General features: G+C 71.0%; 114 protein-coding genes, 3 tRNA genes and 3 pseudogenes (2 of these 120 running past the window's edge). 86 read left to right on the forward strand and 34 right to left on the reverse strand.

Features of this window, described 5'->3' with window-relative positions:
* Positions 1–226, reverse strand: partial view of an iron ABC transporter permease gene (locus DEH69_RS25710; RefSeq protein WP_113689378.1) — the beginning only. It extends 809 nt beyond the left edge of the window; 226 of the gene's 1,035 nt are visible here — the first part of the coding sequence; the start codon lies at positions 224–226; its stop codon lies off the left edge, out of view.
* Between the two features lie 561 nt (positions 227–787).
* Between DEH69_RS25710 and DEH69_RS25720 the strand changes: the two genes are divergently transcribed.
* Positions 788–1,255 carry a MarR family winged helix-turn-helix transcriptional regulator gene (locus tag DEH69_RS25720; RefSeq protein ID WP_113689379.1) on the forward strand — a complete coding sequence of 156 codons (468 nt, stop codon included), beginning with the start codon at positions 788–790 and terminating at the stop codon, positions 1,253–1,255.
* Between the two features lie 626 nt (positions 1,256–1,881).
* Here DEH69_RS25720 and DEH69_RS31140 read toward each other — a convergent pair.
* Positions 1,882–2,898, reverse strand: a complete 1,017-nt coding sequence (locus tag DEH69_RS31140) for a LacI family DNA-binding transcriptional regulator (protein WP_181727607.1) — start codon at positions 2,896–2,898, stop codon at positions 1,882–1,884.
* Positions 2,899–3,061: 163 nt separating this feature from the next.
* Between DEH69_RS31140 and DEH69_RS25735 the strand changes: the two genes are divergently transcribed.
* The 7 genes from DEH69_RS25735 to DEH69_RS25765 all read left to right on the forward strand — a co-directional run bounded on the left by DEH69_RS25735 (position 3,062) and on the right by DEH69_RS25765 (position 11,251).
* On the forward strand, positions 3,062–4,312 hold the full coding sequence (locus DEH69_RS25735) for an ABC transporter substrate-binding protein (protein ID WP_113689381.1): 1,251 nt from the start codon (positions 3,062–3,064) through the stop codon (positions 4,310–4,312).
* A gap of 69 nt (positions 4,313–4,381) precedes the next feature.
* Positions 4,382–5,245 (forward strand): carbohydrate ABC transporter permease, encoded by an 864-nt coding sequence (locus DEH69_RS25740; RefSeq protein ID WP_113689382.1) that lies wholly within the window; start codon positions 4,382–4,384, stop codon positions 5,243–5,245.
* The gene (locus DEH69_RS25745; protein ID WP_113689383.1) at positions 5,245–6,072 is read left to right on the forward strand and encodes a carbohydrate ABC transporter permease; all 828 of its coding nucleotides are present in this window, start codon (positions 5,245–5,247) and stop codon (positions 6,070–6,072) included. The genes DEH69_RS25740 and DEH69_RS25745 overlap by 1 nt, the downstream gene beginning before the upstream one ends.
* A 65-nt stretch (positions 6,073–6,137) precedes the next feature.
* Positions 6,138–7,547 (forward strand): ADP-ribosylglycohydrolase family protein, encoded by a 1,410-nt coding sequence (locus DEH69_RS25750; protein ID WP_309302905.1) that lies wholly within the window; start codon positions 6,138–6,140, stop codon positions 7,545–7,547.
* Between the two features lie 41 nt (positions 7,548–7,588).
* A complete protein-coding gene (locus DEH69_RS25755; RefSeq protein ID WP_258534961.1) occupies positions 7,589–8,491 on the forward strand; it encodes a PfkB family carbohydrate kinase in 903 nt (300 codons plus the stop codon).
* Complete coding sequence (locus DEH69_RS25760; protein WP_113689386.1) at positions 8,488–9,459, forward strand: nucleoside hydrolase; 972 nt, start codon at positions 8,488–8,490, stop codon at positions 9,457–9,459. Before DEH69_RS25755 ends, DEH69_RS25760 begins: the two co-directional genes overlap by 4 nt.
* Before the next feature lie 130 nt (positions 9,460–9,589).
* Positions 9,590–11,251 (forward strand): glycoside hydrolase family 13 protein, encoded by a 1,662-nt coding sequence (locus tag DEH69_RS25765; RefSeq protein WP_113689387.1) that lies wholly within the window; start codon positions 9,590–9,592, stop codon positions 11,249–11,251.
* 402 nt (positions 11,252–11,653) lie between these two features.
* Here DEH69_RS25765 and DEH69_RS25770 read toward each other — a convergent pair whose 3' ends face one another.
* Positions 11,654–12,625 carry a glycoside hydrolase family 6 protein gene (locus tag DEH69_RS25770; protein WP_113689388.1) on the reverse strand — a complete coding sequence of 324 codons (972 nt, stop codon included), beginning with the start codon at positions 12,623–12,625 and terminating at the stop codon, positions 11,654–11,656.
* Positions 12,626–12,950: 325 nt separating this feature from the next.
* Between DEH69_RS25770 and DEH69_RS25775 the strand changes: the two genes are divergently transcribed.
* Entirely contained in the window at positions 12,951–13,961 is a 1,011-nt protein-coding gene (locus DEH69_RS25775; protein WP_113689389.1) for a LacI family DNA-binding transcriptional regulator, read from the forward strand.
* A gap of 326 nt (positions 13,962–14,287) precedes the next feature.
* On the opposite strand, the gene DEH69_RS25780 is transcribed toward DEH69_RS25775, so the two are convergent.
* A complete protein-coding gene (locus DEH69_RS25780) occupies positions 14,288–15,037 on the reverse strand; it encodes an SDR family oxidoreductase (RefSeq protein ID WP_113689390.1) in 750 nt (249 codons plus the stop codon).
* Between the two features lie 285 nt (positions 15,038–15,322).
* Between DEH69_RS25780 and DEH69_RS25785 the strand changes: the two genes are divergently transcribed.
* The gene (locus DEH69_RS25785; RefSeq protein WP_113689391.1) at positions 15,323–15,574 is read left to right on the forward strand and encodes a hypothetical protein; all 252 of its coding nucleotides are present in this window, start codon (positions 15,323–15,325) and stop codon (positions 15,572–15,574) included.
* A 30-nt stretch (positions 15,575–15,604) separates the two neighbouring features.
* On the opposite strand, the gene DEH69_RS25790 is transcribed toward DEH69_RS25785, so the two are convergent.
* From DEH69_RS25790 to DEH69_RS25805, 4 genes are all read right to left on the reverse strand, one after another.
* Entirely contained in the window at positions 15,605–18,109 is a 2,505-nt protein-coding gene (locus tag DEH69_RS25790; RefSeq protein ID WP_113689392.1) for a tetratricopeptide repeat protein, read from the reverse strand.
* 287 nt (positions 18,110–18,396) lie between these two features.
* Positions 18,397–18,579, reverse strand: coding sequence for a hypothetical protein (locus DEH69_RS25795; protein ID WP_113689393.1), 183 nt, complete (start codon positions 18,577–18,579; stop codon positions 18,397–18,399).
* 177 nt (positions 18,580–18,756) lie between these two features.
* Positions 18,757–19,716 (reverse strand): hydroxyacid dehydrogenase, encoded by a 960-nt coding sequence (locus tag DEH69_RS25800; protein ID WP_258534962.1) that lies wholly within the window; start codon positions 19,714–19,716, stop codon positions 18,757–18,759.
* Between the two features lie 201 nt (positions 19,717–19,917).
* A complete protein-coding gene (locus DEH69_RS25805; RefSeq protein ID WP_147255855.1) occupies positions 19,918–20,982 on the reverse strand; it encodes a LacI family DNA-binding transcriptional regulator in 1,065 nt (354 codons plus the stop codon).
* Positions 20,983–21,272: 290 nt separating this feature from the next.
* Between DEH69_RS25805 and DEH69_RS25810 the strand changes: the two genes are divergently transcribed.
* Positions 21,273–23,009: a DapH/DapD/GlmU-related protein gene (locus DEH69_RS25810; RefSeq protein WP_113689396.1), complete on the forward strand. Its 1,737-nt coding sequence runs from the start codon at positions 21,273–21,275 to the stop codon at positions 23,007–23,009.
* A 19-nt stretch (positions 23,010–23,028) separates the two neighbouring features.
* Here the strand turns inward: DEH69_RS25810 and DEH69_RS25815 are convergent, their stop codons facing one another.
* Positions 23,029–23,709 carry a FadR/GntR family transcriptional regulator gene (locus tag DEH69_RS25815; protein WP_181727608.1) on the reverse strand — a complete coding sequence of 227 codons (681 nt, stop codon included), beginning with the start codon at positions 23,707–23,709 and terminating at the stop codon, positions 23,029–23,031.
* Between the two features lie 115 nt (positions 23,710–23,824).
* Here DEH69_RS25815 and DEH69_RS25820 point away from each other — a divergent pair, with 115 nt between their 5' ends.
* Positions 23,825–24,379, forward strand: coding sequence for a class II fructose-bisphosphate aldolase (locus DEH69_RS25820; protein WP_220131341.1), 555 nt, complete (start codon positions 23,825–23,827; stop codon positions 24,377–24,379).
* A 127-nt stretch (positions 24,380–24,506) separates the two neighbouring features.
* On the forward strand, positions 24,507–25,445 hold the full coding sequence (locus DEH69_RS25825; protein WP_113689398.1) for a hypothetical protein: 939 nt from the start codon (positions 24,507–24,509) through the stop codon (positions 25,443–25,445).
* A 138-nt stretch (positions 25,446–25,583) separates the two neighbouring features.
* On the opposite strand, the gene DEH69_RS25830 is transcribed toward DEH69_RS25825, so the two are convergent.
* On the reverse strand, positions 25,584–26,288 hold the full coding sequence (locus DEH69_RS25830) for a FadR/GntR family transcriptional regulator (protein WP_113689491.1): 705 nt from the start codon (positions 26,286–26,288) through the stop codon (positions 25,584–25,586).
* Positions 26,289–26,507: 219 nt separating this feature from the next.
* Here DEH69_RS25830 and DEH69_RS25835 point away from each other — a divergent pair, with 219 nt between their 5' ends.
* Genes DEH69_RS25835 through DEH69_RS25855 form a run of 5 tightly spaced genes read left to right on the forward strand, consistent with a single transcriptional unit; the run spans position 26,508 to position 33,109 of the window.
* Positions 26,508–28,121: an ABC transporter substrate-binding protein gene (locus DEH69_RS25835; protein WP_113689399.1), complete on the forward strand. Its 1,614-nt coding sequence runs from the start codon at positions 26,508–26,510 to the stop codon at positions 28,119–28,121.
* A complete protein-coding gene (locus DEH69_RS25840) occupies positions 28,118–29,077 on the forward strand; it encodes an ABC transporter permease (protein WP_113689400.1) in 960 nt (319 codons plus the stop codon). Before DEH69_RS25835 ends, DEH69_RS25840 begins: the two co-directional genes overlap by 4 nt.
* Positions 29,074–31,125 (forward strand): dipeptide/oligopeptide/nickel ABC transporter permease/ATP-binding protein, encoded by a 2,052-nt coding sequence (locus DEH69_RS25845; RefSeq protein WP_113689401.1) that lies wholly within the window; start codon positions 29,074–29,076, stop codon positions 31,123–31,125. The genes DEH69_RS25840 and DEH69_RS25845 overlap by 4 nt, the downstream gene beginning before the upstream one ends.
* A 17-nt stretch (positions 31,126–31,142) precedes the next feature.
* Positions 31,143–32,192: an ABC transporter ATP-binding protein gene (locus DEH69_RS25850; protein WP_181727609.1), complete on the forward strand. Its 1,050-nt coding sequence runs from the start codon at positions 31,143–31,145 to the stop codon at positions 32,190–32,192.
* On the forward strand, positions 32,189–33,109 hold the full coding sequence (locus DEH69_RS25855) for a dihydrodipicolinate synthase family protein (protein WP_113689403.1): 921 nt from the start codon (positions 32,189–32,191) through the stop codon (positions 33,107–33,109). The genes DEH69_RS25850 and DEH69_RS25855 overlap by 4 nt, the downstream gene beginning before the upstream one ends.
* A 34-nt stretch (positions 33,110–33,143) precedes the next feature.
* Here DEH69_RS25855 and DEH69_RS25860 read toward each other — a convergent pair whose 3' ends face one another.
* The 4 genes from DEH69_RS25860 to DEH69_RS25875 form a co-directional block, all read right to left on the reverse strand.
* Positions 33,144–34,373 (reverse strand): exo-alpha-sialidase, encoded by a 1,230-nt coding sequence (locus tag DEH69_RS25860; RefSeq protein ID WP_113689404.1) that lies wholly within the window; start codon positions 34,371–34,373, stop codon positions 33,144–33,146.
* 121 nt (positions 34,374–34,494) lie between these two features.
* The gene (locus tag DEH69_RS25865; RefSeq protein ID WP_113689405.1) at positions 34,495–35,154 is read right to left on the reverse strand and encodes an NAD(P)H-binding protein; all 660 of its coding nucleotides are present in this window, start codon (positions 35,152–35,154) and stop codon (positions 34,495–34,497) included.
* A 25-nt stretch (positions 35,155–35,179) separates the two neighbouring features.
* A complete protein-coding gene (locus DEH69_RS25870; RefSeq protein WP_113689406.1) occupies positions 35,180–37,081 on the reverse strand; it encodes a sialidase family protein in 1,902 nt (633 codons plus the stop codon).
* A 77-nt stretch (positions 37,082–37,158) separates the two neighbouring features.
* The gene (locus DEH69_RS25875; RefSeq protein WP_113689407.1) at positions 37,159–38,358 is read right to left on the reverse strand and encodes an amidohydrolase family protein; all 1,200 of its coding nucleotides are present in this window, start codon (positions 38,356–38,358) and stop codon (positions 37,159–37,161) included.
* 161 nt (positions 38,359–38,519) lie between these two features.
* Between DEH69_RS25875 and DEH69_RS25880 the strand changes: the two genes are divergently transcribed.
* The 8 genes from DEH69_RS25880 (at position 38,520) to DEH69_RS25915 (ending at position 43,731) form a co-directional block, all read left to right on the forward strand.
* Positions 38,520–38,592: transfer RNA gene (locus tag DEH69_RS25880), tRNA-Thr, on the forward strand.
* Between the two features lie 47 nt (positions 38,593–38,639).
* Positions 38,640–38,712, forward strand: a tRNA-Met gene (locus DEH69_RS25885).
* 105 nt (positions 38,713–38,817) lie between these two features.
* Positions 38,818–38,982, forward strand: coding sequence for a 50S ribosomal protein L33 (rpmG, locus tag DEH69_RS25890; RefSeq protein WP_077059582.1), 165 nt, complete (start codon positions 38,818–38,820; stop codon positions 38,980–38,982).
* Between the two features lie 96 nt (positions 38,983–39,078).
* Complete coding sequence (locus tag DEH69_RS25895; RefSeq protein WP_113689408.1) at positions 39,079–39,531, forward strand: MaoC family dehydratase N-terminal domain-containing protein; 453 nt, start codon at positions 39,079–39,081, stop codon at positions 39,529–39,531.
* Positions 39,528–39,962: a MaoC family dehydratase gene (locus DEH69_RS25900; RefSeq protein WP_113689409.1), complete on the forward strand. Its 435-nt coding sequence runs from the start codon at positions 39,528–39,530 to the stop codon at positions 39,960–39,962. Before DEH69_RS25895 ends, DEH69_RS25900 begins: the two co-directional genes overlap by 4 nt.
* 499 nt (positions 39,963–40,461) lie before the next feature.
* Positions 40,462–41,031: a TetR/AcrR family transcriptional regulator gene (locus DEH69_RS25905; protein WP_258534963.1), complete on the forward strand. Its 570-nt coding sequence runs from the start codon at positions 40,462–40,464 to the stop codon at positions 41,029–41,031.
* Positions 41,032–41,150: 119 nt separating this feature from the next.
* Entirely contained in the window at positions 41,151–42,614 is a 1,464-nt protein-coding gene (locus DEH69_RS25910) for a DHA2 family efflux MFS transporter permease subunit (protein WP_113689411.1), read from the forward strand.
* 61 nt (positions 42,615–42,675) lie between these two features.
* Positions 42,676–43,731, forward strand: a complete 1,056-nt coding sequence (locus tag DEH69_RS25915) for a UDP-N-acetylmuramate dehydrogenase (protein ID WP_113689412.1) — start codon at positions 42,676–42,678, stop codon at positions 43,729–43,731.
* A gap of 184 nt (positions 43,732–43,915) precedes the next feature.
* Here DEH69_RS25915 and DEH69_RS25920 read toward each other — a convergent pair whose 3' ends face one another.
* Positions 43,916–44,962 (reverse strand): adenosine deaminase, encoded by a 1,047-nt coding sequence (locus DEH69_RS25920; RefSeq protein WP_113689413.1) that lies wholly within the window; start codon positions 44,960–44,962, stop codon positions 43,916–43,918.
* Between the two features lie 82 nt (positions 44,963–45,044).
* Positions 45,045–46,298, reverse strand: coding sequence for a pyridoxal phosphate-dependent aminotransferase (locus tag DEH69_RS25925; RefSeq protein WP_113689414.1), 1,254 nt, complete (start codon positions 46,296–46,298; stop codon positions 45,045–45,047).
* A 158-nt stretch (positions 46,299–46,456) separates the two neighbouring features.
* Here DEH69_RS25925 and DEH69_RS25930 point away from each other — a divergent pair.
* The 10 genes from DEH69_RS25930 (at position 46,457) to DEH69_RS25975 (ending at position 59,452) form a co-directional block, all read left to right on the forward strand.
* A tRNA-Trp gene (locus DEH69_RS25930) sits at positions 46,457–46,529 on the forward strand.
* A 79-nt stretch (positions 46,530–46,608) separates the two neighbouring features.
* Positions 46,609–46,881: a preprotein translocase subunit SecE gene (secE, locus tag DEH69_RS25935; protein ID WP_113689492.1), complete on the forward strand. Its 273-nt coding sequence runs from the start codon at positions 46,609–46,611 to the stop codon at positions 46,879–46,881.
* A gap of 40 nt (positions 46,882–46,921) precedes the next feature.
* On the forward strand, positions 46,922–47,698 hold the full coding sequence (nusG, locus tag DEH69_RS25940; protein WP_113689415.1) for a transcription termination/antitermination protein NusG: 777 nt from the start codon (positions 46,922–46,924) through the stop codon (positions 47,696–47,698).
* Between the two features lie 167 nt (positions 47,699–47,865).
* The gene (rplK, locus tag DEH69_RS25945) at positions 47,866–48,297 is read left to right on the forward strand and encodes a 50S ribosomal protein L11 (RefSeq protein WP_113689416.1); all 432 of its coding nucleotides are present in this window, start codon (positions 47,866–47,868) and stop codon (positions 48,295–48,297) included.
* A 96-nt stretch (positions 48,298–48,393) separates the two neighbouring features.
* Complete coding sequence (gene rplA, locus DEH69_RS25950) at positions 48,394–49,110, forward strand: 50S ribosomal protein L1 (protein WP_113689417.1); 717 nt, start codon at positions 48,394–48,396, stop codon at positions 49,108–49,110.
* Between the two features lie 128 nt (positions 49,111–49,238).
* On the forward strand, positions 49,239–50,153 hold the full coding sequence (locus tag DEH69_RS25955; protein ID WP_113689418.1) for a hypothetical protein: 915 nt from the start codon (positions 49,239–49,241) through the stop codon (positions 50,151–50,153).
* 293 nt (positions 50,154–50,446) lie between these two features.
* Complete coding sequence (rplJ, locus tag DEH69_RS25960) at positions 50,447–50,992, forward strand: 50S ribosomal protein L10 (RefSeq protein ID WP_113689419.1); 546 nt, start codon at positions 50,447–50,449, stop codon at positions 50,990–50,992.
* A gap of 61 nt (positions 50,993–51,053) precedes the next feature.
* The gene (gene rplL / locus DEH69_RS25965) at positions 51,054–51,443 is read left to right on the forward strand and encodes a 50S ribosomal protein L7/L12 (protein ID WP_113689420.1); all 390 of its coding nucleotides are present in this window, start codon (positions 51,054–51,056) and stop codon (positions 51,441–51,443) included.
* Between the two features lie 521 nt (positions 51,444–51,964).
* Positions 51,965–55,450 (forward strand): DNA-directed RNA polymerase subunit beta, encoded by a 3,486-nt coding sequence (gene rpoB / locus DEH69_RS25970; RefSeq protein WP_113689421.1) that lies wholly within the window; start codon positions 51,965–51,967, stop codon positions 55,448–55,450.
* 102 nt (positions 55,451–55,552) lie between these two features.
* Entirely contained in the window at positions 55,553–59,452 is a 3,900-nt protein-coding gene (locus DEH69_RS25975) for a DNA-directed RNA polymerase subunit beta' (protein ID WP_113689422.1), read from the forward strand.
* 57 nt (positions 59,453–59,509) lie between these two features.
* On the opposite strand, the gene DEH69_RS25980 is transcribed toward DEH69_RS25975, so the two are convergent.
* The 5 genes from DEH69_RS25980 to DEH69_RS26000 form a co-directional block, all read right to left on the reverse strand.
* On the reverse strand, positions 59,510–60,502 hold the full coding sequence (locus DEH69_RS25980) for a M48 family metalloprotease (RefSeq protein ID WP_113689423.1): 993 nt from the start codon (positions 60,500–60,502) through the stop codon (positions 59,510–59,512).
* 74 nt (positions 60,503–60,576) lie between these two features.
* Positions 60,577–61,581 (reverse strand): hypothetical protein, encoded by a 1,005-nt coding sequence (locus DEH69_RS25985; RefSeq protein WP_113689424.1) that lies wholly within the window; start codon positions 61,579–61,581, stop codon positions 60,577–60,579.
* Positions 61,578–63,776: a hypothetical protein gene (locus DEH69_RS25990; protein WP_113689425.1), complete on the reverse strand. Its 2,199-nt coding sequence runs from the start codon at positions 63,774–63,776 to the stop codon at positions 61,578–61,580. Before DEH69_RS25990 ends, DEH69_RS25985 begins: the two co-directional genes overlap by 4 nt.
* The gene (locus DEH69_RS25995; protein WP_181727610.1) at positions 63,773–64,558 is read right to left on the reverse strand and encodes a hypothetical protein; all 786 of its coding nucleotides are present in this window, start codon (positions 64,556–64,558) and stop codon (positions 63,773–63,775) included. Before DEH69_RS25995 ends, DEH69_RS25990 begins: the two co-directional genes overlap by 4 nt.
* 143 nt (positions 64,559–64,701) lie before the next feature.
* Positions 64,702–65,409, reverse strand: coding sequence for a Crp/Fnr family transcriptional regulator (locus DEH69_RS26000; RefSeq protein WP_113689427.1), 708 nt, complete (start codon positions 65,407–65,409; stop codon positions 64,702–64,704).
* Between the two features lie 338 nt (positions 65,410–65,747).
* Between DEH69_RS26000 and rpsL the strand changes: the two genes are divergently transcribed.
* The 6 genes from rpsL (at position 65,748) to DEH69_RS26030 (ending at position 72,446) form a co-directional block, all read left to right on the forward strand.
* Positions 65,748–66,119, forward strand: a complete 372-nt coding sequence (gene rpsL / locus DEH69_RS26005; protein WP_049572471.1) for a 30S ribosomal protein S12 — start codon at positions 65,748–65,750, stop codon at positions 66,117–66,119.
* A gap of 2 nt (positions 66,120–66,121) precedes the next feature.
* On the forward strand, positions 66,122–66,592 hold the full coding sequence (gene rpsG, locus DEH69_RS26010; protein ID WP_113689428.1) for a 30S ribosomal protein S7: 471 nt from the start codon (positions 66,122–66,124) through the stop codon (positions 66,590–66,592).
* Positions 66,593–66,629: 37 nt separating this feature from the next.
* A complete protein-coding gene (fusA, locus tag DEH69_RS26015; protein ID WP_113689429.1) occupies positions 66,630–68,753 on the forward strand; it encodes an elongation factor G in 2,124 nt (707 codons plus the stop codon).
* A gap of 168 nt (positions 68,754–68,921) precedes the next feature.
* Positions 68,922–70,115, forward strand: a complete 1,194-nt coding sequence (gene tuf, locus DEH69_RS26020) for an elongation factor Tu (protein WP_113689430.1) — start codon at positions 68,922–68,924, stop codon at positions 70,113–70,115.
* 208 nt (positions 70,116–70,323) lie between these two features.
* On the forward strand, positions 70,324–70,746 hold the full coding sequence (locus DEH69_RS26025; RefSeq protein ID WP_113689431.1) for a DUF485 domain-containing protein: 423 nt from the start codon (positions 70,324–70,326) through the stop codon (positions 70,744–70,746).
* The gene (locus tag DEH69_RS26030) at positions 70,743–72,446 is read left to right on the forward strand and encodes a cation acetate symporter (protein WP_113689432.1); all 1,704 of its coding nucleotides are present in this window, start codon (positions 70,743–70,745) and stop codon (positions 72,444–72,446) included. Before DEH69_RS26025 ends, DEH69_RS26030 begins: the two co-directional genes overlap by 4 nt.
* 222 nt (positions 72,447–72,668) lie before the next feature.
* On the opposite strand, the pseudogene DEH69_RS33715 reads toward DEH69_RS26030, so the two are convergent.
* From DEH69_RS33715 to DEH69_RS26085, 11 genes and pseudogenes are all read right to left on the reverse strand, one after another.
* A pseudogene (locus DEH69_RS33715) lies at positions 72,669–72,863 on the reverse strand (DUF397 domain-containing protein); the annotation flags it as partial.
* Between the two features lie 22 nt (positions 72,864–72,885).
* Positions 72,886–73,773, reverse strand: coding sequence for a helix-turn-helix transcriptional regulator (locus tag DEH69_RS26040; protein ID WP_113689433.1), 888 nt, complete (start codon positions 73,771–73,773; stop codon positions 72,886–72,888).
* Between the two features lie 176 nt (positions 73,774–73,949).
* Positions 73,950–74,252 carry a hypothetical protein gene (locus DEH69_RS26045; RefSeq protein WP_147255857.1) on the reverse strand — a complete coding sequence of 101 codons (303 nt, stop codon included), beginning with the start codon at positions 74,250–74,252 and terminating at the stop codon, positions 73,950–73,952.
* Positions 74,249–74,584: a hypothetical protein gene (locus DEH69_RS26050; RefSeq protein ID WP_113689435.1), complete on the reverse strand. Its 336-nt coding sequence runs from the start codon at positions 74,582–74,584 to the stop codon at positions 74,249–74,251. Before DEH69_RS26050 ends, DEH69_RS26045 begins: the two co-directional genes overlap by 4 nt.
* Positions 74,585–74,886: 302 nt before the next feature.
* Positions 74,887–75,159, reverse strand: coding sequence for a hypothetical protein (locus tag DEH69_RS26055; RefSeq protein WP_113689436.1), 273 nt, complete (start codon positions 75,157–75,159; stop codon positions 74,887–74,889).
* Complete coding sequence (locus DEH69_RS26060) at positions 75,156–75,560, reverse strand: hypothetical protein (RefSeq protein WP_147255858.1); 405 nt, start codon at positions 75,558–75,560, stop codon at positions 75,156–75,158. The genes DEH69_RS26055 and DEH69_RS26060 overlap by 4 nt, the downstream gene beginning before the upstream one ends.
* Positions 75,561–75,867: 307 nt before the next feature.
* Entirely contained in the window at positions 75,868–77,061 is a 1,194-nt protein-coding gene (locus tag DEH69_RS26065) for a helix-turn-helix domain-containing protein (RefSeq protein ID WP_113689438.1), read from the reverse strand.
* Positions 77,062–77,145: 84 nt separating this feature from the next.
* Positions 77,146–77,394 (reverse strand): hypothetical protein, encoded by a 249-nt coding sequence (locus DEH69_RS26070; protein ID WP_147255860.1) that lies wholly within the window; start codon positions 77,392–77,394, stop codon positions 77,146–77,148.
* Positions 77,395–77,707: 313 nt separating this feature from the next.
* Positions 77,708–78,898, reverse strand: coding sequence for a helix-turn-helix domain-containing protein (locus DEH69_RS26075; RefSeq protein ID WP_258534964.1), 1,191 nt, complete (start codon positions 78,896–78,898; stop codon positions 77,708–77,710).
* A 138-nt stretch (positions 78,899–79,036) separates the two neighbouring features.
* A complete protein-coding gene (locus tag DEH69_RS26080) occupies positions 79,037–79,486 on the reverse strand; it encodes a hypothetical protein (protein ID WP_147255862.1) in 450 nt (149 codons plus the stop codon).
* Positions 79,483–79,722 carry a hypothetical protein gene (locus tag DEH69_RS26085; RefSeq protein ID WP_309302906.1) on the reverse strand — a complete coding sequence of 80 codons (240 nt, stop codon included), beginning with the start codon at positions 79,720–79,722 and terminating at the stop codon, positions 79,483–79,485. The genes DEH69_RS26080 and DEH69_RS26085 overlap by 4 nt, the downstream gene beginning before the upstream one ends.
* 149 nt (positions 79,723–79,871) lie before the next feature.
* Between DEH69_RS26085 and DEH69_RS26090 the strand changes: the two genes are divergently transcribed.
* From DEH69_RS26090 to truA, 39 genes and pseudogenes are all read left to right on the forward strand, one after another.
* Positions 79,872–80,525 (forward strand): NAD(P)-dependent oxidoreductase, encoded by a 654-nt coding sequence (locus tag DEH69_RS26090; protein WP_113689442.1) that lies wholly within the window; start codon positions 79,872–79,874, stop codon positions 80,523–80,525.
* A gap of 188 nt (positions 80,526–80,713) precedes the next feature.
* Positions 80,714–82,948 carry an MMPL family transporter gene (locus DEH69_RS26095; protein WP_113689443.1) on the forward strand — a complete coding sequence of 745 codons (2,235 nt, stop codon included), beginning with the start codon at positions 80,714–80,716 and terminating at the stop codon, positions 82,946–82,948.
* A 67-nt stretch (positions 82,949–83,015) separates the two neighbouring features.
* Positions 83,016–84,131: a DUF5954 family protein gene (locus DEH69_RS26100; RefSeq protein WP_220131342.1), complete on the forward strand. Its 1,116-nt coding sequence runs from the start codon at positions 83,016–83,018 to the stop codon at positions 84,129–84,131.
* A 69-nt stretch (positions 84,132–84,200) separates the two neighbouring features.
* Positions 84,201–85,277, forward strand: a complete 1,077-nt coding sequence (locus DEH69_RS26105) for a sensor histidine kinase (protein WP_258534965.1) — start codon at positions 84,201–84,203, stop codon at positions 85,275–85,277.
* Positions 85,274–86,023 (forward strand): LytTR family DNA-binding domain-containing protein, encoded by a 750-nt coding sequence (locus DEH69_RS26110; protein ID WP_113689444.1) that lies wholly within the window; start codon positions 85,274–85,276, stop codon positions 86,021–86,023. Before DEH69_RS26105 ends, DEH69_RS26110 begins: the two co-directional genes overlap by 4 nt.
* Positions 86,024–86,056: 33 nt before the next feature.
* Positions 86,057–86,515, forward strand: a complete 459-nt coding sequence (locus DEH69_RS26115) for a hypothetical protein (protein ID WP_113689445.1) — start codon at positions 86,057–86,059, stop codon at positions 86,513–86,515.
* Entirely contained in the window at positions 86,512–87,975 is a 1,464-nt protein-coding gene (locus tag DEH69_RS26120) for a cation acetate symporter (protein WP_113689446.1), read from the forward strand. The genes DEH69_RS26115 and DEH69_RS26120 overlap by 4 nt, the downstream gene beginning before the upstream one ends.
* Before the next feature lie 485 nt (positions 87,976–88,460).
* Positions 88,461–88,769: a 30S ribosomal protein S10 gene (gene rpsJ, locus DEH69_RS26125; protein ID WP_016473429.1), complete on the forward strand. Its 309-nt coding sequence runs from the start codon at positions 88,461–88,463 to the stop codon at positions 88,767–88,769.
* A 16-nt stretch (positions 88,770–88,785) separates the two neighbouring features.
* A complete protein-coding gene (rplC, locus tag DEH69_RS26130) occupies positions 88,786–89,430 on the forward strand; it encodes a 50S ribosomal protein L3 (protein ID WP_113689447.1) in 645 nt (214 codons plus the stop codon).
* A gap of 8 nt (positions 89,431–89,438) precedes the next feature.
* Positions 89,439–90,116, forward strand: a complete 678-nt coding sequence (gene rplD / locus DEH69_RS26135) for a 50S ribosomal protein L4 (protein WP_113689448.1) — start codon at positions 89,439–89,441, stop codon at positions 90,114–90,116.
* On the forward strand, positions 90,116–90,454 hold the full coding sequence (gene rplW / locus DEH69_RS26140) for a 50S ribosomal protein L23 (protein WP_113689449.1): 339 nt from the start codon (positions 90,116–90,118) through the stop codon (positions 90,452–90,454). Before rplD ends, rplW begins: the two co-directional genes overlap by 1 nt.
* Positions 90,455–90,490: 36 nt before the next feature.
* A complete protein-coding gene (gene rplB, locus DEH69_RS26145; protein WP_113689450.1) occupies positions 90,491–91,327 on the forward strand; it encodes a 50S ribosomal protein L2 in 837 nt (278 codons plus the stop codon).
* A gap of 11 nt (positions 91,328–91,338) precedes the next feature.
* Positions 91,339–91,620: a 30S ribosomal protein S19 gene (rpsS, locus tag DEH69_RS26150; RefSeq protein WP_113689451.1), complete on the forward strand. Its 282-nt coding sequence runs from the start codon at positions 91,339–91,341 to the stop codon at positions 91,618–91,620.
* A 52-nt stretch (positions 91,621–91,672) separates the two neighbouring features.
* The gene (gene rplV, locus DEH69_RS26155; protein WP_113689494.1) at positions 91,673–92,020 is read left to right on the forward strand and encodes a 50S ribosomal protein L22; all 348 of its coding nucleotides are present in this window, start codon (positions 91,673–91,675) and stop codon (positions 92,018–92,020) included.
* Positions 92,020–92,874 carry a 30S ribosomal protein S3 gene (gene rpsC, locus DEH69_RS26160; protein ID WP_113689452.1) on the forward strand — a complete coding sequence of 285 codons (855 nt, stop codon included), beginning with the start codon at positions 92,020–92,022 and terminating at the stop codon, positions 92,872–92,874. Before rplV ends, rpsC begins: the two co-directional genes overlap by 1 nt.
* Before the next feature lie 4 nt (positions 92,875–92,878).
* Positions 92,879–93,298, forward strand: coding sequence for a 50S ribosomal protein L16 (rplP, locus tag DEH69_RS26165; RefSeq protein ID WP_113689453.1), 420 nt, complete (start codon positions 92,879–92,881; stop codon positions 93,296–93,298).
* Positions 93,298–93,543: a 50S ribosomal protein L29 gene (gene rpmC, locus DEH69_RS26170; protein WP_113689454.1), complete on the forward strand. Its 246-nt coding sequence runs from the start codon at positions 93,298–93,300 to the stop codon at positions 93,541–93,543. Before rplP ends, rpmC begins: the two co-directional genes overlap by 1 nt.
* Positions 93,543–93,824 (forward strand): 30S ribosomal protein S17, encoded by a 282-nt coding sequence (gene rpsQ / locus DEH69_RS26175; protein WP_049567370.1) that lies wholly within the window; start codon positions 93,543–93,545, stop codon positions 93,822–93,824. Before rpmC ends, rpsQ begins: the two co-directional genes overlap by 1 nt.
* Before the next feature lie 3 nt (positions 93,825–93,827).
* Positions 93,828–94,196, forward strand: coding sequence for a 50S ribosomal protein L14 (gene rplN, locus DEH69_RS26180; protein WP_049567372.1), 369 nt, complete (start codon positions 93,828–93,830; stop codon positions 94,194–94,196).
* A 2-nt stretch (positions 94,197–94,198) separates the two neighbouring features.
* Positions 94,199–94,525, forward strand: coding sequence for a 50S ribosomal protein L24 (gene rplX, locus DEH69_RS26185; RefSeq protein ID WP_113689455.1), 327 nt, complete (start codon positions 94,199–94,201; stop codon positions 94,523–94,525).
* Positions 94,522–95,088 carry a 50S ribosomal protein L5 gene (rplE, locus tag DEH69_RS26190; RefSeq protein ID WP_113689456.1) on the forward strand — a complete coding sequence of 189 codons (567 nt, stop codon included), beginning with the start codon at positions 94,522–94,524 and terminating at the stop codon, positions 95,086–95,088. The genes rplX and rplE overlap by 4 nt, the downstream gene beginning before the upstream one ends.
* Positions 95,089–95,130: 42 nt before the next feature.
* Positions 95,131–95,316, forward strand: a complete 186-nt coding sequence (locus DEH69_RS26195; RefSeq protein WP_113689457.1) for a type Z 30S ribosomal protein S14 — start codon at positions 95,131–95,133, stop codon at positions 95,314–95,316.
* Between the two features lie 96 nt (positions 95,317–95,412).
* Positions 95,413–95,811, forward strand: a complete 399-nt coding sequence (gene rpsH, locus DEH69_RS26200; RefSeq protein ID WP_113689458.1) for a 30S ribosomal protein S8 — start codon at positions 95,413–95,415, stop codon at positions 95,809–95,811.
* 23 nt (positions 95,812–95,834) lie between these two features.
* The gene (gene rplF, locus DEH69_RS26205; RefSeq protein WP_113689459.1) at positions 95,835–96,374 is read left to right on the forward strand and encodes a 50S ribosomal protein L6; all 540 of its coding nucleotides are present in this window, start codon (positions 95,835–95,837) and stop codon (positions 96,372–96,374) included.
* Between the two features lie 2 nt (positions 96,375–96,376).
* A complete protein-coding gene (gene rplR, locus DEH69_RS26210; RefSeq protein WP_113689460.1) occupies positions 96,377–96,760 on the forward strand; it encodes a 50S ribosomal protein L18 in 384 nt (127 codons plus the stop codon).
* Positions 96,761–96,797: 37 nt separating this feature from the next.
* A complete protein-coding gene (gene rpsE, locus DEH69_RS26215; protein WP_113689461.1) occupies positions 96,798–97,400 on the forward strand; it encodes a 30S ribosomal protein S5 in 603 nt (200 codons plus the stop codon).
* On the forward strand, positions 97,400–97,582 hold the full coding sequence (rpmD, locus tag DEH69_RS26220; RefSeq protein WP_113689462.1) for a 50S ribosomal protein L30: 183 nt from the start codon (positions 97,400–97,402) through the stop codon (positions 97,580–97,582). Before rpsE ends, rpmD begins: the two co-directional genes overlap by 1 nt.
* 1 nt (position 97,583) lies before the next feature.
* Entirely contained in the window at positions 97,584–98,069 is a 486-nt protein-coding gene (gene rplO, locus DEH69_RS26225; RefSeq protein ID WP_113689463.1) for a 50S ribosomal protein L15, read from the forward strand.
* 189 nt (positions 98,070–98,258) lie between these two features.
* Entirely contained in the window at positions 98,259–99,584 is a 1,326-nt protein-coding gene (gene secY / locus DEH69_RS26230) for a preprotein translocase subunit SecY (RefSeq protein WP_113689464.1), read from the forward strand.
* Positions 99,584–100,246 carry an adenylate kinase gene (locus DEH69_RS26235; RefSeq protein WP_113689465.1) on the forward strand — a complete coding sequence of 221 codons (663 nt, stop codon included), beginning with the start codon at positions 99,584–99,586 and terminating at the stop codon, positions 100,244–100,246. The genes secY and DEH69_RS26235 overlap by 1 nt, the downstream gene beginning before the upstream one ends.
* Positions 100,246–101,082, forward strand: a complete 837-nt coding sequence (map, locus tag DEH69_RS26240; protein ID WP_113689466.1) for a type I methionyl aminopeptidase — start codon at positions 100,246–100,248, stop codon at positions 101,080–101,082. Before DEH69_RS26235 ends, map begins: the two co-directional genes overlap by 1 nt.
* A gap of 148 nt (positions 101,083–101,230) precedes the next feature.
* Complete coding sequence (infA, locus tag DEH69_RS26245) at positions 101,231–101,452, forward strand: translation initiation factor IF-1 (protein ID WP_003948620.1); 222 nt, start codon at positions 101,231–101,233, stop codon at positions 101,450–101,452.
* A gap of 35 nt (positions 101,453–101,487) precedes the next feature.
* Positions 101,488–101,601: a 50S ribosomal protein L36 gene (gene rpmJ / locus DEH69_RS26250; protein ID WP_049567412.1), complete on the forward strand. Its 114-nt coding sequence runs from the start codon at positions 101,488–101,490 to the stop codon at positions 101,599–101,601.
* Positions 101,602–101,788: 187 nt separating this feature from the next.
* Entirely contained in the window at positions 101,789–102,169 is a 381-nt protein-coding gene (gene rpsM, locus DEH69_RS26255; RefSeq protein WP_113689467.1) for a 30S ribosomal protein S13, read from the forward strand.
* A gap of 66 nt (positions 102,170–102,235) precedes the next feature.
* Positions 102,236–102,640, forward strand: a complete 405-nt coding sequence (rpsK, locus tag DEH69_RS26260; protein WP_016473404.1) for a 30S ribosomal protein S11 — start codon at positions 102,236–102,238, stop codon at positions 102,638–102,640.
* 28 nt (positions 102,641–102,668) lie between these two features.
* A complete protein-coding gene (gene rpsD / locus DEH69_RS26265) occupies positions 102,669–103,295 on the forward strand; it encodes a 30S ribosomal protein S4 (RefSeq protein ID WP_113689468.1) in 627 nt (208 codons plus the stop codon).
* Positions 103,296–103,412: 117 nt separating this feature from the next.
* The gene (locus DEH69_RS26270; RefSeq protein WP_113689469.1) at positions 103,413–104,435 is read left to right on the forward strand and encodes a DNA-directed RNA polymerase subunit alpha; all 1,023 of its coding nucleotides are present in this window, start codon (positions 103,413–103,415) and stop codon (positions 104,433–104,435) included.
* 124 nt (positions 104,436–104,559) lie between these two features.
* Positions 104,560–105,102: a 50S ribosomal protein L17 gene (gene rplQ, locus DEH69_RS26275; protein WP_113689470.1), complete on the forward strand. Its 543-nt coding sequence runs from the start codon at positions 104,560–104,562 to the stop codon at positions 105,100–105,102.
* Between the two features lie 128 nt (positions 105,103–105,230).
* Positions 105,231–106,082: pseudogene (gene truA, locus DEH69_RS26280) on the forward strand (tRNA pseudouridine(38-40) synthase TruA); the annotation flags it as partial.
* A gap of 37 nt (positions 106,083–106,119) precedes the next feature.
* Here the strand turns inward: truA and DEH69_RS26285 are convergent.
* A complete protein-coding gene (locus DEH69_RS26285; protein WP_113689472.1) occupies positions 106,120–106,983 on the reverse strand; it encodes a hypothetical protein in 864 nt (287 codons plus the stop codon).
* A 305-nt stretch (positions 106,984–107,288) separates the two neighbouring features.
* Here DEH69_RS26285 and rplM point away from each other — a divergent pair, with 305 nt between their 5' ends.
* The 3 genes from rplM to glmM all read left to right on the forward strand — a co-directional run bounded on the left by rplM (position 107,289) and on the right by glmM (position 109,761).
* Positions 107,289–107,732: a 50S ribosomal protein L13 gene (rplM, locus tag DEH69_RS26290; RefSeq protein ID WP_113689473.1), complete on the forward strand. Its 444-nt coding sequence runs from the start codon at positions 107,289–107,291 to the stop codon at positions 107,730–107,732.
* A gap of 41 nt (positions 107,733–107,773) precedes the next feature.
* Positions 107,774–108,283 carry a 30S ribosomal protein S9 gene (gene rpsI / locus DEH69_RS26295; protein WP_113689474.1) on the forward strand — a complete coding sequence of 170 codons (510 nt, stop codon included), beginning with the start codon at positions 107,774–107,776 and terminating at the stop codon, positions 108,281–108,283.
* 119 nt (positions 108,284–108,402) lie between these two features.
* Positions 108,403–109,761, forward strand: coding sequence for a phosphoglucosamine mutase (gene glmM / locus DEH69_RS26300; protein ID WP_113689475.1), 1,359 nt, complete (start codon positions 108,403–108,405; stop codon positions 109,759–109,761).
* Between the two features lie 539 nt (positions 109,762–110,300).
* On the opposite strand, the gene coaA is transcribed toward glmM, so the two are convergent.
* Positions 110,301–111,239, reverse strand: a complete 939-nt coding sequence (gene coaA, locus DEH69_RS26305) for a type I pantothenate kinase (protein ID WP_113689476.1) — start codon at positions 111,237–111,239, stop codon at positions 110,301–110,303.
* Between the two features lie 34 nt (positions 111,240–111,273).
* On the opposite strand from coaA, the pseudogene DEH69_RS26310 reads away from it, so the two are divergent.
* Both DEH69_RS26310 and DEH69_RS26315 read left to right on the forward strand, forming a co-directional pair.
* Positions 111,274–111,879: pseudogene (locus tag DEH69_RS26310) on the forward strand (glutamine--fructose-6-phosphate aminotransferase); the annotation flags it as partial.
* A gap of 116 nt (positions 111,880–111,995) precedes the next feature.
* Positions 111,996–112,071: the beginning of a holo-ACP synthase gene (locus tag DEH69_RS26315; protein ID WP_113689478.1), read on the forward strand. Its footprint extends 293 nt past the window's final position; 76 of the gene's 369 nt are visible here — the first part of the coding sequence; it begins with the start codon at positions 111,996–111,998; its stop codon lies beyond the right edge, outside the window.

A 112,071-nucleotide genomic window follows, 5' to 3' on the forward strand; every position in this document is an offset into this window, starting at 1 on the left:
CCCCGGCCAACCCGGCCAGCAGGGTGCGCGGCAGCCGGAACTGCCACACCGTCTGGTCCTGGAGCCGGGTGATCGAACCGTCCCTCATCCAGGGGGCGTCGGGGACGAGGTGGCCGATGATGACGCGCACGGCATCGGCTGCCCCGACGTCCGCCGGGCCGGTGGCGGCGGAGACGACGAGAACGGCCAGAATGCCGAGCGCGAGGAGGAGGTGGGCGCCGACCATCGCCCCAGGCGGTCGGCGTCGCCCCCGCTTGCTCGCGACCTGTCTCGTAGCGGACAACGGCGCGCCCTCCCGCTGCTATTGAAAACAGTTGTCGTAACCGTATCCACTTGGCTGGTGGCGAGCAACGGATTCCACCCGGGTGTGAAGACGATCACCGGGCTGGTTGACGCGCCATCTACGCCAGGGCGCCACTAGTTGATGTGTTAACTGGCGTCCTGGGCTGGTGACCTGCTGGCGCGGACCGGGGCGGGTCGCCCGCGGCGACATGGAGCGTCGGGTGCGCCAGGAGGTGGATGTGATCGCGTTCCGTGTCCGGGGGTGGACATGCGGCGCGTGCGGCACCGTGCGCGACCGCGACCACAACGCGGCCCGCGACGTCCTCTTCGAAGGGCGCCGAATCGTCGCCGCCGGACGGGCGGAGGCGCCAAACGCCGGTGGAGCGCCGATAAGACGGGCACCCGTGCCCGCGCGGCGCGGTGCGGCGGGAAGCCTCCACAAGGGGCAGACCACCCAGGCCGGAATCCCTGGACTTTGGGCCAGGGAGCGCGTCAAACTCCGTCCATGAACGCGACGCCTCGCTGGCTGACCTCGGAGCAGAAGGCGGTGTGGGACAGTTTCATCCGCATGCAGGAGACGCTCATCGGGCGACTCTCCCGCCTGGTCCAGGCCGACTCCGGTATGTCCGCATCCGAGTACCTTGTGCTGGCCAGTCTCACCGAACGTGGCGGCGGGCGGATGCGCCTGCTGGAGCTGGCCAAGTCGGTGGAGTGGGAGAAGAGCCGCATGTCCCATCAGGTCGGGCGGATGGCGAAGCGCGGACTTGTGGCCAAGGAGGAGTGTCCCGACGACGGACGCGGAGCGTTCGTCGTCGCCACCCCGGCCGGTTACAGGGCGATCGAAGAGGCCGCGCCCATGCACGTCGAACACGTCCGTCGGCTGTTCATCAACGCCCTCCCCCAGGAAGAGCTCGACACACTCGCCCGGATCTCGGACCGCGTCCTCGCGCACATGGAGAAGCAGCCCGACTGACCGATGAGCGTTTCGGCGCGTTCGACTGGTGAGTTGAGCGCTCGCTCACGTCATGGGGCGGGCCGTCTCGTTCACTCGTCGGCGAGAGCTTCCGCGTAAGGGAACACAAGCTCTCCGGCGAGTGGAGTCACGTAGTGGCCCAGGCGGTCGACACCGGCTTCGCCTGTCCGGTCCTGCCAGGTGTGTTCAGCAGGGGCGTAGGGCGCTTCTTCTATCGCGTCCGGCTGGAACCAGTCCGACTTCGTGCCGATCGTCCACGGCCCTGCCGCTGCCAGAGCGGGCAGGCGCGGCGCTCCTCGGCGTCCGCGGCGACCGCGTGACGGGCCAGCGACGCGCCCGACGGCACCGTCACCACCGCGCTGGCCCCGACCTCGCTCGCCGCGCGGGCCGTTCTGCCCCTGGTCGTCAGGCTGTTGGCCGTTCAGGGCCTGAGGCGCTTCGCCGTCCGCCGCATGGCCGCCATCACGATGAAGGCCGCCCCCAGGCCCCGGCGGCACTCCTGGGGGCACGCGGTCATCACCCGGCCCGACCGGCATGACCACCCCGGCCCGCCGCGGCGGCGCGGACGCCGCGGCCGCGCCGCCTGCCGCACCAGGCCCGCGCCGCCCGCCGCCCTGCCCCGCCGATCAGATCGACGACACCCCTCGCGGCGCCGCCGTCGACTCCTGGACCACGAGCGCCACGTCGAGCACCTCGTGGACGGGCTCGGTGGATGGGTTCTTCATCTGGGACATGAGCCGGTCCACGGCGCCGCGGGCGATCGCCTCTATCGGCTGCTGGATGACGGTGAGCGGTGGGTTGGTGTGCGGCGCGAGCTCGGTGCCGTCGAAGGACACCAGGGAGACATCCGCGGGGACCGAACGCCCCAGCCTCCGGCAGGCCGAGAGCGCGCCGGTGGCCTGGACGTCGGAGGACACGAACAGGGCCGTCACCTCGGGGTCCGCCAGGAGGTCCGAGGCCGCGCGGTAGCCCCCGGCCGCGGAGAACGGCGCGTGCTGGATCAGGTCGTCGCCGCTGGGCAGCCCGGCCTCCGAGAGCGCCATCCGCCAGCCGATCACCCGGTCGTCGGCGACGTCGAGGCTGCGCGGACCCGCGACGATCCCCACCCTTCGATGTCCCAGGGAGATCAGGTGCTCGACCCCGATCCGCGAGCCGTTCAGGCCGTCGGAGCGCACCGTTGACACCCTGACGCCGTCCGGAACGCGGTCGAGCACCACGGTGGGGATGCCCGCGTCGACGGCCGCGTCGAGCTCGGGGTGGGACTGCGCGGCGATGAGGAGCAGGGCGTCGACCTTGCGGTCGACGAAGGCGCGGATGTAGCGGGTCTCGCGGTCCTGGTCGTCCGCCGTCGAGCCGGAGAGCAGCACATAGCCGCGGCCGAACGCGGCGTTCTCCACGGCGCGGGTGAGCTGGGAGAAGAACGGGTTCACATGGTCGGGCACCAGAAGGCCCAGGGTCTGGGTCGGTCCGGCGCGCAGCGCCTGGGCGATCGCGTTGGGCCGGTAGCCCAACTCCTCGACCGCGGCCAGGACCTTCTCCCTGGTCTCGCGCGAGACCGGGCGCAGCCCGGGACGCAGGACGTAGCTGACCACTGCGGGGGACACACCGGCGAGACGCGCGACTTCGGCACGGGTGACAGCCATGACCTGACTGTAGCGGAGAGATAACGAGTTCCTCAACTCGTGTTGACACCCTCGCAACACGTGTTGTACAAAGCCTCGTACTGCACCTGTCGCGGGCGTACCACAAGAAAGTCGTAGGAAACGCTGCGAACCGCAACAGATCCTGTTCAAAGGAGAATCACGGATGTCCACGTTCACAGCACGGCGGGTCGCGCTGGCCGCCTCCGCGGCACTCATACTCTCGCTCACCGCGGCCTGCGGGGGTGATGACTCGGGCGGCTCGGGGGGCACGACGGTCGAGTTCTTCCAGAGCAAGACCGAGGCGGTCGACGTCGTCGACCAGATCATCGCGGACTTCGAGGCTGAGCACCCCGGCATCGACGTCGAGCAGAACAACACCCCCGACGCCATGACCGTGCTCCAGTCGCGGCTGGCCAAGGGCGAGGTGCCCGATGTCATCGCGGTCAACGTGTCCGACTACAACGACCTCGCCACCGCGGGAATCCTCAAGGACCTCGCGGGCACCGAGGCGGCCGACGCCGTCTCCGACGACAACGCCACCGCGTATGTGGCCAGGGCGGGCCAGACCGAGGGCACCACCCCCGCGCTGCCGTGGTCGGTCAACGCGCAGGTGGTGCTCTACGACGTGGACCAGTTCGATGAGCTGGGGCTGACGGTGCCGACGACGTGGGACGAGTTCGTCGACACCGCGCGGGCGGTCGAGGACGCGGGGCAGGACCCGTTCTACTTCACCTGGAAGGACTCCTGGACCGCCAAGCTGGTCCTCAACTCCCTCGCGGGCAGCCTCCAGGGCCCCGACTTCTGGGACGAACTCCGGGACGGATCGGCCACGTTCGCCGGGAGCGAGGCGTACCAGGAGGCCGCAGAGAAGCTGCTCGTCCTGAAGGAGCACGCGCAGGACGACCCCTTCGGCAGGGGATACGAGGACGGCAACATCGCCTTCGCCGGCGGTGAGTCGGTGATGTACGTCCAGGGCACCTGGGCCATCCCCGAGATCCTGTCCGTCAACCCCGACAAGAACATCGGCGCCTTCGTCATGCCGGTCGGCGACACCGCGGACGACAGCGTCATCCTCTCCGCCCCCGACTCGGTCGTCGGCATCGCCGAGAACAGCGGGAACGCCGAGGCGGCGCAGGAGTTCGTCGACTACCTGTTCTCCGCACAGGGCCAGGCGACCTTCACCGAGGACCAGCGGCTGTTCTCCGTGCGCGACGACGTCACGTCCGCCGAGGACGTGCTGGCTCCGCTGAAGACCGACTGGATCGACACCGGGCGGACGGCGATGTACCCCGACGGCATGTTCACCGGGGCGAGCGACCTGGCGGCGCTGACGCAGACGTTCCTCCAGGACGAGGACACCGGCGCCTTCCTCGAAGCGCTCGACACGGACTTCCAGTCGCACGGCATCCAATGAGAGATCGGTGAGCCGGGGGTGTCCGCCCGGTCCCCCCGGCGGACACCCCCGCACCGAGACGGTGATCCCATGTCCCAAAGACGCCACATCTACTACTGGATGGCCCTTCCCGCCGTCCTCCTCTTCTTCGTCTTCCACACCCTGCCCGCCTTGCAGGGCGTCTTCTACAGCTTCACCGACAGCCGGGGCTACGGCGACTGGTCGTTCATCGGGTTCGACAACTACGCCGAGCTGTTCCGCGACCCGCAGATCCGGGAGAGCTACCGCTTCACGCTGCTCTTCGCCGTGGTCGCCACGATCGCCGCGAACGTCGTGAGCCTGGCGATCGCCGTCGGGCTGACGTCGAACGTCCGGTTCAGGGGATTCCTGCGCGGCGTCTACTTCCTGCCCGCGATCCTGGCCACCATCGTCGTCGGCTACATCTTCAACTTCCTGTTCGCCAACCCGCTGCCCGAGGTGGGCGAGTCCCTCGGCTTCGACACCCTCTCGCGGAACATCCTCGGCGACCCCGACCTGGCCTGGGTCGGCGTGGTCATCGTCGCCGTCTGGCAGGGCTGCGCCACGACGATCGTCATCTACATGGCCGGGCTCCAGACGATTCCCGACGAGGTCAGGGAGGCGGGCCTGCTGGACGGCGCGAGCGCCTGGCAGCGCTTCTGGCGCATCACCTTCCCGCTGCTCGCCCCGTTCTTCACCATCAACATGGTCCTGTCGCTGAAGAACTTCCTCATGGTCTTCGACCAGATCGTCGCGCTGACCGAGGGCGGCCCCGGCACGGCGACGCAGTCGATCTCCTACCAGATCTATCGCGACGGCTTCACCGGCGGCGAGTTCGCCTACCAGTCGGCCAACGCCGTCATCTACTTCCTGGTGATCGCGCTGATATCGGTGGTCCAGCTGCGGTTCCTCAGGGCACGGGAGGTGAGCGCCTGATGGACAACGCGCGCAAGAGGGCGAACTGGCTGCTGACGGGCCTGCTGTTCCTCGGCTCCCTGACCATTCTCATCCCGATGTACTTCACCGTGGTCACCGCGCTCAAGTCGCGGACCGACATGGCGGGGAACCTGTGGTCCCTCCCCACCCAGTGGCACTGGGAGAACTTCGGCGAGGCCATCAGGGTCACGGGATTCGGCCAGGCGCTGCTCAACAGCCTGCTGATCACGGGCGCCGTCATCGTCCTGACGGTCCTGACGAACTCGCTTGTCGGCTACGCCATAGCCCGCAACCTGCACCGCACCCCCTTTAAAGTCATCTTCCTCTACTTCCTGTCGGCCCTGTTCATCCCCTTCCCCATCGTGATGCTTCCCCTGGTCAAGGAGATGAGCTTCCTCGGGCTCGACAACCGGTGGGGCCTCGTCCTGCTCTATGTGGTGTACAACCTCGCGTTCAACGTGCTGCTGTACACCGGCTATCTGCGGACCGTCCCCCAGGCGATCGAGGAGGCCGCGCTCCTGGACGGGGCGAGCGCCTGGCAGACGTTCTGGCGCGTGATCTTCCCGCTGCTCACCCCGGTCAACGCCACCGTGGCGATCCTCACGGGGCTGCACACCTGGAACGACTTCCTGCTGCCGCTGGTCATCCTCTCCGACCAGGACGAGTACACGCTTCCGCTGGTCCAGTACGCGTTCCAGGGCCAGTTCAGCACCGACTACAACCTGGCCTTCGCCAGCTACCTCATGGCGCTCACGCCCATGCTGGTCATCTACCTGTTCGCCCAGCGCTGGATCATCGGCGGCGTGGCGCGCGGTGCCGTGAAATGACGGGCGCCGGACGTGCCCCGCACGCCGAGGCGACGCGTCTGACCACCCGGCGGAGGACAACTTCCATGCCCGCTTCTTCCATGCCCGCTTCTTCCATGCACGACGTACTCGACCCCTGTGACACCGTTCCCGACGAGGTCGAACAACTCACCACGAGCGGCTTCGAGATCGCCCCCGCGCTGCTCGAAGCGGTGGGCGAGGCGGCCGACCGGGGAGACCGGGCCGCGCTGCGCGCGCTGCTGCCGCGCGTGGCCGGCACGGCACGCCGCCGCGCCGACTGGCCCTATGACGAGCCGACGGGCGCGGAGGACCTCGCCGCGATCGAGGCGCGGCTGCCCGGCGTCGCCGCGGGGCGCCGACCCGTGCCGTTCGGCGGCGGCCCCGAAGACCTCGGCGACCGCGTGCGGGGCGCGTGGCAGGCCCGCTGCGCCGGGTGCTGCATGGGCAAGCCGCTGGAGGGGCTGCGGCCCGAGCAGATCCGCGGCTATCTGCGTGCCGCCGACGCCTGGCCGCTGCGCGGCTATGTGCCTCACCTCGATCCCCTTCCCGAGGGCATCGAGCGGCTCAACCCCTCGTGGGATGAGGCCACGCTCGGCCGGGTCACCGGGATGCCGCGGGACGACGACACCGACTACACCGTCCTCGGCCTGCACCTGCTCGAACGGTACGGGCGCGGCTTCTCGCCGCGCGACGTCGCCCGCGAGTGGCTGGACAAGCTGCCGTTCACGCAGACGTTCACCGCCGAGCGCGCGGTCTACCGCAACCTCGTCTCGGGCGTCGACGCGGCCCAGGCCGCCACGTTCGACAACCCCTACCGCGAGTGGATCGGCGCGCTGATCCGCGCCGACATCTTCGGCTACGTCAACCCAGGCGACCCGCTCGCCGCGGCCCGGCTCGCCCACGCCGACGCCAGCCTCTCCCACACCGCGAACGGCGTCTACGGCGCGATGTGGGCGGCGGCGCTGGTCGCCGAGGCGTTCGTCGCCCCCGACGCCGCCACGGCCGTGCGCCGCTCCGCGGACTGGGTCCCGGAGCGCAGCCGCCTGTCCGCGACCCTCGCCACGGTGCTCGATCTGCACGCGGAAGGGGCGCGTTGGGAGGAGGCGATCGCCTGGGTGGACGAGGCGTTCGCCGGGCACAGCTGGGTCCACACCCTCAACAACGCCGCGGTGATCGCCGCGGGACTCCTCTGGGGCGAGGGCGACGTGGCGCTCTCGCTCGGCCTCACGGTGCAGGCGGGCCTCGACACCGACTCGTCCGCGGCGACGGTGGGCTCCGTCCTCGGCGCCCTGAACGGGGCCGACGCGCTGCCCGACGCGCTGATCGCCCCGCTGGATGACCGGATCCGCAGCGCGGTGCGCGGCTACGACTACTCCCGCATCACCGCGCTCGCCGACCGCACCGCCGCGCTCGTCGTGCCCGGCGCGTCCGGCGTGCCCGGCGCGCCCGGCGCGTCCGGCGCAGGGGAACGGTGAGCGGCGGGCGGCCGGGGGAGGGCGGCCGAGCGCTTGTGGTGGTGGGATCGATCAATCGCGATCTCACGCTTCGCGTCCCGCACCGCCCGGACGGCGGCGAGACCGTGCTGGGCACGGAGGCGACGTTCGCGCCCGGTGGCAAGGGCGCCAACCAGGCCATGGCCGCGGCCCGCGCGGGCGCCCGCGTGCGTTTCGTCGGCAGCGCCGGACCCGACGGCGCCCCCTTCGTCCGCGCGCTCGGCGACGGCGGCGTCGATGTCTCGGCGGTCGAGATCACCGGGAGCACGACCGGACTCGCGGTCGTCCTGGTGACCACCGACGGCCAGAACTCCATCGTCGTCGCGCCGGGAGCCAACGAGCTGCTGACCGCCGAACAGGTCGAGCGGGTCGTCGCGGCTGAGGTGGCCGCGGCGGAGGAACGTGACGGCGCCGCCCCCGTGGTCCTGCTCCAGTGCGAGATCCCCATCGGCGCCGTCGTGGACGGGGTGCGCACCGCCGCGGCGCGCGGCGCCCGGGTCGTGCTCAACCTCGCGCCGTACGCCCCGCTTCCCGGCGATGTGCTCGCGGTCTGCGACCCGCTCGTCGTGAACGAGTCGGAGGCGGGCCAGGCGCTGGGGCGGCGGGTGGCGACCGGCGCGGACGCGGCCGACGCCGCCATCGATCTGGCCCGGCGCGCCCGAAGCGCCGTGGTGACCAGGGGCGCCGGTGGCGCCGTGGTGGCCCGCGCCGGTGATGTCACGGTCGTCCCTGGCCTGACGGTGCCCGTCGTGGACACCACGGGCGCGGGCGACGCGTTCGTCGGCACGCTCGCCGCGCGCCTGGCCGCCGACGACGACCTGATGGCGGCGGTGCGGGCGGGCAACGCCGCGGGAGCCCGCGCGGTCGGGCACCGCGGCGCACAGCCACCGAACGCGAACGGCCCCACCACCCTGGAGGAACGATGACCCCGCCCACCGCCGCGGAAGTGCGGCGCCTGGTGCTCGACACCGATGTCGCGATGGGGGCGCCAGGCAGCGACATCGACGACGGCTTCGCGATCGCCCTGGCCGTCGCCGACCCCGCGCTGCGGCTCGAGCTGGTGACGACGGTCGACGGCAACACCGACGTGGACAGCGCCACCGCGCTGGCCGTGGAGCTGCTGCACCGTCTGGGGCGCGGCGAGGTCCCCGTGGTCAGGGGCGCCGCGGGCCCGCTTGCCGATCCGTGGCGGCCGCGGGAGCGGGCCGCCGACGTGCTGGAGCGTTTCGGCCACCGGCGCCCCGCCCCGGGCCGCGCGGCCGAGGCGCTGGTCCGGCACATCACCGCAAGCCCCGGCGAGATCACCCTGGTGGCCATCGGGCCGCTGACCAACGTCGCGACGGCGATGCTGCTCGAGCCGAGGATCGCCCGCGACGTGCGCGAGATCGTCGTGATGGGCGGCTACTTCACCGGCCACCAGGGCAACGTCCGGGTGCCGGGGGAGTTCAACATCTGGGCCGACCCCGAAGCGGCGCGCATCGTGCTGCGCTCCGGTGCGCGGCTGCGCCTCGTCGGGCTCGACGTCACCTACCAGGTGCGGATGAGCCGGGACCAGGCGGCCGAACTGGCGTCAGACGGTGGCGACTTCGGCCGCTTCGCCGGAGAGTGCGGGCTGGCGTGGATCGAGACCCTGCGGCACCGTTACCCCGGCTCGGCCACCCGGGACAGCTTCCACCTGCACGACCCGCTCGCCGTCGCGGCCGTCACCCACCCCGAGCTGATCGGCTGGCGGCGGGCTCATGTCGCGGTCGCGACCGACGGCGTCGCCCGGGGCATCACCGTGGCCGACCTGCTGGGCACCAGGGACGCCCCCGAGCCCAACTGCGAGATCGCGGACACGGTGGACGTCCCCGCCTTCCTCGACCTCTTCCTGCGGCGGGTGGGCGCGCTGTGAGCCGCCCCCGCCTCCCGATCCCCGACATGACGACCCGAGACTTGCAGACCCGAGACTTGCAGACCCGAGACTTGCAGACCCGAGACATGCAGACCCGAGACATGCAGACCCGCACAGCGAGGACCGCACCATGAACCACGCCCACCAGCCCGTCCCCGCGGCCGACTGGTGGCGGCACGCCGTCATCTACCAGATCTATCCGCGGTCCTTCGCCGACTCCGACGGCGACGGCATGGGCGACCTGCCCGGCATCACCGCCCGCCTCGACCACCTCGCCGACCTGGGCGTCGACGCCGTGTGGCTCTCGCCCTTCTACCGCTCGCCGCAGGCCGACGCGGGCTACGACGTGTCGGACTACCGCGACGTCGACCCGCTGTTCGGCACCCTCGCCGACTTCGACGCCCTGGTCGCCCGCGCGCACGGGCTCGGGCTGCGGGTGATCGTCGACATCGTGCCCAACCACAGCTCCGACGAGCACCCGTGGTTCCGCGAGGCGCTTGCCGCGGGCCCCGGCAGCCCCGAGCGCGCGCGGTACATGTTCCGCGAGGGCCGCGGACCCGGCGGGGACCTGCCGCCGAACAACTGGCGTTCGACGTTCTACGGACCGGCCTGGACCCGGGTCACCGAGCCCGACGGCACGCCGGGGCAGTGGTATCTGCACCTGTTCGACAGCAAGCAGCCCGACTTCGACTGGGGCAACGAAGAGGTCCGCGCGGAGTTCGACGACATCCTGCGGTTCTGGCTCGCGCGCGGCGTCGACGGGTTCAGGGTGGATGTCGCCCGCGGGCTGGTCAAGGCCGAAGGGCTGCCCGACCACCCGCTGGAGTACCAGCACAGCGGGCGCCCCGCGCCGGACGGCAGCCGCACCCCGCTGCTCGACCAGCCGGGCGTGCACGACATCTACCGGCGCTGGCGGGCGGTGCTCGACGCCTTCGGCCCCGACCTGGTCCTGGTCGCCGAGGCCCACCTCCAGCCCCCGTCGCGGCTGGCCGCGTATGTGCGCCCCGACGAGATGCACCAGGCGTTCAACTTCCAGTACCTCGACTGCCCCTACCGGGCCGCCGACCTGCGCCTGGTGATCCAGGAGTCCCTTGACGCCTACGGCGCCGTGGGCGCACCGGCGACCTGGGTGCTCAACAACCACGACGACGTGCGTCACGTCAGCAGGTTCGGGCTCCCGACCGGCACGCCGACCGACGACGGCATCGGCCCGCGCGACCCCCAGCCCGACCTCGCCCTCGGCGCCCGCAGGGCCCGCGCGGCGACAGGCGTCATGCTGGCGCTCCCCGGAGCCGCCTATCTCTACCAGGGCGAGGAACTCGGGCTGCCCGAGCACACCGGGATACCCGACGAGGCTCGCCAGGACCCCATCTTCGCCCGCTCGGGCGGCAGGGCCGCGGGCCGCGACGGCTGCCGGGTCCCGCTGCCGTGGCGGAACGGCGAGCCCGCGTACGGCTTCTCGCCCACCGGGCGCTCATGGCTGCCGCAGCCCGAGGACTGGGGCCCCTACGCGGTCGAGTCGCAGCGCGGCGTGGAGGGCTCGTCGTACGAGCTGTACCGCTCGGCCCTGGCGCTGCGCACCAAGTACCACCTGGGCGCGGAAACGTTCCACTGGGTCGAACTGCCGGGCGCCGCCGACGAGGTGATCGCCTTTCGCGTCGGCGACATCCTCGTCGTGGCCACCGTCGGCGACGCCAGCGTGCGGCTCCCCGCGGGAGAGGTCGTCCTGGCGACCGGACCGCTGACCTCCGGCACGCTCCCCCCTGACACCACGGCCTGGCTCAAGGTGTAGGGCGCGCGAAGGCCACGCCGCGTCAGGCGTCGTGGGGCGGCGTCACCCGAGGAGCGGAGCACCGTGGCGCACACCGGTCGACGCGACATGCCGACCTCGGCGGGAGGCGGAACTCCTGGCCGCCGCCCCCGGCCCGGGCGGTCTCCTGGCGCCAGCTCGCCAACACCCTGAGCGGCGACGCCCGTTCCCCGCGGGCCGGTCCTCCCGGCGAGCCGCGGGATCCATGCCCCACGCCTCGCGTTCCGGTACCGCGGCGGGCGGTTCTGGCTGCTCACCACCGATGTCGACGACCCCTCGACGTCGGGTGGGTCTCGCCGGGAGAGCGGCCCCGACCGGACCACCCCGCACACGCCCGACGGCGTGCTCGCGCGGCACGCAACGGGGTGGCCGCGATGTGAGGGGTCAGTAGCCGTAGATCATCTTGTAGGCGACCTCCGGCAGGAACTGTCCCGCCGTGGAGCCCGAGCCGACACCGCAGTCGCCGTCGGACTCACCCGGAGTCTTGAGCCACAGGAGCATCTCGGCGCCGCTGCCGCCTTCCTGGGAGGGCGTTCCGATCCTGCGGCCGCCGGGGTTGCACCACTCACCGTTCGAACCGTTGCCGTTGCGGCTGGTGTCGATGACGAACGGCTTGCTGTAGCCGTGACGCTGGCCCAGCGCCTGGTTGATGCTCCCGGCGTAGGACGCGTTCTCGGCGGTGGGGAAGTAGTTCGAAACGTTGAGAGAGAAACCCCTCGCAAGGCTGAGCCCTGAGGAGTGGAGGCGATCGGCCATGGTCGAGGCGTCGGCCCAGCCGGGATTGCCCGCGTCGAGGTACACCCAGGCGTTGGGCGCTTTCGAACGGAACTCGGAGAGAGCGTTGACAAGCATGCCCTGGCGCTCGTTGATCTGGTCCTGCGTCATGCAGCTGTAGTCGCCGAGGGCGTCGGGTTCGAGGACGACGACGGCAGGGCGGCTGCCGATGCCACTGGCGAAGGCGGCGATCCAGGTCGCGTACGCGGACGGGGACGCGGCCCCGCCCCCCGAGTGCCCACCGCAGGCGTCACGGCCGTACATGTTGTAGGCGACCAGGAGCGGCAGCTTGTCGGCGGCCTGGGCGGCGCCGACGAACGACCCCGTGGCGGAGCCGATGTCGCCGCTCCAGGACCCGAACCAGCGGGCCATCGGGACGCTGGCGATCGAGTCGCGGATCGCCGAGGCGCGTCCGTCGCCAGGATTGGCGGCCGCCCAGGCGGCGGGCCCCGAATGCGGGTCGACGTAGAAGCCGCTGGTCATGGCGCGTGGGTCGGGTGCCGCCTGCGCGGAGGGCGAGGAGGCCAGGAACAGGGGCAGGGCGAGGAGTCCCGCCACTGCCCCGCGGAGGAGTCTGCGCATGGATGTACCTCAATCGTGGGGAGGGAAGCGCCGCGCGGCGTTCGTCCTGGACCGCGACGCGGTGTGGGGTGGGGTGGGGTGGGGTGGCGCCAGGCTGTGGCACCGGGCGTGAGTGGGGGCGCCGAGTGCCAAGGGGTGGGAGCGCTTCCAAAGTGCAGAGGGCGACCCGATGAGCCTTTCGATATGGTGTGTGAGCTGATGAGGGCTGTCAAGGGAGGCCGCGTCAACTCCCCTTGCGCCCGGGGGTGATGGGGTCATGAACGGCCATAGACTGGAAGCGCTCCCAGGGCCTTCCCGGGATCGCGGGGGAAGGGGGCCTCAGCCCATGAGAGATGTGCCGCGTCGGCAGCCCACGCTCGACGAGGTGGCCGAGCGCGCGGGCGTCTCCCGTTCGGCGGCATCGAGGGCGCTCAACAACGCGCCCCACGTCAGCCGCGACAAGCGCGAGGCGGTCCGACGGGCCATCAGGGAGCTCGGCTATGTGCCGAACCCGACGGCGCGCGCCCTGGCGACCCGCCAGCGAGGCTCGGCCGCCCTGGTCATCGCGGGGGAGACTCCCGCGATCTTCGCTGATCCCTTCTTTGCGAAGGTGATCGTTGGTGCGTCAGCCGCCCTGGAGGAGGCCGATCTTCATCTGATGCTGTGCCTCGCGGCCGCCGACCGCGGCCGACGGCGCCTGGCGGAACTGCTGCGCGCGCGAGGCGTCGACGGCGCCATGTTCATGGCGGTCCGGGAGAATGACCCCGTCCTCGACATCGTCCGCGAGACGGAGCTACCCGTGGTCTTCGGCGGGCGCCCGGCCGGCTTCGAGCCGTCGTGGTACGTCGACGCCGACAACGCCGGTGGCGCGCGCAGGGCCACGGAGCACCTGCTCGACCGCGGGCGGAGGCGGGTGGTCATGATCTGCGGACCGCTGGACACCCATGTGAGCCGGGAGCGCCACCGCGGCTATCGCGAGGCCATGATCCTGGCCGGGCTGGAGCCGTTCGGCCCGGAGAGCGGAGACTTCACTGAGCCAAGCGGCGCCACCGCCATGGCCGCGCTGCTGGAGCGCCACCCCGGCGTGGACGGGGTGTTCGCCGCCAACGACAACATGGCGGCCGGTGCCCTGCGCGCCCTGCGCGGCGCGGGCCGGGCCGTCCCCGGTGACGTCGCGGTCGTGGGCTTCGACGACCTGGACATCGCGCGGATCACCGAACCGCCGCTGACCACGGTCCACCAGCCCATCGAGAGCCTGGGCCACGAGACGGCGCGCATGCTCGTCCGGCTCATCGGCGGCGAGGAGCCCAGCCCGCTGATCCTGCCCACCCGCGTGGTCGCGCGTTCCAGCGCGTGACCGGCGTGGGCCGGACGGGGACGCGGGGACGGGGACGCGGGGACGGGGACGCGGGGACGGGGACGCGGGGACGGGGACGCCCTCCGGTGGGAGTTCCCGTTTCCTCGGGACGAATCGCCCGTCGCGGCACGCGGGCCGCCGCCTCCGCCGCGTTCGATGCGCATCACTTCTGTGCGGTCGATGTCGTTCGAACGCCATCGACGATCTCGTTGTCCATCGCAGGCGATGCGTCGTTGACGTGGGGGGCGTGGGACGGCGAGCCGACCCCGTGGGGGCACGGGGTCGGCTCGCCGCGGCGGCGTGGCATTACGTTCGTTGGCGGTCGATCACTTCGCCTCTGCGAGCCGGACCGCGTCGGGACCGGCCGGGAAGCGGAGCTGGCCGGTCGTGTCGTGCACGGCCCGCCACACCGTCTCGGCGACATCGCTCTCCTGGGTGAAGACGTCCTGGGCCGCGAAGCCGTCCATCGCCTTCTTCGCGAACTCGGCGTAGGGCTCGGGGACCAGGGCGTCAGGCGAGGCGCCGCTCGTCGCCCTGGCAGCGAAGTTCGTCGTCAGGCAGGCGCCCGGCTCGACCGTCTTCGCCCGCACCCCGAAAGGCGCGAGTTCGAGCGCGAGGGATGAGGTGAACCCCTCGATGGCCATCTTGCTCGCCTTGTAGACGGCCGAGAGCGGCATGTGCCCGAGCACCACGCTCGAGGTGACGTTGACCACCACGCCGGAGCCGCGCTCGCGGAACTGCGGCAGCGCCGCCCGGGTCGTCGCCATCACCCCGAACGTGTTCGTCTCGAACACCTCCCGCACACGGTCCATGGGCGTGTTCTCGAACACGCCCATGGAGGGGACGCCCGCGTTGTTGACCAGGGCGTCGACGGGTCCCGCCGCCTCGAACGCGGCGGCGATGCTCCCGGGCTCCGTCACATCGAGCTCGATGACGCGGAGCCGGTCCGATGCGGGAAGGACATCGGGGCGCGGGGTGCGCATCGTGGCGATGACATTCCACCCCTGGGCGTGGAAGTGGCGCGCGATCTCCCGCCCGTAGCCGGAGGAGGTGCCGGTGATCAGAATCGTCTTCATGGCGTGGTCCCAACGACGTCGAGGGATCCGCGAGAGACAGGCACTTTCCTGCCTCGCGGAAGAATCGGTGATTCCATTGAATCGCTCTGACCTGGGCGAACAGTAGAATCTTTCTCGCTTGTGCTTGCACGATCCTCTTGCGGGAAGATCCGTCTCGGCCGGTGACCGTCCCCGGTCGTCCCTGACCGACTTTGACCGAGGCGCGCGACGGCCGGGGGACCGGCTGCCAGGCTCTTCCCAGCCCTCGATCCACCCTGGAGCCGCGGGGCACCAACAGGAGGAAGAATGAAGGCGATCCATCGTGTCGGCATCGGCGTGGCCGCTCTCGCGCTGAGCCTGGTGGGGACGGCCGGAACGACGGCCCAGGCGCACGGCGCGGCGTCCGTGTCGGCCGCCGGGGAGCGGTTCCACAGCGAGCACGACACCTGGCAGGCGTGCGAGATCATCGGGTACCGCGGCCAGTACGCCGGGGCGTGGGACGACTACCGCTGTGTCTTCGCCTACATTCCTGGCACCTACTGGCTGTACGTCTCCTGAGCGGGGGCCGCCCCACGCGTGGCGACCGGCTCAGCGGTCGCGTCGCTCACCCCAGGACCCCGGCCCGCGGCGGAGTCCCGCGCCGGTCGGCGCGGGGTCGTCGGCGAGCCGGGCGGCGAGCTCGGCGGCCTCGGGGGTGCCGAGCTCGCCGAACAGCTCGAGGGCCCGCCGCCATGCGGCGCGGGCCGCGCCAGGCTCCGCCAGCAGCCGGTGGCAGTGCCCGCTCTCCTCGAACGCCCGCGCCTGCTCGTACCGGTCGCCGAGCTCCGCGGCGCGGTCGGCGGCCAGCCGGTGGCACTCGAGCGCCTCCCGCGCCCGCGCCGCCCCTCCGGAGAGCCGCCGCGCGGTGCCGAGCTCGTTGAGCAGCGCCACCTCGGCGCTGTGGTGGCCGATCTCGCGGACCACGTCGAGCGCCTGGCGGATGGCGGTCAGGGCCGCCGGGTAACGCCCGGTCCGCCGTTGGATGGAGCCCATGCTGCCCAGCACGTTGGCCTCGCTGACCCGGTCGCCCACCGCGCGCGCGATAGCCAGGACCTCCCGGTTCATGGCCAGCGCCTCGGCGTCAGTCACGAACCTGTTCGCGTAGCGGCCCAGCGGCTCGTACAGCACCCCGTGCGCGCCGAGCCGCTCGCGCCCGCCGCCCGCCGAGGCCAGCTCCCTGGCGATGGCCAGCGCCGCGGCGTAGTGGTCGCGGGCCTCGGGGTAACGGCCCTGGAGCTGGAGCACCTCGCCGAGGTTGCCGAGCACCCAGCCCTCGCCCACTAGGTCGCCCAGCGCGCGGAACCCCGTCAACGCCTCCCTGAAGCTGGCCGCGGCCCGCGGGTAGCGGCCCAACCGCCAGTGCACCGCGCCGAGTCGGGCCAGCGCGACGGCCCGGGGCGCGGGGTCGGGGCCGCGGGCGGCCAGGCCGTGCAGCGCCTCGGCCTCGGGATAGTGCCCCGCGGTGTCGAGGTAGCGGGCGAGCAGCCCGGAGAGCACGCCGGGGTGCCCCGTGTCGCCGCGTTCGGCGGCGGCCGCCGCGGCGGCGATCAGCCCGTCCCTCTCGGTTTCGAGCCAGGCCGTGGCAGCCCGCCGGTCGGGCGGCGCGGGCAACGCGGGCCGACCCGGCCCCGGCGCGGGACGACGGTGGCGCTCATAGGGCGCGAACGCGTCCATCGCCCGCGCGGCGGCGTGCCGCTGATAGGAGAGCAGCCGGTCGAACGCGTCCCTTCGGGCGTGCGCCGGTTCCTGCTCGTGGGCGCGGGCGGTCGCGTAGACGCGCACCAGGTCGTGGAACTCGTAGCGTTCCGGCGCCGGTTGGCGCAGCAGGTGGGCGGCGTGCAGGGTGGCGAGGCCAGCCGCGGCGGTCGCCCTGTCGGTCCCGGCGAGCGCGGCGGCGGCCCAGGAGTCCACCTGGGCGCCGGGGTGGCAGGCCAGCAGCCGGAAGAGCCGTTGGCGGTCGGGCGCCAGGCTCTCGTAGGACAGCCGGAGCGCCAGCTCGACGCTGTCCTCGCAGCGCAGCCTGGCCCGGTGCCCTGACAGCAGCTCCAGGTGGTCGGCCAGGGTCCACCCGAACCGGCCCCTGATGCGGCCCGCCACCACCCCGAGGGCCAGCGGCAGATGGCCGACCGAGTCGGCGATCAGGGCGGCGGTCGCCGGGTCGGCGTCGACCCGGTCCGCGCCCGCGGTCCTCCGCAGCAGGTCCAGCGACTCGCGGGGGCTGAACACCTCGAGCGGCAGCCGCCCGGCGTCGGCCAGCCCCGTCAGCCGGTGGCGGCTGGTGACCAGGGTCAGGCAGCCATCGCCGGGCAGCAGCGGCGCCACCTGCGCCGCCGATCCCGCGTCGTCGAGCACCACAAGGGCCCGCAGCCTGGCGGCCCTGCGGCGGAACTCCCTTACCCGGTCGGGCCCGTCGAGCAGCCGGATGCGGTCGGCTGACATCCCCAGCCGCCGAAGGAACCCCTCGAGCGCCGCCTCGGGTGCGGCAGGCGGCAGGTCGGGGGCGTGGCCGTGGAGGTTGACCCAGAGCACGGCCCCATACCGTTCGTGCCGCAGCAGCAGGTGAACGGCGCGCACGGCCAGGGTGGTCTTGCCGACCCCGGCCATGCCCTCGACCACCGTCACCCGTGGGTCCGCTCCCGGCGCCAGCAGCGCCTCCAACTCGGCCGCGCGCCCGGTGAACGCGGGCAGGTCGTCCGGTGGCGCGCCAGCCACCGTGACCACCCCGGCGCCGGTCGACGCGCCGACCACCCGCGCGTAGGCCGCCCGCCACCGGGCGGCCCCGCCGTCCACCAGCGCCTCGGCCACATCGGCCAGCAGGTCCGCGTCGAGTCGGCGGCGGCCCGGCTGGAAGCATCGGTGAACAGTGTCGTAGGCGGGCGTCTCGGGCACCCCGCGGGCGGCCCTGGCGCGGCCCACCCGCCGGTGCACCTCCCGCTCCGACACGCCCGCCCAGGCGCGCAACTCCCGCAGCCTGCACACCAGGTCGTCCACCGTCCTGGCGCCGTCAGGCTCGGGCGGCGCGCCGTTGTCGCCGTCGCGTGCGGAGGACGTCATCCACTCCCCTCGGTGACCCGTCCGGTGCCAGCGGCCACCCTACCCGCGGCGCGCCCCGCCATACCGGGCGTGGACGGGGTCGCCGGGAAGGGTGACCGGCCGAGGCGGCGGGCGGTCGGGGCGGCGGGCGGTCGGGGCGTTGGGCGATCCGGGCGGCGGGCGGCCGAGGCGGCGGGCGGTCGGGGCGGCGGGCGCGGGGCCCGGCCGTGGAACGGTGTCAGGACCGTGTCAGGGAACCGGTGGGCCCGCCCGTCCCCGTCCGGTGGTCAGTCGCCCTCGGGCGGCGGTCAGTTCGGGCAGCCGGTGGAGTTGCGGCGGCACAGGAAGCCGACGAGGTAACGGCCGCTGAGGTTGCCGCGGTCGCCCGCGACGGTGCTGCCGATGCGCCCCTCGTGGTCCGCGTCCATGGAGTAGTGGTAGCGGTACGCGGTGCGGTGGTACACCGAGCGCGGGATGACCCCGTTGGCCATCCAGGAGCAGTACGCCAGGGTGTCCGGGTAGTTCCTGCCGAACGTGCACCGCAGGCCCCACCCGTCGTCCCGCTTCCCAGTCGAAGTCGGTCAGCGGCGCCGTGCGGGCGGAGGGGGCGTGGGGCGTGGGTCATGGGTTCAGGCGGAGGGCTCAGGCGGAGGGGTCAGGCGGAGGGGTCAGGCGGAGCGGGCGAGGGTCGTGGGGTCGACCGGGTGGATGAACGGCAATCCGTGTGCGTGTCGGGCCAGTTCGTCGAGGGCGAGGTCGGCCATCCTGGCGAGCTCGCCGCCGAGGGAGCCCGCGATGTGCGGGGTCACCAGGACGTTGGGCAGGTCGTGGAGCGGTGAGGACGCGGGCAGGACCTCGGGTTGGGTGAGGTCGAGCACCGCGTACAGCCGTCCCGAGGCGAGCTCGGCGATCAGCGCCTCCTGGTCGACGAGCGCTGCCCTGGCCGTGTTGATCAGGGTGGCGCCGTCGGGCATGGAGGCGAGCCGCGCGGCGTCGATCATGTGGTGCGTCTCGGGCAGGGCGGGGGCGTGCAGGGTGACGATGTCGGACGAGGCGAGCAGCTCGTCCAGGTCAACGCGGCGCGCCCCGGGCAGCTCCTCGTCGAGATAGGGGTCGCTGACCAGCACGTCCAGGGTGAACGGTCGCAGCAGCTCGATCACCCGGCGCCCGATCCTGGAGGCGCCGACGACGCCGACCGTGCGCCGGTAGTTGCCCAGGCCGGGGAAGCGAGCGGCCCAGTCGTCCGCGGCTGGGAAGTGCCGGTAGGCGCGTGCGATGTCCATCACTCGCTTGCCGGAGAACAGGATCGCGGCGAGGGTGTACTCGGCGACGGGCTCGGCGTTGGCCGCCGCCGCGGAGGAGACGGCGATGCCGCGCCGCCAGCACGCGTCGGTCACCAGCTCCTTCACCGTGCCAGCCGCGTGCACGATGGCGCGCAGCCGGGGGGCGCGGGCCAGGACCTCGGCCGTGACCGGTGGGCAGCCCCACGAGGTGAACAGCACCTCCGTGTGGGCGAGTTCCACACCGGTGAAGTCGCTGACCACGTGGGCGGGTTGAACGTCCGCGATCGTTCGCAGTCGTTCGCGCAGGGGGGCGTTGATGAGCCGCGCGGCGACCCGTGGGTCCATGGCGATCGTGGTCACAGGCCGTCGTGGACTCATGAGCCCCTCCGAAGTCCGTTGATGCCGCTCCGGGTCCTGAACGCGCGGGAAGGCGGCGAGCCGGTCGCCCAGCCTTTCGTTTTCGTTCGCTAGAAAGCGAAAGATATCATCCGAATGGAAACGCTCAATAGCGCGGGGGATCGCTCGTCAGGCGTGGCGACGGGGCCTCTACGGCACCCGGTCCGTGGATTCGCGCAGCTTCAGCTCGGGGAGGAGCAGCGTGTGCTCGACGGGGGCGGTCGGCCCCTCGTCGATGCGGCGGACCAGCGCGTCGACGGCGCGGCGGCCGACCGTCTCCTTGGGGGGCGCGACCGCGGTCAGCGCGGGGGCGCTGAGCGCGGCCACCTCGTCGTCGTAGGCCACCACGGACAGGTCCTGGGGCACGCGCACGCCCGCCGTGTGCAGGTGCTGGACCAGCGACAGCGCGTCCACGTCGTTGTGCGCCACGATCGCGGTCACGCCGTGGCTGATCGCCGAGACGACATCCTTGACCTGGGCGGCGGTCGGCCCGTCGAGGTCGATGTCCAGCTCGACGGGGTCGTCGAGGCCCAGCTCGCGCACCGTGGACAGGAAGCCGTGACGCACGCTCGGCGTCGTCGGGCTCGGCCTGGCCGCCAGGCCCAGGCGGCTGTGGCCCAGCCCGGTCAGGTGGCGGGCCGCCAGGAACGCCCCGTGCGCGTGGTGGGAGGCCACCGCGTCGAATCGCGAGGCCGACCGGCCGAGCTCCGGCTGCCGCTCCACCATCACGGCGGCGCCCGTCAGCGAGGCCAGCCAGTCGTCGTGCGACGCGTCCGGGTGCCTGCTCGGGGTCAGCAGCAGGCCGTCCACCCCGCCGTCGAGGAACTGGGCCACGAGGGAGCGCTCCTCCGCCTCGTCGTAGCGCGAGACGCCGAGCACGATCCTGGCTCCATAGCGCTCGGCCTGCTCGCGGGCGCCCTTGATGACGGTCGGGTAGTAGTAGCTCGTCGTCGGCACGAGCATGCCGAACACCAGCCGCTGGTCGGGCGCCTCAGGCTCCCCCGCGCCCGCCTCGGCCGCCGCGTCCCGGGGCTGGCTTCCCCGGGTGATGCCCCCGTGCACCCGCTTGACCAGCCCGCGGCCCGCCAGCACGTCGACATCCCTGCGCAGGGTGACCATGGACACATCGAGTCGTTCCGCCAGGGCGGACAGGCGGACAGAGCCTCGTTCGCGCACCTCGCGGAGGATCAGTTCTTGGCGCTCATCGGCGAACACGGCAGCTCCCTCGCACGTCGGTGCCGGGATCCTATCGGCGTTGTGCGACCACGATCGGATGATTGCGTTCGAACGTTCGGGCGGCTTCCGTGTGGGCAAGCGAGCCGCGTGGATCCCCTGGACAAGCGGACGAACCTCCTGAAAGATGCCTCATCGATCAGAAGCGAAGGTATGCGCAAGCGATGCAAAGCGATCGCGCGGGCGGCGGCGTGCATCACCGCACCCCCGACCGGCCCCCCGGGATCCCCTTGGGCGCCACCCGCCTGCCCCGACCAAGAGAAGGCGCGGCCATGACACACACCCTGTATGACTACTCACCCTGGCTCTTCTGGGACGAGGCCAGCCAGGAGGAGAAGGACCGCCAGGCCGAGCGCCAGCGCGAGCTGACCGAACGCCGCCCCGGCTGCACGTTCGCCGACCACTGCTTCGTCTCCGAGCTCGCCTCCGTGCAGAACGAGAAGCTCATCCTGGGGCGCGGGAGCTATGTCGCCGCCGGAGCGTATCTGTCCGGGACCCTGACCGCGGGGCGCGACTGCACCATGAACCCCTACACCGTCGTGCGGGGCGACATCCGGCTCGGCGACGCGGTGCGCATCGGGGCGCACACCTCGCTGCTGGGGTTCAACCACACGTTCTCCGACCCCGACACCGAGGTGCACCGGCAGCCCATCACCTCACGGGGCATCCGGGTCGGTGACGACGTGTGGATCGGCTCCCACGTCGTCGTGCTCGACGGCGTGACCGTCGGCGACCGGGCCGTCGTCGCGGCGGGCGCCGTGGTCACCAAGGACGTTCCCGCGGGCGCGGTCGTCGGCGGGAACCCCGCGAAGGTGCTGCGGTGGCGCGTGCCCGAACTCGCGCCCCCGGCAGGGCAGTCGGCCACGGCCGAACGCGACCGGGCGGGCGCGGTCGAAGGTGATCGAGCAGTTGCGGTCGAAGGCGATCTGGCGGGTGCGGTAGCGGCGTTCGCCGACGCCGCCCGCGACCAGGCCGAGCGCGTCCTGGCCCGTTGCTTCAGCCCTGAGGCCAGCGGCGGCCTCTTCGCCGACGCCCCAGGCGCCGAGCCCACGGTGCGGGCGCAGTGCGACGCGATCGAGATTGCCGACCTGCTCCTGGGCTCCGCCCCGCCCCAGCTCCCGGCCGCCGAGCAGGCGGAACGGCTTCGTTCGTGGCAGGACCCGGTCACCGGCATGGTCGGCCCCCTCCTCCCCGACGGCCGCCGCCGCCCGCCCGAGTCCGGCCTCTTCGACGCGGGCGCCGCGTACCACGTGCTGTGCGTCGGCTACGCCCTCGACCTGCTCGGCAGCCGGTTCGCCGGCCCCGTCCAGGTGGTGGCGGCGGCCGAGGCGAAGGACGTGATCGCCGGTCTCGAACGCCAGCCCTGGGCGAGCGACGCCTGGCACGCGGGCCACTGGGTCGACGTCCTGGGCACCGCGTTCCTGTGGAACCGCGGGCATGGCGACCCCGGGCGCCCCGGAGCGTTCGACGCCCTCTTCGGCTGGCTGCTCGCCCACGCCGACCCCCGCACCGGCATGTGGGGATCACCGCGCCCCGCCGATGGCCTTCTAACGATCGTCAACGGTTTCTATCGCGCGTCCCGCGGCACCCACGCCCAGTTTGGGCTGCCGCTGCCCTATCCCGAGCCTGTGATCGACACCGTTCTCGAGCACGCCCGCGACCCCCGCTGGGTCCGCCCCGAGCGGCAGAACGCCTGCAACATCCTCGACATCGCCCACCCGTTGTGGCTGACCCGGCACACCGGCCACCGCGCCGACGAGGTCACCGCCCTCGCCCGCCGCCTGCTCGCCGACGCCATCGGCCACTGGACGCCGGGCCAGGGGTTCGGCTTCCTGGCACCGCACCCCACCACCGCCCGCGCGCCCGCGGCCGCGCCCGGCCTCCAGGGCACCGAGATGTGGCTCGCGATCGTCTGGCTGCTCGCCGACCTCGCCGGAGTCGCCGACGCCCTCGGCTACCGACCGCGCGGCGTCCACCGCCCCGAACCCGCCGCCCCCGCGACCCCCTGACCCCGCGACCCCCTGACCCTCAGGGCCCCGGTGGCTCAGGGGTGTCCGGGGCGTCCGATTCCTGCCAGTAGCGGAACACCGCGTTCAGGTGCGCGCTCATCGCGACCCTGGCGCCCGTCTCGTCGCCCTCCACGATCGCGTCGAGGATCGCCTCGTGCGAACGGACCGCCTCCCGGTACGCGGACGGCAGCGCCAGGTTGTGGCTGCGGACGTCGAGGAGCGTGGTGTGGAGCGAGGACAGTATGAGCTCGATGACCTGGTTGCCCGTGATCCGCGTGATGGCCGTGTGGAACGCGACGTCCGCGTCGGCCGCCGCGGCGAGCTGGCCCGGTGACTCCTTGAGCGTGCGCAGCGACTGCCGGAGCGCCGCGATGTCGTCGGGGGTCGCCCGCGCCGCGGCGACGCCCGAGGCGTGCACCTCGACCAGCTCCCTGACCTCGTGGATCGAGCGGTAGTCGAGGCGGTTGTCGCGCATGTAGAGGAACAGCGCCTCCTGCGCGCGCTCGGGCGCCACGGCGATCACCGTGGAGCCGCTGCCGCCGCGCGGGGAGACCACGCCCCGCCCCGCGAGGTGGCTGATGGCCTCGCGGATCACCGGGCGCGAGACGCCGAACTCGGCGGCGAGCGTTCGCTCGTTGGGCAGGCGCTCGCCCGTCCGCAGCGTGCCCTCGCGGATCCGCCGCAGCAGATGCCGCGCCACGTCGTCCGAGCGCCGCGCGTCCGTGCCGCCGCTGGGGTCCTGGCCTGTGGGTGGTGCTGACAGTTCGGTCTCCTCACCAGCTCGTCGTCGCCTGCCGTCGTGCCGTCGTGCCGTCGTGCCGTCCCTCGGGTGGGCCCGCGGTCTCGTTGTATTGGCCCGCGTCAACAACGCTGCGGGCCAATCCAGCTCGACCTCGGCGCGGGCGCGCGGGGCGGCCGTTGAGGCCGAGCTCGGCCGCTTCGAGGGCGACGAGGACCTCGACACGGGGGCCGCGGCGGGCGCGCTGACCGACCCGGGCGAGGCCGTGCGCTTCGTCGAGGAGACGGGGGCCAACTGCCTGGCCGTCGCGGTCGGCAACGTGCCCGGCTCCTACCGCCGCGAGCCCAGGCTCGACGGGGACCGCCTCGGCGAGATCGTCGCCCGCGTCCCCGCGGCGATCTCCCTGCACGGCACCTCGGGGCTGCCCGCCGCGGACGTGCGGCGGGCGCGCCTGCTCGGCGTCGCCAAGTTCAACGTCAACACCGAGCTGCGCCGCCGCCACCTGTCCGACGTGCGCGCCTTCGTCGCCGCCGACCGGGCCACGACCGATGTCCTCGGCCTCACCACCGAACTGCGCCGGGGCGCCCGCGCGACGGCCCGCGCGATCGGCTTCGCCACCGCCGACGGCTGACGACGTCGCGGAGGACGCGTCCGTGATTCGATGCCCGAGACGCATCAGCGCCACGTCGTCCCGATGGACGAGGCCGGATTCCCCGAGCACACCGAGCACGCCGGGCACTGCCGAAGTGGGAGAGCGCATGGGTACCTTCAGGGATTTCCTCGCCGCCGAGTTCCCCGGCGCGCACATCCATCAGCTGAGCGACTCGAACAACGCGGTGTTCCTCGTCACGTCCGCCGACGAGACCGTCGTGGCCAAGCATGTGACGGACACCGACATCCCGCTGCCCTACCTGGCGGAGGCGAACGCCACGCTCGCCTCGCTCCTGCCGGTGCAGCGGATCCTCCGGGTCTTCGAGACGGAGCGCGGCGACCCGTTCGACGCGGTGTTCTCCGAGTATGTCGAGGGCGACGACCTCGCGTCGGTCATGCAGGACGAGCACCGCGCGCCGACCACCGATGAGCTGGTCGACCACCTGTGCGCGTTCGTCCTGGCGTGCCGCGAGCTGCCGCGCCCGCACGAGGGGTTCGGCCTCTACAAGCGCGACGCGCCCGTCCACGCCACGCACCAGGCGTTCGTCGAGCACTACGCGCGCCGCTACTGGGGCAGGGCGCGCCCGTTCTACGCGGACACGCCCGTGGGCCTGGCCGTCGACGCGTGGCTCGACGGGGGGTTCGCGGAGGCGGCGCGGCGGCACCCCGCCTCGTTCGCCGTCGTGTCCGTCGACACCAACCTGAAGAATTTCGTCATGACCCCCGACCGCCGCATCGTCACCCTCAATGTGCCGATCGCCGGGTACTCCACCCCGGCGCACGCCGTGGGCGCGATCACCACGCACCTGCGCGGGCGCGCGCCCCGTGGCCCGTTCCTCGCGGCGGCTGCCGAGCGGCTGTGCCCCGACGACGCGGGCATGGTGCCGCACTTCGAGCTGTGGGGCCTGCTCGGCATCCTGTCGTTCCACGCCGTGCGCCATCCCGAGCGGCGGAGCGAGTGGCGCGGCTGGGGCTCGCCCGTGCCGCTCGACGAAGACCTCGCCCACATGGTCGGGTCGCTGGCCAGGGGGCCGGGAACGCCATGATCGTCACTGGCCTTCCCCACCGCCGCGCCGTGGCGCCCGCGCCCCGACGGTGCCGCACCCGCGCTCCGGGCCGACGCACCTCGGCGCGGCCGCCGCGCACCCCTCAGCGCGGCCCCGCCGGGCCGCCGCCGCGCACCCTCAGCGCTGCCCCGCCGGGCCGCCGCCGCGCGCCGCGCTCTCGCTCAGTACGTCGCGGATCCCGGCGAAGTGGCGCCGCATCGCCTCGGCGGCCCGTGGCCCGTCGCCCGATTCGAGCGCGGCGAGGATGTCCTTGTGCCGGTCGCAGGTGACGCGCGGGTCGTGCCGGTCCTCCCTCAGCTCCTCGCGCACCCGGTGGAACGCCGCCCAGAACGCGTCGAGCACCTCGCTCAGCAGGTGGTTGCCCAGGGAGCGGTAGAGCGCGAGGTGGAACGCGCGGTCCGTCGCCGCGGTCACCCGGCCCACGGCGGCCTCGCGTTCCATCGTGGCGACGACCTCGCGCAGCGTCCCGAGGTCGTCCTGCGGCACGCGCCCCGCGACGCTGACGATCAGCCCGGCCTCCAACGCCTCGCGCACCTCCAGGAGTTCGTCGAGGCTGGCCTCCCCCCTGCGATCCCTGACGGCCGCGCGGAAGACCATGCCGTCGATGAACGAGTCCAGGCTGAGCGAGCCCACATACGTGCCGAAGCCGTGCCTGATGTCCACGATGCTGACGGCCTGGAGCGCCTTCAGCGCCTCCCGCACGGAGTTACGGCTGACGCCGAACAGGCCCATCATGTCGGTCTCGGTGGGCAGCGGGTCCCCGGGGGCGAGGCGGCGGCGCAGGATCAGCTTCTTGATCTGCTCCTGGACCTCGTCGGACATCATGCGGCGGGCTGCCATGGCATGCCCCCTTCCTTCGCCCCCGGACGGATGAGCACCAACTCCTGACCCCGAGTTCACATTCTGCCACCGGAGGTGGGACATGGGATGTCTGGTCCGTTGACGGTGGACGCACAGGTCTTGACCTCTCTCGCGAGGCCCTCCTACGTTCGGGGGTAGGACGTAGAACGTAGGACCTCCCGAGGAGCCGCTGGAGGCGACGTGAGCCGCAGTCTCGACCGCAGGGCCTTTCTCAAGTTCACCGGCGCCCTCGGCGCCGCGGGGGCGATCACCGCCACCGTGGGGGCCTGCTCGGGCCCCGCGTCGACCAACGACAGCGGAGCGGGAGGTGACGGGCTCGACGAGCTGACCGCCGTCATCGGCTATGGCAACGACCAGAGCTGGGACCCGACCCAGACCGCGTCCGCGTTCTCCATGGCGGCGATCCAGCACCTCTACGAGGGCCTGCTCGACACCGACCCGATCACCCGCGAGCCCTACCCCGCGCTCGCCACCGCGCTCCCCGCCGACACCACCGCCACCACGTGGAGCTTCACCCTGCGCGATGGCGCGACCTGGCACGACGGCCAGCCGGTGACCGCGGATGACGTGGTCTTCACGTTCGAGCGGGTCCTCGACCCCGAGGCCATGGTGCTCACCAGGTCGTTCTTCCACACCTGGCTGCGCGAGGTCGCCCGGGTCGACGACAGGACCGTCGAGCTGCGCTTCCACTACGCGTTCCCCGACGCCGCCAAGCGCCTGGGCATCGCCAAGATCATGCCGCGGCACGTCTTCGGCGAGGACGGCGCGTGGGACGAGGCCACCGGCGGCCTCGTCGTGGGCTCCGGCCCCTACCGGCTGGCCTCGCACCAGCCCAAGTCCAACACGGCGTTCGAGGCGTTCGACGGCTACAACGGCCCCCGCCCGCCCGCGTTCCCCCGCATGAACTGGCTGAGCGTCGTGGACGCCGCCCCCCGCGTCGCCCGCGTCTCGGGCGACAGCGCCGAGGCCCAGATCGCCGAGAACATCCCCTACGCCAACGTCGAGCAGCTGCGCGGCGACGGCCTTGAGGTGCGGGGGGCCGCGGGCATGAATCATGCCTTCCTCATGTTCAACACGGGCAACCCCCCGTTCGACGACGTCCGCGTCCGGCGGGCCCTGCTGTACGCGATCGACATCGACCAGCTGATCGAGGTCGGCCTGCGCGGCTACGGCCTCCCCGCCACGTCGTTCCTCGACGAGGGCAACCCCTCGCACCGCCCCGCGAGCACCGTCTACGCCCACGACCCCGACCACGCCAGGCAGCTGCTTGCCGAGGCGGGCGTCACCGACCTGAGCGTCACCCTGATGGCGGTGAACGTCAGCTGGCTCGTGGACTGCCTGCCGACCATCAAGGAGTCATGGGACGCGATCGGCGTCTCGACGACCCTTGAGCCGCAGGAGACCTCGGCCCTCTTCACCAAGATGGACCAGAACCAGGACTACCAGGTCGTCGCCGCCGTCTCCAACCCCAACCAGTTCGGCCTCGACGCCGACCTGATCCTGCGCTACAACTACACCGCCGACGGGCTGTGGATGGGATACGCGCGCTGGGGCGGGAGCGCCGCCGCCGCCGACCTGTTCGCGCGCATGGACGAGGCGAGCGCCGAACCCGACCCTGGGCGCAAGCTCGAACTCACCCAGGAGTACCTGGACATCGTCGCCGAGCAGGCCGTGCTCTACCCGGTCGTGCACACCGAGCTGCTGACCGCGTGGGACCCCGCCAGGATCACCGGGGTGCGCGCCCAGGCGTACCCCGGCATCAACGTGCTCCAGGCAAGGCCCGCCTCGTCGTGATCGTCGTCGCCCGGATGCTGCTGCGGCGCGTCCTCCTGCTGATCCCGCTGGCGCTCGGCATCGTCCTGTTCGTCTTCCTGGTCATGCGGTTCTCCGACATGGACCCGGCCTCCGCCTACTTCCAGGGCGCCAACCCCACCGAGGAGCAGCTGCACCGCTTCCGCGAGGAGAACGGCCTCCTCGACCCGCTGCCCGTGCGCTATCTCGACTTCGTGGGCGACCTGCTCACCGGCGACCTCGGCATCAGCGTGCTGACCCGCGCCCCGGTGATCGACCAGGTGAGCACGGCGTTGCCGCTCACCCTTCAACTCACCTTCCTCGGCCTGGGGATCGCCGTCGTGCTCTCCCTCGTGCTCGGCGTCACCGCGGCGATCCACCGCGACAGGGCGCTCGACCAGATCATCCGCGTCGTGTCGCTGACCGGCGTGGCCGCGCCCAGCTTCTGGCTCGCGCTCCTGATGATCCAGTACCTCGGCGTCGAGTGGGGCTGGTTCCCCACGGGCGGCTACACCAACCCCGCCGACTCGTTCACCGGCTGGCTCGAGACGATGACGCTGCCCGCGCTCGCGCTCTCCCTGCCGGTCGCCGCGCAGCTCACCCGCATCGTCCGCACGGCGGTGGTCGAGGAGCTGGACCGCGACTACGTCCGCACCGCGATCGGCGGCGGCCTGCCGCCGGTCGTCGTGGTCGGGCGGAACGTCCTGCGCAACGCCCTCATCAACCCCCTGACCGTGCTCGGCCTGCGCGTGGGCTATCTGCTCGGCGGCGCGGTCGTGATCGAGACGATCTTCTCGCTGCCCGGCATGGGCAAGCTGATGATCGACGCCGTGCGCAACGGCGACCCGGCCGTCGTCCAGGGCGTCGTCCTCACCACGGCCGCGGGGTTCGTCGTCGTCAACCTGGTGATCGACATCCTCTACCTCCTGGTCAACCCCCGGCTGAGGAGCGCCCCATGAGGCCCTTCGCGTGGTTCACCCGGCTCCCGCTCCTGACCCGCGCGGCGCTCGCGCTCATCGCCGTCATCGTGCTCACCGCGCTCCTCGCGCCGCTCGTCGCCCCGCACGACCCGTACGCGCAGGACGCCGCGGCGGACGGCCCGTCGGGCGAGCACTGGATGGGCCAGGACAGCCTCGGCCGCGACATCCTCAGCCGCCTGATGCACGGCGCCCGCTGGTCGCTGGCCATCGGCCTCGGCGCCACGCTGCTCGCGCTCGCCGCGGGCGCGGTCATCGGCGCGATCGCCGCCACGTCGCGCAAGGCGGTGGACGAGACGCTGATGCGCGCGCTCGACATCGTGATGGCCTTCCCCGGCATCGCGCTCGCCGCCGTGCTGATCTCCGTCTTCGGCGGCGGCATCCCGGTGCTGATCTGCGCCATCGCGTTCCTCTACACGCCGCCGATCGCGCGCGTCGTGCGCGCCAACGTCATGGCCCAGTACGGCGAGGACTATGTCACCGCCGAGCGCGTCATCGGCGCCCGCACCCCGCACATCCTGATCCGTCACGTGGCCATCAACTGCGCCGCGCCGATCCTGGTGTTCTGCACGGTGATGGTGGCCGACGCGATCGTGCTCGAGGCGTCGCTCTCGTTCATCGGCGCGGGCGTGCGGCCGCCCGAGCCCTCGTGGGGCAGCGTCATCGCCGAGGGCAAGAACATGGTGCTGCTCGGCGGCTGGTGGGCCACCGTCTTCCCCGGGCTGCTGATGCTGGCCACCGTCCTGTCGCTCAACATCCTCGCCGAGGGCGTCTCCGACGCCTGGGCCGCGCCCCGCGCCCTGAAGGCCCCCGACGCGCCCGCGCGCGACGTTCCCGCGCTGCCCGAGCAGGCCGTCGGCGAGCCTGAACGCGAGGGTCAACGCCCGCGCGCGCCCCTGGCGTTGCCCGGGCTCGCCGAGGCCGCCCACCGCCTGCGCGAACGCGCCCGCCCCCCGGCTGTCGGCGAGCCGATCCTGTCCGTGCGCGACCTCACCATCGGCTTCGCGGGCGCCCATGGCGGCCGGGACGTCGTGGACGGCGTCAGCTTCGACGTCCACCCCGGCGAAGTCCTCGGCCTGGTCGGCGAGTCGGGTTGCGGCAAGTCGCTGACCGCGTTGACCGTGATGGGCCTCCAGCCGCGCACGGCCCGCGTCGGCGGCAGCGTGCGCTTCGACGGGCGCGAGCTCAACGGGCTCTCGCCGCGCGCCCGCCGCCCCCTCCTCGGCCACGAGATGGCGATGGTCTACCAGGACGCGCTCTCCTCGCTCAACCCCGCGATGCCCATCCGCGCCCAGCTGAAGCAGCTCGTGCGGCGCGGCGGCGGCATGACACCCGCCGAGCTGCTCGCGCTCGTCGGCCTCGACCCCGAACGCACCTTGCGCGCCTACCCCCACGAGCTCTCGGGCGGCCAGCGGCAGCGCGTGCTGATCGCGATGGCGCTCTCCCGCGACCCCCGCCTCATCGTGGCCGACGAGCCCACCACGGCGCTCGATGTCACCGTGCAGGCGCAGGTCATCGAGCTGCTGCTGCGGCTGCGCGCCGATCTCGGCTTCGCGCTGATCCTGGTCTCCCACGACCTGGCGCTCGTCGCCGACGTCACCGACCGGGTGGTCGTGATGTACGGCGGGCAGCTCGTCGAGGAGGGCGTCACCGCCGACCTCGTCGAGCACCCCGCGCACCACTACACCCGCGGCCTGCTCGGCTCGGTGCTCTCCCTGGAGTCCGCCGCCGAACGGCTCACCCAGATCAGGGGCGTGGTGCCCTCCCCGGCCGACTTCCCCGAGGGCTGCCGCTTCGGCGACCGCTGCCCCATGGCCACCGAGGTGTGCGCGACGCCCCTCCCCGAGGCCCGCGCCCCAGGGCGCCTGCACACGGTCGCGTGCCACCACCCGGCCGCCGTCGCCGAGGACGGCGGCGCGGAGGACGGCGGCGCGGAGGACGGCGTCGCCGAGGACGGCGTCGCGGAGAACGACGGCGCCGAGGACGGCGGCGCGGAGAACGACGGCGTAGAGAGCGAGGCCGCCCGATGACCCCCACGACGCCCCTGATGAGCGTCAGCGACGCGCACATGGTCTACCACGCCCGCACCGGCGGCCTCTTCCGCCCCGACAGGGTCCACGCGCTGACCGGCGCCGACCTGGACATCGCCCCGCGCGAGACGGTCGGCGTCGTCGGTGAGTCGGGCTGCGGCAAGTCCACCCTGGCCCGCGTCCTCGTCGGGGTCGAACGCCCCACCCGGGGCACGGTCTCCTACCGGGGCCGCGACCTGTGGGCCATGCCCGCGGACGAGCGCCGCCGCACGATCGGCGCCCATGTCGGGATGGTCTTCCAGGACCCCTCGACCGCGCTCAACCGCAGGCTGCCGATCCGCCGCGTCCTGCGCGACCCCCTCGATGTGCACCGCGTCGGCACCCCGGCCCAACGCGAGGAGCGCGTCGGCGCGTTGATGGGCCTGGTCGGCCTGCCCCGGCAGCTGGCCGACGCCCTGCCGGGGCAGCTCTCCGGGGGCCAGCGCCAACGCGTTGCCATCGCCCACGCGCTCGCCCTCGAACCCGAGCTCGTCGTCGCGGACGAGCCGACGAGCGCGCTCGACGTCTCCGTGCGCGCCCAGATCCTCAACCTCCTCCTCGACCTCAAGGAACGCCTCGGCCTCGCCCTGGTCTTCGTGTCGCACGACATCCAGACCGTGCGCCGCATGAGCGACCGCGTCGTCACCATGTACCTCGGCAGGATCGTCGAGGAGACCCCCGCGGCACGCGTCACGGCGCACGCGCGGCACCCGTACACCCGCGCGCTGTTCTCCGCGACCCCCGGGCTTCTCGACCCCATCGACCCCATCCCGCTGGCCGGGCCCGTGCCGTCGGCCGTGCGCCCGCCCAGCGGCTGCCCGTTCCGCACCCGGTGCTGGAAGGCCGACCAGGTGTGCGCCGAGTCGATGCCCGGCTTCGCCGCGAACGGCGGGAAGACTGGCGATATGCACCGATTCCGCTGTCATCACCCCGTGGGCGAGAACGAGTCGACGCGCGACCTCGTCGCCCAGGCCACCCGCGGCGCGGCCGACGCGCCCGAGGCGGCCGTGACGGAGCGGCTGCCATGAGCGTCCCGCTCGGGCTCACCGGCGTCATCCCCCCCGTCTGCACCCCGTTCACCCCGGACGGCGAGCTCGACACCGGCTCGCTGCTCCGGCTCGTCGACCACCTCACGGGGGCGGGCGTGGACGGCCTGTTCGTCCTGGGCTCCTCGTCCGAGGCCGCGTTCCTGACCGACCGCGCGCGCCGCGCGGTGACCGAGGCCGTGGCCGCCCGCGTGGGCGGCGCGCTGCCCGTGCTCGCCGGGGCGATCGACATGACCACGCCGCGCGTCATCGACCATGCGCGCGCGGCCGTCGCGGCGGGCGCGGACGCGATCGTGGCCACCGCGCCGTTCTACACCCGCACCCACCCCGCCGAGATCGAACGGCACTACCGGCTGATCGCCGAGGCCGCGGGCGTTCCCGTGGTGGCCTACGACCTGCCCACGTCGGTGGGCACCAAGCTGCCCACCGACGTCGTGCTGCGCCTCGCGGCCGACGGGGTGCTCGCGGGGCTCAAGGACTCGAGCGGCGACGAGGGCGCGCTGCGCGAGGTGGTGCGGGGGCGCGCCCCCGGCTTCAGCGTGCTTACCGGCTCCGAAGTGCTGGTCGACACCGCGATGCTGATCGGCGCCGACGGCGCGGTCCCCGGGCTCGGCAACGTGGACCCCGCGGGCTATCTCCGCGTCCACCGGGCCGCCGTCGCGGGCGACTGGGCCGCGGCCCGCGCCGAACAGGAGCGGCTGGCCGCGCTGTTCGCCATCGTGGGCGTCGGCTCGCCCGAGCGGATGGGCAGGGGCGCGGCGGGGGTCGGGGCGTTCAAGGCGGCGCTGCGGCTGCGCGGGGTCATCGACCACGCGACCCTCGCCGAGCCGCAGACGCCGCTGACCGACGAGGAGACGGCCCTGATCGCGGAACACCTGACGGCCGCCGGGCTGCTGTGAGCACCCCCGGCGGCCGTCGTTCGACCAGACCGAGCTAGAAACCGGTCAGGCGACGGAACTCGATGGTCTCGTACGGTCCTGTGACGCCCGTCTCATAGAGCACCCCGACCGTGCGCCGATCGATCTGCACCAGGTCGGAGTACGCGGCGGGCTGCTCGGACAGCGTCTCCACGCGCGCGAACGTCTGCCCCGCGTCGTCGCTGCGCCACACCGCGAGCGCCGCCCTGCGCGTCGGCACCGAGGGCCCGGCGAACAGCAACGGCGCGTGGCGCCCCTCGAGTTGGAGCACGGTCGCCTGGACGACCGGCACATCCGAGAGCGTCGGCTGCACCGCGAACTCCCGGTCGAGCGTCTCGCCCCCGTCGCTCGAATGGGAGTCGAGGCGGTTGCCCGCGCTGGTGCCGTTCTGGTCGCGGACGTTGAAGTAGAGCCGCCCGTCCGGGAGTTCGGCGGCGATGGACTCGTTGGAGTTGTTGACGCCCTCGTAGTCGTCGTCGACGTAGCCGATCCGCCACGTCGCGCCGCCGTCGTCGCTCAACAGCGCGTGCGAGCCGTAGTACCTGGCCTCCTGTCCGGTGTCGGATGACCCGTCGGGCGGGGCGGCCGAGTGGTTCGCCGGGACGACGAGGCGGCCCGCGTGCTCCCCGCGCGTGAGCGCGACGGCGTGCCCGGGACCCGTGGCGTACCAGCGCCAGTGCGGCAGCTTGGCATCCTCGGTGATCTCGCGCGGCGGCCCGAACGTCCGCCCGTGGTCGTCGCTCGTCTGCACGAACACCCGGCGGCTCTGCTCGGGCGTGACCTCACCGCGCATGATCTGCGCCTCGGTCACCTCGCCGCTGTTGAACGACGTCAGCAGCACCACGCGGCCCGTGGCCGGGTCCACGACGGGGGCGGGGTTGCCCCTGGTGTCCCCCTCGCCGCCCGCCACCAGAAGCAACGCGCCCCATGTGCACCCGCCGTCCTCCGAACGCCGGGCGACCACATCGATGTTGCCGGTGTCCCCCGCGCCCCCGACCCGGCCCTCGGCGAACGCGAGCAGCGCGCCGTCCGCCGTGGTCACCACGGCGGGGATGCGGAAGGTGTCATAGCCTTCGGTGCCCGAGACGAACGGCACCGAGGAGTCGCACGACGGCCTGTCGCGCGCCCCCTCCCGCTCGCCGTCGGGCCCTGGGTCAGCCAGGGCCACCACGGAGGTGGCCAGCACGCCGAGCACGGCGGTCGTCGTCACGACGAGCACGCGCAGGGCCGGGATCGAGGACTTCATGGCGCCGATGGTCCCTTCGCTGTGGGGGTGGCGGTGGGCAGGAGATGGGACGTCCCACCTCCGGGGACGATACGAGCGAACCCCCCACCCGACAAGGCGCCTTGACGCACCCGGCGCCCCCTCAGGCCAGCACCGCCGCCACGGCCTCGTCGATCGGCGTGGGGCCGCCCACCAGGTCGAGCGTGAGCCCGGCCGTCGCCGGGTGGTCGAGCAACGCCACCAGCACCGCCGCCACATCGTCCCTCGTCACCGCCCCGCGCGGCGCGCTCTGAGCGAGCAGCACCGTGCCCGTGCCCGGGTCGTCGGTCAGCCGCCCTGGCCGCAGGACCGTCCAGTACAGGCCAGAGCGCGACCTGACGTCGGCGTCCGCCGCGCCCTTGGCCCGCAGATACGCCGCGAACACCGGGTCCGTGCCGGGCGGTGGCTCGTCGTCCACGCCCATCGCCGAGACGACGATCAGCCGCCGCACGCCGACCCGTTCGGCCGCGTCCGCGAACAGCACCGCGGCGCCCCGGTCCACCGTGTCCTTGCGCGCCGCCCCGCTGCCGGGCCCCGCCCCGGCCGCGAAGACCGCCGCGTCCGCCCCCGCGAGATGGCGGGCCACCTCCTCGGCGCCCGCCGACTCCAGGTCGCACACGATCGGCTCGGCCCCGGCGTCCAGCAGGTCCCCCGCGTGGTCCTCGTTCCTGATCAGCCCGGCGACCTGGTCGCCCCGGCTCGCCAGCAGCCTCTCAAGGCGGCGGGCGATCTTGCCATGTCCTCCAGCGATGACTGTGCGCATGCCCCGACCGTACGCCCCAGGGCCGCTACGGCTCATCCACCGCGTCGAGCGGCAGCCGCAGCACCGCGGCGTCATCGGTCCCGGGCGGGGTCGCGTTGGACTCCCGAAGGGCCGTCAGCTCATCGGGCGCCAGGGCCCGGCGCCACACGCGCGCCTCGTCGAGCGCGCCGACCAGGCGCAGGGCGTTGTCAGGGCGCTGGCCCAGGTGGACGCCGAAGGTCGACGAGCGGCTCACCGTCCCCGGCACATCGGGCGCCGTCACCGCCGCGCCGCCGTCCACCGCGAGCGAGAGCAGCCCGCCCGAGCGGGTCAGCGCGAGATGGTGCCACGCCCCGTCGTTGAACGCGCCCTCCGTCACCACCTCGGCGTTCGCGGGCGCGTTCCCGCCCTCCACCGCGGTCAGCAGCGCGCGGACCCGGCCGCGCTCCGGCTCCCCGCGCACCCACACCTGGGGCGCGTCCCCGACCCCGCCCATCCACAGGAACGGGTGCTCCCCGCTCCCCGCCTCGTACCTGAACCACAGGCTCACCGTGAAGTCGTCGTCGCCCAGCGGCAGCGAGGTCCTGAACGGCAGCCGCACCGCCGTGTCCACCCCGTCGAACGCCAGCCCGTTCCCGAACCGCCCCGCCACGGGCGCCGCGCCCCCCAGCACCGGCGCGGGGGGAGCGCCAGGCGCGCCGTCCGGGGTCACGGGGTCGGGCGCGCGCCGGGGGCCAAGCCACTCCTCGGACACCCGCGCGAAACGGATCTCGTCCCGCGCGTCCACCGCGCCCGCCTCGTAGAGCAGCGCCACCGCGCCGTCCGCCGTCTCGGCCATGTCCGAGTAGCCCGCCCAGTCGGTCGTCAGCACCGCGCCCCGGTCCGTGGCATCCCAGGTGCGGCCCTCGTCCCACGAGGAGCGGATCATCATCGTGCGCCGCCGGTCGGGATCGGCGGGCGCGGCGAGCAGCAGCCGGTCGTAGCCGTCGTCCTCCGTCCCGCGCAGCCGCAGCAGCGAGCCCTGCACCTGTGGCGTGTACAGGTCGGGGATCGCCTCGAACGGCGCCTCGAAGCTCTCGCCGCCGTCCCTGCTGACCGCGTGGTCGCGGTGGCCGAGGTCGGTGCCGTCCTGCTCGCGGGTGTTGACATAGACCGAGCCGTCGCCCAGTTCGGCGACGGCCATCTCGGAGGGCCGCTGCCGATAGGTGCCGTCGGCCGCGATCGGCCAGCTGTCCACGGCGCCGAGCCGCCACGTCGCGCCCCCGTCGTCGCTCAGGGCCAGGGCCGCGTGGTTCTCGGTGATCCTGCCGTCCGCCCAGCTCTCGGCGTTGACGCTGAAGACCAGGCGGCCCTCGTACGGCTTCGATGCCAGCTGGACGCCGTGCAGCGGCCCCGTCGCGTACCAGGAGTTCCAGCCGTCGGGGCGCAGCTCGGCGCCCAGGTCGCGCGGCTTCGACCAGGTGACGCCGTCGTCGTCGCTCACCGAGAGGAACGGCACGCGCTCGCACGGCGCGGGGCAGTTCCCCGTGCCCGCGTCGGCGTTGCGCGTGCTGGCAAGCAGGATGCGACCCGTCTCGGCGTCGACCATCGGCGCGGGGTTCCCATGGGTCTCGCCGCCGCCCTCGTCGACCAGCTCGACCGGGCCCCAGGTGCGCCCGTCGTCGTCGGAGCGCCGGAGCACGATGTCGATGTCGCCCGCGTCGCCGCAGTGCTCGCGGCGCCCCTCGGCGAACGCCAGCAGGGTGTCGTCCGTGGTGCGCACGATCGCCGGGATGCGGAAGCAGGCGTAGCCGTCGTCGTCCGCGGCCGAGAACAGCACCTGCTGCTCGGGCCCGGCGACCGCCCCGGCCGCGGGCGCGCCAGGCACCAGGGCGAGGGGCAGGACCAGCGCCGCGGCGGCGGCGGGGCCAGCCGCCCTGCGGAGGGGAACGGGGAGGGCTGACGCCATTGTCTCGACTGCCTTTCGTGGGGCGGCGGTTGGGGGGCGTTGTGCGCGGGGTGGGGCGTTGTGCCTGGGTGGGGGGCTCAGCCGGTGGCCTGGCGCGGCAGCTCGAGCCCGCCGTCGGCGGGCGAGCCGCAGTACTCGCGCACCGCGCTGGTCCTGGCCACGATCCGCCCGCGGTGGATCACGAGCCTGCTGTACGCCTGCGACAGCACGCCCGCGACCGTCTCGCCGCGCAGCGCCAGCAGCTCGGCGGGGAAGCCCGCCTCGATCCGCACCTCGGGCAGCCCGAGCGCGCGCCGCGCGCGCCCGCTGATGGCGCCGTACGCCTCGGGCGCCTCGCACGCCCCGCGCGAGGCCAGCAGGAACGCCGCCTCCAGCGGATCGCCGCGCCCCACCGGGTTGGCCGCGTCCCGCAGCGCGCCCCCGCCCGCCGCCACCGCGACCCCCGCCGCGGTCAGCAGCCGCACGGGCGTGCTCTCGCGCGCCCTGTGGGCCGGGCCGCAGCCGCCCTGCGGCAGGCAGATCACCGTGACCCCGGCGGCGGCGAGCCGTTCGGCGCAACGGGCCGCGAGCGGGGCGGGCAGCCGGGACAGGCCCGTGCAGGGGCCGATGGCGACGCCCGAGCGGCACGCCGCCACGGCGGAGGCCAGCCGCGCGAGCCGCGCGGGGTCGTCGGCCTCGGTGTGCAGATCGATCGGGCAGCCGTGCTCGTCGGCCAGGGAGAGCAGGATCTCGAGATAACCGGCCGGATCGGGGTCCAGATCAGGACAACCACCCAGCGCGCCCGCGCCCATCTTCAGCGCGTCGCGCAACAGCGCGCGGTTGTCCGCGCCCGCGCGACCGGTGAGCAGGCGCGGCATCGCCACCGTGGTCAGCTCGGCGAGCCCGCGCAGGGCGCGCCGGGTGGCGAGCGCCCCCTCGAGGTCGGCGAGTCCGCGCGTGTCGCCGATCCTGATGTGGCTGCGCTGGGCGGTCGCCCCGTGCCCCAGCTGGACGAGCGCGGCCTCGGTGATCCTGCGGCGCAGCTCGTCGGGGGTGTCGGGCGGCGGGCCCGCCGCGACGCCGGTCAGCGCGGTGTCGTGGTGGGCGTGCGGCTCGGCGGGGGCGGGGAGCAGCAGATGGCCCGCGAGGTCGACCCGCGTTCCCTCGCCGTGCGCGGCGCCGCGCACGGCGAGGCTTCCTGGGGTGCCGACGGCCTCGATCCGGCCGCCGTACAGCCGGACGTCGACGGTCCGGCCGTCGGCGAGCCGGGGTCCGCTGAGTACGAGACGCTCTGGCATCGGAAGGAGCGTAAGGCTCGTGCCAGGTGGGCGTGGGGAGGGAGAGAATAGTCATACCGGTGTGGCCCGACGGGCGCCCCCGGCCCTCCGGCGCGGTCGGTCGCCTCCGCCCAAATCGGATTTCGCCTTGGCCGCCTCAGCGTGTAATCTCTTGAGCGCTCGCCCCAATAGCTCAGTCGGCAGAGCGTCTCCATGGTAAGGAGAAGGTCAACGGTTCGATTCCGTTTTGGGGCTCTGAGGTGTGAGACCTCCCGTTCGCGACGCGGGGTCGCTCATCTCATGGCGGCGTAGCTCAGTCGGTAGAGCAAACGGCTCATAATCGTTATGTCACCGGTTCAAGTCCGGTCGCCGCTACGCACAGTAGCCGGTTGCGAGGTCGGTCCTCCGATCGGCTACTCTCGTACGTGTTCGATCGCGTTCGATCCCGTTTCACCCGTTCATCCGTCAAGGAGCACTCACGTGGCTGCCACAGACGTCCGCCCGAAGATCACGCTGGCCTGCGTGGAGTGCAAGGAGCGGAACTACATCACCAGGAAGAACCGGCGCAATGACCCGGACCGCCTGGAGATGAAGAAGCACTGCCCGCGCTGCAACGCCCACACGGCCCACCGCGAAACGCGCTGACGCGCCCCTCCACTCCACATCGCATCGCCTCAAGGCCGCTCCTTCTCCATGGGGGGCGGCCTTCCGGCGCCTCCGGACCCGACGAGGAAGTCATCGATGGCCCTGGACCAGTCCTTCGCCGGGCGGAGTTACCCGCCCACGCCGCCCTATGAGGTCGGGCGCGAGAAGATCCGCGAGTTCGCCGAGGCCATCGGGGACTCCCACCCGGCGTACACCGACCCCGAGGCGGCCAAGCAGCTGGGCCACCCCGATGTGATCGCGCCCCCGACGTTTGTCTTCTCGATCACCTACCACGCCGCGCACCAGGTGGTGCGCGACCCGGCGCTCGGCCTCGACTACACGCGGGTGGTGCACGGCGACCAGAGGTTCGCCTATTCACGCCCCGTGCGCGCGGGCGACCGCCTCACCGTGACCTCCACGATCGAGTCGGTGCGCTCCATGGCAGGGAACGAGGTCATCGACGTGCGCGGCGACGTGCACGACGAGGCCGGCGAGCACGTCGTGACCGCGTTCACCAAGCTGGTGTCGCGCAAGAAGGAGGCGTCATGACCGCCGCGGTCGCCTACGCGGACGTCGAGCCCGGCACCGAGCTGCCGGGGGCGGCGTTCCCCGTCACCCGGGAGACGCTCGTGCGCTATGCCGGGGCCTCGGGGGACTTCAACCCCATCCACTGGAACGAGAAGTTCGCCCGCGAGGTCGGCCTGCCCGACGTCATCGCGCACGGCATGTTCACGATGGCCGAGGCCGCGCGCGTGGTGACCGACTGGGCGGGCGACCCCGCGGCGGTCGTGGAGTACGGGGTCCGCTTCACCAAGCCGGTCGTCGTGCCGAACGACGAGACGGGCGCGCTCATCGAGGTCACCGGAACGGTGGCCGCCAAGCTGGACGACGAGGCCCGCACGGTCCGCGTCGACCTGACGGCGCGGAGCGCGGGCCAGAAGGTCCTCGGCATGGCGCGGGCGGTCGTTCGCCTGGCGTGAGTCGCCGCGCTGGCCTGGGTGGGGCGGCTACGGTCTTGACGTCCTCCCGTTCGCCGTCGGCCGGGCGGACGGGTTCATGGCGGGTGCGGGTTACTGAGGGCACCTACGGGGGAGGGGGCGTCGGGCGTGCGGCCGTCTCGGTCACCGGGCTATTTCGTTGCTGGCTGGGGCCGTTCGCCGAACGGGCGCGGCCGCGTCCCTTGTGGGCGGCCGCCTGGCCGGTGGTCGGTTGCGGTGGCGCGCACCCTTCGGGCCTGCCCTGGCCGCATGTGGCGTTTTCATTCCTGGCGTCCGTTGAGCTTATGGAGCGGGCCGGTCCGGGGCCGGGGAGCGCGTCGTTCAGCGGGCACACCGGGCTTTATGTCCCGCTTACGCGGGGTCGCGGTCTCTTCTGAAACGCGGCACGTTTTGTTCAACACACACCGTGCCCCATGCGGTCGCCGTCGCAAGCCGCCCGCAGGGTTGACCAAGTTAGTGATCGAGCACTAACTTACTCCTCATGGCCAAGGAGAGCAGCCGGATGTCGGCCGAGGAGCGGCGCGAGAGCGTGGTGCGGGCCGCCATCGTCGAGTTCGCCCGTGGAGGGTACGCGGGGACATCGACGGCTGCCATCGCCCGCCGTGTGGGGGTCTCCCAGCCGTATCTGTTCCGCCTCTTCCCCGACAAGCGCGAGATCTTCCTGGCCGCCGCGGAGCGGTGCACGCAGGACATCCGCCGCGTTTTCGACGAGGCGGCGCGGAAGGTCGACCTGTCCGAGATCCTCGAGGTCAAGGAGGCGATGGCCGACGCCTATCTGGATCTGGTCGAGGACCGCGACGGCCTGCTGTTCCAGCTCCAGATGTATGTGGCGGTGCAGATCGCCGAGGCGTCGGGGGACGCGGAGTTCGGCGAGCGGATCAGGGCCGCGTGGCTCGAGCTGTACGACTCCGCGCGCATGCACCTGGGCGCCGACGACGAGCTGATCGGCACGTTCTTCAGCGTGGGCATGCTGATCAACGTCCTGGTGGCGATGGGCTTCCCACCGGAGCACCGGGTCTGGAACATCTGCCCCGGCATGCACGACGCCTGAGCGCCCACCGGCTCCCTGATCTCGTCACGCACGGTGCACCCGTGTGTACCCAAAAGTTATTGACCGATCACTACCTGGCGCGGTCGTCCGGCCGCCAACGCCGTTCTCCGGAGGGGGACATGTCCGACAACGAACCGCCCGCGCAGCCCAAGGCCCATCGCGCCCTGGTCGTCTGGACCCTGCTGGTCACGAGTGCCGCCACGTTCATGGCGTCCCTTGACAACCTCGTGGTCACCACCGCCCTGCCCGTCATCCGCGACGACCTCGGCGGCGACCTGGCCGACCTCGAGTGGATCGTCAACGGCTACACGCTCCCGTTCGCCTGCCTCCTGCTGCTCGGTGCGGCGCTTGGCGACCGCTTCGGCCGCCGCCGCATCTTCGGCATCGGCGTCGCGCTCTTCACCGTCTCGTCGGCGGCCGCCGCGCTCGCCGGTTCGCCCGGCGCGCTGATCGCCGCGCGCGCCGCCCAGGGCACCGGTGCGGCGATCCTGCTGCCGCTGAGCCTCACCCTGATCTCCGCGGCCGTGCCCGCCGCCCGCCGCGGCGCCGCGTTCGGCATCTGGGGCGCGGTCAACGGCCTCGCCATCGCCAGCGGCCCGCTCGTCGGCGGCGCCATCACCGAACACCTGACCTGGCAGTGGATCTTCTGGCTGAACATCCCCATCGGCCTCGCCGTCCTGCCGCTCGTCTACACCCGCCTCGCCGAGAGCCACGGCCCCAACAACCGCCTCGACCTGATCGGCGCGGTCCTCGCCAGCGGCGGCCTCTTCGGGATCGTTCTCTCGATCGTCCGCGGCCACGAGCACGGCTGGACCTCGGGCCCCGTGCTCGCCGGGTTCGCCGTGGGCGCGGTGCTGCTCGTGGCGTTCGTGCTGTGGGAGCTGCGCACGCCGCACCCGATGCTCCCGATGCGCTTCTTCAGGTCGAGGACGTTCACCGCGATCAACGTCGCCAGCCTGCTGATGTTCCTCGGGATGTTCGGCTCGATCTTCCTGCTGACGCAGTTCCTCCAGCTGATCCAGGGCTACTCGCCCATGGAGGCGGGCCTGCGCATGCTGCCGTGGACCGCGATGCCCATGCTCGTCGCCCCGCTCGCCGGAGCGCTGAGCGACCGCGTCGGCGGGCGGCCCATCGTGGCCACGGGCCTGGCGCTGATGGCCGCGGGCCTCGGCTGGTTCGCGGTGCTCGCCGAGCCCGACGTGAGCTATGCGAGCCAGGTGCCCGCGTTCGTGATCTGCGGCATCGGCATGGCGATGTTCTTCGCGCCGACCGGTGCCATGGTCATGGGCTCCGTCTCCCCCGAGGAGGAGGGCATAGCCTCCGGCGTGAACAACGCCCTCCGCGAGGTCGGCGGCGCCCTCGGCGTCGCGGTCCTGGCCTCCGTCTTCGCCTCCCAGGGCGGCTACGAGACCCCGCGGCGCTTCACCGACGGGCTCGTCCCCGCGCTGTGGCTCGGCGCCGCGGCCCTGGTCGCGGCGACGGTGGCGATCCTGTTCACCGCCAACGCCCGCCGCCCCGGCCCCGCGCCCGATGGACCCCTCGCCAAGGAGCCCCCGCGCACCCCGGTCACCATGACCGCATGACCGGCGCCCCCCGCCCGCGGTGGAGGGGCGGGCGGGGGGCGTCCCCCTTACCCTGAGGACCGTGCACGAGACCCGTAACGCGCCGCTCGCCCCGCTGACCACCCTCCGGCTCGGCGGGGCCGCCGCACGCCTGATCACCGCCACCACCGACGACGAGGTCGTCGCCGCCGTCGCCGAGGCGGACGCGAGCGGCACGCCGCTCCTCCTCATCGGCGGCGGCAGCAACCTGGTCATCGCCGACAGCGGCTTCCCCGGCACCGCCCTGCGCATCGCCACCACCGGCTTCGCACTCGACGGCACCCGCCTCGAACTGGCCGCTGGCGAGGACTGGTCGGCCGCCGTCGGCCGCGCCGTCGAGGCCGGGCTCGCCGGGATCGAGTGCCTGGCCGGGATCCCGGGATCCGCGGGCGCCACCCCCGTGCAGAACGTCGGCGCCTACGGCCAGGAGGTCTCAAGCGTCCTCACCGAGGTCGTCGCCTACGACCGCCTCAGCCGCGCAACGGTCACCCTCCCCGCCGCCGCGTGCGGATTCGCCTACCGGCACAGCAGGTTCAAGGCCGACCCCGACCGTTTCGTCGTGCTGCGCGTCCGGTTCGCGCTCGAGGACGCCGGAGGGCTCTCCGCCCCCATCCGCTACGCCGAGGCCGCCCGGCTGCTCGGCGTCGAGCCGGGCGACCGCGTTCCCGCGGCTGAGGCCCGCGACGCGGTCGTCAAGCTGCGCACCGGCAAGGGCATGGTCCTCGACCCCGAGGACCACGACACGTGGTCCGCTGGCTCGTTCTTCACCAACCCCCTGCTCGACGAGGCCCAGTTCGCCGCCTTCCTCGACCGCGTCGCCGACCGCCTCGGCCCCGATGTCGCCGCGCCCGCCTACCCGGCCGAGGACGGCCTCACCAAGACGTCGGCGGCCTGGCTGATCGAACGCGCCGGGTTCACCAAGGGCTATGGAACGGGCCCGGCCCGCATCTCGGGCAAGCACACCCTCGCCCTCACCAACCGCGGCACCGCCCGCACCGCCGACCTGCTCGCCCTGGCCCGCGAGGTCCGCGACGGCGTCCGCGCGACGTTCGGCGTGACCCTGGTCAACGAGCCGGTCCTGGTCGGCACATCACTCTGACGCTGCGCGCTTCCCCCGCGCGGGGCACGGTGTGTAGTGAACAGAACGCGCCCCGTGTCAGAAGATACCCCGACCCCGCGTAAGCGGGGGATAAGCACCGCCCCGCCACCTGAGCTCAACGTGCGCGCGGCGAACGGGAGGACGTTCAGCCCTGAGCGGCCCCCACCCAGCCCCCGCCAAAAGCCTAAAGCGCCAGCCACTCGTCGATCTCCACCAGGATCTTGTCCCGCACATCCTCAGGAGCCGCCGAGGCGCGGACCGACTGGCGGGCCAGGTCGGCCAGTTCGGCGTCCGTGAAGGCGTGGTGCTCGCGCGCGATCTCGTACTGCGCCGCGAGGCGCGAGCCGAAGAGCAGCGGGTCGTCGGCCCCCAGGGCCATCGGCACGCCCGCCCCGAACAGCGTCCGCAGCGGCACGTCGGCCAGCGTCGGATACACGCCGAGCGCGACGTTCGACGCCGGGCACACCTCGCACGTCACGCGCGCCTCGGCCAGCCGCTCCAGCAGCCGCGGGTCCTCCGCCGCCCGCACCCCGTGCCCGATCCGGCTCGCCCGCAGGTCGTCGAGGCAGTCCCGCACGCTGCGCGGCCCCGAGAGCTCGCCCCCGTGCGGAGCCGCGAGCAGCCCGCCCTCCCGCGCGATCGCGAACGCGCGGTCGAAGTCCCGTGCAAAGCCCCGGCGTTCGTCGTTGGACAGGCCGAACCCCACGATCCCCCTGTCCCGGTAGCGCACCGCGAGCCGCGCCAGCGTCCTGGCCTCCAGGGGGTGCTTGATCCGGTTCGCCGCGACCAGCAGCCGCATCCCGAGCCCGGTCTCGCGCGACGTCGTCTCCACGGCGTCGAGGATGATCTCGAGCGCGGGGGAGAGCCCGCCGAGGCGCGGCGCGTACGACGTCGGGTCCACCTGGATCTCCAGCCAGCGCGACCCGTCCCGCAGATCCTCCTCGGCCGCCTCGCGCACCAGCCGCTGGATGTCCTCGGGCCGCCGCAGGCACGAGCGCGCGATGTCGTAGAGCCGCTGGAAGCGGAACCAGCCGCGCTCGTCCGTGGCCCGCAGCCGCGGCGGCCGCGCGCCGCTCAGCGCCTCGGGCAGGTGAACGCCGTACTTGTCCGCCAGCTCGATCAGCGTGCCGGGCCGCATCGAGCCGGTGAAGTGCAGATGCAGATGCGCCTTGGGGAGCGAACGGACATCACGTCCGGGACCAACACGAGCCATCCCAAGATCTTGCCGCATCCCGGCAGATCGCTGGTAGTCGCATGACCCGGACGTGTTGCCCGCCGAACAACCGCCTCAGTGACGGCCCCTGGCGACCGCCTCAGCCCAGCAGCTTCTGCAACCGCGAGACGCCCTCGACGAGGTCGTCGTCGCCGAGCGCGTAGGACAGCCGCAGATACCCCGGCGTGCCGAACGCCTCGCCCGGCACCACCGCGACCTCGGCCTCATCGAGCAGCACCCCGGCAAGCTCCAGGCTCGTCGCGGGGCGCCGCCCGCGGATGTCGCGGCCCAGCAGGCCCTTGACCGACGGGTAGGCGTAGAACGCGCCCGACGGCTCGGGGCACTCGACGCCTTCGATCTCGTTGAGCATCCGCACGATCGTCCCGCGCCGCCGGTCGAACGCCTCCCGCATCGCCGACACCGCCGTCAGGTCGCCCGAGACGGCGGCCAGGGCGGCGGCCTGCGCGACGTTGCTGACGTTGGACGTCGCGTGCGACTGGAGGTTTGTCGCGGCCTTGACCACGTCGCCAGGGCCGAGCAGCCAGCCCACGCGCCAGCCGGTCATCGCGTAGGTCTTGGCGACGCCGTTCACCACGAGGCAGCGGTCGGCCAGCTCGGGCACCGACACCGGGAGCGACGTGGCCTTCGCCGCGCCGTACACCAGGTGCTCGTAGATCTCGTCGGTCAGCACCCACAGGCCGTGCTCGAGCGCCCAGCGGCCGATCTCCTCGGTCTGCTCACGGGAGTAGACCGCGCCCGTGGGGTTCGAAGGGGAGACGAAGAGCAGCACCTTCGTCCGCTCGGTCCGCGCCGCCTCAAGCTGCGCGACGGACGCCAGATAGCCGCTGGTCTCGTCCGTGACCACCTCGACGGGGACGCCGCCAGCCAGCCGGATCGACTCGGGGTAGGTGGTCCAGTAGGGGGCGGGAACGATGACCTCGTCGCCCGGGTCGAGCAGCGCGGCGAACGCCTCGTAGATCGCCTGCTTCCCGCCGTTGGTGATCAGCACCTGCGACGGCTCGACCCGCAGCCCGGAGTCGCGCAGCGTCTTGGTGGCCACCGCCTCCTTCAGCTCGGGGAGCCCGCCGGGCGGGGTGTAGCGGTGGAAGCGGCTGTTGTGGCACGCGGCCGCCGCGGCCTCCACGATGTAGCCGGGCGTGGGGAAGTCGGGCTCCCCCGCGCCGAAGCCGATCACGGGCCGCCCGGCGGCCTTGAGGGCCTTCGCCTTGGCGTCCACCGCGAGCGTCGCGGACTCCGAGATCGCCCCGACCCGGGCGGAGACCCGGCGCCCTGCGGGGGATGCTGAGGGTGGGACGGGGGAGGAGGCTGCGGAGGAAGGGGAAACGGCACTCATGGGGGCATCGTCCCAGACCGCCCCCTGACATGGCACCCGGGTTGCCGGGACGTCGCGGGCGGTGGACCCATGAGCCGTTCGACGATTGGTGATTCACCACGTACACTCCTCACCGGTGGCGCCTCTGATGCGGTACGTTGTCGGGCACCACGCGGCAAAGGGTCGTAGCTCAATTGGTAGAGCACTGGTCTCCAAAACCAGCGGTTGGGGGTTCAAGTCCCTCCGGCCCTGCTACACAAAATGAACAGCCGTCCGGGTGGCCGGGCGGCTTATGACCATGACCGGGATCAGGTGAGGACGAGTGGCTGGGATCACGGACTCCGTGGAGACGCCAGAGCCCCGAGAGCCCCGGGGCGAGGGCAGCACCGGCCGCCGGGGCAGGCGCGCCAAGAGGGGCCGCTTCGGCCGTCTCGCGCTGTTCTACCGCCAGGTGATCGCGGAGCTGCGCAAGGTCGTCTGGCCGTCGCGGCGCCAGCTGTCCACGTACACGACGGCGGTGATCGTCTTCGTCGTCGTCGTCATCCTGATCCTGACCGTGCTTGACTGGGGAATGAGCCGGGCCGTCGAGTACGTCTTCGGCTGATTCGCTCCCCTCTCCCGAATGTCAGGAAGTAGCAGCTACCGTGTCTGACCCGAATCCTTACCACGCCGCGCCCGACGCCGAGGGCGAGGAGGAGACCGCCCGCGATACCGCGGAGGCGGCGGTCGACACCGCGGACGCCACCGACGTCGATCAGGCCCAGGCGGCGGCTGAGGAGCCGGAGCAGCAGCCGGAGCCCGAGCCGGTCGACCCGATCGCCCAGCTCCGCGAGGAGCTGCGCGTCCTCCCCGGCGAGTGGTACGTCGTGCACACCTACGCCGGTTACGAGAACCGCGTCAAGACGAATCTTGAGCAGCGCGCCGTCTCGTTGAACGTCGAGGACTACATCTTCCAGGTCGAGGTGCCGCAGGAGGAGGTCGTCCAGATCAAGAACGGCGACCGCCGCACCATCAAGCAGAACAAACTGCCCAGTTACGTCCTGGTGCGGATGGACCTGACGAACGAGTCCTGGGGCGTCGTGCGCAACACCCCCGGCGTCACCGGCTTCGTCGGCAACGCCTACGACCCCTACCCCCTGACCCTCGACGAAATCGTCAAGATGCTGGCCCCCGAGGCCGAGCAGAAGGCCGCGGAGGCCGCGGCCGAGGGCGGCGGCCAGGCGGGCGGCCGCAAGGTCGAGGTCCAGGTGCTCGACTTCGAGGTCGGCGACTCGGTCACGGTCACCGACGGCCCGTTCGCGACCCTCCAGGCGACGATCAACGAGATCAACGCCGACTCGAAGAAGGTCAAGGGCCTGGTCGAGATCTTCGGCCGCGAGACCCCGGTCGAGCTGAGCTTCGACCAGATCCAGAAGAACTAGGCCGACCCCGGCCCCGCCGACCGCGGGATCGCGTCATCACCCGGCTCGGATTTGGGCCGGGTGAGGTCAGCCATTACCGTAGTGCGGTATGCCCGCGGGCGGGCACGGCACAGGCCCCCCGCGTTCGGCGCACACCCAACCCACAGAAGGACCCGGAGGGCGAGCGCATGCCGCCGAGGAAGAAAGTCACAGGGCTGATCAAGCTCCAGATCCAGGCCGGAGCGGCCAACCCCGCGCCGCCTGTCGGTCCGGCGCTGGGCCAGCACGGCGTGAACATCATGGAGTTCTGCAAGGCCTACAACGCCGCGACCGAGTCGCAGCGCGGCTGGGTCATCCCGGTGGAGATCACGGTCTACGAGGACCGTTCCTTCACCTTCATCACCAAGACCCCGCCCGCCGCGAAGATGATCCTCAAGGCCGCGGGCGTGGAGAAGGGCTCGGGCGAGCCCCACAAGACCAAGGTCGCCAAGATCACGCGCGCCCAGGTCCGGGAGATCGCCACGACCAAGATGCCCGACCTCAACGCCAACGACCTGGACGCCGCCGAGAAGATCATCGCCGGTACCGCCCGTTCCATGGGCGTCACCGTCGAGGGCTGACGCGCGACGCGCGAGTCGGCGCACCGCAAGCCCACCGTGGCAGGGCCCGCGCTGGCCCGGACCACGACTCCCCCGTCAACGCCCGTAGGAGCAGCAGTGAAGCGCAGCAAGAACCTCCGCGGCGCGGACGCCAAGGTCGACAGGACCCGCGTCTACGCACCGCTCGAGGCCGTTCGCCTCGCCAAGGACACCTCGATCACCAAGTTCGACGCGACCGTCGAGGTCGCCATGCGCCTGGGTGTCGACCCGCGCAAGGCCGACCAGATGGTCCGCGGCACCGTCAACCTCCCGCACGGCACCGGCAAGACCGCCCGGGTCCTGGTCTTCGCGACCGGTGACCGTGCCGCGGCGGCGGAGGCCGCGGGGGCCGACATCGTCGGCTCCGACGAGCTGATCGACGAGGTGGCCGGTGGGCGCCTCGACTTCGACGCCGTCGTGGCCACCCCCGACCTGATGGGCAAGGTCGGCCGCCTCGGCCGCGTGCTGGGCCCCAGGGGTCTCATGCCGAACCCCAAGACCGGCACCGTCACCCCCGATGTGGCCAAGGCCGTCACGGACATCAAGGGCGGCAAGATCGAGTTCCGCGTGGACAAGCACGCGAACCTCCACTTCGTCATCGGCCGCGTCTCGTTCGACGAGAGCAAGCTGGTGGAGAACTACGCCGCCGCGCTCGAGGAGATCCTCAGGCTCAAGCCGTCCGCGGCCAAGGGGCGTTACCTCAAGAAGGCGACCATCACCACCACGATGGGCCCCGGCGTGCCGGTCGACACCAACCGCACCCGTGACCTCCTGGCGGAGGAAGCCGTCGCCTGAGCCGGAGATGTCGCGCCCGTCCCCGTTCTGTTACAGAGCGGGGGCGGGCATTTTCGTTGTCAGAGGGTCGAGTTAGCGTGAAACGAGATCGACACAGGCGTTGACGGACCACGAAAGGACCGGGAGACATGCGTCCCACACGGAAGGTCGCGCTCGGCTTCGCGACGGCCGCCCTGCTCGCGGGCACGGCGGCGTGCGGCGACTCCGAGGAGACGACGGACGGCAGCTCCGGGAACGGCGGGGGCCGCTCGGCCGGATCGCCCTTCGAGGCGGTCTCCGCGGCGGCCGAGACGACGCGCGAGGTCACCTCGGCCCGTTTCGAGGCCACGATGAGCAGCCCCGCCCAGGCGGGCGGCGACGTCGAGATGTCGGGCGCCATGTCGTGGGACCCCGAGCTGGCCATGGACCTCACCATGACGGGCGAGGCGCTCGCGGCCGACCCGTCCGTGCCCCAGGAGGTCGATGTCGTCTGGGTCGATGGCGTGATGTACATGCACATGGGCCAGGAGTTCGCGGCGGAGTTCGACGGGCGCGGCTGGATGGCCATGGACCTCATGTCCCTGGCCGAGGAGACGGGCGACCCGGCCGTGGCCGACTCGATGTCGTTCGGCCTCGACTCGGCGAACCAGGACCCGGCGCAGCAGCTCGGGTTGCTCCTTGAGGCGCCCGAGATCCAGCTGGTCGGCGAGGAGACGCTCGACGGCGTGGGGACCACGCGCTACCAGGGCACCATCTCCGTCGAGGACGCCATCGAGCGCGACGGCGGCACGGAGGCGCTGCTGACCGACGAGGAGCGCGACCAGCTCGTCGAGGCGATGAACTCCCAGGGCATCGAGAGCTACGACCTCGACGTGTGGGTCGACGAGAACGACTACCCGGTCCAGATCCACCAGTCCTTCGACACCGACGCGGGCCCCGTGGAGTACGAGGTCAGGTACAGCGACTACGGCACCGACGTCTCCGCCGAGGCCCCGCCCGCCGAGACGGTCGTGGACTTCATGGAGCTGCTCGAGCAGCTGGAGAGCGGGATGGCGCAGGGCTGAGGCCCGCGCGGGCCGTTCCCCGGCTGATTTGCCCGCCGCCCGACCCGTCACGTACTCTCGCACGGTAGCCAAAGACCGCTGGTTGCCGCCGTGTGCTCCGCGAGGAGCGTTCGGTGGCCGAAGGATCCGCAGACGCGGACGGCCTGCGCAGGTGACCGTGGAGAGAGTTCGCTTCTTGCCCCGTGTGCGCCTGCGCCCGGGGCGTTTTGTCGTGTCCGGCGCCTTCCGTGCGGTCCCATCTCTCGGGAACCAAGCACTCGGGAACACAAGCCCCCGGAAGGAGGGCCGAGGTTATGGCGCGTCCCGACAAGAGCGCGGCCGTCGAGGATCTCAAGGAGAAGTTCGAGGTCTCCAACGCGGCCGTCGTCACCGCCTACACCGGGCTCACCGTGGCGCAGCTGAAGGAGCTCCGTCGCTCCCTCGGTGACAACGCCCAGTACCGTGTGGCGAAGAACACGCTGACCAAGATCGCGGCCAACGAGGCCGGGGTCTCCGGCCTCGACGAGTTCTTCAAGGGCTCGACGGCCGTCGCGTTCGTCACCGGGGACCCGGTCGAGGCGGCCAAGGGTCTGCGTGACTTCGCCAAGGACCACCCCTCGCTCGTCATCAAGGGCGGCGTGCTCGAGGGAAAGGCGCTCAGCGCCGAGGAGATCAACAGGCTCGCGGACCTCGAGTCCCGCGAGGTGCTGCTCGCCAAGCTGGCCGGTGGCATGAAGGCGTCCATGGCCAAGGCCGCGGCGACCTTCCAGGCCCCGCTCTCGAAGTTCGTCCGCACCGCGGACGCGCTGCGCAGCAAGGTGGAGCAGGGCGGTGCCGGGGAGCCGGCTCCTGCCGAGTAGGCAACCGCCCGCCCGTCATATCCAACCGGCACCAGCCGACTTACGTGGAAGGACCGCCATCATGGCGAAGCTCAGCCAGGAAGAGCTGCTCGGGCAGTTCGAGGAGATGACCCTGCTCGAGCTCTCGGAGTTCGTGAAGAAGTTCGAGGAGAAGTTCGACGTCGAGGCCGCCGCCCCGGTCGCCGTCGCCGCCGCCGCGCAGGGTGGTGGCGCCGCCGCCGCCGAGGCCGAGCCGGAGAAGGACGAGTTCGACGTCATCCTCACCGGCCCGGGCGAGAAGAAGATCCAGGTCATCAAGGTCGTGCGCGAGCTGACCTCGCTCGGCCTGAAGGAGGCCAAGGAGCTGGTGGACAACCCGCCGAAGCCCGTCCTCGAGAAGGTCAACAAGGAGGCCGCGGACAAGGCCAAGGAGTCGCTCGAGGCCGCGGGCGCCGGCGTCGAGGTCAAGTGACACCGGTCTGAACCGCTGACGCTCTCCCGGGGGCGATCACCCACTTGGGTGGTCGCCCCCTGACGTTGTGGCGACTGTCTCCTTGCCCTTCGCGCGGTGCGGGGTATGGTGATCTTCGGTCGCTCACCGGCCGCGCCCCTGATGGGTGGCGACGGAGCAGGGGCCTTGACGAACCGCACCGGGCGCGCGATTCTCCTTCACGCGCCGCCAGATCGGTCCATGATCCGAGGCATGAATCCACGGCGGGGCGGGAAGTGATGCGGCAGGCGGGTCCGCACCTCGGCCATCGAGGCGGCCGGGAGCAGACCCCGAGGGCAGCACGGCGAAGTGGCAGAGAAGTACCGCACGATGGGCACTGCGTGAAGAACACCGAGGGTGGCTCCTCGATGCTTGACCGGCACATTGGACATCAGTGGGTCTTGTGGCTACACTGACCCTTTGCGCTGCCTGGCTGCTCCCTGCCCGTCACCAGGAGAGCCGGTCCGCGCGCAGAGAGTCCGAGCCCTCGGAAGGACCCCCTCTTGGCCGCCTCGCGCACCGCCTCGACCAACAGTACGAACAATGGCACCAGCACCGCACCCCTGCGTGTCTCTTTTGCGAAGATCAAGGAGCCTCTCGAGGTTCCGAATCTCCTTGCGCTGCAAACCGAGAGTTTCGACTGGCTGCTCGGGAACGACGCCTGGAAAGCCCGCGTCGAGGCCGCGCTTGACAGTGGACAGGACGTTCCGACGAAGTCCGGTCTCGAGGAGATCTTCGAGGAGATCTCTCCCATCGAGGACTTCTCGGGGTCGATGTCCCTGACGTTCCGCGATCACCGTTTCGAGCCCCCGAAGAACTCGATCGACGAGTGCAAGGAGCGCGACTTCACATACGCCGCGCCGCTCTTCGTCACCGCCGAGTTCACGAACAACGAGACCGGTGAGATCAAGTCCCAGACGGTCTTCATGGGCGACTTCCCGCTGATGACCAACAAGGGCACGTTCGTCATCAACGGCACCGAGCGCGTGGTCGTCTCCCAGCTGGTCCGTTCCCCCGGCGTCTACTTCGACAGCACGATCGACAAGACCTCGGACAAGGACCTGTTCTCGGCCAAGATCATCCCCTCAAGGGGCGCCTGGCTCGAGATGGAGATCGACAAGCGCGACATGGTCGGCGTGCGCATCGACCGCAAGCGCAAGCAGTCGGTGACCGTGCTGCTCAAGGCGCTCGGCTGGACCTCCGACCAGATCCTCGAGGAGTTCGGCGACTACGAGTCGATGCGGGCCACCCTGGAGAAGGACCACACCCAGGGCCAGGACGACGCGCTGCTCGACATCTACCGCAAGCTCCGCCCTGGCGAGCCGCCGACCCGCGAGGCCGCGCAGACCCTCCTCGAGAACCTGTACTTCAACCCCAAGCGGTACGACCTGGCCAAGGTCGGCCGTTACAAGATCAACAAGAAGCTCGGCGGGGACGAGCCGCTCGACGCCGGCGTGCTCACGGTCGAGGACGTCGTCGCGACCATCAAGTACCTGGTCAGGCTGCACGCGGGGGAGACCGAGACGGTCGCGGGCGCGGGCCGGACGATCGTGGTCGAGACGGACGACATCGACCACTTCGGCAACCGCCGCCTGCGCAACGTCGGCGAGCTCATCCAGAACCAGGTCCGCACCGGTCTTGCCAGGATGGAGCGCGTCGTCCGCGAGCGCATGACCACGCAGGACGTCGAGGCGATCACGCCCCAGACGCTCATCAACATCCGGCCGGTCGTCGCCTCCATCAAGGAGTTCTTCGGCACCAGCCAGCTGTCGCAGTTCATGGACCAGACCAACCCCCTCTCCGGGCTGACCCACAAGCGCCGCCTCTCGGCGCTCGGCCCCGGCGGCCTCAGCCGTGAGCGGGCCGGTCTCGAGGTCCGTGACGTGCACCCGTCGCACTACGGCCGCATGTGTCCCATCGAGACCCCCGAGGGCCCCAACATCGGCCTGATCGGCTCGCTCGCGGCGTTCGGCCGGGTCAACGCCTTCGGCTTTGTCGAGACCCCGTACCGCAAGGTCACCGACGGCGTCGTCACCGACGAGGTGCACTACCTCACCGCGGACGAGGAGGACCGGTACGTCATCGCGCAGGCGAACGCCCGCCTGACCGACGACTACCACTTCGCCGAGTCCCGCGTGCTGGTCCGCCGCCGCGGCGGCGAGATCGACTACGTCACCGGCGCCGAGGTCCACTACATGGACGTCTCGCCGCGCCAGATGGTGTCGGTCGCGACCGCCATGATCCCGTTCCTCGAGCACGACGACGCGAACCGAGCGCTCATGGGCTCCAACATGATGCGCCAGGCCGTGCCGCTCATCCAGGCCGAGTCGCCGCTGGTCGGCACCGGCATGGAGTACCGCTCCGCGGTGGACGCGGGCGATGTGATCAAGGCCGAGCAGGACGGCGTCATCACCGACGTCTCCGCCGACTACATCTCCATCGCCAACGACGACGGCACGCACGTCACGCACCGGCTCGCCAAGTTCCACCGGTCCAACCAGGGCACCTCGTACAACCAGAAGGTCCTGGTCGAGGAGGGCGAGCGCGTGGTGACCGGGCAGGTCATCGCCGACGGCCCCTCGACCCAGCGCGGCGAGATGGCCCTCGGCAAGAACCTCCTGGTCGCGTTCATGCCCTGGGAGGGCTACAACTACGAGGACGCGATCATCCTCTCCCAGCGCCTGGTGCAGGACGACGTCCTCTCCTCGATCCACATCGAGGAGCACGAGGTCGACGCCCGCGACACCAAGCTGGGCCCCGAGGAGATCACCCGGGACATCCCCAACGTCTCCGAGGAGGTCCTCGCCGACCTCGACGACCGCGGCATCATCCGCATCGGCGCCGAGGTGGAGGCCGGGGACATCCTCGTCGGCAAGGTGACCCCCAAGGGCGAGACCGAGCTGACCCCCGAGGAGCGGCTGCTGCGCGCGATCTTCGGCGAGAAGGCCCGTGAGGTCCGCGACACGTCGCTGAAGGTGCCGCACGGCGAGACCGGCAAGGTCATCGGCGTGCGCGTCTTCGACCGCGAGGAGGGCGACGAGCTGCCCCCCGGCGTGAACCAGCTGGTCCGCGTCTATGTCGCGCAGAAGCGCAAGATCACCGACGGCGACAAGCTGGCGGGCCGCCACGGCAACAAGGGCGTCATCTCCAAGATCCTGCCCGTGGAGGACATGCCGTTCCTCGAGGACGGCACCCCGGTGGACATCATCCTCAACCCCCTGGGGGTCCCCTCCCGGATGAATCCCGGGCAGGTCCTGGAGATCCACCTGGGCTGGCTGGCCTCCCAGGGCTGGCGGGTCGAGGGCCTCGACGCGGAGTGGAAGGAGCGGCTCGCGGCCATCGGCGCCGACGACGTCGCGCCCGGCACCAACGTCGCGACCCCCGTGTTCGACGGCGCCCGCGAGGACGAGATGGCCGGTCTCTTCGAGTCGACCATCCCCAACCGCGACGGCGACCGGCTCGTGCTGCCCTCGGGCAAGGCCAGGCTGTACGACGGCCGGTCGGGCGAGCCGTTCCCCGAGCCGATCTCCGTCGGCTACATGTACATCCTCAAGCTGCACCACCTGGTGGACGACAAGCTGCACGCCCGCTCGACGGGACCGTACTCGATGATCACCCAGCAGCCGCTGGGCGGCAAGGCGCAGTTCGGCGGCCAGCGCTTCGGCGAGATGGAGGTCTGGGCGCTCGAGGCGTACGGCGCGGCCTATGCCCTCCAGGAGCTGCTGACCATCAAGTCCGACGACGTCACCGGCCGCGTGAAGGTCTACGAGGCCATCGTCAAGGGCGAGAACATCCCGGAGCCCGGGATCCCCGAGTCCTTCAAGGTGCTCATCAAGGAAATGCAATCGCTCTGCCTCAACGTGGAGGTGCTGTCGTCCGACGGCATGTCCATCGAGATGCGGGACACCGACGAGGACGTCTTCCGCGCCGCGGAGGAGCTCGGCATCGACCTGTCCCGGCGCGAGCCGAGCAGCGTCGAAGAGGTCTGACGGGCCGAGCCGGCCGGGGCGAGAGACTCGCCCCGGCCGGCCTCCCCACCCCGGACCCCGACAGACCATTGACTGACACGACCCTGAGAGGGATTGACGAGAGTGCTCGACGTCAACTTCTTCGACGAGCTGCGGATTGGCCTGGCCACCGCTGACGACATTCGTCAGTGGTCACACGGCGAGGTCAAGAAGCCGGAGACCATCAACTACCGCACGCTCAAGCCCGAGAAGGACGGACTCTTCTGCGAGAAGATCTTCGGCCCCACCCGGGACTGGGAGTGCTACTGCGGCAAGTACAAGCGCGTCCGCTTCAAGGGCATCATCTGCGAGCGCTGCGGCGTCGAGGTGACCCGCGCCAAGGTGCGCCGCGAGCGGATGGGCCACATCGAGCTCGCCGCGCCCGTCACCCACATCTGGTACTTCAAGGGCGTTCCTTCCCGCCTCGGCTACCTGCTCGACCTCGCCCCGAAGGACCTTGAGAAGGTCATCTACTTCGCGGCGTACATGATCACGTTCGTGGACGAGGAGCGCCGCACGCGCGACCTGCCGTCGCTCGAGGCGCACATCTCCGTGGAGCGCCAGCAGATCGAGCAGCGCCGCGACGCGGACCTCGAGGCCAGGGCCAAGAAGCAGGAGGCCGACCTGGCCGAGCTCGAGGCCGAGGGCGCCAAGGCCGACGCGAGGCGCAAGGTGCGCGAGGGCGCCGAGCGCGAGATGAAGCAGCTGCGCGACCGGGCCCAGCGCGAGCTCGACCGCCTCGACGAGGTGTGGAACCGCTTCAAGAACCTCAAGGTCCAGGACCTGGAGGGCGACGAGCTGCTCTACCGCGAGCTGCGCGACCGCTTCGGGACCTACTTCGACGGCTCGATGGGCGCCGCGGCGCTCCAGAAGCGCCTGGAGACGTTCGACCTCGACGAGGAGGCCGAGCGGCTGCGGGAGATCATCCGCACCGGCAAGGGCCAGAAGAAGACCCGCGCCCTGAAGCGGCTCAAGGTCGTCTCCGCGTTCCTCCAGACGTCCAACAGCCCGCGCGGCATGGTGCTCGACTGCGTCCCGGTGATCCCGCCGGACCTGCGCCCGATGGTGCAGCTCGACGGTGGCCGCTTCGCGACCTCCGACCTGAACGACCTGTACCGCCGCGTCATCAACCGGAACAACCGCCTGAAGCGGCTTCTCGACCTCGGCGCCCCCGAGATCATCGTGAACAACGAGAAGCGCATGCTCCAGGAGGCCGTGGACGCCCTGTTCGACAACGGCCGCCGCGGCCGTCCCGTCACGGGCCCGGGGAACAGGCCGCTGAAGTCGCTGTCCGACATGCTCAAGGGCAAGCAGGGCCGCTTCCGCCAGAACCTCCTCGGCAAGCGCGTCGACTACTCGGCCCGTTCCGTGATCGTCGTGGGCCCGCAGCTCAAGCTGCACCAGTGCGGGCTGCCCAAGGCGATGGCGCTCGAGCTGTTCAAGCCGTTCGTGATGAAGCGCCTGGTCGACCTGAACCACGCGCAGAACATCAAGTCGGCCAAGCGCATGGTCGAGCGCCAGCGGACCGTGGTGTACGACGTCCTCGAAGAGGTCATCGCCGAGCACCCGGTCCTGCTGAACCGAGCGCCGACCCTGCACCGCCTCGGCATCCAGGCGTTCGAGCCGCAGCTGGTCGAGGGCAAGGCCATCCAGATCCACCCGCTGGTCTGTACGGCGTTCAACGCCGACTTCGACGGCGACCAGATGGCGGTGCACCTGCCGCTGTCCGCCGAGGCCCAGGCCGAGGCCCGCATCCTGATGCTGTCGTCGAACAACATCCTCAAGCCCGCCGACGGCCGTCCCGTGACCATGCCCACCCAGGACATGGTGCTCGGCCTGTTCTTCCTCACGACCGACGAGGAGGAGCGGGAGGTCCGCGGCGAGGGGCGTTCGTTCGCCTCGACGGCCGAGGCGATCATGGCGTTCGACGCCGGGGAGCTGTCGCTCCAGGCGAAGATCGACATCCGCTTCCCCGTCGGCTCGGTGCCCTACCGCGGCTGGACTCCGCCGGAGCCCGCCGAGGGCGAGCCCGAGTGGCAGCCGGGCGACAGCTTCAGGCTCCGCACCACGCTGGGCCGCGCGCTGTTCAACGAGCTGCTGCCCGAGGACTACCCGTTCGTCGACCAGTCCGTGGGCAAGCGCGAGCTGTCTCGCATCGTCAACGACCTGGCCGAGCGCTACCCCAAGGTCGTGGTCGCGGCCGCGCTGGACAACCTCAAGGCCGCGGGCTACTTCTGGGCCACCAGGTCCGGCGTCACCGTCGCGGTCTCGGACATCGTCGTGCCCGAGGCGAAGAAGAGCATCATCGCCACCTACGAGGCGCAGGACGAGAAGGTCCAGAAACAGTACGAGCGCGGCCTGATCACCAAGGACGAGCGCACCCAGGAGCTGATCGCGATCTGGACGAAGGCGACCGCCGAGGTCGCCGAGGCCATGAGCGACAACTTCCCGAAGACCAACCCCATCTTCATGATGGTCGACTCGGGCGCCCGAGGGAACATGATGCAGATGCGCCAGATCGCGGGCATGCGCGGCCTGGTGTCCAACGCGAAGAACGAGACCATCCCGCGGCCGATCAAGGCGTCGTTCCGCGAGGGCCTCACCGTGCTCGAGTACTTCATCTCGACGCACGGCGCGCGCAAGGGTCTGGCCGACACCGCCCTGCGGACCGCCGACTCCGGGTACCTCACCCGGCGTCTGGTGGACGTCTCCCAGGACGTCATCATCCGCGAGGAGGACTGCGGCACCGACCGCGGCCTGAAGCTGACGATCGCCTCCAAGGGCTCGGACGGCGCGCTGGTCAAGGCGGACGACGCCGAGTCCAGCGTCTACGCCCGCTGCCTGGCCGAGGACATCGTCGTGGACGGCAAGGTCCTGGCCCCCGCGGGCACCGACCTCGGCGACGTGCTGATCGACGAGCTGATCAGGCACGGCGTCGAGACGGTCAAGACCCGTTCCGTGCTCACCTGCGAGTCGGCCGTCGGCACGTGCGCGATGTGCTACGGGCGCTCGCTGGCCACCGGCAAGCTGGTGGACATCGGCGAGGCGGTCGGCATCATCGCCGCCCAGTCGATCGGTGAGCCCGGCACGCAGCTGACGATGCGGACGTTCCACACCGGCGGTGTCGCGGGTGAGGACATCACGCAGGGTCTGCCGCGTGTGGTCGAGCTGTTCGAGGCCCGCACGCCCAAGGGCGTCGCGCCGATCTCCGAGTCGGCGGGCCGCGTGCGGATCGAGGAGACCGAGAAGACCAAGAAGGTCATCGTCACGCCGGACGACGGCTCCGACGAGACCTCCTACGCGGTCTCCAAGCGGGCCAGGCTCCTGGTGGGCGAGGGCGATCACGTCACCGTCGGCCAGCCGCTGACGGTCGGCGCCGCCAACCCCCACGACGTGCTGCGGATCCTCGGCCAGCGGGCCGTGCAGATCTACCTGGTGGGCGAGGTCCAGAAGGTCTACAACTCCCAGGGTGTGGCCATCCACGACAAGCACATCGAGATCATCGTCCGGCAGATGCTGCGCCGGGTGACGATCATCGAGTCCGGCGACGCGGAGCTGCTGCCGGGCGAGCTGGTCGAGCGCTCGAAGTTCGAGTCCGAGAACCGCCGCGTGGTCGCCGAGGGCGGCCACCCGGCCTCGGGTCGCCCGCAGCTGATGGGCATCACCAAGGCGTCGCTCGCCACGGAGTCGTGGCTCTCGGCGGCGTCGTTCCAGGAGACGACCAGGGTGCTCACCGACGCGGCGATCAACGCCAAGTCGGACTCCCTGATCGGCCTCAAGGAGAACGTGATCATCGGCAAGCTGATCCCGGCCGGCACGGGCCTGTCCCGCTACCGGAACATCCGGGTGGAGCCCACCGAGGAGGCGAAGGCCGCGATGTACTCGGCCGTCGGCTACGACGACATCGACTACTCGCCCTTCGGCTCGGGCTCGGGCCAGGCGGTCCCGCTCGAGGACTACGACTACGGTCCCTACCAGGGCTGAGAAGTCACCACACGATGGGCGGTTTCCCTTGCGGGGAAGCCGCCCATCGGCGTCTCGTCATCCGGCTGCCCGCGGCAGCCGCTTGTCGAGCCGATTCCGACGCTGGTTCACGTCCGGATGGCTGACCAGAAGCCGCGCGATGAACCCGGACGGCGCCCTGCTCGCGGCTGCCCCTGGGGTCGTCGCGTTGTCCTCCCCCTCCACCTTGGCGAGTGCCTCGGAGAGCTGGGGTGCGAATCCCAGATCGGCCGCCCGGTCGTCCGCGCGCAGCTCGGAGCGGCGCCCCACGGCTGCTTGGACGAAGGGCAAGGCGGGCAATGCCACGACGACCAACCAAGCGGCGGAGGAGAAGAGAAGGCACACGAGCACGGCAACGCACGCGAGAACCAGCGCGGTGGAGCCACGCGAGGTGAGCCCGGACCTCCGTTCGACCACGCGTCGCAGCAGCCGCCAGACCATCCGGGCGGGAGCGGCGTACCAGGCTCCGAGCAGCGACGACCAAGGGTGTCCGCCGGTGTGATGCCCGAGTTCGTGTGCGAGAACGGCGGCGAGTTCCCCGTCGGTCAGCTCCTCCATCGCCAGTGGCGTCACCGCGACGATGTGTCCGGCGGCCGCGCAGGCGTTGATGCCGTCGCTCTCCTCGATCCACAGGTCGTAGGCGTCGGCGTCGACTCCCGCACGGACGGTCACTTCGCGCCAGAGAGGCGTCAGCCTGGCGTGCTCACCAGGGCTCGGCTCGCGTAGGCCGAACAGATAGCGGGCGAGCGGCCTTTCGAAGGGGCGGACGAAGGCAAGCACGCCGGACAGCAGCCACGCACCGAGCACGACCCAGCCGAATACCGGGGGTATCAGGCGGGTGGCGACGTAGACGACAGCGAGGCTGCCGAGGAAGTGCGGGGAGTACAGGAAGATCCGCCAGGCAGTGGTGGCATCGATGCCGCGCTGGTGGCTCTTGATGTGTACCCGCCCGCGCGTGTAACGGAGGTCGGCGACCGGGGGTGGGGGAGATGCGGGATGTTCGTGAGGGGCAGGAGGGCTGAGGCGCTTCATTGCTCTCTTTCTTCATCTGTCGTCGGGGGACTTCGGCCGGTGGGTGCGGTGTTCAGAGCACCGATGCCGGTCGATCACGCGGGCGATTCCGGCAGGGATGGCGCATCCGTGGGCGCGGGCACCTCCTTGGCGGTCGGCGCTCCTTCGCTGTATCGGCCTCGCTCGAAGACGTCCGCGATGAAACGCGTGGCCTGGCTGTTGGCCTCCTCCCACTGGTATCTCTCCAGGCTGTTCTTCTCGACCATGAGCCTGATGAGTTCGAGCTGGCGTTCGACGTCCTGCTGCCGACCCGTGTGGAATGCCGCGAGCGCGTCTCGCAGGTCCTCGGGGTGTTCCGCGAGCCGCAGGGCAAGCTGCGCGATGTCGCCTCCTTCCAGGTAGCTTCGGTAGAAGCTGGCCTTTTCGCCGAGCACTTCCTGTCTCTGCTGGGCGAGGAGCAGTTGGTGACGGTGTGCGGGGACTGCCTCGGCATCCCGGTAGCGGAGTTCGCGCAGCCGCTCCTCGTGGTCGCGGGCTCGCTCGTCGGCCCACAGCCGCACGGAGCCGGTGATGCGTAGCCCTTCGGCCCTCGCGAGCGGCTCGCCGTCGAAGAGTTCCTTCCGCACGGCGTGCTCGGCATCGCCGCTCTCGTCGATCGGGAAACGTCGGCTGATGTCTCGGGCGCGCTGTTCGAGGCGGGGCGTGATCTCACGGGGAACGTCTCGGAGGCCGCTGGCGACGACTCGGGCCGGATCCACCACCTGCCAGGCCAGGTCGGCCACGGCGGCGAACTCGAAGACGTTGCCCAGGCTCGGCAACCCCCATGCGCAGCGGTGTGGGTGAACGCCGAGATCGACCTCGTAGAGCGCTGTGTAAGCGGGTCCCGGCCTGCGGATCCGGCCCGGGCGGTGAGGAGGCAGGGAGGTCACGTACTCACCGCGGGCGGTCGCGAAGACCAGGGCGTGGTCGATGCGGCCGGGGAGGCGTCGGCCGGTGAACTCGAAGCGTGAGAGCTGGCGGACCGTGATAACCGGGTCGACGAGGTGACTGTGGCGGTCGACGTCCTGCTGCCACTCCGGCTCCTGGCGGTGTGACGTCACGACGACCTCCGGGTCTGGAGGATGCCGAGGAGGCGGACCGCCACCGGCGGCGGTGTTCCGTCTCCGAGCGTGCGGAGGAGATGACCGAGTCGCCGGGAGTCGGCGTCGCTCATCGCCAGCGCCCGGAGGAGATCCCCGAGCGCCTGTTCCGCTTCGGGCGAGCGCTCGACGCTGAGGGCCCAGGCCCCCATCACGTCCAGAGCCGCCTCCGAGGTGTCGAGGTCGGACGACAGGGCGGCGCGCCAGAGTGATACGAGGGCCGCGCGACTGGTCTCGGTGCCTGCCCTCCACCACTCCAGCGCGCGAGGCGTGCTGTTGCTGGCATCGAGGCGGTCGGCGCCCTGCGAGCCGCGGTCGGCCGCGCTGAGGAAGGCAGCGAGAGCCAGAGAGCGCAGCTCCGCCTCCGCGTCCAGCCAGCGGGCGAACGTGGCCAGACCGGCGGGCGGATCCTGGACGAGCAGCAGTTCCGCAGTCTCCACCAGTTGTTCCAGCTCGGGCTCGGTCGGTTCGCTCTTGGCGACGGTTGCGACGTCGCGCAGCCCCTCCTTCGCAAGCGCGCTCCCCAGGAGTGCGTAGGCGCGGATGGCCGTCCACCGCCGGTGCGGATGCCCATCGGAATCCACGCACCACTCGTGCAGGATGTGCGGGACCGCTGGGATGCCCGTGAGCTGGGCGACCGCGAGCGCGTTGGCCGCGGCCAGCCGTCGCTGGAACTCGCGGGCGTTGGCCCACGGTTCGACAAGGAGAGCCATCGCGGACGGGAGATCGCCGACGGCGAGTCTCGCGGCGGTGGAAGCTGCCCTTGCGCGAACCAAGGGGCGGCCGTCGTCGGCCAGTTGCCGGAGCCAGCGGACCAGGGGCGGGCGTGTGGAGGGATGCGCGAGCCATATCTCGGACAGCAGGAGGCGGGCCGTCTCCTCGTCCTTGAACTCAACGGCCTTGTGACGCACCGCGCCCCATGCCGTGAGTTCGGAGGCCTCGCGCTCCCGCGCGTGGGCGAGTGCGAGACGTTCCGCGACGGAGGGGCGAAAGAGCGGGATCTCTGCGACGAGTCCCGGGTGCGCACGCCTGTGCAACAGGAGATACAGCTCATCACCGAGTTCGGCGGCGATCGGGTAGGGGGCTTGGTCGAAGGTAGCCAGGGCGATCAGGAACGCCTTGTCGTACAACCGGGTGTCAGCGTGGGTGAGCCAGTCCCGCACGCGCTGTTCGACCGCTGCCGCGCCGAAGTGCTCGAGTTCGGACAGATCGGCTTCGCCCCGGTGGTGAGCGGCCAGAAGGGCACCGAAGCCAGCGGCCTCGCGCGGGCGGTGATCGCCTGCGAGGAAGTCGGCAACGGGACGCAGCTCCTCCAACTTCGCCAGTTCCTCCTCCGTCGTACCGAGATCGCGCAGCCCGGTGGCGAGGTGGGCGCGGAGGACCGCGTTCGGCTCCGGCGCCACCCAGTCCACGTGGTATTCGTCCGGGAGCGCTGCGGACTCGTTGGTGGTGATGACGAGACGCGCTCGCCGTGACTCGAGCACCTCAAGCAGCTCGTAGAGCAACTGGAGGTGGAGACCGCGGGTACGGCTGATGTCCAGGTCGCAGAGCACATAGCCGCAGGAGGACGTGAGCTGGTCACGAATGCCGGAGGGGCCGATGTCGTGCGCCAGTCTTCGGATCGGGGTGGCTCCGACACGGCGCAGCAGCATCAGGGCCGCCGTTTCCCGGCCGGTTCCCGAGGCGCCCCGCAGGACGACGAAGCGCGAGGCCCTCAGACGGTCAAGGGCCGCAGGGAAGGCCTTCCCCTCCTGGAACACGTCGGCGAGCCTGTCGAGAAGCGGGCGCGGGACCTCGCCCGATGCTCCCCTGACGGGCATTCCCAGGGCATCCGAGCCGCCGAGAGCTCCCATGGCCTGGACGACGACCTTGGGGCCCTGCACGACGTCGCCGTCGACCTTGCCTCCGGACACACCGTGTTGTGCCCCCGCGACCAGACCGCCGCCGAACGTTGCGCCGCCGTGCGAGAACAGATCCGCCGGGATGTGTTCCATCAGTTCCAGTGCCGCCAACCACGTGGGCTTCGGCGGGGCATCCTTGTCGGCGGAACCTTCCCCGGGCTCCTGTGACTCCTCCGTGGCGCCGTCCTCCGGCTCTTCGGATGACTTCTGCGCCGCGGGCTTGGCTTCCGCGGGAGCTTCGTCCTTGGTGGTCACCGGGGGTCGCCTTCGTTCTTGCTGCCCATCACGACGTCACCGCTCACCTGGCCGCCGGTGACGCCGTACTGGTTGCCCATGACGAGGTTTCCACCGACGAATGCTCCCCGTGGAGTCCCAGGAGCTCGGATGGGCGCTCGGGAAGGTGCCGCCGTGCCGGGAGGTGGCACCGCAGCGGTGGAGGCGCCAAGGGAGGGAGGCTCGTTCACACTGTGGAGCCAGGCGGTCAGGGGGCCTTCCTTCCCCTGGACGGTGATCTCGCGGAATTCCTCGGGGTTCACTCCCGCGTATCCGTGCCGGACCACGCTCTGGTGCACGGACGCGGACACGCACACAGCCGTGGGACGGTCGTTCCTCTTGAGGGCGGTCTTCAGCTCCTCCGCGTCGAGCAGTCGGAAGGCCTGGTTCAGGTCGTGACCCACGGCCCCACCGAGGGTGCCGGGTTGCGGATCGAGGGCGACCTCGCCCGCGGCGAGAACGACGCGCAGCCTGACCTGGGCGCTGTCGGCCGTGAGCCGGTTGTCGGAACGCAGCAGGTCGTCGGTCTCCTTGAGGAGAACGCGCAGCAGGCTGACCTTGGAGATGTCGGGAGTGACCAGGACCATCACGGCGTCGCCGCGGTCCTCGCGGTGCTGGGCGTGGGGGTTCGCCCCCGCAGCGGTCAAGGACTGCTCGACGATGGTGTGCAGCTTCCGACGCATGAAGGCTTGCTGGACGTCGTCGCGCCGTCCGAATTTCTCGATGTCGAAAAGGAGGATCGTGCGATTCACGGGCTCTGGCACCGGGTACCTCTCCCTCGGGACTGTGGGCTTGAGGCAGCACCCTGGCTCCCGCGGGGCGGGCGCGGGAGGACCGATGACACAGAAGAACTGTGACGGTCTGCACGGAGTGACGCTTTGTGACGTCCGGTGATGCTCCGTGACCCCTAGACGACGGAGGCGATCCTGCGGAGCCGCTCGTGCTGGAGGATCACGATGGCGCGGCGACCGGTCCGGATGATCCCCCGGCCCCTGAGCTCGCGGTACAGGCGGCTCACGGCCTCGCGAGAGGAGCCCACAGCCCCGGCCAACTCCTGTTGGCTCAGGGGAATGGTGATCTCTATGCCCTCCGCGGTGGGGCGCCCGTGCTTGGCAGCCAGCTCGAGGAGCACCACCGCGAGGCGCTGTCGCACGTCGAGCGCCGCGAGCTCAAGTCGGCGGCGATCTCCCGTGCGTTGGCGGTCCGAAGCCAGATGTGCCAGCTGGTAGGCGACCTGCGCGGTGCTCCGGACAAAGCGGATAAAGGTCTCGCGTTCGATGGTCACGGCGGTGACCTCTTCAAGGGCTGTCACTGTCGCGGCCCGGAATTGCTCACTGAATCCCGCTGACTCGCCGATCAGGTCGCCGGGCCCCCTGAGTGCCAGCAGGGCCTCGTAGCCGTTGGCCGCGCTGACGGTGACCTTTGTCCAGCCCTTCTCCAGGATCAGCGCGTGGGCCGAGGGGTCGTCCTGTCGCAGTACCACGTCCCGGGGGCGGTACTGGACGCGGTGGCCCAAGGCGCGCAGTGCGTCCGCGTCCTTCGGCTCGAGCCTGGCGAGGAACGGTGCCCCGTCCTCGAAGGTGCGCTGCCCCGCCCACCGGACCTGATCAGTCATGACCGCCCCTCGCGCCAGAGCTAACGCATCGCTATTGTCCCGCAGCCGTGTGCGATTGACGAGGGGGCGTCTCCTCCCGATCTGTGCAGGTCTGAGGGTGAGAAGACCGTTGAAGGGCGTGTTTTGACCCCAGCCCGCGGGGTAGGTACGCTCTGACCTTGTGCCTGGGGTGTTCCCTGCGCTCTTTCAGCCGCAGACAGGAACTCCGGGATCTGCATCCGCTCCCCGCACGCGCGTGGCAGCTGGACCGTGGAGTCTTCGACACGCCCGACCGCGTGGGTCGGTGCTGTGGCCCAGGTTAGCTTTATTGAGATCGGCACAGAGAAACCGGAGAAATCGTGCCAACGATCCAGCAGCTGGTCCGCAAGGGCCGGCAGGACAAGGTCGAGAAGAACAAGACGCCGGCGCTCGAGGGCTCCCCTCAGCGGCGCGGCGTCTGCACGCGTGTGTTCACCACCACCCCGAAGAAGCCGAACTCCGCCCTGCGCAAGGTCGCCCGTGTGCGGCTGAGCAACGGGATCGAGGTCACGGCCTATATCCCGGGTGAGAACCACAACCTTCAGGAGCACTCCATCGTGCTGGTGCGCGGTGGCCGTGTGAAGGACCTGCCGGGTGTTCGCTACAAGATCATCCGTGGCTCCCTGGACACCCAGGGCGTCAAGAACCGCAAGCAGGCCCGCAGCCGTTACGGCGCCAAGAAGGAGAAGTAAGCATGCCTCGTAAGGGCCCTGCCCCGAAGCGTCCCGTGCACATCGACCCGGTGTACGGCTCTCCTCTGGTGACCTCCCTCATCAACAAGGTGCTGCTGAACGGCAAGCGCTCCACCGCCGAGCGCATCGTCTACGGCGCCATGGAGGGACTGCGGGAGAAGACCGGCAACGACCCGGTCATCACGCTCAAGCGCGCGCTGGAGAACGTGAAGCCGACCCTCGAGGTCCGCTCCCGCCGCGTCGGTGGCGCGACGTACCAGGTGCCGGTCGAGGTCCGCCCGGGTCGCTCCTCGACCCTCGCCCTGCGCTGGCTCGTGGGCTACTCCCGCGCCCGCCGTGAGAAGACCATGACCGAGCGGCTGATGAACGAGCTGCTCGATGCCTCCAACGGGCTCGGTGCCTCCGTGAAGAAGCGCGAGGACACCCACAAGATGGCCGAGTCCAACAAGGCCTTCGCGCACTACCGCTGGTAGTCGCACCCCATCGAGACCGAGAGAAGACTGAAGCCAGATGGCTACCACTTCACTTGACCTGGCCAGGGTCCGCAACATCGGGATCATGGCCCACATCGACGCGGGCAAGACGACGACCACCGAGCGGATCCTGTACTACACCGGCATGAGCTACAAGATCGGTGAAGTTCACGACGGCGCGGCGACCACCGACTGGATGGAGCAGGAGCAGGAGCGCGGCATCACGATCACGTCCGCCGCGGTTACCTGTCACTGGTCCCTCGACGACGTCGACAACACCATCAACATCATCGACACCCCCGGGCACGTCGACTTCACGGTCGAGGTGGAGCGCTCGCTGCGCGTGCTGGACGGTGCCGTCACGGTGTTCGACGGTGTGGCCGGTGTCGAGCCGCAGTCGGAGACGGTCTGGCGCCAGGCGGACCGTTACGGCGTGCCGCGCATCTGCTTCGTGAACAAGCTGGACCGCACCGGGGCCGACTTCTTCCGCTGCGTCGACATGATCGTCGACCGGCTGGGCGCGACCCCGCTGGTCATGCAGCTGCCGATCGGCGCCGAGGCCGGATTCAAGGGCGTGGTGGACCTGGTCCGCATGAAGGCCCTGGTGTGGTCGGAGGAGACCAAGCTCGGCGAGATGTACGACGTCGTCGACATCCCGGCGGACCTTCAGGACCAGGCCGAGGAGTGGCACGGCAAGCTGGTCGAGGGCGTCGCGGAGAACGACGAGGAGATCATGGAGCTGTACCTGGAGGGCGAGGAGCCCTCCGCGGAGCAGCTCACGGCGGCCATCCGCCGGGTCACCCTCGCCTCCACGGGCACCGAGGGCTCCATCACGGTCACCCCGGTGTTCTGCGGCACCGCGTTCAAGAACAAGGGCGTTCAGCCCCTGCTCGACGCGGTCGTGCGGTATCTGCCGTCGCCGCTGGACGTCGAGGCCGTCGAGGGCCACTCGCCGCGTGACGCGGAGCAGGTCATCCTCCGCAAGCCGTCGGAGGACGAGCCGCTGGCCGCGCTCGCCTTCAAGATCGCGAGCGACCCGCACCTCGGGAAGCTCACCTTCATCCGGGTCTACTCCGGCGTGCTCACGGCGGGCGCGCAGGTGCAGAACTCCGTGAAGGAGAAGAAGGAGCGCATCGGCAAGATCTACCGCATGCACGCCAACAAGCGTGAGGAGATCGACCGCGTCGGCGCTGGCGACATCGTGGCCGTCATGGGCCTGAAGCAGACGACCACGGGCGAGACCCTGTGCGACCCAGGCAACCCGGTGATCCTGGAGTCGATGGACTTCCCGGCCCCGGTCATCGAGGTCGCCATCGAGCCCAAGTCCAAGAGCGACCAGGAGAAGCTGGGCATCGCGATCCAGCGCCTGGCCGAGGAGGACCCGTCGTTCCAGGTCAAGTCCGACCAGGAGACCGGTCAGACGATCATCTCGGGCATGGGCGAGCTGCACCTCGATGTGCTGGTCGACCGCATGCGGCGCGAGTTCCGCGTCGAGGCCAACGTCGGCAAGCCGCAGGTCGCCTACCGGGAGACCCTGCGCCGCGCCGTCGACAAGGTCGACTACACGCACAAGAAGCAGACCGGTGGCTCCGGTCAGTTCGCGAAGGTGCAGATCAGCCTGGAGCCGCTCGAGGGCGACGGGTACGAGTTCGAGAACAAGGTCACCGGTGGCCGCATCCCCAAGGAGTACATCCCCTCGGTGGACGCGGGATGCCAGGAGGCGATGGAGTTCGGCGTGCTCGCCGGCTACCCGCTCACCGGCGTCAAGGTGACCCTGCTCGACGGCGCGTTCCACGACGTCGACTCCTCCGAGATGGCCTTCAAGATCGCCGGTTCCATGGCGTTCAAGGAGGCCGCGCGGCGGGCCAGCCCGGCGCTTCTCGAGCCGCTGATGGCCGTCGAGGTCACCACGCCCGAGGACTACATGGGCGATGTGATCGGTGACATCAACTCCCGCCGTGGCCAGATCCAGGCCATGGAGGACCGCAGCGGCGCCAAGATCGTCAAGGCGCTCGTGCCGCTGTCCGAGATGTTCGGTTACGTCGGTGACCTGCGCAGCAAGACGTCGGGTCGTGCGAGCTACAGCATGCAGTTCGATTCCTACGGTGAGGTTCCCAAGAACGTCGCCGAGGAGATCATCGCGAAGGCCAAGGGCGAGTAGCCCCTAAGCTTGAGCAACGGGCATCCGGGGGCATTTCGCCCCCGGTGTCCGGCCCTTCAGCGAAGCGGTCAAGGGCATCCCCTCGGGGTCCTGACCGGTTCGGTCGACCATCTGAAACCTTCCGCAAGGTGCGGGGGGCGTACAGCACCAGTCCACAGGAGGACCCCAGTGGCGAAGGCGAAGTTCGAGCGGACTAAGCCGCACGTCAACATCGGCACCATCGGTCACATCGACCACGGCAAGACGACGCTCACCGCGGCGATCACCAAGGTGCTGCACGACGCATACCCGGACCTGAATGAGACGTTCGCGTTCGAGAACATCGACAAGGCGCCCGAGGAGCGCCAGCGCGGTATCACCATCTCCATCGCGCACGTCGAGTACCAGACGGAGAGCCGTCACTACGCCCACGTCGACTGCCCGGGCCACGCGGACTACATCAAGAACATGATCACCGGTGCCGCCCAGATGGACGGCGCCATCCTCGTGGTCGCCGCCACCGACGGCCCGATGCCGCAGACCAAGGAGCACGTGCTCCTGGCCCGCCAGGTCGGCGTTCCGTACATCGTCGTCGCCCTGAACAAGGCCGACATGGTGGACGACGAGGAGATCATGGAGCTCGTCGAGCTCGAGGTCCGTGAGCTGCTCACGGAGTACGAGTTCCCGGGCGACGACGTGCCCGTCGTCAAGGTCTCGGCGCTCAAGGCGCTCGAGGGCGACCCGGAGTGGGCCAAGACCGTTCTCGAGCTGATGGCGGCCGTGGACGAGTCCATCCCGCAGCCGGAGCGCGACGTCGACAAGCCGTTCCTGATGCCGATCGAGGACGTCTTCACGATCACCGGCCGCGGCACCGTCGTGACCGGCCGTATCGAGCGCGGCATCCTCAAGGTCAACGAGACCGTCGACATCATCGGCATCAAGGAGCAGAAGGCCACCACCACGGTGACCGGCATCGAGATGTTCAGGAAGCTGCTCGACGAGGGCCGCGCCGGTGAGAACGTCGGTCTGCTGCTCCGCGGCATCAAGCGCGAGGACGTCGAGCGCGGCCAGGTCGTCATCAAGCCGGGCTCGGTCACCCCGCACACCGAGTTCGAGGCGACCGCGTACATCCTGTCGAAGGACGAGGGTGGCCGTCACACCCCGTTCTTCAACAACTACCGCCCGCAGTTCTACTTCAGGACGACGGACGTGACCGGTGTCGTGCACCTGCCCGACGGCACCGAGATGGTCATGCCCGGCGACAACACCGACATGCGCGTCGAGCTGATCCAGCCCGTCGCCATGGAGGAGGGCCTGAAGTTCGCCATCCGCGAGGGTGGCCGCACCGTGGGCGCCGGTCAGGTCACCAAGATCGTCAAGTGAGCTGACCCAGAGGGTCGTACGAGGCCCCGTTCCGTGATACGTCGCGGAACGGGGCCTCGTCGCGTGCGGGCCCCTCGGTCGAGCGTCCCCTTGTCGTCCGCTCGGCGCTCATTACGACCGCTCGGCGCGCGGTGCCGGGCGCCCGGTGTCCTTCCGGTGTGACGCTCCTTACATTTCCCGGAGCACTCCCCTCGACCAGGAGCCGGTGATGACGACGACGCACTCCGTGCCGGAAGGCAGCGATCCCCCGCCGCAGGGCGGAGGGGGGAATCCACCCTCCGAGAGCGAGGTGGAGGCCCGCTCGGTCCTGCTGCACGACGACCCGCGCTTCAAGGAGCTGCGCTCGCGGCTGCTGCGGTTCGTGGTGCCGGCGAGCATCGCCTTCCTCGCCTGGTACCTGCTGTATGTGCTGATGTCCGCCTACGCGGGCGGCGTGATGTCCACCCAGGTCGTGGGCAGCGCCAACATCGCGCTCTTCTTCGGCCTGGCGCAGTTCGTGACGACGTTCGGCATCGCGGTCCTCTACTCCCGCTACGCCAACCGCCGCTTCGACCCGCTGGCCGACGAGCTGCGCGAGGAACTCGAGGGCGGGGCCGCCGTCCCCGGCGCCCGTAAGGGGGAGGACGCATGAACGTCATCGCTCAGGACGCCACGAACCAGGAGCGGCTGATCACGGTCATCCTGTTCGCGGTCCTCATCGCCATCACCCTCGGGGTGACCGTGTGGGCCAGCAGGCAGACCAAGTCGGCCACCGACTTCCACTCGGGCGGGCGCGGCTTCACCGGCATCCAGAACGGCTTCGCGATCGGCGGCGACTACATGTCGGCCGCGTCGTTCCTCGGCATCGCGGGAACGATCGCGCTGTTCGGCTATGACGGCTTCCTGTACTCGATCGGGTTTCTGGTCGCCTGGCTGGTGGCCCTGCTGCTGGTCGCCGAACTCCTGCGGAACTCCGGCCGTTTCACCATGGCGGACGTCGTCTCGTACCGGATGAGGCAACGCCCGGTGCGCACCGCGGCCTCGGTCTCCACGCTGACGGTGTCGATCTTCTACCTGCTGGCCCAGATGGTGGGCGCGGGCGCGCTGGTGGCGCTGCTGCTCGGCATCGAGGAGGGCGAGACCTACCTCGGGATGAGCGCGGATGTCGCCAAGATCGTCGGCATCGTGGTCGTCGGTATCCTGATGGTCACCTATGTGTCGTTCGGCGGCATGACCGGCACCACGTGGGTGCAGATCATCAAGGCCGTGATGCTGATGGGCGGCGCACTGCTGGTCAGCCTGCTCGTCCTGTCGATGTACGACTTCAACTTCGGCTCGCTCATGAACGACGCGGCGGCATCGAGCGCCGCGGGTGACGCGTTCCTCGAACCGGGGCAGCGCTATGGCGTCGAAGTGGCGGGCGACGCCTGGCAGACGATGGTCAACAAGCTGGACCTCATCAGCCTCGGCCTGGCGCTGGTGCTCGGCACCGCGGGCCTGCCGCACATCCTGATCCGCTTCTACACGGTCCCCGACTCCAAGACCGCGCGGAAGTCGGTCAACTGGGCCATCGGCATCATCGGCACCTTCTACCTGCTGACCCTGATCCTGGGCTTTGGCGCGGCGGCGGTGGTCGGGCACGAGGCGATCACGGAGCAGAACACCGCGGGCAACACCGCGGCGCCGCAGCTGGCGCAGGCGGTCGGCGACCACTTCGGCGGCGACTTCTGGGGCGCGGTGATGCTGGCGTTCATCGCGGCGGTGGCGTTCGCGACGATCCTGTCGACGGTCGCGGGTCTGACCATCGCCTCGTCGTCCTCGCTGGCGCACGACTTCTACAACAGCGTGCTCCGCAAGGGGCAGGCGAGCGAGCAGGAGGAGGTGCGGGTGGCGCGGTTCGCGGCGATCGGGGTGGGCGCGATCTCCATCGTGCTGGCGGTCTTCGCGCAGGACCTCAATGTGGCCTTCCTGGTGGCGCTCGCGTTCGCGATCGCCGCGTCGGCCAACCTGCCGACGATCCTGCTGAGCCTCTTCTGGAAGCGGTTCAACACCAGGGGCGCGGTGTGGGGCATCTATGCGGGCCTGATCAGCTCGGTCGGCCTGGTGTTCTTCTCGCCCGTGGTGTCGGGCAAGGGCGTGGACGCGGCGGGGAACAACCTGTCGCTCTTCCCGGAGAGCGTGGACTTCTCCTGGTTCCCGCTGGAGAACCCGGGGCTTGTCTCCATCCCCGTCGGGCTGCTCTTCGCGATCATCGGGACCCTGACGTCGAACGAAAGCGATCCGAAGCGTTTCGCCAAGCTCCAGGTCAGGGCGCTGACCGGTGCCGGGGCCGAGCGGGCGACCACCCACTGAGCCGACCGGCCACCGGGCCGACCCCCCGCTGAGCGGACCACCCCCTGGGCGGCTCTCCCCCCCTCAGCCGCCCACCGCCGGGAATCCCCGCCCGGCTCCCCGCCCGGGGTCCTGAGCTTCCCCTCTCAGGGCCCCGGGCCCCTTGCTGTCCGGGTGCCCCTGCCGCACACCATTCGGACCCGTTGTGCCAACCTCGCCTGGGGAACCGCTCATCGTGAATCGCTACGCGTTCTCATGTGGAGGGTCCGATTCGCTCGATGGGGAAGCGCGGTTGATGTAGGTCGCGGGCTGCGGCACACGGCACCCGCCCTGAACCGGGAGGCCGTCCTCCCCGAACGTGCTGTCCCGCGTCGCGACCACATCGGTCATGCGGGCCACCTCGACACACTGTCCGTTGGCTTCGGGGCGCGAGGAGTTGGTCCATGCCGCTCCCGTTGCGTCAGCCCTGTTCGTGGGTCTCTGCCAGTTCCGTGAGGAGGCTCCTGGACGCCTCCTCGCTCAGCGACGTGTCCCACATGTCGGTGAACGCCGCGTCGTACTGGGCGATCTCGTGCGGCCGGTCGAGATAGAGGTCGCCCGTGTCCCCGTCGGCGTAGACGGTGGGTGGCTCGGTCTCCTTGCCGTCGCCACCCTGCGGGAACCGCAGGATGGTGAACGACCGTGAGAGCAGGCCCCGGTGGGCCCCTGCCTTTGTCGGGATCACCCGGATTGCCACGTTGTCCCGCGTGGAGACCTCGGCCAGGTGGCGCAGCTGCCTTGCCATCACGGTGCCCGCGCCGATCGGACGGTGCAGTAGCGCCTCGTCCAGCACCACCCGCAGCCACGGTGGGGCGGTCACCCGGGTGACCAGGCGCTGCCGCGCCATCCTCAGGCGCACCCGGCGCTGGATCTCCTCCTCGTCCGCGTCGGAATGGGCCGCCCGGATGATGGCGCGTGCGTACTCCTCGGTCTGGAGCAGTCCGGGCACCACGTCCCCGCGATAGATCGACATCTGGGAGGCGGCGCCCTCCAGGCTGCTGAAGACGTCGAACCCCTCGGGAATCGTGTCTCCGAAGGCGTGCCACCAGCCCCGGGCCTTGCTCTCTCTCGCCAGGCCCACCAGCGCCTTGGTGGTCTCCTCCGGCGCGCCGTAGATCCCGCACATGGTCTGAACGTCATGGCTGCGCATCGAGGTGAGCCCGGATTCGATCCGCCACATCTTCGCCTCGGACCATTCCAGCTTCCTCGCCGCCAGCCTGAGCGTGAGCCGCGCATCGGTGCGCAACTCCCGCAGATGCCGCCCGAGTTGCCGCCTCGGAACGGTCGATCCCGGCATCGCTTCCCCCATGAGACTCCTTTCCTCGTTCAGTGTTGTTGGGGTGCCCCGGGGGCGCTCGCAGGGATCGAGCGCCGCGCCGTGGGCGGGCCGCCCGGGACCAGCCGTCCCGGGCAGGGTGGAGCCCCTGCCGCCGTCCGGGCCGCACCCCTCCCCGGGACGCGACCTCACAGACGACGACAGGGGGATCAGGGGTGGCCGCTCGCCCCGGCGCTCAGCGGGTTGGTAGCGCGCTGGCGTCGCGTCTCCGCGTAACGTCTGGCGCGCGGCGCGATGAACCCCGGCAGCTGGGAGATGTGGCGGCTGGCCCACAGCACCGTGAAGCAGCCCATGTGGAACGACTCTCCCCCGTGGAAGTGCAGCAGCTTGCCCCCGCCTGCCAGCGCGCTCATGTCGCACACGGTGTAAGGCCGTCCCCCGACGACCAACTGGTCACCGACCCTGACCGTGGCCGCGGTGATCTCGATCGCGACCATTCCGGTGGGGTTCATCGCGTCATCACCGCCAGGGCGATGACGATGACGAGGGCGCAGCCGACGACGACCTGGGCGATGATCTCCGCCCGGGTGGGCGGGGGTGGGCGGAGGGCTGTCTCCCAGAAGGTGCGGGGTCGTAGGCCGGGTGGGTTGGCGCGCCAGACGGTGAGGGTGGTGCGGTGAGACATGACGAACAGGGCACCCGAGGTGAGCCCCAGTTTCATCCCGCCGTGGACCCGGGTGCGCGTCATGACCTTGAAGTACTGGTCGCCGATGGTGAGTACATCCCCGGTGAGGACCGATGCCGTGGTGACCTCGACATGTCGCACGCCGCTGGCCGCGGACATCCGCCGCCGCAGGCGGCGTCGCCAGCGGGTGGGCCGGGAGATGTGCGAGGGGTGGGGCCGGGTCGGGGGCCAGAAGAGGAACGGCCAGAAGATGACGGACTCCGGAAGGTCATCGTGATGGACAAGGACTGGCCGCCCGCCCCGGTCGTGACCAGGCCGGGGCGGGCGGGTGCCCCGGGGCGCGCAGAGGAGGAAGCGGCTCCGGGATGTCCGCCCGGTCGTGGGCCGGGCGGGCTTGGGCCTGCTGTCACCCGGGCCGCGTACCTTCCCCGGTGGGGCGGCCTCACGGGTGACAGCAGGGGTCAGGGGCGGTGGTGCGGCTGCTCGGCCAGATGCGGCGGGCGGTCGCGCTCGCTCTCGTCGGCGCGCGCCATGGCGTAGAGGCGGCGCACGCAGCGGGGGCAGGCGTAGGCGGGCGCGGTCGCGATCCCGTTCGGCCCTGCGATGGAGACGGGTCCGATCCAGACCACGGGCTGAAGGGTCTCGGGGTCGCAGCCCAGCCAGCAGCGGCCGTTGACGGGCTGGTCGTTGCCCCGGTCAGGATCGCGGAGATAGAGATCGATCGCGCCGTTCACCGCGCCTTCCGGGTGGCGTGGTTCGCCCGTCGGGCGGCTTCCCGCAGGTGTGCGACGGTGGCGCGGGCGGCGTCGTGGGCGGCGTGCCGCTGGTCGGCGTCGAGCGTGCGGTCCTTCGTGCGGGCCACGGCGGCCAGCAGCCGCCCGACCGGGGCCGCGAGCACGGGCGACTCGCCCAACGGCGCGAGCGTGGCCACCAGTTCACCCGGAACGATCTCCGGATAGGGCAGCCGTGCCCCGTCGTGGCGCAGCGGGTGGAAGGTGAACGGGATCAGCCGCTCGCGCGCCAGACAACCCCGGCACGCGCGGTGCGTCCATCCGCCACCCGACCCGGCATGGTGCACCGCCACCACGACCAGCGGCGGCATCGTCGTCCCGCACGACGCACAGCGCTCCGTCACGACCCACCGCCCGAACCCACGCGGGCGGCGCGGTCGCGCACCCGCTCCGGGCAGCCGAGACACAGAACAAGCGGCATCGCGGGCGGGCAGTCCCGCCCAACAATCACCGTGATCGGTGGGTCGTCGGACAACGGCGGCGGCGCGGGCTCGGGTGGGGGTGTGCGGGGTGTAGACGTCATGGTTCGGCTCCTGTGACGTGTCGATCACTGACCGTCCGGTGTGCCGAACCTATGCCTGCCCTCGCGCAGCCTCAATGGTAGTTTGACTATCTGTCACGGCGAAGTACCAGGTGGTAGCTATATGGGAGCTACATAGGCAGGCCGATCGCATCGGCGAGCCGCCGCATCTCTGGTGTCAACGTCCTTCGCTTGGCCACGATCTTGCCCAGGATGTCCTTGGCGTACTGCTGATTGGCCAACCACGACGGCGCGCGCGCGTTGACCTCCAACAGCGTCTCCATGGCCTCACCGTAGCTCCGCAGCTGGGCATGCGCATGGGCCACATCGAGCAGATGCCGGTTCGCGTTGCCGTCCGAAGGAAGCCGACGGCGAGGGACGACCGCAGCCGTCTGTTCCGCGAGCGCCAGACCACGGTCTGGCTGGTCCGTGATGACGAAGTTTTCAACGCGCTTGTGCGCCACAACTGTCGGGCTCCAGCGGTTCATGCGGCGACCGTAGGGAAGATCCCTGCCGGTCATCACAGCTGCCCCCTGCGCCATCTTCAGCGCGGTCGCGGCCTCGCCAGGACGGTTGTCCCGGGTACTCGCCGCCGCCACCTTCAACAGGAGGAACCCCCACGCCGCCAGGTCATCGGGCGTCGCCCGGGAGACACGACGTGGCTCTACGTCGTCCGCCCACCGAGTGGCCAGCTCCCGAGCCTCTGTGAGATGCCCGCGCCGGAGCAGGAGCCAGCAGCGCGTGTTGACGATCCCTGCCGCCGTCGTTGCGTCCGGCGCCTCGTCAAGGGCACGTTCCAGCGCGGTGTCGGCAGCGTCCCAGTGCCGGACCTGCGTGAGTACGGACCCCGTGAAGCCGAGCACCCGAGCCCGCACGTCGCGGGCGTCCGAAGTGTCACCTAGCGCGTCCGCGTCACGAAGAAGAGGCGGCAACTGCTCAGCGAGCGTTGCGAAGTCGTCGGCGAAGTAGGAGGCGCGCGCGGCGCTCAACTCCCGCTCGATACCCGGCACAGTGGGCTCCGGCATTTCGGTCAGCCCGGGTGGGCGCTCAACTGCCCGTTGAACCCGCAGCCACGCTTCATCGGGCCGGGCGGCCGGTGCTGGCGTCTCGCCGCCGCCCAGCAGGCGGGAAGTCGGCACACGCAGCGCGGCACCGAGCTTACGCGCGGTCTCCATCCGGGTGCCGTCCTGCTCGCCTTGCTCCAGTTTCCGGATGGTTGAGAGCGAAACACCAGAGGCGTGGGCGAGGTCTCGTTGCGACATGCCGCGCCGCTTGCGAAGTTCCTTCAGGTGGTCGCCGATGTGCTTGTCAGTGGTCTCGGGCATACTGACTCCCGTTGTTCCGTTTGGCGTCGACAATCCAAACGGTACCCCCGCCCCGATGGGCGGGAACAGCGAACAGCCCCTCCATCACCCTGCGGTGACGGAGGGGCTGTTATGCTGCGCCTCCCCCGGCAGTGGGTGCAGCTCACTGCGGGCGGCGAGCCCGCGCAGCTGCACCACGATGGCGCGGGCCTCGTCGTGCGCCGCGTGCATCTCGTCCGCGTCGAGCGTGCGGTTCTTCGTGCGGGCGATGGCGGCCAGCAGCCGCCCGATCGGCGCGGCCAACACGGGCCGCTCCCCCAACACCGCGAGCCGGGCGAGCAGTTCGTTCGGCACGACGCGCACCGCCCGCCCACGACCCACCGCCCGCCCACATGTGCCCGGCGAGCGACGGAACGCGGCCGCGACAGCCGAGACACAGAACAAGCGGCATCGCGGGCGGGCAGTCCCGCCCAACAATCACCGTGATCGGTGGGTCGTCGGACAACGGCGGCGGCGCGGGCTCGGGTGGGGGTGTGCGGGGTGTAGACGTCATGGTTCGGCTCCAGTGACCGTCTTGGTGCTGACAGTCACAGCGTGCCCGCACGCAACAGACGTGGTGTTACCGCGCTGGCAACAGCACCTCTATTGACATACCGTCATGGATGCATTACACGCCGCACCAGGCCGCGTACTCCCTCAACTCATCCGACGGCGCGCGGCGAGCGCGCAGCAGCGTGCCCACCGTCTCGTGCACCCCTGGGTGATAACGCGTTTGCTGCGACGCCACCTCGCGGGCCGTCACCAGCGACCGCAGTGCCGCTTCGGGGCGTGCCGTCCATGCCTCGGCGCGGGCCCGCGACGCCCAGTACGACGCCGCCCGAGCCTTCGGGTAGTCGTCCGGGAGCCGGAGCGCCTCGGCCACCCTCAGCGCCTCGCCGTGCTCCTCCTGATCGGCGGCCACCGACATCGTGTGGATGGACACGTTCGCGGGGCCGAAGACGAGCCCGTAGTCGTCCAACTCGCCGGTCTGCTCCGCGAGTTCCCCGGCGGCACCGAGGAGGTCGGGCACCGCTCCGGCTGCCCCGGCGCGGCGGGCGAGGACTGACGCCTCGAGGTACAGCGCCCCACGCACGGCCCGCGTCGCAGTGGTCCTATCGTCGTCCAGGTCGCGCAACGCCTGCCGGACCAGCCGGTATCCCTTGTCGTGCCGGGCACCGTCCCCCAGGAGCCGGGCCCGGTCCCATCGCTCGATCGCGACCTGCCGAGGGTCCCCGGAGTGGGGGGCTGCGGCCGACATGCGACCGAGGGCATGCCGGGCCAGATCGACGAAGCCGAGTCGGCGGGTCGCCACGTAGGTGGTGCGGCCGAGCTCGGCCTGGAGCCAGTACGCGCGCTCACGGTCCCGGCCTGGTCGGTCGTGGAGCAACGTCGCGTGGTTGACCTCGCTGATGAGCGCGGGCAGTGCCTCGGCGAGCTCGAACTGCTGGCCTGCCTCGCGCTTGTCGTCGAGTGCGCGCACTTCCGCTTCGAGGACCGACAGTGGTCGGGGTGGCGGGTCGTCCTCGTCGGGGGCGATGTCCCAGTCGTCCAGCGCGCTGGCGATCGGCGAGAGCAGGCCGTCGAGTTGGTCCTGCTGGATCATGTGGATGTACGGCTGGCCGTGCAGAACGGACACGTTGACGCTGAGGGCGCGGGCGATCGCCGCCACGATCGACGGGGAGGCGTAGCGCTTGCCCTTCTCGATACGGGAGATCTGCGCCGCCGAGACGTGCGCTCGGGCGCCCAGCTCGCGGAGCGAGTAGCCGCGCAGGAGCCTGATTTCCTCGATCCTCGATCCGACGCCCTCTATGGCTGGCACTGGCGGTGATGGCATAGTGGTGCTCCGGTCGTTGCCGTCCTTGGGGTGACACATGGACGGTACCCGCCGCTTGGCGGGCGGGAACAGCGAGCGGCCCCACCATCACCCTGCGGTGACGGAGGGCCGTTGTGCTGCGGGCTACCGGCTGCGTCGTCCGGGGCAGGGCACGCCGGGGCGAGGGCACAGCACCAACTGCCGTCCTGCGAACGCTTTGTGGCTGCTGGTGTATCCGAACGTCACGTCACCGGGCTGCCGAAGCCTTGATGCAGCGAACTCCAGCCTCGGCGTGACGGGGTCACCGCCGTAGTAGGCGGCCACCTGCGCGGGGAACGGTTGCGCTTCCAACTGCTCCCGCAGCCACTCCAAGGCAGCGTCGACCTCGCCCGCGGCGAAAATCCGGTCGGTGGGCTGCCCGGTCAGATACGCAGTGACCGACTGGCCCGGCGGGTGGTCCCGCGCTGTCCACGCAATGCCGTGGACGTGCCAGTCCACACCATGCCAGGGCGGAGTGGGGTCGTCGTCGCCGGGCTGCTCGTCGTCCTCGTCACCGTTCCATATGATCCACATGCGGAAGACGTGCGCCGTCACCGCCGTGCGGTCACGGCGCACCAGCGGGCGCACCGCAGCATGCGGGAGCGCAGCGGGTCGTTTGGCTCGTCCGTCGTCAGGCCCGCGTGCCGCAGCAAGCCCTGCACCATCGGCAGCGCCATCACGCGCGTGACTCCGGAGGCCCCGGCCAGGACGATGCCGACACGGGCGGCCGTCGAGGGGATGCCTGCGGCGTCGACCAGCAGCGGCAGCCCCGCCGCCACGGCGACCACCACCTGAATCACGGTGGGGCGCGTCGCGCGGGCCCGTTGACCCGCGTGCCCGCCTCGCCGTGCGCGGGGGATGGGCCGGTGGCAGGCTGTGTGGGGGTACCCCCCAGGCCCCGGACCTGGGGGAGAAGCGCGGCGAGCCCAGGGAGGCGGCCATGGCCACCATCGCGATCTTCGGGGCGAACGGCGCCATCGGCCACCGGGTGCTCCGCGAGGCGCTCGACCGAGGCCACCGGGTCACCGCGGTGGTGCGCGAGCCCGCGTCCGTCCCCGACGAGCACGAGCGGCTGGACGTGGCGCGCGGCGACGTGCTCGACCCGGCCTGTGTGAGCGCGGTGGCCGAGGGGCGTGACGTGGTGGTGAGCGCGGTGGGCGGGCGGGACGGCGCGGGGGCGCAGGCGGTGTTGCGGCCCGCGGCGCAGGCGCTGGTGGCCGGGCTGCACGCGCTGGGTCCCAAGGCGCCGCGGCTGATCACGGTGGGCGGCGCGGGCTCGTTGCGCACCAGGCGGGGGCGCCCGCTGTGGGACGCGCCCGGCGTCCCTGACGAGGCGCGGCGCGTCATGCGCGCGCACGGCGACGCGCTGGCCTATCTGCGGGCCGGGGCGGGGGAGTTGCGGTGGACGACCGTCTCGCCCGCCGCCGATGTGGCGCCGGGGGAGCGGACCGGGGAATACCGCACGGCCTATGACGAGCCGGTCGCCGACGACGCGGGGGTCAGCCGCATCTCCATGGAGGACTTCGCTGTGGCGGTCGTGGACGAGATCGAGGAGGGCCGCCACACCGGGCGGCGCTTCACCGTCGGATACTGAGTCCGGGCCCCCGCGGGCCGATGCGCGGCGGCCGCAGCGGATGGTGGCGTCTGGTACAGATTCTGTCAAGGGTGCTGGCGCCCCGATGTGGGTGGCCCAACGCCCCCCGGGGGTAGACCTGTTGACACTCTCCGTGTGGGGGGCCCAACGGCTGGGGCGCGGCCCTTCCCCTTTCTAACGTCGAGTGCATGACACGTGATGTGAAGGACATACCGAAAGGGATCGCCGCCCGGCTGGGTGGCTGGAGCACACGGCACCGCAGGGCGGCCATCGCCGGGTGGTTACTCCTCGTCGTGGTCGCGGCCGTGGTGGGCGGGGCGACCGGGGCCAGGGAGATGACGGACTCCGAGCGGGGCGCGGGCGACTCGGGCCGCGCCGACGAGATCCTGGAGGACACGGACCTCGTCAGCCCGGCCGCCGAGCAGGTGCTCATCCGCAGCGCCGAGCCCGACGGCTGGGTGGCCGCCGCCGATGAGCTGGTCGCGGGGATCGAGGCGACGGGCGAGGTGCTCGGCGTTCAGGAGCCGCTGCGCTCCGAGAGCGGGCACGAGGGCCTGATCGGCTTCGCGATGGACGGCGACCCGGCCACCGCGGGCGACCGGGTCGAGCCCGTGATCGAGGTCGTCGCCGAGGTCGCCGAGGCCCATGACGACCTGGAGATCCACCAGTTCGGCAGGGCGAGCGCCGATGCCGCGCTGGCCGACATGCTGTCGGAGGACCTGAGGACGGCGGAGTTCACGGCCGTTCCGCTGGCCCTCGGCATCCTGCTCGTGGTCTTCGGCGCGCTGGCCGCCGCCCTGTTGCCCGTCTTCCTCGCGCTGACGGCCTGCGCGGGCACGTTCGGCCTGCTGGCGCTCGCCTCCCACCAGGTGCCGATCTTCGAGTCGACCAGCTCCGTGATGTTCCTGGTCGGCCTCGCGGTCGGCGTCGACTACTGCCTCTTCTATCTGCGCAGGGAACGGGACGAGCGCGCCGCGGGGCGGGACGCCGGGACGGCGCTGCGGATCGCGGCGAGCACCAGCGGCCGCGCCGTGCTGATCTCCGGCGTCACCGTGATGCTGGCGATGTCCGGGATGTTCCTCTCGGGTCTCATGCTCTTCCACGGCTTCGCGGTGGCCACCATCCTGGTGGTGCTGCTGGCCATGGTCGGCTCGGTCACCGTGCTGCCCGCCACGCTCTCGTGGCTCGGCGACCGCGTCGAGGCCGGGCGCGTTCCGCTGCTCCACCGGCGCTCGCGCGGGGGCGGCGGCCAGGCGCGCCCCCGCGGCAGGGTCGTGGGGGCGCTCATCCGGCTGGTGCTCGCGCGGCCCAAGGCCGCCGCGGGCGTCTCGGGCGTGGTGCTGCTCGTGCTGTGCGCGCCCGCGCTGGGCATGAAGACCGAACTCCTGGGCCTGGAGAAGCAGTTCGGCTCCGAGGCGGAGCTGAGCGTGGCGTACTCCGAGATCAGCGAGAGCTTCCCAGGCGGGCCCGCGCCCGCCGAGGTCGTGGTGCGCGCCGACGACGTCACCGCGCCCGGGTTCGCCGACGCGCTCACCGCGTTCGAGCAACGGCTCGTCGACGCGGGGCAGTTCGGCGAGGCCGTTGAGGTGACGGTGCACGAGGAGGAGAACGTCGCCGTCATCGACGTCCCGCTGGCCGGGTCGGGCTCCGACGACGCCTCGCGCGACGCCCTCGCGACGCTGCGCGGCACGGTGGTGCCCGAGACGCTGGAGCCGGTGGCCGCCGAGGCGTATGTGGGCGGTGACCTGGCGAACTCGGAGGACTTCAACGACCAGCTCGGCCAGGACCTCTTCCCGGTCCTGCTGTATGTCGCCGCGATCACCTTCGTACTGATGCTGCTGAGCTTCCGATCGCTCCCGATCGCGTTGGCCTCGATCCTGCTCAACCTGCTCTCGGTGGGCGCGGCGTTCGGCGCGATGACCGCGGTCTTCCAGCACGGCTGGGGCGCCGACCTGCTCGGCATGGAGCCCGCGGGCTCGATCGAGGCGTGGATGCCGCTGTTCGTCCTGGTGATCCTCTTCGGGCTCTCCATGGACTACCACGTCTTCGTCGTCTCCCGGATCCGCGAGGCGCACGACCGCGGGCTCGCCAACCGCGACGCCATCACCGATGGCATACGCGCCACGGCCGGGCCCGTGATCGGGGCGGCGGCGATCATGATCGCGGTCTTCGCCGTCTTCGCCCTGCTGCGGATGCAGGACATGCAGCAGATGGGCATCGGCCTCGCCGTCGCCGTCCTGGTCGACGCCACCCTGGTGCGGATGGTGCTGCTCCCGGCCCTGATGTCGCTGCTGGGTGAGCGCAGCTGGTACCTGCCGCACGCGCTCTCCTGGCTCCCGAGGATCAGCCACGGGGAAACGGCCGAGACGGCCCCGCGGCAGGGAGAACACCGGCGGGAGGACGTGAACATGGGGGCAAGTTAGCCCCTCCCTCGGGGGGACTTTGTGTAATCGACTGACCGCGCCGCGGGTTTGCCCTCACACTGAGCGCATGGAGGATCACCCCAAGAGCCCACCGCGTCATCTCACCTTCCGCGTGACACACCGGGACGATCCGGTCTCCGAGGTCGTCGAGCAGGACGCCATGCGCGCCGCGGAACGTTACCCCCATGTGATCGTCCGTGGGCCCGTCTTCGGATTCGCCGAGCAGCGACCCGATGACGGGCCCGCGTGGCGTCTGCTGAGCGACGTCGTGGACGGCTTCGCGCAGCACTCGCGCGACGGGCTGAACTCGTACCTGTGGTTCAAGGCCAGGGACGAGACCCGCCCAGGCGACCCCTACCGCGAGCAACTGCTGGCCGCCGTCGCCCGGCTGGAGACCGAGCCGCTGGACGAGCTGTGGGTCGGCGACGTCAGGTACCGCGTCGTGCGCGGCGACGAGTTCGCCCGCATCGGCGACGACGGGCTCGAAGGCCCGCGCCCCACCGACCCCGACGACCCCTCGCGCGACATCGGGGACCGCAGCCGCCGCGAGACGGTCAGCCGCACCAAGGGCTTTGTCATCGACCACGCCAGGCCCACCGGGATCATGGAGAGCCTTCAGCGCATGGAGCTGCTGTCGCTGCACTACGAGGCGACGCGCATCCCCGAGGACGTCCGCGAGGACTCGCGCCGCGCGCTCACCACCCACCCCGGCGTCGTGCTGCTGCCCGCGACGTTCACCTTCGCCGAGCGCAAGGCCAACGCCTGGGAGCCGATGGCGGGGCCCCAGTCCACGCCGCACGAGGCGCGCACCACGCTCTACAACTACCTCTCGGAGTTCCTGCCCAAGCTGGAGCAAGGGGTCTCCCCCGAGGACGCCGAAGCCTACGCCCGCGCGGCCGAGACCTACCGGAAGGGGCCGCCGAGCGACGCGCTCGACGTGCTGGGGCGGCGCTTCAGCATCATCCGCGTCGAACGCCTGATGCGCATCGGCCCCGACGGTCCCGAGACCCCGCGCCCCACCGATAGGGACCCCTATGGCCCGATGCAGATCCACCCGCCGCTCGCCGAGGTCGAGGAGTACCAGAGGCGGAAGAAGGCCGAGGGCGAGGGCGCCGGGGCCGCGGGCGAGGGCGCCGAGGGCGCCGGGCACGAGGGCGAGGGCGCCGCGCGTGGGGGCGAGTGAGCGCCCCCACGGGAAGCGCCCCTTGTCAGGGGCCTACTCCCTTCGCCCGCACTCGGCTAGCGTGCGGCCATGCTGGACCGGATGCGCCGACGGCGGCCCGACGAGGGCCTGACCATGCGCGTGCTCACCGTGGTCCAGGACATAGACACCGACCTGCGCGACGGCCTCGGCGGCCGGGGCGCGCCCGCGGCCGCCCGGCGGCTGCGTCGGCTGCTGGCCGCCGAGGCCGTGGTGCTCGCAGGGCTCGACGGGACCGTCGCCGTCGCGGGCCCCGACCCCGACCCCGACGAGCTGGCCGCGCTCCTCGCCCAGACCTATGAGAACGGCACCCCCGCCCACCGCCCGCCCTGGTCCGCCGTCCCGCTGATCGTCGCGGGCGAGCTGTCGGGCGCGCTCGCCGTCCGCGAGGGCGCCGAGGCCGAGCTCGCCGCCCTCGGCACGCTGGTGTCCCGCTCGCTCGACCACGCCGCGCTGCGCCGGGCCAGGGGCCGCATCGCCCAGGCCGAGCTGCGGACGCTGCGCGCCCAGATCTCCCCGCACTTCCTGCACAACGCGCTCTCCGTCATCGGCGCCCGCATCCGCACCGACCCCGCCCGCGCCCGCACGCTGCTCAACGACTTCGCCGACTATCTGCGCTACAGCTTCTCCGTCCAGGGCGACTACGCCACCGTCGCCGACGAACTCCAGGCGATCCAGACCTACTTGGAGCTGCAACGCGCCCGCTTCGACGACCGTATGGAGCTCTCGGTGCGCATGGCCCCCGAGATCCTTCCGGTCGCCATCCCCTTCCTCGTCATCCAGCCGATCGTGGAGAATGCCGTACGACACGGCCTCGAACCCAAGCCGGGCCCCGGCTCGATCAGCGTCTCGGGCTTCGGCGAGGGCCCGCTGTGCGTGATCGAGATCGAGGACGACGGGGTCGGCATGGAGCCGGAGTTCGCCCAGGCCATCCTCGCGGGCTCGGGCGGCCGCCCGGTTCTCTCGCCCGACACGGGCCGCGCGAGCGTCGGCCTCGCCAACGTCGACCAGCGGCTGCGGACCGTGTACGGCCCCGAGTACGGGCTGGTCATCGAGACGGCCCCCGGCGGCGGCACCAAGGTCGTCATCCGGGTGCCGCGCTTCATGCGGGGGGTGGTCGCGAATTGACCGGACAGGCGCTGCGCGCGCTCGTCGTGGAGGACGAGGCGTCCACCAGGGAGGAGCTGGCCGACATGCTGGCCGCCTTCCCCGAGATCCACGCGGTCGCCGAGGCGGACGGCGGCGAGGAGGCCATGCGGCTGCTCGGCACCGAGACGTTCGACGCGGTGTTCCTCGACATCTCCATGCCAGGGCTCGACGGCATGGCCGTCGCCCGCGTGCTGAGCATGCTCTCCACGCCGCCCGCCATCGTGTTCGTCACCGCGTCCGAACACCACGCGGTCGAGGCGTTCGGCATCGGCGCCACCGACTACCTGCTCAAGCCCATACGCCACGAGCGCCTGGCGGAAGCCGTCTCGCGCGCCGGCGCGCAGCACCGCCCGAGCGCCGGGCCGCCGCCCGCGGACGAGCTGTCCGTCGTCCAGATCGAGAGCGGGCGGCACACGCTCTTCGTGCACCGCGACGACATCCAGTTCGCCGAGGCGCACGGCGACTACGTCAGGCTGCACACCGCCGACGAGTCCCACCTCATCCGGCTCTCCCTCAGCTACCTGGAGGAGGTCTGGGCCCCCGCGGGCTTCGTGCGCGCCCACCGCGGCTACCTCGTCGCCATCCGCTGGGTCCGCGACCTGCGCGTCACCAGCTCGTCGGGGCTGCTCGCCTCGACCCCGGCGGGCGACGTCCCGGTCAGCAGGCGCCACGCCCGCGCGCTCAAGGAGCGCCTGCTCGCCGCGGTGCGGGACGAGACGAGATGACCCGGGAGACACCATGAGGCAGGGGGAGCGCGCATGAGTGGCCCGCGCCGGGTCAGGGTCACGAGCCCGCAGACCAGGATCGCCCTCTCGCGCGGCCACAGGCCCGCCCAGCACCTGCTGCCCCAGCCCGTCCCCGGCTCGCCCGACGAGGGCGAACTCGCCCGCGCCCGCGCGGTGTTCCACCGCCAGCGGCGGCTCACCGCGCGCACGCTGTGCCTGCTCGGGCTGCTGCTCTTCGGCCTGAGCGGGCTGCTCGGCGCCGCCGCGGGGCTCGGCCGCGTCAGCGTCCTTGGCATCCCCGTCTCCTGGCTCCTGCTGATGGCCGCGAGCTACCCCCTCCTGCTGGTCATCGCCGTGTTCCACGTCCGCGGCGCCGAGCGGATCGAGCGACCGGGACGCCGCGAGAGACCGCAGCGACTCGAGAGACCGCAGCGACTCGAGAGACCGCAAGGACCCGATAGATCAGGACGACCCGATAGATCAGGACGATGACGGCGCTGCTTGCGATCGGCCTGCTCTTCGCCGCGAGCATGGCGATCGGCGTCTACGGCGTCCGCGCCACCCGTTCGACCACCCCCGACTTCCTGGTCGCCTCCCGCCGCGTCTCGCCCGGCTGGAACGCCATGGCCATCGCGGGCGAGTACGTCTCCGCCGCCTCCGTCCTCGGCCTCGCCGGGCTCATGCTCAAGAACGGCATCGGCACGCTGTGGTACGCCGTCGGCTTCACCGCGGGCTATGTCGCCGTCGCCGCCCTGGTCGCCGGTCCGATGCGCCGCTCCGGCGCGTACACCGTCCCCGACTTCGCCGACTACCGCCTCGGCTCCGAGCGCATCCGCAAGCTGTGCGCCGTCATCGTGCTGGTCATCATGTGGCTCTATCTCGTGCCGCAGTTCAAGGGCGCGGGCGTCGTGCTCCACCTGGTCAGCGGCACGCCCTACTGGGTCGGCGTCGTGCTCGCGGGCGCCGTGGTCACCGCGTCGATCGCCGCGGGCGGCATGCGTTCGGCCACCTATGTGCAGGGCTTCCACTACGTGGTGAAGCTGCTGTTCATCGCCGTCCCCGCGGTCTTCCTCGTCGCCCACGCCGGGGACGGGGCGCGCACCGAGGCGCTGCGCATGGACGTCTCCGACTGGAGCCGCCCGCTGCTCGACCTGGAGAGCTCGGGCCAACCCCTGCTCGCCACCTGGTCGGTGCTGCTCGCCACCACCCTGGGCGCGGTCGGGCTGCCGCACGTCGTCATGCGCTTCCACACCAGCGCGTCGGCGTGGATGGCCCGCAGGGTCGCGGTCGGCGTGATCGTGCTGCTCGGCGTCTTCTACCTCTTCCCCGCCGTCTACGGGCTGCTCGGGCGGGTGTTCACGCCCGAGCTCGTCAACGGCGGCGACACGGACACGGTGACGGTGGTGCTCCCTGGCGAGATCGTGCCGGGCACATGGGGCTCGGTGCTCACCGCGGTGGTGGCGGCCGGGGCGTTCGCGGCGTTCCTCTCCACGTCCTCGGGGCTGCTGATGGCGCTCGCCGGCGGGCTCTCGCACGACCTGACCCGCCCCAGCGTGCCGCGCCTGCGGCTCGCGGTGGCCGCGGGCGCGCTCGTCGCCGTGCTGCTGTCGCTGCCCGCGCAGCGCGTGGACATCAACGTCGCGGTGGGCTGGGCGTTCGCCGTGGCCGCCTCGACGTTCTGCCCGCTGCTCGTGCTCGGCATCTGGTGGCGCGGCCTCACCCCCGCGGGCGCGGCCGCGGGGCTCGCGGCCGGGGTGTGCGCGGCGACGGGCTCCGCGCTCGCCTCCGTGCTCACGGACCCCGGCCCCGGCTGGCTCGTCGTGCTGCTCGCCCAACCCGCGGCCTGGACCGTCCCGCTGGCGTTCGCCGTGATGATCGGCGTCTCGCTGCTCGGCCGCCCGCCCGAGTGGGCCGAACGCGCGGTGCTGCGGCTGCACAGCCCGAGCGCGTGAGAGCGCCCCCGCGCGTCAACGCCGCGCACCGCCCGGCGCGTTGACGTGACCAACGCCACAGCCTCAGGGCATGGACGGATGGGTCGGGCGTCCCCTCGGCCCCGGGCCGATTGGCACGCGTGGCGGGCCTTGTGGCACACTGACCAGGTTGCTCGGTTGAGAGTCGATGCCGCGCGCCTCCCGCCGGGAGGACTGGAAGCGAGTCCCACTGTATTCGTCGCTCCATATACGCCCTGATCAGGGCAGGGGCGGAAATACCGGGATCTTCCGGGAAGCGTGGGCGACGTATCGACCAGGCGCCCGGTGGAAGTTCTCCCCCCACTCCTCGCAGAGGAAACCTCCTCCAGCCGCTCGGCCGGGAGGTTCTTTAGCGGTGACCCATGGGAGCGAGCGCGACACGCCCGACCGCGTGGGTCGGCAGGAGCGGGGCTCGGAAGACGCCCGCCGGGGGCCAGGGCGCAAGAGACAGGGATTACGAAGCAGCCATGGCGGGACAGAAGATCCGCATCAGGCTCAAGGCCTACGACCACGAGGTCATCGACAACTCGGCGAAGAAGATCGTCGAGACGGTGACCCGCACGGGTGCGTCGGTCGCGGGCCCGGTGCCGCTGCCCACAGAGAAGAACGTGTACTGCGTCATCAAGTCGCCGCACAAGTACAAGGACTCGCGCGAGCACTTCGAGATGCGCACCCACAAGCGTCTGATCGACATCCTCGACCCGACCCCCAAGACCGTTGACTCGCTGATGCGCCTCGACCTTCCGGCCGGCGTCGACATCGAGATCAAGCTCTGAGAGGCGCGGAAGAGAGATGACCAAGCAGATCAAGGGCGTCCTGGGCGAGAAGCTCGGCATGACCCAGGTCTGGGACGACAACAACCGAGTCGTTCCCGTGACCGTCGTCAAGGCCGGGCCCTGCGTCGTCACCCAGGTGCGCACCAACGACAGGGACGGCTACGAGTCCGTCCAGATCGCGTTCGGCGAGATCGACCCCCGCAAGGTGAACAAGCCCCTCAAGGGCCACTTCGCCAAGGCCGATGTCACCCCCCGCCGCCACCTGGTGGAGATCCGGACCGGCGACGCCGCCGAGTACACGCTCGGCCAGGAAGTCACCGCCGAGGTCTTCGAGTCCGGCGTCCGCGTGGACGTGACCGGCACCAGCAAGGGCAAGGGCACCGCAGGCGTCATGAAGCGCCACGGCTTCGGCGGCCTCGGCGCCTCGCACGGCACCCAGCGCAAGCACCGCTCGCCCGGCTCCATCGGCGGCTGCGCCACCCCGGGCCGCGTGTTCAAGGGCCTGCGCATGGCCGGCCGCATGGGCAACGAGCGCGTCACCACCCAGAACCTGACCGTCCACGCCGTTGACGCGGAGAAGGGCCTGCTGCTCATCAAGGGCGCGGTCCCCGGCCCCAACGGCGGCCTCGTCCTGGTCCGCACCGCGGCCAAGGGGGCCTGAGTTAAGCCATGAGTACCCCGAAGAACATCGACATCCTCTCGCCCGCGGGCGAGAAGGCCGGCACCGTCGAGCTGCCGCCGGAGATCTTCGACGCCAAGGTCAGCGTTCCGCTGATGCACCAGGTCGTCGTCGCCCAGCTGGCCGCCGCGCGCCAGGGCACCCACAAGACCAAGACCCGTGGCGAGGTCCGCGGCGGCGGCAAGAAGCCGTACCGCCAGAAGGGCACGGGCCGTGCCCGCCAGGGCTCGGTGCGCGCCCCGCAGTTCACCGGCGGTGGCGTCGTGCACGGTCCCGTGCCGCGCGACTACTCGCAGCGGACCCCCAAGAAGATGAAGGCCGCGGCCCTGCGCGGGGCGCTCACCGACCGCGCCCGCCACGACCGCATCCACGTGGTCACCGGCGTCGTGGACGGCGAGATCTCCACGCGCGCCGCCCGCACGCTGCTCGGCAAGATCAGCGACCGCAAGAAGCTCCTGCTGGTCGCCGAGCGCACCGACGAGACGGCGTGGCGCTCCGCGCGGAACCTTCCGCAGGTGCACCTCATCGACCCGGGCCAGCTCAACACCTACGACGTCCTCGAGTCCGACGACGTGGTGTTCACCAAGGCCGCCTTCGACCGCTTCGTGGCGGGCCCGACGGCCGCCGGCGTCGCGCTCGACAAGAAGCCCGAAGGGAGTGACGCCTGATGAGTGACGCGCTCACCGCCGCCGACATCTCGAGCAAGCACTTCCCGGACCACCACGACATCCTGATCAAGCCCGTGGTGTCCGAGAAGAGCTACGCGCTCCTCGACGAGAACAAGTACACGTTCATCGTCGACCCGCGCGCCAACAAGACCCAGATCAAGCAGGCCGTCCAGGCGGTCTTCTCGGTCAAGGTCACCTCGGTCCACACCATCAACCGGCAGGGCAAGCGCAAGCGGACCCGCACCGGCTACGGCAGGCGCGCCAGCACCAAGCGCGCCATTGTGACCCTCGCCGAGGGCGACAGCATCGACATCTTCGGCGGGCCGATCGCCTCCTAGGCGACGGCCCGTCCGATACCGGACGAGGACACAACAATGGGAATCCGCAAGTACAAGCCGACGACTCCGGGCCGTCGTGGCGCCAGCGTCGCCGACTTCGTCGAGGTCACGCGGTCCACGCCGGAGAAGTCGCTGGTCCGCCCCCTGCACAGCAAGGGTGGCCGGGACAACGCCGGTCGCGTCGCCGTGCGCCACCAGGGCGGTGGCCACAAGCGCGCCTACCGCGTGATCGACTTCCGCAGGCACGACAAGGACGGCGTGCCGGCGAAGGTCGCGCACATCGAGTACGACCCGAACCGCACCGCGCGCATCGCGCTCCTGCACTACGCGGACGGCGAGAAGCGCTACATCATCGCGCCGGCCACCCTCAAGCAGGGCGACCGCGTGGAGAACGGCGCCGGGGCCGACATCAAGCCAGGCAACAACCTGCCGCTGCGCAACATCCCGGTGGGTACCGTCATCCACGCCATCGAGCTCCAGCCGGGCGGCGGCGCCAAGTTCGCCCGCTCCGCGGGCGCCTCGGTGCAGCTGCTCGCCAAGGAGGGCCGCATGGCCCACCTGCGCATGCCCTCGGGCGAGATCCGCCTGGTCGACGTCCGCTGCCGCGCCACCGTGGGCGAGGTCGGCAACGCCGAGCAGTCGAACATCAACTGGGGCAAGGCTGGCCGGATGCGCTGGAAGGGCGTCCGGCCGAGCGTCCGCGGCGTCGTGATGAACCCCGTCGACCACCCGCACGGCGGTGGCGAGGGCCGGACCTCGGGTGGTCGCCACCCGGTCTCGCCCTGGGGCAAGAAGGAAGGCCGTACGCGCTCGCCGAAGAAGGCGAGCAACAAGTACATCGTCCGCCGCCGCAAGACGAACAAGAAGCGCTAGGAGCAGGTGCGATGCCGCGCAGTCTCAAGAAGGGGCCCTTCGTCGACGACCACCTGATCAAGAAGGTGGACGCGCAGAACGAGTCCGGTTCCAAGAACGTCATCAAGACCTGGTCGCGCCGCTCGATGATCGTCCCGGCGATGCTGGGCCACACCATCGCGGTGCACGACGGCCGCAAGCATGTCCCGGTGTTCATCAACGAGTCGATGGTCGGCCACAAGCTCGGCGAGTTCGCGCCGACCCGCACCTTCCGCGGCCACGTGAAGGACGACCGCAAGTCGCGGCGGCGCTGAGCGGGGTGTGCAGATCATGACCGACTCCCCGACCGACACCGAAGGGACAACCATGGAAGCCAGGGCTATCGCGCGGCACATCCGCGTCACGCCCATGAAGGCCCGCCGTGTGGTGGACCTCATCCGGGGCATGGACGCCACGGAGGCCCAGGCGGTCCTGCGCTTCGCCCCGCAGGCCGCCAGCGTTCCGGTGGGCAAGGTGCTGGCCAGTGCCATCGCCAACGCGACCCACAACTACAACCACCCGGATGTCGACACCCTCTACATCAAGGAGGCGTACGTCGACGAGGGTCCGACCCTGAAGCGGTTCCAGCCGCGAGCCCAGGGCCGCGCCTACCGGATCCGCAAGCGGACCAGCCACATCACGGTGGTCGTCAGCAGCAAGGAAGGGACCCGGTAATGGGCCAGAAGGTAAACCCGCACGGGTTCCGTCTCGGCGTCACGACCGACTTCAAGTCGCGCTGGTACGCCGACAAGCTGTACAAGGACTACGTCAAGGAAGACGTCGCCATTCGCCGCATGCTGACGCAGGGCATGGAGCGTGCGGGCATCTCCAAGGTGGAGATCGAGCGCACCCGTGACCGCGTCCGCGTCGACGTCCACACCGCGAGGCCCGGCATCGTCATCGGCCGCCGCGGCGCGGAGGCCGACCGGCTCAGGGGCAACCTGGAGAAGCTGACAGGCAAGCAGATCCAGTTCAACATCCTCGAGGTCAAGAACCCCGAGCTTGACGCCCAGTTGGTGGCCCAGGCGGTCGCCGAGCAGCTGTCGTCCCGCGTCTCGTTCCGGCGTGCCATGCGCAAGTCGATGCAGAGCACGCTCAAGGCCGGCGCCAAGGGCATCAAGATCCAGTGTGGCGGCCGCCTCGGCGGCGCCGAGATGTCCCGCTCGGAGTTCTACCGCGAGGGCCGCGTTCCCCTGCACACCCTGCGCGCCAACGTGGACTACGGCTTCTTCGAGGCCCGCACCACCTTCGGGCGCATCGGCGTCAAGGTCTGGATCTACAAGGGCGACGTCAAGAACATCGCCGAGGTCCGCGCCGAGAACGCCGCCGCCCGCGCGGGCAACCGCCCGGCGCGCGGTGGCCCCGGCGGCGGCGGCGACCGCCCGGCCCGTGGCCGTGGCGAGCGCGGCGGCCGCGGCCGCAGGCCGCAGCAGCAGGGCGCGCCCGCCGCCGAGGCTCCCAGGGCCGAGGCCCCCGCCGCCGCCCAGGGCGGCGAGAGCGCGTCCGGAACGTCCGGAACGGAGAGCTGAGACCATGCTGATCCCTCGCAAGGTCAAGTACCGCAAGCAGCACCACCCCAAGCGGAGGGGCGCCGCCAAGGGCGGCACCGAGGTCGCCTTCGGGGAGTACGGCATCCAGGCCGTCACCGGCGCCTATGTGACCAACCGGCAGATCGAGGCCGCGCGTATCTCGATGACCCGGCACATCAAGCGCGGCGGCAAGGTCTGGATCAACATCTACCCCGACCGCCCGCTGACCAAGAAGCCCGCCGAGACCCGCATGGGCTCGGGCAAGGGCTCCCCGGAGTGGTGGATCGCGAACGTCAAGCCCGGACGCGTGATGTTCGAGCTCTCCTACCCCAACGAGAAGATCGCTCGTGAGGCGCTCACCCGCGCCGCGCACAAGCTTCCGATGAAGTGCCGGATCGTCCGGCGCGAGGCAGGTGAGGCGTGATGGCAGCCGGTACCAAGGTCACCGAGCTGCGGGAGCTGAACAACGACGAGCTCGTTGTGAAGCTGCGCGAGGCGAAGGAGGAGCTGTTCAAGCTCCGCTTCCAGGCGGCGACCGGACAGCTGGAGAACAACAGCAGGCTCAAGGCCGCCCGCAAGGACATCGCCCGGATCTACACCGTGATGCAGGAGCGCGCGCTCGGCATCGAGACGGTGGAGCCCGTCGCCGAGGCGGTGGAGAACGCCTGATGAGTGAGAAGACTGTGACTGAGACGATTGAGCGCGGCCGGCGGAAGACCCGCGAGGGTCTGGTCGTCAGCGACAAGATGGACAAGACCGTCGTCGTCGCTGTCGAGGACCGTGTCAAGCACGCCCTGTACGGCAAGATCATCCGCCGCACGAGCAAGCTCAAGGCGCACGACGAGCAGAATGCCGCCGGCGTCGGTGACCGCGTTCTTCTGATGGAGACCCGTCCGCTGTCCGCGACCAAGCGCTGGCGCGTCGTGGAGATTCTGGAGAAGGCGAAGTAACCAATGATCCAGCAGGAGTCGCGACTGCGCGTCGCCGACAACACGGGTGCCAAGGAGATCTTGTGCATCCGCGTTCTCGGCGGATCCGGGCGCCGCTACGCGGGCATCGGTGACGTCATCGTGGCCACCGTCAAGGACGCGATCCCCGGTGGCAACGTCAAGAAGGGTGATGTCGTCAAGGCCGTCGTCGTGCGCGCCGTGAAGGAGCGCCGGCGCCCCGACGGCTCGTACATCCGCTTCGACGAGAACGCCGCCGTCATTCTGCGGAACGACGGCGACCCCCGTGGCACCCGCATCTTCGGCCCCGTGGGCCGTGAGCTGCGCGAGAAGAGGTTTATGAAGATCATCTCTCTCGCGCCGGAGGTGCTGTGAACATGAAGATCAAGAAGGGTGACCTGGTCCAGGTCATCACCGGCAAGGACAAGGGCAAGCAGGGCAAGGTCATCGTGGCCTACCCCCGCGAGGAGCGCGTCCTGGTCGAGGGTGTGAACCGGGTCAAGAAGCACGTCAAGTCCGGCACGACCCCGCGCGGTTCCAAGACCGGTGGCATCATCACGACCGAGGCCCCGGTCCATGTGAGCAACGTGGCGCTCGTGGTGGAGAAGGACGGCAAGAAGGTCACCACCCGTATCGGCTACCGCTTCGACGAGGACGGCAACAAGATCCGCGTTGCCCGCCGGACCGGTGAGGACATCAAATGACCACTGCCACCACCACCGCCATCCCGCGCCTGAAGACGCGCTACCGGGAGGAGATCGTCGGCAAGCTGCGCGACGAGTTCGCCTACCCGAACGTCATGCAGGTCCCGGGTCTGACCAAGATCGTGGTCAACATGGGCGTGGGCGACGCCGCCCGCGACTCCAAGCTGATGGAGGGCGCCGTGCGCGACCTCGCCACGATCACGGGCCAGAAGCCGACCGTCACCAAGGCCAGGAAGTCCATCGCGCAGTTCAAGCTGCGCGAGGGGCAGCCGATCGGCGCCCATGTGACGCTGCGCGGCGACCGGATGTGGGAGTTCCTCGACCGGCTGCTCTCGCTGGCGCTGCCGCGCATCCGTGACTTCCGCGGCCTGTCGCCGAAGCAGTTCGACGGCCGCGGGAACTACACGTTCGGTCTCACGGAGCAGGTCATGTTCCACGAGATCGACCCGGACCGCATCGACCGGGTCCGCGGCATGGACATCACCGTGGTCACCACGGCGACCACCGACGACGAGGGCCGCAGCCTGCTGCGTCACCTCGGGTTCCCGTTCAAGGAGGCCTGAGTCGTGACGAGGGCTGAGGATCAGAACAAGGAGGCGTGACCTATGGCGAAGAAGGCTTTGATCGCCAAGGCCAGCCGCAAGCCGAAGTTCGCCGTGCGTGCCTACACGCGCTGCCAGCGGTGCGGTCGGCCCCATTCCGTGTACCGCAAGTTCGGCCTGTGCCGCGTGTGCCTGCGTGAGATGGCGCACCGCGGCGAGCTGCCGGGCGTCACCAAGAGCTCCTGGTAAACACTGCTACGCCGTAGGTCCCGTGCGTGTGCGTGTTCGTGGAAGCGGCACCGCACAGGCGAGGAAACCCCGGCGAGAGAGGCCGAAGGCCGTTACATGACCATGACCGATCCGATCGCGGACATGCTGACCCGTCTGCGGAACGCGAACTCGGCGTACCACGACAACGTGGTGATGCCGCACAGCAAGATCAAGTCGCACATCGCGGAGATCCTCCAGCAGGAGGGCTACATCACCGGGTGGAAGACCGAGGACGCCCAGGTGGGCAAGCACCTGGTCCTCGAGCTGAAGTACGGCCCGAACCGCGAGCGCTCGATCGCCGGCATCAAGCGCATCTCCAAGCCGGGCCTGCGGGTCTACGCGAAGTCCACGAACCTGCCGAAGGTGCTCGGCGGCCTCGGGGTGGCGATCATCTCCACCTCCAACGGCCTGCTCACCGACAAGCAGGCGCAGAAGAAGGGCGTGGGTGGGGAAGTCCTCGCCTACGTCTGGTGACGGAAGGGAACGGAGGAAGAAGCATGTCGCGCATTGGCAAGCAGCCGATCCCGGTTCCCACCGGTGTGGATGTCACGATCGACGGTCGCACGGTCGCGGTGAAGGGCCCCAAGGGCTCGCTTTCGCACACCGTCGTGGCGCCCATCGAGGTGGCCAGGGCCGAGGACGGCACCATCCTGGTGACCCGTCCCAACGACGAGAACAAGATCCGTGCCCTGCACGGTCTTTCCCGCACCCTGGTCGCCAACATGATCACCGGTGTGACCCAGGGATACGTCAAGAAGCTGGAGATCAGCGGCGTCGGCTACCGCGTCCAGGCCAAGGGCTCCAACCTGGAGTTCTCGCTCGGCTACAGCCACCCGATTGTGATCGAGCCGCCGGAGGGCATCGCCTTCAAGGTCGAGAACCCCACGCGTTTCAGCGTCGAGGGCATCGACAAGCAGAAGGTCGGCGAGGTCGCGGCGAACATCCGCAAGCTGCGGAAGCCCGACCCGTACAAGGCCAAGGGCGTCAAGTACGAGGGCGAAGTCATCCGCCGCAAGGTCGGAAAGGCTGGTAAGTAGCCATGGCATACGGTGTCAAGATCGCCAAGGGCGACGCCAGGAAGCGCGCGGCGATCAAGCGTCGCCACGTGCGCATCCGCAAGAAGATCTCGGGCACGCCCGAGCGCCCGCGCCTGGTCGTGACGCGTTCCAACCGACACATGGTGGCGCAGGTCGTGGACGACACCATCGGCCACACGGTCGCGTCCGCGTCCTCGCTCGACGTCTCCATCAGGGGCGCCGAGGGTGCCAAGAGCGACAAGGCCAAGCAGGTCGGCGCGCTCGTGGCCGAGCGGGCCAAGGCCGCGGGTGTCGAGACCGTCGTGTTCGACCGTGGTGGCAGCAGGTACGCCGGGCGGGTCGCCGCACTGGCCGACGCCGCCCGCGAGGCGGGGCTCAAGTTCTGAGCCGGTCCCGTCGACTGAATCGAGAGAGGTAATTCCCATGGCTGGACCCCAGCGCCGCGGTGGCGGCGCCGGTGGCGGCGAGCGGCGGGACCGTAAGGGCCGAGACGGCGGCGCCGCCGCCGAGAAGACCGCGTACGTCGAACGCGTCGTCGCGATCAACCGCGTCGCCAAGGTAGTGAAGGGTGGTCGCCGCTTCAGCTTCACCGCGCTTGTCGTGGTGGGCGACGGCGACGGCACCGTCGGTGTCGGCTACGGCAAGGCCAAGGAGGTGCCAGCCGCCATCGCCAAGGGTGTCGAGGAGGCCAAGAAGCACTTCTTCAAGGTCCCCCGGATCCAGGGCACCATCCCGCACCCGATCCAGGGCGAGGAGGCCGCGGGCGTCGTCCTGCTGAAGCCCGCCTCGCCCGGTACCGGTGTGATCGCCGGTGGCCCGGTGCGCGCCGTCCTTGAGTGCGCGGGCATCCACGACGTGCTGAGCAAGTCGCTCGGCTCGTCCAACCCGATCAACATCGTGCACGCGACGGTGGCCGCTCTGAAGGGACTTCAGCGTCCCGAGGAGATCGCCGCCCGCCGTGGTCTGCCGCTCGAGGACGTCGCCCCCGCCGCTCTGCTGCGGGCGCGCGCCGGGGTGGGTGCGTGATGGCGCAGCTGAAGATCACCCAGGTCAAGTCCCGGATCGGGACCAAGCAGAACCACCGTGAGACGCTGCGCTCGCTCGGGCTGAAGCGGATCAACGACGTGGTCGTCAAGGAGGACCGCCCCGAGATCCGCGGCATGGCCAACACCGTGCGGCATCTGGTGACGGTCGAGGAGGTGGACTGACATGGCCGAACTCGCCAAGAACGAGAGCACGGAGAGTGGCGGTTCGCCGCTGAAGCTCCACGACCTGAGGCCCGCGCCCGGCGCCAAAAAGGCCAAGATCCGCGTCGGTCGCGGTGAGGCGTCCAAGGGCAAGACCGCGGGTCGCGGCACCAAGGGCACCAAGGCGCGTTACCAGGTGAAGGCGGGCTTCGAGGGCGGGCAGCTGCCGCTGATCCAGCGGCTGCCGAAGCTCAAGGGCTTCCGCAACCCCGCCCACAAGCAGTTCCAGGTCGTCAACCTGGAGCGGCTCGCCGTCCTCTACCCGGAGGGTGGCGAGGTGACCGTGGCCGACCTGGTCGCCAAGGGCGCCGTGCGGAAGAACGAGTTGGTGAAGGTCCTTGGCAGCGGTGAGATCTCGGTGGCGCTGACGGTGACGGTGGACGCCGTCTCCGCCTCCGCCAGGGAGAAGATCACCGCCGCCGGTGGCACGGTCACCGAGCGTTCCTGAGCCGGCGCGCGGTTGGCCGGATATGTGAGTGACCGGGGGTGCCTGAGTGATAGGCGTCCCCGGTCAGTCGTTCCGGCCTGGCACATACGCCGGTAAGGTGGCGTCCGTTGTCGTCACCTGATCTGTCATATCCGTTGGACTTCAAGACCGTCACCTCTCGCGATGAGTGCGGGGGGCGCAGGAGGAGCCGTGCTCACCGCGTTCGCCCGGGCGTTCCAGACGCCCGACCTGCGTAAGAAGCTGCTCTTTACCCTCGGCATCGTCGTGGTGTTCCGGTTCGGCCAGCATGTGCCGGTCCCGGGGGTCAGCTTCCAGAACGTCGAACAGTGTGTGGAGGAGGCCGACGCCCTCGGGGCCGGCTCCGGTCTGTTCGGTCTGGTCAACATGTTCAGCGGCGGGGCGTTGCTCCAGCTGACCGTGTTCGCCCTGGGCATCATGCCCTACATCACCGCGAGCATCATTCTTCAGCTGCTCGTCGTGGTGATCCCTCGCCTGGAGGCCCTCAAGAAGGAGGGGCAGTCGGGCCAGGCCAAGATCACGCAGTACACACGCTATCTGACGATGGCGCTTGCCGTGCTCCAGGCCACCGGTCTTGTGGCCACCGCGCGCAGCGGCACCCTCTTCCCCCAGTGCACCGTGCGGAACGACATCATCCCCGATGACTCGATCTTCACGACGCTGGTGATGGTGATCGCGCTCACCTCGGCCACCGCGTTGATCATGTGGATGGGCGAGCTGATCACCGACCGCGGCATCGGCAACGGCATGTCGATGCTGATGTTCGTCTCGATCGCCGCGGGCTTCCCCGCCTCGCTGTGGCAGATCAAGCAGCAGGGCAGCCTGGCCGACGGCTGGATCGAGTTCGGCGTGGTCGTCGCGTGCGGTCTCGCGATGGTCGGCCTCGTCGTCTTCGTCGAGCTGGCGCAGCGCCGGATCCCGGTGCAGTACGCGAAGCGCATGATCGGCCGCAGGTCGTACGGCGGCACATCCACCTACATCCCGCTCAAGGTGAACCAGGCGGGTGTGATCCCCGTCATCTTCGCGTCCTCGCTGCTCTACATCCCGCAGCTGCTCGTGCAGTTCGCCGGGACGGACTCGGGGGGCTGGACGGACTGGGTGCAGCGGTACTTCACCGGTGGCGACCACCCGTACTACATCGTCACGTACTTCCTGCTCATCGTCTTCTTCGCGTTCTTCTACGTCGCGATCACGTTCAACCCTGAGGACGTCGCGGAAAACATGAAGAAGTATGGTGGTTTCATCCCGGGCATCCGGGCGGGGCGGCCCACCGTGGAGTACCTGAGCTATGTGCTGAACCGCATCACGTGGCCAGGGTCGCTCTACCTCGGCCTCATCGCCCTGGTGCCCACCGTGGCGCTGGTGATGTTCAACGCGCAGCAGGACTTCCCCTTCGGCGGTACCTCCATCCTGATCATCGTGGGTGTCGGTCTGGAAACGGTGCGGCAGATCGAGAGCCAGCTGCACCAGCGTAATTACGAAGGGTTCCTCCGCTGATGCGAATCGTCCTCGTAGGGCCGCCGGGCGCGGGCAAGGGCACGCAGGCCGCGCTGCTCGCCGAGCGCCTGTCCATTCCCCACATCTCCACCGGTGACCTGTTCCGCGCGAACATCTCCCAGGGCACGGAGCTCGGGAAGCAGGTCAAGTCGATCCTGAGCGAGGGCGGTCTGGTCCCCGACGAGGTGACGGTGGCGATGGCGGCGGACCGCATGGCGCGGCCCGATGCCGAGGGGGGCTTCCTGCTCGACGGGTTCCCCCGGAACATCTCGCAGGCGAAGGCCCTCGACGGGCTGCTCGCCGAGGGCGGGCACGCGCTGGACGCGGTGCTCGACCTGGAGATCCCCGAGGACGAGGTGGTGCGCCGCATCGCGGGGCGGCGCACGTGCGTCAAGGACAGCAGCCACACGTTCCATGTGCACAACAAGCCGCCGCGCACGCCCGGGGTGTGCGACGTCTGCGGCGGGGAGTTGCGGCAGCGGGACGACGACCGCGAGGAGACCGTGCGCAAGCGCCTCGCGATCTACCACGAGGAGACCGAGCCGATCATCGGGTACTACCGCGAGCAGGGCCTGGTCTCCACGATCCCGGCGGTCGCCCCCGTGGTCGAGGTGACGCGGCACGCCATCGAGGCGCTTCCCGCGCGCGACCGGGACAGCTGATGGTCGAGATCAAGAGCCCCGAGCAGATCGCCAGGATGCGGGCGGCGGGGCTGGTCGTCGCCGAGATACACCGCAGGTGCGCCGAGGCGGCCGTGCCGGGGGCGACGACGAAGGACCTGGACGACGTGGCGGCCGCGGTGCTGGCCGAGCGGGACGCCAAGCCGAACTTCCTCGGCTACGGCGGCTTTCCCGCGACGATCTGCACCTCGGTGAACGACGTGGTGGTGCACGGAATCCCCGATCGTGAGACGGTCCTCGCCTCGGGCGATCTCCTGTCCATCGACGCGGGCGCGATCGTGGACGGCTGGCACGCGGACGCGGCGCTGACCGTCTTCGTGGGCGAGGGCCACGCGCCCGAGGTGCGCGAGCTGAGCCGGGTGACCGAGGACTCGCTGTGGGCGGGCATCGCCGCGGTGCGCAAGGGCGCCAGGCTCGTGGATGTCTCGCGGGCCATCGAGACCTACATCAGGCGGCAGCCGCTGCCGCCGTCGGGCAGGTACGGCATCGTCGAGAGCTATGGCGGCCACGGCATCGGCAGCGAGATGCACATGGACCCGCACCTGCTGAACTATGTGGACCGGCGGCGTGGCCGCGGGCCGCGGCTGGTGCCGGGCTTCTGCCTGGCGATCGAGCCGATGATCGCGCTGGGCACGCCGAAGACGCATGTGCTGGCCGACGAGTGGACCGTGAAGACGAACGACGGCACCTGGGCCGCGCACTGGGAGCACTCCGTCGCCCTCACCGATGAGGGCCCGCTGGTGCTGACCGCCCCCGACGGCGGCCGGGCGAGGCTGGCCGATCTCGGCGTGACGGCCGCGCCCGACCCGTTGGCCTGAGAATCGCGAGGTTAACGATCTCCTCACCGGGTAAAGATCATGGATTCGTCTTTTCGGGTGGGGTGCCGTAGACTGGCTTGTCGGTCCCGTGCACCCGTCTGCCCGGGATCATCCAGGTAGCCGATCCCGGAAGGTGAAGCGCTCAAGTATGGCCAAAAAACAAGGGGCCATCGAGATCGAGGGCACCGTCGTCGAGTCTCTGCCGAACGCCATGTTCAAGGTGGAGCTCCAGAACGGCCACCAGGTCCTCGCGCACATCAGCGGCAAGATGCGGATGCACTACATCCGTATCCTTCCCGACGACCGGGTCGTGGTGGAGCTCTCGCCCTACGACCTGACGCGCGGGCGGATCGTCTACCGCTACAAGTAGATCGAGCAGATCACGACCGGAGAACCTCACAACCCATGAAGGTCAGGCCGAGCGTCAAGAAGATCTGCGACAAGTGCAAGGTGATCCGCCGCCACGGGCGCGTCATGGTCATCTGTGAGAACCTGCGCCACAAGCAGCGCCAGGGCTGACCGCAGCACTTTCGCAGTCCCTCGACAACGCGACACCAGCAGATACGCAGTCACCCGACCCCTCGCTCAGCGCGGGGACGACACCCCCGGTCGGAGGCCGGGGACCCGGCCCGGCAGCTCATTCCGGGCTCTCGGGAACGGTGCTGCGGAAGACCTCCGCCGATAACACCACAGGAGCCACGCAGACATGGCACGCCTCGCAGGCGTCGACCTCCCGCGCGACAAGCGCGTCGAGGTGGCCCTCACCTACGTCTTCGGCATCGGGCGCACCCTTGCCAAGGAGACCCTCGCCTCCACCGGGGTCAACCCCGACACCCGCGTGCGGGACCTCGCGGAGGAGGACCTGGTCAAGCTCCGCGAGTACGTGGACAACAACATCAGGACCGAGGGCGACCTCCGCAGGGAGATCCAGGCCGACATCCGTCGCAAGGTCGAGATCCAGTGCTACGAGGGGCTGCGCCACCGCCGTGGCCTGCCCGTCCACGGCCAGCGCACCAAGACCAACGCCCGCACCCGCAAGGGCCCGCGCCGCGCGATCGCCGGCAAGAAGAAGCCGGGCAAGAAGTAGTCCGCACGGACGCCGACAGCGGTCCGTGCACCAGGACCGACCACCTCCACGGGAGTTCAGAAGCAGATGCCTCCAAAGGGCCGTACGGCCGGCGCCAAGAAGGTGCGCCGCAAGGAGAAGAAGAACGTCGCTCATGGGCACGCCCACATCAAGAGCACGTTCAACAACACCATCGTCTCGATCACCGACCCGACGGGGAACGTGATCTCCTGGGCCTCGGCCGGCCACGTCGGCTTCAAGGGGTCGCGCAAGTCCACGCCGTTCGCCGCGCAGATGGCCGCGGAGAACGCCGCGCGCCGCGCCCAGGAGCACGGCATGCGCAAGGTCGACGTCTTTGTGAAGGGTCCGGGCTCGGGCCGTGAGACCGCGATCCGCTCGCTCCAGGCCACAGGGCTTGAGGTCGGCTCGATCCAGGACGTCACCCCGACCCCGCACAACGGCTGCCGCCCGCCCAAGCGCCGCCGAGTCTGACCAGGCGAAGTAGGAGACGAGAAGAATCATGGCGCGTTACACCGGGGCCGACTGCAAGCGTTGCCGTCGGGAGAAGCAGAAGCTCTTCCTCAAGGGAGCGAAGTGCGAGAGCGCTAAGTGCCCGATCGAGATCCGTCCTTACCCCCCGGGTGAGCACGGACGCGGGCGCACCAAGGACAGCGAGTACCTTCAGCAGAAGCGCGAGAAGCAGAAGTGCGCGCGGATCTACGGTGTCCTGGAGAAGCAGTTCCGCGGGTACTACAACGAGGCCAACCGGCAGCAGGGCAAGACCGGCGAGAACCTGCTCCGCATCCTCGAGTCCCGCCTCGACAACGTGGTCTACCGGGCGGGCTTCGCCAAGTCCCGCGACCACGCCCGTCAGCTCGTCCGGCACGGTCACATCCTGATCAACGGCCGGAAGAACGACATTCCCTCCGCGCGGGTCTCGCCGAACGACATCGTCGAGGTGCGCGAGTCCTCCCGGGGCCTGACCCCCTTCCAGGTGGCCGTGGCCGAGGCCGGGGACAAGACCGTTCCCGCGTGGCTTGAGGCCATTCCCTCGCGGCTGCGGATCCTCATCCACTCGCTGCCCGAGCGCCAGGTGATCGACACCCAGGTGCAGGAGCAGCTGATCGTCGAGCTCTACTCGAAGTAGGGCCCGGCCAGGGATTCGGCGGGGTCGCGTGGTCGCGCGGCCTCGCCGGTACCCTTTCTTGTACATGCTGTCTGGCTCGGCATCAAATAGCGGTTGCCGAAGACTGGAGTCATCCCCATGCTGATCGCTCAGCGCCCGTCCCTGACCGAAGAGGTCGTCGACGAATTCCGTTCGCGGTTCGTGATCGAGCCGCTCGAGCCGGGCTTCGGCTACACGCTCGGCAATTCCCTGCGGCGCACGCTGCTGTCCTCCATCCCCGGCGCCGCCGTCACCAGCATCCGCATCGACGGGGTGCTGCACGAGTTCACGACGGTGCCGGGCGTGAAGGAGGACGTCACCGACCTGATCCTCAACATCAAGCAGCTGGTCGTCTCGTCCGAGCACGACGAGCCGGTCGTGATGTACCTGCGCAAGCAGGGCCCCGGCCTGGTGACCGCGGCGGACATCGCGCCGCCCGCGGGCGTCGAGGTGCACAACCCCGACCTGGTGCTCGCCGCCCTGAACAGCAAGGGCAAGCTGGAGATGGAGCTGACCGTCGAGCGCGGTCGCGGCTATGTCTCCGCCGTGCAGAACAAGCAGGTCGGCCAGGAGATCGGCCGCATCCCGGTGGACTCGATCTACAGCCCGGTGCTGAAGGTGACCTACAAGGTCGAGGCCACCCGTGTCGAGCAGCGCACCGACTTCGACAAGCTGATCGTCGACGTCGAGACCAAGGAGGCCATGCGTCCGCGCGACGCGATGGCGTCCGCGGGCAAGACGCTGGTCGAGCTGTTCGGCCTGGCGCGCGAGCTGAACGTCGACGCCGAGGGCATCGACATGGGCCCGTCGCCGACGGACGCGGCGCTCGCCGCCGATCTGGCGCTGCCGATCGAGGAGCTGGAGCTGACGGTCCGCTCCTACAACTGCCTCAAGCGCGAGGGCATCCACTCCGTGGGTGAGCTGGTGGCGCGTTCCGAGGCGGACCTGCTCGACATCCGCAACTTCGGCGCGAAGTCGATCGACGAGGTCAAGGCGAAGCTGGCCGGGATGGGCCTGGCCCTCAAGGACAGCCCGCCCGGATTCGACCCGACCACCGCGGCCGACGCGTTCGGCGCGGAGGACGACGGCGACACGGGCTTCGCGGAGACCGAGCAGTACTGAACGACACCCCGGCGGGGCGGCCTTGTGCCGTCCCTCCGGGGGCCGCGTTCCGGGGAGCGTCCTCGGAGCGTTTTCGCTGACATCGGTACCTGACACGGCCGGTGCAGATCGACAGGAGAGAGACATGCCGACGCCCACCAAGGGTCGCAGGCTCGGTGGCAGCCCCGCGCACGAGCGGATGATGGTGGCGAACCTCGCGACCGCGCTGTTCGAGCACGGGCGCATCACCACCACCGTGGCCAAGGCCCGGCGCCTGCGTCCGGTGGCCGAGCGCCTGATCACCAAGGCGAAGAAGGGCGACCTGCACAACCGCCGCCAGGTGATGCAGACCATCCGCGACAAGAGCGTGGTGCACACGCTGTTCACGGAGATCGGCCCGAAGTTCGCCAACAGGCCCGGTGGTTACACCCGGATCACCAAGATCGGCCCGCGCCGCGGCGACAACGCCCCCATGGCGGTCATCGAGCTGGTCGAGGCCCTGACCGTGCAGCAGGAGGCGGTCGGCGAGGCCGAGGGCGCCACGCGCCGCGCGGCCAAGGAGTCGGCGGTCGCGGCGGATCTGGAGAAGAAGCCGGAGGCGGCCGAGGAGTCGGCGGCCGACGAGCCCCAGGACGCGGCGGAGGCCGCCGAGACTGCCGAGGGCGGCGAGGAGAAGAAGGACGCCTGAGGCGTTCCGCGTCATCGCGCGCTGGGCCCGCCCTGACCGCAGGGGCGGGCCCAGCGGCGTTCCCGCCCCGTCGGGACCCGTCGAGCACCTGTCGAGCACCTGTTGAGCACCCCGTTGGGAAGAGTCTCATGAGCACCCCCACGTACGACGACCGCGACCTCGTCGCGCCCGGCCTGGTCCGGGTGCGGCTCGACCTGAGCTACGACGGGGCCGCGTTCTCCGGGTGGGCGCGGCAGGAGGGGCGGCGGACCGTGCAGGGGGAGGTCGAGGAGGCGCTGCGGATCGTGACGCGGTCCGCGGAGCGCTTCGAGCTGACCGTGGCGGGGCGCACGGACGCCGGCGTGCACGCCCGCGGCCAGGTCGCACACGTGGACCTGCCCGAGGCCGTGTGGGCCCAGCAGCGTGACCGGCTCGTGCGCAGGCTGGCGGGGCGGCTGCCGCAGGAGGTGCGGGTGTGGCGGGCCGATGAGGCACCGCCCTACTTCAACGCGCGCTTCTCGGCGATCTGGCGGCGTTACGCGTATCGCGTGAGCGACCACCCCGGCGGGGTCGACCCGCTGCTGCGCGGCCATGTGCTGTGGCACAACTGGCCGTTGGACGTGGCCGCGATGAACGACGCGTCGCTGCGGCTGCTCGGCACGCACGACTTCGCGGCGTTCTGCAAGCGGCGCGAGGGGGCGACCACGATCCGCGCGCTGCGCGACCTGCGCTGGGAGCGCAGGCCCGACGGGATCGTGGAGGGCACGGTGCGGGCGGACGCGTTCTGCCACAACATGGTGCGCTCGCTCGTGGGCGCGCTGCTGTTCGTGGGGGACGGGCACAGGCCGCCGCAGTGGCCCGCGGCCGTGCTGGCGGCGGGGACGCGGGACTCGGCGGTGCACGTGGTGCGGCCGCACGGGCTGACGCTCGAGGAGGTCGCCTATCCGTCGGCCGACGAGCTGGCGGCGCGCAACGCCGAGGCGCGCGCCCGGCGCACGCTTGCGGATGCGGATGCGACGGGCGCAGCGCCCGGCCCGTTCACTCCTGCTGGCTCTCGCGCTCCTCGACCAGGGCGCTCGCCGAGGCCGACGCCTGGGCCTCGCCGCGCTGGATGATGCGGGCGAACGCGTGGTCGTTGCCGTCGCGGGCGGCCAGCTGGGCGGGCGTTCCTTCGCCGCTGTCGGGGGAGCCGTCGGCGTTCCCCGCGATGGTGAAGTAGGTGTAGCGGCCGACCTGGTTCGTCGTGGTGCGGCAGCCGCCCTGCTGGCAGAACGTGGGGGCGTCGCCGCCGGTGAGGACCAGGAGGTTCCCGGTGGCGGCCTCGCGCGCGGCGATCGCGGCGTCCTCGGTGCCGAACTGGGCCACGCCCACGGTCATGACCACCCCGTCGCCGGTGTAGGTGGCGCGCAGCAGGGCCGCGCAGCCGTTGTCGGCCAGGACGGCGCCCAGCTCGGCGGAGGCGGCCTCGGCGCAGTCGGCCGTGCCCTGGGTGGCGGCCCTGGCGTACGACCTGCCCTCGATCTCCATCGTGTCGCCCGCGAAGAACTCCTCGGCGGAGAAGGGCGCGATGTCCTTCTCGGGGTCGGATATGAACTCGCGCGGCTGCGGCAGCGGCGGCAGGGTCGTGGGCTCGAACGACGGCTCGCCCGAGCCGGAGTCCGAGGGGTCGGGCAGGCCGGACGAGCCGCCGCTCGCGGCTGGCTCGCCGTCGTCGCCGCTCTGGCTCACGATGAGGAAGGCCACCACGGCGCCGACCAGGACGGTGGCGAGCGCCGAGACGAGGATGACGGTGGTCCTGCGGCGTCCGCGGCGCCGCTCCGCGTCCGCGGCCAGAGCGTTCCAGTCGGGGGTGTTCGAGCCCCCTGGGACCCAGCCGCCTGGTCCCCCCTGCCCGTAACTCATGGCGCGAAGCTTAGCGCCAGCCGGGCGCCGCAAGAACGCCGGTTCGGGGCGGGGTTCGCGCCTGTGTACGAGAAAGGGGTGTCCACCGTTTTGACCCCGTGCGGGCCCTGGCAGTACGCTGCAACGTCGTACAACGAAAATCATGCGTATGGCTTGCTCGATCTCACGTGAGGGGCCTGCGCCGGTCCACCAGATGGATGCCAGCGGCCGGCACCCGGTTTGCGTCACCGGTGTGCGGCCTTTGCGGGCTTCTCTGGGTGGCCTTGTCAGGATCCCAAACACTGAAGAAGCGAAGGCTACGACCCGTGCGTACGTTCAGCCCCAAGCCCGGCGACATTCAGCGTCAGTGGCACGTCATCGACGCGGCCGATGTCGTCCTGGGCCGCCTGGCCTCCCAGGCCGCCACCCTTCTGCGGGGCAAGCACAAGCCTGTCTACGCACCGCATGTCGACACCGGTGACTTCGTCGTCATCATCAACGCCGACAAGGTGCACCTGTCCGGCAACAAGCGGACCCAGAAGCTGGCCTACCGCCACTCCGGCTACCCCGGCGGTCTGCGCTCGGTCCGGTACGAGGACCTGCTGAAGAACAACCCCGAGAAGGCCGTCGAGAAGGCCGTGAAGGGGATGCTGCCCAAGAACACCCTCGGGCGGCAGATGTTCTCCAAGCTCAAGGTCTACGCGGGCCCCGAGCACCCGCACGCCGCGCAGCGGCCCGTCCCGTTCGAGATCACCCAGGTCGCGCAGTAGTCCCGGCCACCGTCAACGCGAAAGAGAATTCGAGGAGAACCGTGGCCGAGACCACCACCGAGACCCTGGACTCCGAGGTCCCCGAGGTCGACGAGTACACGACCGAGAGCACGCCCGACGAGTTCGCGGGTGCCGAGACGCTGGCCGCCCGCTTCGGCGACCCGCAGCCCGGCGCGGGCACGGGCCGCCGCAAGAACGCGATCGCCCGCGTGCGCATCGTGCCGGGCAGCGGCAAGTGGAAGATCAACGGTCGCACCCTGGAGGGATACTTCCCGAACAAGGTGCACCAGCAGTCGGTCAACGAGCCCTTCAAGGTGCTCGAGCTCGACGAGCGTTACGACGTGGTCGCCCGCATCTCGGGCGGCGGCATCTCGGGCCAGGCGGGCGCCCTGCGCCTCGGCGTGGCCCGCGCGCTCAACGAGGCCGATGTCGACAACAACCGCGGCCCCCTGAAGAAGGCTGGCTTCCTGACCCGCGACGCCCGCGCGGTCGAGCGGAAGAAGGCCGGTCTGAAGAAGGCCCGCAAGGGAACGCAGTACAGCAAGCGCTAACCCGGTCGGGAGCTTTTTGCTGACGCCCCGACAGCACATCCGTGCTGTCGGGGCGCTCCTTTTATAGGGTTAACGCGGATGGCTGCTCGGAAAGCTGGGAAAAGCTCGGAGGAATGACAGTGGGACGACTCTTCGGCACGGACGGCGTGCGCGGCGTCGCCAATGCGGATCTCACGGCCGAGATGGCCCTCGGTCTGTCGGTCGCGGCGGCGCGCGTGCTCGCCGGAGCGGGGGGCGAGTCCGGCCACAGGGCGATGGCCGTGGTGGGGCGCGACCCCCGGGCGTCCGGGGAGTTCCTGGAGGCGGCGGTGGTCGCGGGCCTGGCGAGCGCGGGCGTCGACGTCCTGCGCGTCGGCGTCCTGCCGACCCCGGCCGTCGCGTATCTGACGGGCTCGCTCGGCGCGGACTTCGGCGTGATGCTGTCCGCGTCGCACAACCCCATGCCGGACAACGGCATCAAGTTCTTCGCGCGGGGCGGCCACAAGCTGGCGGACGAGGCGGAGGACCGCATCGAGGCGGCCTACCGGGAGAACACGGGCGGAACGCCGTGGGAGCGCCCCGTGGGGGCGGGGGTCGGCCGGGTCTCCGAGTACGGCGAGGGCTTCGACCGTTATGTGGCGCACCTGGTGGGCGTCCTGCCCAACCGCCTCGACGGCCTGAAGGTCGTCATCGACGCGGCGCACGGGGCCGCGTCGCGTGTGGCGCCCGAGGCGTTCGCGCGGGCGGGCGCCGAGGTGGTGACGATCGGCGCGGAGCCCGACGGGCTGAACATCAACGACGGCTACGGCTCCACCCACCTGGACGCGCTGCGGGCCGCGGTCCCCGCGCACGGGGCGGACCTCGGCATCGCGGTGGACGGCGACGCGGACCGCTGCCTGGCCGCCGACGGCGGCGGCTGCGAGGTCGACGGCGACCAGATCCTGGCGGTGCTCGGCGTCGCGATGCGGGACGCGGGGACGCTGCGCGGCGACACGGTGGTGGCGACGGTGATGTCCAACCTCGGGTTCGCGCTCGCCATGGAGCGCGAGGGGCTGCGGCTGCGGCAGACGGCGGTGGGGGACCGCTATGTGCTCGAGGAGATGAAGCGGGGCGGCTTCTCGCTCGGCGGCGAGCAGTCGGGCCATGTGATCGTCCTCGACCACGCGACCACGGGCGACGGGACGCTGACCGGGCTGCTGCTCGCGGCCCGGGTGGCGGCGACGCGGCGCCCCCTGCGGGACCTTGCGGGCGTGATGGAACGGCTGCCGCAGGTGCTCATCAACGTTCCCGACGTCGACAAGGCGCGCGTCGGCGACAGCAGGGAGCTGGCGGAGGCGGTGTCGGAGGCGGAGCGGGTGCTCGGCGAGACGGGCCGCGTGCTGCTGCGGCCCTCGGGCACGGAGCCGCTGGTGCGCGTGATGGTGGAGGCCGCGGACGCGGCCCAGGCCCGCGCGGTGGCGTCGGGCCTCGCGGACGCGGTGAAGTCGGCGCTCGGCTGAGGTTTTCCCGCCCACCCACCCCCTGGTGGCCCCGGGGGCGGTGGGTGGAGGGCGCGCCCACGCGTCGGCCGTACGGTGGCGCGGCACACGCCTGCGGCTCGCCCGGACGCCGGGCCTGCGGCCCGAGGGCTTTCGCCTTCGGCGGGGGTGGCCGCCTCAGGACCGGTGGGGAGCTTTCCCGGTGCGGCGAGTTGGTGGGCAGGCGGGTGGGGCATCTCCGGGGCGAGGGCGGAGCGCCGCTCGACCGAAGGAGCGGGGGCGTGAATCGGCCGTCGGGCCGACGCGGGGGCTCGTTCGCGGCGGCCGTCTCCGGGGCCCGAAAGGGGTGGGTGTGGGGTGTGTTATCGGGCCCGCGGCCCGGGGGTTTTCGCCTTCGGCGGGGGTGGGTCTGGGGTTCTGGGCGGTGGTCGCCCTTCGGGCGGGGGCGTGCGATTCCTGTCCTCCTGGGCCTGTCTGCGGGGGTGGTGGGCCGTCGGGTCGACGCGGGGGCTCGTTCGCGGCGGCCGTCTCCGGGGCCCGAAAGGGGTGGGTGGGCGGGATCAAAGTTTGCGGAGCCGCACTCTTCTCACCGTGTGCGTTTCCGACTTCTGGAGGACCAGGGTGGCGCGGCCACGGGTGGGGGCGATATTCGTCAGGAGATTGGGTTCGTTGATGGTGCGCCAATTGTTCTCGGCGTACTCCATCGCCTCCTTCTCGGGCACCGCCGCGTATTTCGCGAAGTAGGAATCGGGGTGGTGGAATGCGGTGGCGCGCAGTGTGCCGAAACGCTCCAGATACCAGCGGCGGATGTCGGCCGGGCGCGCGTCCACGTAGACGGAGAAGTCGAAGTAGTCGGCGAGGCCGACGCGTCCCGGCGGCGCGGGCTGGAGGACGTTGAGCCCTTCGATGATCAGTATGTCCGGGCGGCGCACCGTCAGCCGGGCGCCCGGCACGATGTCGTACGTCAGGTGCGAGTACACGGGCGCCTCGACCTCGGCGCGCCCGGCCTTGACGTCCGCCACGAAACGGGTGAGCGCGCGCCGGTCGTACGACTCGGGGAACCCCTTGCGCGTCATCAGGCCGCGGCGGCGCAGCTCCGCGTTGGGCAGCAGGAAGCCGTCCGTCGTCACGAGCTCGACGCGCGGGTGCTCGGGCCAGCGCGCGAGGAGCGCGCGCAGCAGGCGGGCCACCGTCGACTTGCCGACCGCGACGCTGCCCGCCACGGCGATGACGAACGGCGTCGGCGGCTGCGGGGCCCCGCCGAGGAACGTGCTCACCGCGCCGCGCAGCCGTTCCGTGGCGCCGACGTACAGGTTCAGGAGGCGGGACAGCGGCAGGTAGACCTCCCTGACCTCGGCCAGGTCGATGACGTCGCCGAGGCCGCGCAGCCGTTCCACCTCGGCGGCGGTCAGCGGCAGGGGTGTGCGGGCGCGCAGGGCACTCCACTCCTCGCGGCTGAGATCCACGTACGGGGTGTGCTGCTGGGGCGAGGTTGCCACGCGGACATTCTCGCCGCCCGGCTAGTCTGCCCGCATGTGCGGGATGGTCGGTTACGTGGGAGCGCAGGCGCGGTCCGCGCTCGAGGTGGTCCTGGCGGGGCTCGGCCGTCTGGAGCGGCCGGGCCACGACTCGTCGGGCGTCGCGGTGCTCGCGGAGGACGGGGGCATCGCGGTGGCGCGGGCGGCGGGCGGGCTCGCGGCGTTGGACGGCGTGCTGAGGGAGCGGCCGCTGCCGACGGGCGGCAGCGCGGTCGGCCACCTGCGGCGGGCGACGCACGGCGCGCCGTCGGAGGGCAACGCGCATCCGCAGCTTGACAACGCCGGTCGCGTGGCCGTCGTGCACGACGGGGAGATCGCCAACCATGCGGCGCTGCGCGCCGAGTTGGCCGCGCGCGGGCACGCGCTCGCCTCCGAGACGGACACCGAGGTGGTGGCGCACCTGCTGGCGGAGCAGTTCTCGTCGTGCGAGGACCTGGGGGAGGCGATGCGGCAGGTGTGCCGTTCGCTCGTGGGGGAGTTCGCGCTGCTCGCGGTGCACGCGGACGAGCCGGACACGGTGGTGGGGGCGCGACGCGGGCAGCCGCTGGTGGTGGGGCTCGGCGACGGGGAGTCGTTCGCGGCGTCGGACGGGGTGGCGTTCGGCGGGCTGGCGCGGGACGTGGTGGGGCTCGCGGATGACCACGTGGTGGTGCTGCGGCGGGACGTGGACGGCGTGGGGTGCGAGATCACGGACGCCGGGGGGAGCGTGGTCACCGCGTGATCGTGGGCGTCGGCATCGATGTCGCGGAGATCGAACGCTTCGGCGCCGCGCTGGCGCGCACGCCCGCGCTCG

The organism is Streptomyces sp. PT12 (assembly GCF_003311645.1).
GTDB lineage: Bacteria > Actinomycetota > Actinomycetes > Streptomycetales > Streptomycetaceae > Streptomyces.

Bases quoted from the DNA above. Each gene is read 5' to 3' on its own strand.
- DEH69_RS26000 (WP_113689427.1), bottom strand. From the start codon at position 65,409: ATGACTGATCAGGTCCGGTGGGCGGGGCAGCGCACCTTCGAGGACGGG.
- DEH69_RS25720 (WP_113689379.1), top strand. From the start codon at position 788: ATGAACGCGACGCCTCGCTGGCTGACCTCGGAGCAGAAGGCGGTGTGG.
- DEH69_RS25860 (WP_113689404.1), bottom strand. From the start codon at position 34,373: ATGAAGTCCTCGATCCCGGCCCTGCGCGTGCTCGTCGTGACGACGACC.
- rplC (WP_113689447.1), top strand. From the start codon at position 88,786: ATGACCAAGCAGATCAAGGGCGTCCTGGGCGAGAAGCTCGGCATGACC.
- DEH69_RS26235 (WP_113689465.1), top strand. From the start codon at position 99,584: ATGCGAATCGTCCTCGTAGGGCCGCCGGGCGCGGGCAAGGGCACGCAG.
- DEH69_RS26285 (WP_113689472.1), bottom strand. From the start codon at position 106,983: ATGAGTTACGGGCAGGGGGGACCAGGCGGCTGGGTCCCAGGGGGCTCG.
- DEH69_RS26050 (WP_113689435.1), bottom strand. From the start codon at position 74,584: ATGTCCGCGGCCAGCGGCGTGCGACATGTCGAGGTCACCACGGCATCG.
- DEH69_RS25825 (WP_113689398.1), top strand. From the start codon at position 24,507: ATGGGTACCTTCAGGGATTTCCTCGCCGCCGAGTTCCCCGGCGCGCAC.
- DEH69_RS26270 (WP_113689469.1), top strand. From the start codon at position 103,413: ATGCTGATCGCTCAGCGCCCGTCCCTGACCGAAGAGGTCGTCGACGAA.
- DEH69_RS25855 (WP_113689403.1), top strand. From the start codon at position 32,189: ATGAGCGTCCCGCTCGGGCTCACCGGCGTCATCCCCCCCGTCTGCACC.
- rplD (WP_113689448.1), top strand. From the start codon at position 89,439: ATGAGTACCCCGAAGAACATCGACATCCTCTCGCCCGCGGGCGAGAAG.
- DEH69_RS25900 (WP_113689409.1), top strand. From the start codon at position 39,528: ATGACCGCCGCGGTCGCCTACGCGGACGTCGAGCCCGGCACCGAGCTG.
- rplW (WP_113689449.1), top strand. From the start codon at position 90,116: ATGAGTGACGCGCTCACCGCCGCCGACATCTCGAGCAAGCACTTCCCG.
- rpsK (WP_016473404.1), top strand. From the start codon at position 102,236: ATGCCTCCAAAGGGCCGTACGGCCGGCGCCAAGAAGGTGCGCCGCAAG.
- fusA (WP_113689429.1), top strand. From the start codon at position 66,630: ATGGCTACCACTTCACTTGACCTGGCCAGGGTCCGCAACATCGGGATC.
- DEH69_RS25875 (WP_113689407.1), bottom strand. From the start codon at position 38,358: ATGCCAGAGCGTCTCGTACTCAGCGGACCCCGGCTCGCCGACGGCCGG.
- DEH69_RS26025 (WP_113689431.1), top strand. From the start codon at position 70,324: ATGACGACGACGCACTCCGTGCCGGAAGGCAGCGATCCCCCGCCGCAG.
- infA (WP_003948620.1), top strand. From the start codon at position 101,231: ATGGCCAAAAAACAAGGGGCCATCGAGATCGAGGGCACCGTCGTCGAG.
- rpmD (WP_113689462.1), top strand. From the start codon at position 97,400: ATGGCGCAGCTGAAGATCACCCAGGTCAAGTCCCGGATCGGGACCAAG.
- rplN (WP_049567372.1), top strand. From the start codon at position 93,828: ATGATCCAGCAGGAGTCGCGACTGCGCGTCGCCGACAACACGGGTGCC.
- DEH69_RS25810 (WP_113689396.1), top strand. From the start codon at position 21,273: ATGACACACACCCTGTATGACTACTCACCCTGGCTCTTCTGGGACGAG.
- DEH69_RS25850 (WP_181727609.1), top strand. From the start codon at position 31,143: ATGAGCGTCAGCGACGCGCACATGGTCTACCACGCCCGCACCGGCGGC.
- rpsG (WP_113689428.1), top strand. From the start codon at position 66,122: ATGCCTCGTAAGGGCCCTGCCCCGAAGCGTCCCGTGCACATCGACCCG.
- rplO (WP_113689463.1), top strand. From the start codon at position 97,584: ATGGCCGAACTCGCCAAGAACGAGAGCACGGAGAGTGGCGGTTCGCCG.
- rpsD (WP_113689468.1), top strand. From the start codon at position 102,669: ATGGCGCGTTACACCGGGGCCGACTGCAAGCGTTGCCGTCGGGAGAAG.
- DEH69_RS25765 (WP_113689387.1), top strand. From the start codon at position 9,590: ATGAACCACGCCCACCAGCCCGTCCCCGCGGCCGACTGGTGGCGGCAC.
- rpsJ (WP_016473429.1), top strand. From the start codon at position 88,461: ATGGCGGGACAGAAGATCCGCATCAGGCTCAAGGCCTACGACCACGAG.
- rplQ (WP_113689470.1), top strand. From the start codon at position 104,560: ATGCCGACGCCCACCAAGGGTCGCAGGCTCGGTGGCAGCCCCGCGCAC.
- DEH69_RS25895 (WP_113689408.1), top strand. From the start codon at position 39,079: ATGGCCCTGGACCAGTCCTTCGCCGGGCGGAGTTACCCGCCCACGCCG.
- DEH69_RS25750 (WP_309302905.1), top strand. From the start codon at position 6,138: ATGCCCGCTTCTTCCATGCCCGCTTCTTCCATGCACGACGTACTCGAC.
- DEH69_RS25865 (WP_113689405.1), bottom strand. From the start codon at position 35,154: ATGCGCACAGTCATCGCTGGAGGACATGGCAAGATCGCCCGCCGCCTT.
- DEH69_RS25830 (WP_113689491.1), bottom strand. From the start codon at position 26,288: ATGTCCGACGAGGTCCAGGAGCAGATCAAGAAGCTGATCCTGCGCCGC.
- DEH69_RS31140 (WP_181727607.1), bottom strand. From the start codon at position 2,898: ATGGCTGTCACCCGTGCCGAAGTCGCGCGTCTCGCCGGTGTGTCCCCC.
- rpmC (WP_113689454.1), top strand. From the start codon at position 93,298: ATGGCAGCCGGTACCAAGGTCACCGAGCTGCGGGAGCTGAACAACGAC.
- DEH69_RS26100 (WP_220131342.1), top strand. From the start codon at position 83,016: ATGGAGGATCACCCCAAGAGCCCACCGCGTCATCTCACCTTCCGCGTG.
- rpsE (WP_113689461.1), top strand. From the start codon at position 96,798: ATGGCTGGACCCCAGCGCCGCGGTGGCGGCGCCGGTGGCGGCGAGCGG.
- DEH69_RS25780 (WP_113689390.1), bottom strand. From the start codon at position 15,037: ATGAAGACGATTCTGATCACCGGCACCTCCTCCGGCTACGGGCGGGAG.
- rpsM (WP_113689467.1), top strand. From the start codon at position 101,789: ATGGCACGCCTCGCAGGCGTCGACCTCCCGCGCGACAAGCGCGTCGAG.
- DEH69_RS25795 (WP_113689393.1), bottom strand. From the start codon at position 18,579: ATGGCCAACGGGGTCATCCCGCGCTCGGTGTACCACCGCACCGCGTAC.
- DEH69_RS26120 (WP_113689446.1), top strand. From the start codon at position 86,512: ATGACGGCGCTGCTTGCGATCGGCCTGCTCTTCGCCGCGAGCATGGCG.
- rpsS (WP_113689451.1), top strand. From the start codon at position 91,339: ATGCCGCGCAGTCTCAAGAAGGGGCCCTTCGTCGACGACCACCTGATC.
- DEH69_RS25920 (WP_113689413.1), bottom strand. From the start codon at position 44,962: ATGCGGCAAGATCTTGGGATGGCTCGTGTTGGTCCCGGACGTGATGTC.
- DEH69_RS25845 (WP_113689401.1), top strand. From the start codon at position 29,074: ATGAGGCCCTTCGCGTGGTTCACCCGGCTCCCGCTCCTGACCCGCGCG.
- DEH69_RS25760 (WP_113689386.1), top strand. From the start codon at position 8,488: ATGACCCCGCCCACCGCCGCGGAAGTGCGGCGCCTGGTGCTCGACACC.
- DEH69_RS25790 (WP_113689392.1), bottom strand. From the start codon at position 18,109: ATGACGTCCTCCGCACGCGACGGCGACAACGGCGCGCCGCCCGAGCCT.
- DEH69_RS25800 (WP_258534962.1), bottom strand. From the start codon at position 19,716: ATGGACCCACGGGTCGCCGCGCGGCTCATCAACGCCCCCCTGCGCGAA.
- rplV (WP_113689494.1), top strand. From the start codon at position 91,673: ATGGAAGCCAGGGCTATCGCGCGGCACATCCGCGTCACGCCCATGAAG.
- DEH69_RS25775 (WP_113689389.1), top strand. From the start codon at position 12,951: ATGAGAGATGTGCCGCGTCGGCAGCCCACGCTCGACGAGGTGGCCGAG.
- DEH69_RS25870 (WP_113689406.1), bottom strand. From the start codon at position 37,081: ATGGCGTCAGCCCTCCCCGTTCCCCTCCGCAGGGCGGCTGGCCCCGCC.
- DEH69_RS26195 (WP_113689457.1), top strand. From the start codon at position 95,131: ATGGCGAAGAAGGCTTTGATCGCCAAGGCCAGCCGCAAGCCGAAGTTC.
- DEH69_RS25740 (WP_113689382.1), top strand. From the start codon at position 4,382: ATGTCCCAAAGACGCCACATCTACTACTGGATGGCCCTTCCCGCCGTC.
- DEH69_RS25925 (WP_113689414.1), bottom strand. From the start codon at position 46,298: ATGAGTGCCGTTTCCCCTTCCTCCGCAGCCTCCTCCCCCGTCCCACCC.
- DEH69_RS25745 (WP_113689383.1), top strand. From the start codon at position 5,245: ATGGACAACGCGCGCAAGAGGGCGAACTGGCTGCTGACGGGCCTGCTG.
- DEH69_RS25785 (WP_113689391.1), top strand. From the start codon at position 15,323: ATGAAGGCGATCCATCGTGTCGGCATCGGCGTGGCCGCTCTCGCGCTG.
- DEH69_RS25980 (WP_113689423.1), bottom strand. From the start codon at position 60,502: ATGAAGCGCCTCAGCCCTCCTGCCCCTCACGAACATCCCGCATCTCCC.
- DEH69_RS25955 (WP_113689418.1), top strand. From the start codon at position 49,239: ATGCGTCCCACACGGAAGGTCGCGCTCGGCTTCGCGACGGCCGCCCTG.
- DEH69_RS26030 (WP_113689432.1), top strand. From the start codon at position 70,743: ATGAACGTCATCGCTCAGGACGCCACGAACCAGGAGCGGCTGATCACG.
- rplP (WP_113689453.1), top strand. From the start codon at position 92,879: ATGCTGATCCCTCGCAAGGTCAAGTACCGCAAGCAGCACCACCCCAAG.
- DEH69_RS26115 (WP_113689445.1), top strand. From the start codon at position 86,057: ATGAGTGGCCCGCGCCGGGTCAGGGTCACGAGCCCGCAGACCAGGATC.
- DEH69_RS25910 (WP_113689411.1), top strand. From the start codon at position 41,151: ATGTCCGACAACGAACCGCCCGCGCAGCCCAAGGCCCATCGCGCCCTG.
- DEH69_RS25735 (WP_113689381.1), top strand. From the start codon at position 3,062: ATGTCCACGTTCACAGCACGGCGGGTCGCGCTGGCCGCCTCCGCGGCA.
- map (WP_113689466.1), top strand. From the start codon at position 100,246: ATGGTCGAGATCAAGAGCCCCGAGCAGATCGCCAGGATGCGGGCGGCG.
- rplX (WP_113689455.1), top strand. From the start codon at position 94,199: ATGAAGATCAAGAAGGGTGACCTGGTCCAGGTCATCACCGGCAAGGAC.
- rplJ (WP_113689419.1), top strand. From the start codon at position 50,447: ATGGCGCGTCCCGACAAGAGCGCGGCCGTCGAGGATCTCAAGGAGAAG.
- rplK (WP_113689416.1), top strand. From the start codon at position 47,866: ATGCCGCCGAGGAAGAAAGTCACAGGGCTGATCAAGCTCCAGATCCAG.
- DEH69_RS26105 (WP_258534965.1), top strand. From the start codon at position 84,201: ATGCTGGACCGGATGCGCCGACGGCGGCCCGACGAGGGCCTGACCATG.
- DEH69_RS26040 (WP_113689433.1), bottom strand. From the start codon at position 73,773: ATGGGGGAAGCGATGCCGGGATCGACCGTTCCGAGGCGGCAACTCGGG.
- DEH69_RS25905 (WP_258534963.1), top strand. From the start codon at position 40,462: ATGGCCAAGGAGAGCAGCCGGATGTCGGCCGAGGAGCGGCGCGAGAGC.
- rpsH (WP_113689458.1), top strand. From the start codon at position 95,413: ATGACCATGACCGATCCGATCGCGGACATGCTGACCCGTCTGCGGAAC.
- rplF (WP_113689459.1), top strand. From the start codon at position 95,835: ATGTCGCGCATTGGCAAGCAGCCGATCCCGGTTCCCACCGGTGTGGAT.
- rpmJ (WP_049567412.1), top strand. From the start codon at position 101,488: ATGAAGGTCAGGCCGAGCGTCAAGAAGATCTGCGACAAGTGCAAGGTG.
- rplB (WP_113689450.1), top strand. From the start codon at position 90,491: ATGGGAATCCGCAAGTACAAGCCGACGACTCCGGGCCGTCGTGGCGCC.
- DEH69_RS26045 (WP_147255857.1), bottom strand. From the start codon at position 74,252: ATGAACCCCACCGGAATGGTCGCGATCGAGATCACCGCGGCCACGGTC.
- rpsQ (WP_049567370.1), top strand. From the start codon at position 93,543: ATGAGTGAGAAGACTGTGACTGAGACGATTGAGCGCGGCCGGCGGAAG.
- rplE (WP_113689456.1), top strand. From the start codon at position 94,522: ATGACCACTGCCACCACCACCGCCATCCCGCGCCTGAAGACGCGCTAC.
- rplR (WP_113689460.1), top strand. From the start codon at position 96,377: ATGGCATACGGTGTCAAGATCGCCAAGGGCGACGCCAGGAAGCGCGCG.
- DEH69_RS25770 (WP_113689388.1), bottom strand. From the start codon at position 12,625: ATGCGCAGACTCCTCCGCGGGGCAGTGGCGGGACTCCTCGCCCTGCCC.
- DEH69_RS26065 (WP_113689438.1), bottom strand. From the start codon at position 77,061: ATGCCCGAGACCACTGACAAGCACATCGGCGACCACCTGAAGGAACTT.
- DEH69_RS26095 (WP_113689443.1), top strand. From the start codon at position 80,714: ATGACACGTGATGTGAAGGACATACCGAAAGGGATCGCCGCCCGGCTG.
- DEH69_RS26090 (WP_113689442.1), top strand. From the start codon at position 79,872: ATGGCCACCATCGCGATCTTCGGGGCGAACGGCGCCATCGGCCACCGG.
- rplL (WP_113689420.1), top strand. From the start codon at position 51,054: ATGGCGAAGCTCAGCCAGGAAGAGCTGCTCGGGCAGTTCGAGGAGATG.
- rpsC (WP_113689452.1), top strand. From the start codon at position 92,020: ATGGGCCAGAAGGTAAACCCGCACGGGTTCCGTCTCGGCGTCACGACC.